The organism is Zhongshania aquimaris, from assembly GCF_019312595.1.
Lineage (GTDB): Bacteria > Pseudomonadota > Gammaproteobacteria > Pseudomonadales > Spongiibacteraceae > Spongiibacter > Spongiibacter aquimaris.
In genome coordinates, this window is the sequence record NZ_JAHWDQ010000001.1 from 1,395,473 (window position 1) to 1,510,815 (window position 115,343).

The 115,343-nt window shown below is 50.7% G+C and carries 105 protein-coding genes and 1 tRNA gene (2 of these 106 running past the window's edge); 36 read left to right on the plus strand and 70 right to left on the minus strand.

Annotated elements, in window-relative coordinates:
- Positions 1–397: the 3' portion of a superoxide dismutase gene (locus tag KXJ70_RS06370; RefSeq protein ID WP_219042589.1), read on the plus strand. It extends 185 nt beyond the left edge of the window; only the last 397 of its 582 coding nucleotides appear in the window; its start codon lies off the left edge, out of view; it ends in the stop codon at positions 395–397.
- Positions 398–663: 266 nt separating this feature from the next.
- Here KXJ70_RS06370 and KXJ70_RS06375 read toward each other — a convergent pair whose 3' ends face one another.
- Positions 664–1,266, minus strand: a complete 603-nt coding sequence (locus KXJ70_RS06375) for a peroxiredoxin (RefSeq protein ID WP_219042590.1) — start codon at positions 1,264–1,266, stop codon at positions 664–666.
- A 312-nt stretch (positions 1,267–1,578) separates the two neighbouring features.
- Here KXJ70_RS06375 and KXJ70_RS06380 point away from each other — a divergent pair, with 312 nt between their 5' ends.
- Positions 1,579–1,776, plus strand: coding sequence for a bacterioferritin-associated ferredoxin (locus KXJ70_RS06380; protein WP_219042591.1), 198 nt, complete (start codon positions 1,579–1,581; stop codon positions 1,774–1,776).
- A 130-nt stretch (positions 1,777–1,906) separates the two neighbouring features.
- Positions 1,907–2,386 (plus strand): bacterioferritin, encoded by a 480-nt coding sequence (gene bfr / locus KXJ70_RS06385; protein WP_219042592.1) that lies wholly within the window; start codon positions 1,907–1,909, stop codon positions 2,384–2,386.
- A gap of 38 nt (positions 2,387–2,424) precedes the next feature.
- Here the strand turns inward: bfr and KXJ70_RS06390 are convergent, their stop codons facing one another.
- From KXJ70_RS06390 to pomA, 4 genes are all read right to left on the minus strand, one after another.
- Positions 2,425–2,763, minus strand: coding sequence for a HopJ type III effector protein (locus KXJ70_RS06390; protein WP_219042593.1), 339 nt, complete (start codon positions 2,761–2,763; stop codon positions 2,425–2,427).
- Positions 2,764–2,911: 148 nt separating this feature from the next.
- Positions 2,912–3,475: a hypothetical protein gene (locus tag KXJ70_RS06395; protein ID WP_219042594.1), complete on the minus strand. Its 564-nt coding sequence runs from the start codon at positions 3,473–3,475 to the stop codon at positions 2,912–2,914.
- 88 nt (positions 3,476–3,563) lie between these two features.
- Entirely contained in the window at positions 3,564–4,403 is an 840-nt protein-coding gene (locus tag KXJ70_RS19545) for a flagellar motor protein MotB (RefSeq protein ID WP_369409752.1), read from the minus strand.
- The gene (gene pomA, locus KXJ70_RS06405) at positions 4,404–5,174 is read right to left on the minus strand and encodes a flagellar motor protein PomA (protein ID WP_219042595.1); all 771 of its coding nucleotides are present in this window, start codon (positions 5,172–5,174) and stop codon (positions 4,404–4,406) included.
- A 232-nt stretch (positions 5,175–5,406) separates the two neighbouring features.
- On the opposite strand from pomA, the gene KXJ70_RS06410 reads away from it, so the two are divergent.
- Together KXJ70_RS06410 and KXJ70_RS06415 are read left to right on the plus strand one after the other, a co-directional pair.
- Positions 5,407–6,321 (plus strand): alpha/beta fold hydrolase, encoded by a 915-nt coding sequence (locus tag KXJ70_RS06410; protein ID WP_219042596.1) that lies wholly within the window; start codon positions 5,407–5,409, stop codon positions 6,319–6,321.
- Positions 6,318–7,838 carry a transglutaminase-like domain-containing protein gene (locus tag KXJ70_RS06415; RefSeq protein ID WP_219042597.1) on the plus strand — a complete coding sequence of 507 codons (1,521 nt, stop codon included), beginning with the start codon at positions 6,318–6,320 and terminating at the stop codon, positions 7,836–7,838. The genes KXJ70_RS06410 and KXJ70_RS06415 overlap by 4 nt, the downstream gene beginning before the upstream one ends.
- Before the next feature lie 65 nt (positions 7,839–7,903).
- On the opposite strand, the gene KXJ70_RS06420 is transcribed toward KXJ70_RS06415, so the two are convergent.
- Entirely contained in the window at positions 7,904–8,110 is a 207-nt protein-coding gene (locus KXJ70_RS06420) for a hypothetical protein (RefSeq protein ID WP_219042598.1), read from the minus strand.
- 385 nt (positions 8,111–8,495) lie between these two features.
- Here KXJ70_RS06420 and KXJ70_RS06425 point away from each other — a divergent pair, with 385 nt between their 5' ends.
- Complete coding sequence (locus tag KXJ70_RS06425) at positions 8,496–8,879, plus strand: nuclear transport factor 2 family protein (protein WP_219042599.1); 384 nt, start codon at positions 8,496–8,498, stop codon at positions 8,877–8,879.
- A gap of 86 nt (positions 8,880–8,965) precedes the next feature.
- On the opposite strand, the gene KXJ70_RS06430 is transcribed toward KXJ70_RS06425, so the two are convergent.
- Positions 8,966–9,835, minus strand: a complete 870-nt coding sequence (locus tag KXJ70_RS06430) for a LysR family transcriptional regulator (RefSeq protein ID WP_219042600.1) — start codon at positions 9,833–9,835, stop codon at positions 8,966–8,968.
- Between the two features lie 121 nt (positions 9,836–9,956).
- Here KXJ70_RS06430 and KXJ70_RS06435 point away from each other — a divergent pair, with 121 nt between their 5' ends.
- Positions 9,957–11,081, plus strand: coding sequence for an S-(hydroxymethyl)glutathione dehydrogenase/class III alcohol dehydrogenase (locus tag KXJ70_RS06435; protein WP_219042601.1), 1,125 nt, complete (start codon positions 9,957–9,959; stop codon positions 11,079–11,081).
- A 51-nt stretch (positions 11,082–11,132) separates the two neighbouring features.
- Complete coding sequence (gene fghA / locus KXJ70_RS06440; RefSeq protein ID WP_255558209.1) at positions 11,133–11,972, plus strand: S-formylglutathione hydrolase; 840 nt, start codon at positions 11,133–11,135, stop codon at positions 11,970–11,972.
- 41 nt (positions 11,973–12,013) lie between these two features.
- Here fghA and KXJ70_RS06445 read toward each other — a convergent pair whose 3' ends face one another.
- Complete coding sequence (locus tag KXJ70_RS06445) at positions 12,014–13,093, minus strand: SMP-30/gluconolactonase/LRE family protein (protein WP_219042602.1); 1,080 nt, start codon at positions 13,091–13,093, stop codon at positions 12,014–12,016.
- Between the two features lie 244 nt (positions 13,094–13,337).
- Between KXJ70_RS06445 and KXJ70_RS06450 the strand changes: the two genes are divergently transcribed.
- The 3 genes from KXJ70_RS06450 to KXJ70_RS06460 all read left to right on the plus strand — a co-directional run bounded on the left by KXJ70_RS06450 (position 13,338) and on the right by KXJ70_RS06460 (position 17,933).
- The gene (locus KXJ70_RS06450; RefSeq protein WP_219042603.1) at positions 13,338–14,363 is read left to right on the plus strand and encodes an AraC family transcriptional regulator; all 1,026 of its coding nucleotides are present in this window, start codon (positions 13,338–13,340) and stop codon (positions 14,361–14,363) included.
- A gap of 187 nt (positions 14,364–14,550) precedes the next feature.
- Positions 14,551–16,986, plus strand: coding sequence for a TonB-dependent receptor (locus KXJ70_RS06455; protein ID WP_219042604.1), 2,436 nt, complete (start codon positions 14,551–14,553; stop codon positions 16,984–16,986).
- Positions 16,987–17,222: 236 nt separating this feature from the next.
- Positions 17,223–17,933 carry a cyclic di-GMP-binding domain-containing protein, MshE-related gene (locus KXJ70_RS06460; RefSeq protein WP_219042605.1) on the plus strand — a complete coding sequence of 237 codons (711 nt, stop codon included), beginning with the start codon at positions 17,223–17,225 and terminating at the stop codon, positions 17,931–17,933.
- A 29-nt stretch (positions 17,934–17,962) separates the two neighbouring features.
- Here KXJ70_RS06460 and KXJ70_RS06465 read toward each other — a convergent pair whose 3' ends face one another.
- From KXJ70_RS06465 to KXJ70_RS06485, 5 genes are all read right to left on the minus strand, one after another.
- Entirely contained in the window at positions 17,963–18,820 is an 858-nt protein-coding gene (locus KXJ70_RS06465) for a PA4780 family RIO1-like protein kinase (protein WP_219042606.1), read from the minus strand.
- A 159-nt stretch (positions 18,821–18,979) separates the two neighbouring features.
- On the minus strand, positions 18,980–19,555 hold the full coding sequence (locus KXJ70_RS06470) for a PhnA domain-containing protein (protein ID WP_219042607.1): 576 nt from the start codon (positions 19,553–19,555) through the stop codon (positions 18,980–18,982).
- A gap of 146 nt (positions 19,556–19,701) precedes the next feature.
- Positions 19,702–20,091, minus strand: a complete 390-nt coding sequence (locus KXJ70_RS06475; RefSeq protein ID WP_219042608.1) for a bactofilin family protein — start codon at positions 20,089–20,091, stop codon at positions 19,702–19,704.
- A complete protein-coding gene (locus tag KXJ70_RS06480; protein WP_219042609.1) occupies positions 20,049–20,999 on the minus strand; it encodes a M23 family metallopeptidase in 951 nt (316 codons plus the stop codon). Before KXJ70_RS06480 ends, KXJ70_RS06475 begins: the two co-directional genes overlap by 43 nt.
- Positions 21,000–21,495: 496 nt before the next feature.
- A complete protein-coding gene (locus KXJ70_RS06485) occupies positions 21,496–22,857 on the minus strand; it encodes a hypothetical protein (protein ID WP_219042610.1) in 1,362 nt (453 codons plus the stop codon).
- 311 nt (positions 22,858–23,168) lie between these two features.
- Here KXJ70_RS06485 and KXJ70_RS06490 point away from each other — a divergent pair, with 311 nt between their 5' ends.
- The 8 genes from KXJ70_RS06490 to KXJ70_RS06525 all read left to right on the plus strand — a co-directional run bounded on the left by KXJ70_RS06490 (position 23,169) and on the right by KXJ70_RS06525 (position 30,617).
- Positions 23,169–23,624: an acyl-CoA thioesterase gene (locus KXJ70_RS06490; RefSeq protein ID WP_219042611.1), complete on the plus strand. Its 456-nt coding sequence runs from the start codon at positions 23,169–23,171 to the stop codon at positions 23,622–23,624.
- Positions 23,625–23,691: 67 nt separating this feature from the next.
- Entirely contained in the window at positions 23,692–24,072 is a 381-nt protein-coding gene (locus tag KXJ70_RS06495) for a PH domain-containing protein (RefSeq protein ID WP_295874164.1), read from the plus strand.
- A gap of 13 nt (positions 24,073–24,085) precedes the next feature.
- On the plus strand, positions 24,086–24,397 hold the full coding sequence (locus KXJ70_RS06500) for a hypothetical protein (RefSeq protein ID WP_219042612.1): 312 nt from the start codon (positions 24,086–24,088) through the stop codon (positions 24,395–24,397).
- A 36-nt stretch (positions 24,398–24,433) separates the two neighbouring features.
- Positions 24,434–24,766, plus strand: coding sequence for a DUF3301 domain-containing protein (locus tag KXJ70_RS06505; protein WP_219042613.1), 333 nt, complete (start codon positions 24,434–24,436; stop codon positions 24,764–24,766).
- Positions 24,767–24,806: 40 nt separating this feature from the next.
- Complete coding sequence (locus tag KXJ70_RS06510; protein ID WP_219042614.1) at positions 24,807–26,600, plus strand: ABCB family ABC transporter ATP-binding protein/permease; 1,794 nt, start codon at positions 24,807–24,809, stop codon at positions 26,598–26,600.
- An 81-nt stretch (positions 26,601–26,681) separates the two neighbouring features.
- A complete protein-coding gene (locus KXJ70_RS06515) occupies positions 26,682–28,127 on the plus strand; it encodes a WS/DGAT/MGAT family O-acyltransferase (protein ID WP_219042615.1) in 1,446 nt (481 codons plus the stop codon).
- 90 nt (positions 28,128–28,217) lie between these two features.
- On the plus strand, positions 28,218–29,687 hold the full coding sequence (locus KXJ70_RS06520; protein ID WP_219042616.1) for a Ycf46 family AAA ATPase: 1,470 nt from the start codon (positions 28,218–28,220) through the stop codon (positions 29,685–29,687).
- 75 nt (positions 29,688–29,762) lie between these two features.
- Entirely contained in the window at positions 29,763–30,617 is an 855-nt protein-coding gene (locus KXJ70_RS06525; protein WP_219042617.1) for a putative RNA methyltransferase, read from the plus strand.
- Between the two features lie 128 nt (positions 30,618–30,745).
- Here the strand turns inward: KXJ70_RS06525 and KXJ70_RS06530 are convergent, their stop codons facing one another.
- From KXJ70_RS06530 to KXJ70_RS06545, 4 genes are all read right to left on the minus strand, one after another.
- The gene (locus KXJ70_RS06530) at positions 30,746–31,891 is read right to left on the minus strand and encodes an acyl-CoA dehydrogenase family protein (protein ID WP_219042618.1); all 1,146 of its coding nucleotides are present in this window, start codon (positions 31,889–31,891) and stop codon (positions 30,746–30,748) included.
- Positions 31,892–31,983: 92 nt separating this feature from the next.
- On the minus strand, positions 31,984–33,216 hold the full coding sequence (locus KXJ70_RS06535; RefSeq protein WP_219042619.1) for an acetyl-CoA C-acetyltransferase: 1,233 nt from the start codon (positions 33,214–33,216) through the stop codon (positions 31,984–31,986).
- Between the two features lie 54 nt (positions 33,217–33,270).
- A complete protein-coding gene (locus KXJ70_RS06540; RefSeq protein WP_219042620.1) occupies positions 33,271–34,398 on the minus strand; it encodes a CaiB/BaiF CoA transferase family protein in 1,128 nt (375 codons plus the stop codon).
- A 41-nt stretch (positions 34,399–34,439) separates the two neighbouring features.
- Positions 34,440–35,210: an SDR family NAD(P)-dependent oxidoreductase gene (locus KXJ70_RS06545; RefSeq protein ID WP_219042621.1), complete on the minus strand. Its 771-nt coding sequence runs from the start codon at positions 35,208–35,210 to the stop codon at positions 34,440–34,442.
- Between the two features lie 227 nt (positions 35,211–35,437).
- On the opposite strand from KXJ70_RS06545, the gene KXJ70_RS06550 reads away from it, so the two are divergent.
- On the plus strand, positions 35,438–36,382 hold the full coding sequence (locus KXJ70_RS06550) for an AraC family transcriptional regulator (protein WP_219042622.1): 945 nt from the start codon (positions 35,438–35,440) through the stop codon (positions 36,380–36,382).
- A gap of 51 nt (positions 36,383–36,433) precedes the next feature.
- Here KXJ70_RS06550 and KXJ70_RS06555 read toward each other — a convergent pair whose 3' ends face one another.
- Positions 36,434–37,417, minus strand: a complete 984-nt coding sequence (locus tag KXJ70_RS06555) for a GlxA family transcriptional regulator (protein WP_219042623.1) — start codon at positions 37,415–37,417, stop codon at positions 36,434–36,436.
- 144 nt (positions 37,418–37,561) lie between these two features.
- Here KXJ70_RS06555 and KXJ70_RS06560 point away from each other — a divergent pair, with 144 nt between their 5' ends.
- Positions 37,562–38,548, plus strand: coding sequence for an NAD(P)H-dependent flavin oxidoreductase (locus KXJ70_RS06560; RefSeq protein ID WP_219042624.1), 987 nt, complete (start codon positions 37,562–37,564; stop codon positions 38,546–38,548).
- A gap of 180 nt (positions 38,549–38,728) precedes the next feature.
- Here the strand turns inward: KXJ70_RS06560 and KXJ70_RS06565 are convergent, their stop codons facing one another.
- Complete coding sequence (locus KXJ70_RS06565) at positions 38,729–39,166, minus strand: OsmC family protein (protein ID WP_219042625.1); 438 nt, start codon at positions 39,164–39,166, stop codon at positions 38,729–38,731.
- A gap of 343 nt (positions 39,167–39,509) precedes the next feature.
- Between KXJ70_RS06565 and KXJ70_RS06570 the strand changes: the two genes are divergently transcribed.
- A complete protein-coding gene (locus tag KXJ70_RS06570) occupies positions 39,510–40,637 on the plus strand; it encodes a tetratricopeptide repeat protein (RefSeq protein ID WP_219042626.1) in 1,128 nt (375 codons plus the stop codon).
- Between the two features lie 77 nt (positions 40,638–40,714).
- Here the strand turns inward: KXJ70_RS06570 and KXJ70_RS06575 are convergent, their stop codons facing one another.
- The 15 genes from KXJ70_RS06575 to KXJ70_RS06645 form a co-directional block, all read right to left on the minus strand.
- On the minus strand, positions 40,715–43,354 hold the full coding sequence (locus KXJ70_RS06575) for a TonB-dependent receptor domain-containing protein (protein WP_219042627.1): 2,640 nt from the start codon (positions 43,352–43,354) through the stop codon (positions 40,715–40,717).
- Between the two features lie 113 nt (positions 43,355–43,467).
- Positions 43,468–45,153 carry a beta-helix domain-containing protein gene (locus KXJ70_RS06580; RefSeq protein ID WP_219042628.1) on the minus strand — a complete coding sequence of 562 codons (1,686 nt, stop codon included), beginning with the start codon at positions 45,151–45,153 and terminating at the stop codon, positions 43,468–43,470.
- A 273-nt stretch (positions 45,154–45,426) separates the two neighbouring features.
- Positions 45,427–46,719 carry an adenylosuccinate synthase gene (locus KXJ70_RS06585; RefSeq protein ID WP_219042629.1) on the minus strand — a complete coding sequence of 431 codons (1,293 nt, stop codon included), beginning with the start codon at positions 46,717–46,719 and terminating at the stop codon, positions 45,427–45,429.
- Positions 46,720–46,772: 53 nt separating this feature from the next.
- Positions 46,773–47,942 carry an ATP phosphoribosyltransferase regulatory subunit gene (locus tag KXJ70_RS06590; protein ID WP_219042630.1) on the minus strand — a complete coding sequence of 390 codons (1,170 nt, stop codon included), beginning with the start codon at positions 47,940–47,942 and terminating at the stop codon, positions 46,773–46,775.
- Between the two features lie 35 nt (positions 47,943–47,977).
- Positions 47,978–48,163, minus strand: coding sequence for a DUF2065 domain-containing protein (locus tag KXJ70_RS06595; protein ID WP_219042631.1), 186 nt, complete (start codon positions 48,161–48,163; stop codon positions 47,978–47,980).
- A gap of 120 nt (positions 48,164–48,283) precedes the next feature.
- Positions 48,284–49,159: a protease modulator HflC gene (gene hflC / locus KXJ70_RS06600; RefSeq protein WP_219042632.1), complete on the minus strand. Its 876-nt coding sequence runs from the start codon at positions 49,157–49,159 to the stop codon at positions 48,284–48,286.
- A gap of 1 nt (position 49,160) precedes the next feature.
- The gene (gene hflK / locus KXJ70_RS06605) at positions 49,161–50,300 is read right to left on the minus strand and encodes an FtsH protease activity modulator HflK (RefSeq protein WP_219042633.1); all 1,140 of its coding nucleotides are present in this window, start codon (positions 50,298–50,300) and stop codon (positions 49,161–49,163) included.
- A 103-nt stretch (positions 50,301–50,403) separates the two neighbouring features.
- Complete coding sequence (gene hflX, locus KXJ70_RS06610; protein WP_219042634.1) at positions 50,404–51,720, minus strand: ribosome rescue GTPase HflX; 1,317 nt, start codon at positions 51,718–51,720, stop codon at positions 50,404–50,406.
- 28 nt (positions 51,721–51,748) lie between these two features.
- On the minus strand, positions 51,749–52,009 hold the full coding sequence (gene hfq / locus KXJ70_RS06615) for an RNA chaperone Hfq (protein ID WP_219042635.1): 261 nt from the start codon (positions 52,007–52,009) through the stop codon (positions 51,749–51,751).
- A gap of 124 nt (positions 52,010–52,133) precedes the next feature.
- The gene (gene miaA, locus KXJ70_RS06620; RefSeq protein ID WP_219043106.1) at positions 52,134–53,048 is read right to left on the minus strand and encodes a tRNA (adenosine(37)-N6)-dimethylallyltransferase MiaA; all 915 of its coding nucleotides are present in this window, start codon (positions 53,046–53,048) and stop codon (positions 52,134–52,136) included.
- Positions 53,049–53,094: 46 nt separating this feature from the next.
- Positions 53,095–54,960: a DNA mismatch repair endonuclease MutL gene (gene mutL / locus KXJ70_RS06625; protein WP_219042636.1), complete on the minus strand. Its 1,866-nt coding sequence runs from the start codon at positions 54,958–54,960 to the stop codon at positions 53,095–53,097.
- Positions 54,960–56,342, minus strand: coding sequence for an N-acetylmuramoyl-L-alanine amidase (locus KXJ70_RS06630; protein ID WP_219042637.1), 1,383 nt, complete (start codon positions 56,340–56,342; stop codon positions 54,960–54,962). The genes mutL and KXJ70_RS06630 overlap by 1 nt, the downstream gene beginning before the upstream one ends.
- Positions 56,329–56,823, minus strand: coding sequence for a tRNA (adenosine(37)-N6)-threonylcarbamoyltransferase complex ATPase subunit type 1 TsaE (gene tsaE / locus KXJ70_RS06635; RefSeq protein ID WP_219042638.1), 495 nt, complete (start codon positions 56,821–56,823; stop codon positions 56,329–56,331). The genes KXJ70_RS06630 and tsaE overlap by 14 nt, the downstream gene beginning before the upstream one ends.
- Positions 56,807–58,351 carry an NAD(P)H-hydrate dehydratase gene (locus tag KXJ70_RS06640; RefSeq protein WP_255558211.1) on the minus strand — a complete coding sequence of 515 codons (1,545 nt, stop codon included), beginning with the start codon at positions 58,349–58,351 and terminating at the stop codon, positions 56,807–56,809. Before KXJ70_RS06640 ends, tsaE begins: the two co-directional genes overlap by 17 nt.
- A gap of 99 nt (positions 58,352–58,450) precedes the next feature.
- The gene (locus KXJ70_RS06645) at positions 58,451–59,167 is read right to left on the minus strand and encodes a DUF4197 family protein (RefSeq protein WP_219042639.1); all 717 of its coding nucleotides are present in this window, start codon (positions 59,165–59,167) and stop codon (positions 58,451–58,453) included.
- Between the two features lie 278 nt (positions 59,168–59,445).
- On the opposite strand from KXJ70_RS06645, the gene queG reads away from it, so the two are divergent.
- Complete coding sequence (queG, locus tag KXJ70_RS06650; RefSeq protein ID WP_219042640.1) at positions 59,446–60,516, plus strand: tRNA epoxyqueuosine(34) reductase QueG; 1,071 nt, start codon at positions 59,446–59,448, stop codon at positions 60,514–60,516.
- A gap of 56 nt (positions 60,517–60,572) precedes the next feature.
- On the opposite strand, the gene KXJ70_RS06655 is transcribed toward queG, so the two are convergent.
- Both KXJ70_RS06655 and orn read right to left on the minus strand, forming a co-directional pair.
- A complete protein-coding gene (locus KXJ70_RS06655) occupies positions 60,573–62,423 on the minus strand; it encodes an autotransporter outer membrane beta-barrel domain-containing protein (RefSeq protein WP_219042641.1) in 1,851 nt (616 codons plus the stop codon).
- Between the two features lie 290 nt (positions 62,424–62,713).
- Positions 62,714–63,259 carry an oligoribonuclease gene (gene orn / locus KXJ70_RS06660; RefSeq protein WP_219042642.1) on the minus strand — a complete coding sequence of 182 codons (546 nt, stop codon included), beginning with the start codon at positions 63,257–63,259 and terminating at the stop codon, positions 62,714–62,716.
- A gap of 166 nt (positions 63,260–63,425) precedes the next feature.
- On the opposite strand from orn, the gene rsgA reads away from it, so the two are divergent.
- From rsgA to asd, 3 genes are all read left to right on the plus strand, one after another.
- A complete protein-coding gene (gene rsgA, locus KXJ70_RS06665; RefSeq protein WP_219042643.1) occupies positions 63,426–64,436 on the plus strand; it encodes a small ribosomal subunit biogenesis GTPase RsgA in 1,011 nt (336 codons plus the stop codon).
- A 170-nt stretch (positions 64,437–64,606) separates the two neighbouring features.
- Positions 64,607–65,452 carry a sulfurtransferase gene (locus KXJ70_RS06670; protein ID WP_219042644.1) on the plus strand — a complete coding sequence of 282 codons (846 nt, stop codon included), beginning with the start codon at positions 64,607–64,609 and terminating at the stop codon, positions 65,450–65,452.
- A gap of 58 nt (positions 65,453–65,510) precedes the next feature.
- Positions 65,511–66,371, plus strand: coding sequence for an archaetidylserine decarboxylase (gene asd, locus KXJ70_RS06675; RefSeq protein WP_219042645.1), 861 nt, complete (start codon positions 65,511–65,513; stop codon positions 66,369–66,371).
- 9 nt (positions 66,372–66,380) lie between these two features.
- Here asd and epmA read toward each other — a convergent pair whose 3' ends face one another.
- On the minus strand, positions 66,381–67,334 hold the full coding sequence (gene epmA, locus KXJ70_RS06680) for an EF-P lysine aminoacylase EpmA (RefSeq protein ID WP_219042646.1): 954 nt from the start codon (positions 67,332–67,334) through the stop codon (positions 66,381–66,383).
- Positions 67,335–67,904 carry an elongation factor P gene (gene efp / locus KXJ70_RS06685; RefSeq protein WP_219042647.1) on the minus strand — a complete coding sequence of 190 codons (570 nt, stop codon included), beginning with the start codon at positions 67,902–67,904 and terminating at the stop codon, positions 67,335–67,337. It abuts the gene before it with no gap.
- Positions 67,905–67,950: 46 nt separating this feature from the next.
- Here efp and epmB point away from each other — a divergent pair, with 46 nt between their 5' ends.
- The 3 genes from epmB to KXJ70_RS06700 all read left to right on the plus strand — a co-directional run bounded on the left by epmB (position 67,951) and on the right by KXJ70_RS06700 (position 72,908).
- The gene (epmB, locus tag KXJ70_RS06690; RefSeq protein ID WP_219043108.1) at positions 67,951–68,976 is read left to right on the plus strand and encodes an EF-P beta-lysylation protein EpmB; all 1,026 of its coding nucleotides are present in this window, start codon (positions 67,951–67,953) and stop codon (positions 68,974–68,976) included.
- 63 nt (positions 68,977–69,039) lie between these two features.
- Entirely contained in the window at positions 69,040–70,845 is a 1,806-nt protein-coding gene (locus KXJ70_RS06695; RefSeq protein ID WP_219042648.1) for a cyclic-di-GMP receptor FimW-related protein, read from the plus strand.
- Between the two features lie 53 nt (positions 70,846–70,898).
- Positions 70,899–72,908 carry a sensor domain-containing phosphodiesterase gene (locus tag KXJ70_RS06700; RefSeq protein WP_219042649.1) on the plus strand — a complete coding sequence of 670 codons (2,010 nt, stop codon included), beginning with the start codon at positions 70,899–70,901 and terminating at the stop codon, positions 72,906–72,908.
- A 50-nt stretch (positions 72,909–72,958) separates the two neighbouring features.
- On the opposite strand, the gene serB is transcribed toward KXJ70_RS06700, so the two are convergent.
- Entirely contained in the window at positions 72,959–74,173 is a 1,215-nt protein-coding gene (serB, locus tag KXJ70_RS06705) for a phosphoserine phosphatase SerB (protein ID WP_219042650.1), read from the minus strand.
- 261 nt (positions 74,174–74,434) lie between these two features.
- Between serB and KXJ70_RS06710 the strand changes: the two genes are divergently transcribed.
- Complete coding sequence (locus KXJ70_RS06710) at positions 74,435–75,652, plus strand: hypothetical protein (protein WP_219042651.1); 1,218 nt, start codon at positions 74,435–74,437, stop codon at positions 75,650–75,652.
- A gap of 59 nt (positions 75,653–75,711) precedes the next feature.
- Here KXJ70_RS06710 and parC read toward each other — a convergent pair whose 3' ends face one another.
- The gene (parC, locus tag KXJ70_RS06715) at positions 75,712–77,970 is read right to left on the minus strand and encodes a DNA topoisomerase IV subunit A (protein ID WP_219042652.1); all 2,259 of its coding nucleotides are present in this window, start codon (positions 77,968–77,970) and stop codon (positions 75,712–75,714) included.
- 158 nt (positions 77,971–78,128) lie between these two features.
- Between parC and KXJ70_RS06720 the strand changes: the two genes are divergently transcribed.
- Positions 78,129–78,383: a hypothetical protein gene (locus tag KXJ70_RS06720; RefSeq protein WP_219042653.1), complete on the plus strand. Its 255-nt coding sequence runs from the start codon at positions 78,129–78,131 to the stop codon at positions 78,381–78,383.
- Positions 78,384–78,390: 7 nt separating this feature from the next.
- Here the strand turns inward: KXJ70_RS06720 and KXJ70_RS06725 are convergent, their stop codons facing one another.
- The gene (locus tag KXJ70_RS06725) at positions 78,391–78,573 is read right to left on the minus strand and encodes a hypothetical protein (protein ID WP_219042654.1); all 183 of its coding nucleotides are present in this window, start codon (positions 78,571–78,573) and stop codon (positions 78,391–78,393) included.
- A 110-nt stretch (positions 78,574–78,683) separates the two neighbouring features.
- Here KXJ70_RS06725 and KXJ70_RS06730 point away from each other — a divergent pair, with 110 nt between their 5' ends.
- Positions 78,684–79,166 (plus strand): FKBP-type peptidyl-prolyl cis-trans isomerase, encoded by a 483-nt coding sequence (locus KXJ70_RS06730; protein ID WP_219042655.1) that lies wholly within the window; start codon positions 78,684–78,686, stop codon positions 79,164–79,166.
- A 15-nt stretch (positions 79,167–79,181) separates the two neighbouring features.
- Here the strand turns inward: KXJ70_RS06730 and KXJ70_RS06735 are convergent, their stop codons facing one another.
- From KXJ70_RS06735 to rlmE, 17 genes are all read right to left on the minus strand, one after another.
- On the minus strand, positions 79,182–80,075 hold the full coding sequence (locus tag KXJ70_RS06735) for an alpha/beta hydrolase (protein WP_219042656.1): 894 nt from the start codon (positions 80,073–80,075) through the stop codon (positions 79,182–79,184).
- Positions 80,057–81,910, minus strand: coding sequence for an Lnb N-terminal periplasmic domain-containing protein (locus KXJ70_RS06740; RefSeq protein WP_219042657.1), 1,854 nt, complete (start codon positions 81,908–81,910; stop codon positions 80,057–80,059). Before KXJ70_RS06740 ends, KXJ70_RS06735 begins: the two co-directional genes overlap by 19 nt.
- A gap of 56 nt (positions 81,911–81,966) precedes the next feature.
- Positions 81,967–82,449: a DUF3015 domain-containing protein gene (locus KXJ70_RS06745; RefSeq protein ID WP_219042658.1), complete on the minus strand. Its 483-nt coding sequence runs from the start codon at positions 82,447–82,449 to the stop codon at positions 81,967–81,969.
- Between the two features lie 170 nt (positions 82,450–82,619).
- On the minus strand, positions 82,620–84,752 hold the full coding sequence (gene pnp, locus KXJ70_RS06750) for a polyribonucleotide nucleotidyltransferase (protein ID WP_219042659.1): 2,133 nt from the start codon (positions 84,750–84,752) through the stop codon (positions 82,620–82,622).
- A gap of 74 nt (positions 84,753–84,826) precedes the next feature.
- A complete protein-coding gene (rpsO, locus tag KXJ70_RS06755; protein WP_219042660.1) occupies positions 84,827–85,096 on the minus strand; it encodes a 30S ribosomal protein S15 in 270 nt (89 codons plus the stop codon).
- A 142-nt stretch (positions 85,097–85,238) separates the two neighbouring features.
- Positions 85,239–86,165 (minus strand): tRNA pseudouridine(55) synthase TruB, encoded by a 927-nt coding sequence (truB, locus tag KXJ70_RS06760; RefSeq protein ID WP_219042661.1) that lies wholly within the window; start codon positions 86,163–86,165, stop codon positions 85,239–85,241.
- A 5-nt stretch (positions 86,166–86,170) separates the two neighbouring features.
- Entirely contained in the window at positions 86,171–86,557 is a 387-nt protein-coding gene (rbfA, locus tag KXJ70_RS06765; protein WP_219042662.1) for a 30S ribosome-binding factor RbfA, read from the minus strand.
- Between the two features lie 28 nt (positions 86,558–86,585).
- Entirely contained in the window at positions 86,586–89,351 is a 2,766-nt protein-coding gene (gene infB / locus KXJ70_RS06770) for a translation initiation factor IF-2 (protein ID WP_219042663.1), read from the minus strand.
- Between the two features lie 30 nt (positions 89,352–89,381).
- A complete protein-coding gene (gene nusA / locus KXJ70_RS06775; RefSeq protein ID WP_219042664.1) occupies positions 89,382–90,884 on the minus strand; it encodes a transcription termination factor NusA in 1,503 nt (500 codons plus the stop codon).
- Positions 90,885–90,930: 46 nt separating this feature from the next.
- Positions 90,931–91,386 carry a ribosome maturation factor RimP gene (rimP, locus tag KXJ70_RS06780; RefSeq protein WP_219043109.1) on the minus strand — a complete coding sequence of 152 codons (456 nt, stop codon included), beginning with the start codon at positions 91,384–91,386 and terminating at the stop codon, positions 90,931–90,933.
- A 321-nt stretch (positions 91,387–91,707) separates the two neighbouring features.
- A tRNA-Leu gene (locus tag KXJ70_RS06785) sits at positions 91,708–91,793 on the minus strand.
- 6 nt (positions 91,794–91,799) lie between these two features.
- The gene (secG, locus tag KXJ70_RS06790) at positions 91,800–92,180 is read right to left on the minus strand and encodes a preprotein translocase subunit SecG (RefSeq protein ID WP_219042665.1); all 381 of its coding nucleotides are present in this window, start codon (positions 92,178–92,180) and stop codon (positions 91,800–91,802) included.
- Positions 92,180–92,935 carry a triose-phosphate isomerase gene (tpiA, locus tag KXJ70_RS06795; RefSeq protein ID WP_219042666.1) on the minus strand — a complete coding sequence of 252 codons (756 nt, stop codon included), beginning with the start codon at positions 92,933–92,935 and terminating at the stop codon, positions 92,180–92,182. Before tpiA ends, secG begins: the two co-directional genes overlap by 1 nt.
- 72 nt (positions 92,936–93,007) lie before the next feature.
- The gene (gene glmM / locus KXJ70_RS06800) at positions 93,008–94,342 is read right to left on the minus strand and encodes a phosphoglucosamine mutase (protein ID WP_219042667.1); all 1,335 of its coding nucleotides are present in this window, start codon (positions 94,340–94,342) and stop codon (positions 93,008–93,010) included.
- Positions 94,335–95,216, minus strand: coding sequence for a dihydropteroate synthase (gene folP / locus KXJ70_RS06805; RefSeq protein ID WP_219043110.1), 882 nt, complete (start codon positions 95,214–95,216; stop codon positions 94,335–94,337). Before folP ends, glmM begins: the two co-directional genes overlap by 8 nt.
- Before the next feature lie 7 nt (positions 95,217–95,223).
- Positions 95,224–97,185, minus strand: coding sequence for an ATP-dependent zinc metalloprotease FtsH (ftsH, locus tag KXJ70_RS06810; protein WP_219043111.1), 1,962 nt, complete (start codon positions 97,183–97,185; stop codon positions 95,224–95,226).
- A gap of 113 nt (positions 97,186–97,298) precedes the next feature.
- Positions 97,299–97,922 (minus strand): 23S rRNA (uridine(2552)-2'-O)-methyltransferase RlmE, encoded by a 624-nt coding sequence (gene rlmE, locus KXJ70_RS06815; RefSeq protein ID WP_219042668.1) that lies wholly within the window; start codon positions 97,920–97,922, stop codon positions 97,299–97,301.
- 91 nt (positions 97,923–98,013) lie between these two features.
- On the opposite strand from rlmE, the gene yhbY reads away from it, so the two are divergent.
- Positions 98,014–98,322 (plus strand): ribosome assembly RNA-binding protein YhbY, encoded by a 309-nt coding sequence (gene yhbY, locus KXJ70_RS06820; protein ID WP_219042669.1) that lies wholly within the window; start codon positions 98,014–98,016, stop codon positions 98,320–98,322.
- 13 nt (positions 98,323–98,335) lie between these two features.
- Here the strand turns inward: yhbY and greA are convergent, their stop codons facing one another.
- The 8 genes from greA to grpE form a co-directional block, all read right to left on the minus strand.
- Positions 98,336–98,818, minus strand: a complete 483-nt coding sequence (greA, locus tag KXJ70_RS06825; protein ID WP_219042670.1) for a transcription elongation factor GreA — start codon at positions 98,816–98,818, stop codon at positions 98,336–98,338.
- Positions 98,815–102,036 carry a carbamoyl-phosphate synthase large subunit gene (gene carB, locus KXJ70_RS06830; protein ID WP_219042671.1) on the minus strand — a complete coding sequence of 1,074 codons (3,222 nt, stop codon included), beginning with the start codon at positions 102,034–102,036 and terminating at the stop codon, positions 98,815–98,817. The genes greA and carB overlap by 4 nt, the downstream gene beginning before the upstream one ends.
- A 166-nt stretch (positions 102,037–102,202) precedes the next feature.
- Entirely contained in the window at positions 102,203–103,339 is a 1,137-nt protein-coding gene (gene carA, locus KXJ70_RS06835) for a glutamine-hydrolyzing carbamoyl-phosphate synthase small subunit (RefSeq protein ID WP_219042672.1), read from the minus strand.
- Between the two features lie 297 nt (positions 103,340–103,636).
- Positions 103,637–104,443: a 4-hydroxy-tetrahydrodipicolinate reductase gene (gene dapB, locus KXJ70_RS06840; RefSeq protein WP_219042673.1), complete on the minus strand. Its 807-nt coding sequence runs from the start codon at positions 104,441–104,443 to the stop codon at positions 103,637–103,639.
- Between the two features lie 51 nt (positions 104,444–104,494).
- Positions 104,495–105,865 (minus strand): YihY/virulence factor BrkB family protein, encoded by a 1,371-nt coding sequence (locus tag KXJ70_RS06845; RefSeq protein ID WP_219042674.1) that lies wholly within the window; start codon positions 105,863–105,865, stop codon positions 104,495–104,497.
- Positions 105,866–106,002: 137 nt separating this feature from the next.
- Positions 106,003–107,124: a molecular chaperone DnaJ gene (gene dnaJ / locus KXJ70_RS06850; protein ID WP_219042675.1), complete on the minus strand. Its 1,122-nt coding sequence runs from the start codon at positions 107,122–107,124 to the stop codon at positions 106,003–106,005.
- A 180-nt stretch (positions 107,125–107,304) separates the two neighbouring features.
- Entirely contained in the window at positions 107,305–109,227 is a 1,923-nt protein-coding gene (dnaK, locus tag KXJ70_RS06855) for a molecular chaperone DnaK (protein WP_219042676.1), read from the minus strand.
- A 119-nt stretch (positions 109,228–109,346) separates the two neighbouring features.
- Positions 109,347–109,913 (minus strand): nucleotide exchange factor GrpE, encoded by a 567-nt coding sequence (gene grpE, locus KXJ70_RS06860; RefSeq protein WP_219042677.1) that lies wholly within the window; start codon positions 109,911–109,913, stop codon positions 109,347–109,349.
- 188 nt (positions 109,914–110,101) lie between these two features.
- On the opposite strand from grpE, the gene recN reads away from it, so the two are divergent.
- Positions 110,102–111,769, plus strand: a complete 1,668-nt coding sequence (gene recN, locus KXJ70_RS06865) for a DNA repair protein RecN (protein WP_219042678.1) — start codon at positions 110,102–110,104, stop codon at positions 111,767–111,769.
- A 100-nt stretch (positions 111,770–111,869) separates the two neighbouring features.
- On the opposite strand, the gene fur is transcribed toward recN, so the two are convergent.
- The gene (fur, locus tag KXJ70_RS06870) at positions 111,870–112,286 is read right to left on the minus strand and encodes a ferric iron uptake transcriptional regulator (RefSeq protein WP_219042679.1); all 417 of its coding nucleotides are present in this window, start codon (positions 112,284–112,286) and stop codon (positions 111,870–111,872) included.
- A gap of 75 nt (positions 112,287–112,361) precedes the next feature.
- On the opposite strand from fur, the gene KXJ70_RS06875 reads away from it, so the two are divergent.
- Complete coding sequence (locus tag KXJ70_RS06875; RefSeq protein ID WP_219042680.1) at positions 112,362–112,736, plus strand: outer membrane protein assembly factor BamE; 375 nt, start codon at positions 112,362–112,364, stop codon at positions 112,734–112,736.
- Here the strand turns inward: KXJ70_RS06875 and KXJ70_RS06880 are convergent, their stop codons facing one another.
- Genes KXJ70_RS06880 through KXJ70_RS06890 form a run of 3 tightly spaced genes read right to left on the minus strand, consistent with a single transcriptional unit; the run spans position 112,737 to position 114,886 of the window.
- A complete protein-coding gene (locus tag KXJ70_RS06880) occupies positions 112,737–113,054 on the minus strand; it encodes an RnfH family protein (RefSeq protein WP_219042681.1) in 318 nt (105 codons plus the stop codon). It lies immediately after the preceding gene.
- On the minus strand, positions 113,044–113,478 hold the full coding sequence (locus KXJ70_RS06885) for a type II toxin-antitoxin system RatA family toxin (protein ID WP_219042682.1): 435 nt from the start codon (positions 113,476–113,478) through the stop codon (positions 113,044–113,046). Before KXJ70_RS06885 ends, KXJ70_RS06880 begins: the two co-directional genes overlap by 11 nt.
- A 37-nt stretch (positions 113,479–113,515) precedes the next feature.
- On the minus strand, positions 113,516–114,886 hold the full coding sequence (locus KXJ70_RS06890) for a sodium-dependent transporter (RefSeq protein ID WP_219042683.1): 1,371 nt from the start codon (positions 114,884–114,886) through the stop codon (positions 113,516–113,518).
- 88 nt (positions 114,887–114,974) lie between these two features.
- Here KXJ70_RS06890 and smpB point away from each other — a divergent pair, with 88 nt between their 5' ends.
- A protein-coding gene (gene smpB / locus KXJ70_RS06895; protein ID WP_219042684.1) for an SsrA-binding protein SmpB crosses the window boundary here: on the plus strand, positions 114,975–115,343 show its 5' portion. It continues 108 nt past the right edge of the window; the window shows 369 of its 477 coding nt (coding positions 1–369); it begins with the start codon at positions 114,975–114,977; the stop codon falls past the right edge of the window.

The following is a 115,343-nucleotide window of genomic DNA, read 5'->3' on the forward strand; positions in this document are numbered from 1 at the left end:
CGTTTTATTTAACCAAGCCGCCCAAGTTTGGAACCACACTTTTTATTGGAATAGCCTAAGCCCAAATGGCGGCGGCGCTCCAACTGGCGACCTAGCTGCAGCTATCGATAAGGCGTTTGGTTCTTTTGACGAATTCAAAACCGCATTCAACGGCAAAGCAGTCGGCAACTTTGGCTCAGGCTGGACATGGCTTGTTAAAAACACCGATGGCAGCTTAGAAATCGTTAATACCGATGATGCTGACACCCCAATTGCCCGCGAAGGTCAAACTCCACTATTTACAGCCGACGTATGGGAACACGCCTACTACATCGACTACCGCAATGCCCGCCCAAAATACTTGGAAGGCTTTTGGAATTTGGTGAACTGGGAATTTGCAGCTAAAAACTTCGCTTAGTAGCGAAATTTAGTCAGACGTCTGAGGTCGGGCGTTGGACGAAAAAAGCCCGGTGCGCGTATCGCACCGGGCTTTTTTTATGCTCTGTTAGCGGGAGATGCTTGACGGGAGACGGAGAACGCTAATTCGTTCGTCCGACTTCCGACACCAGACTTCCGACCAGCGCCTATTAGCGTCTCCCGCCTCCCATCCAGCGTAAAAAAAACCCGCCACACCTTTCGATGCAGCGGGTTTTTACGTCAGACGTCTGACACCAGACTATCTCATCACAGCTTATCTGAATTCTCAGCCAAGTAAGCAGCAACGCCATCTGGAGAGGCATTCATGCCCTTATCGCCTTTATTCCAGCCAGCTGGGCATACTTCGCCATGCTCTTCGTGGAACTGTAGTGCTTCAACCAGACGCACCAATTCATCCACATTGCGGCCAAGAGGCAGATCGTTGATCAACTGTGAGCGAACCAAACCAGCTTTGTCGATCAAGAACGCGCCACGGAATGCAACACCACCTTCAGCTTCAACATCGTAAGCGCGGCAAATGTCGTGACGAACGTCAGCGGCCATCGTGTAAGTCACTGGGCCAATACCGCCGTCTTTGATCGCCGTGTTACGCCATGCATTGTGGGTAAACTGTGAGTCGATAGACACACTGATGACTTCTACACCCAGCTCACGGAATTTATCCATGCGGTGATCTAATGCGATCAGCTCTGATGGGCACACAAATGTGAAGTCCAGTGGGTAGAAGAACAACAACGCATATTTGCCTTTAGCAGCTTCGCTCAATGTGAAGCTATCAACAATTTCACCATTGCCAAGCACTGCTGCGCATGTGAAGTCTGGAGCTGGCTTGCCTACAAGAACACCCATGTAAAACACCTCTGATTAGTAGTTGAAAAGAAACTTTCACTCATTAGTTATCTCGCCTGTACAACGAGGCAATACTTCTAGTGTGTGACGGTTTCTTATGTTTATAAAACGACAAGGAATGCCGAAAAAACTCAGTTTAGATCGGCAATCATACACGCCACCTTCGGCCAATCCCATTGAATTTTCATATCGATACCATAGCTATTCACTATTGAAAGCAGAATAAATCGTCGGCGAAATCTTAATTGACAAGCATTCTCATTTGCATTATCGTTGCCATTAGATTTCGAACTCAGTGAGATTTAAAATAGAATGTACGTTTGTCTCTGTAAAGGTATTACCGATAAGCACATACGCGACGCTGTAGATAGCGGCGCAGGTAGCTTTCGTGAGGTTCGTCGCCAACTTGAATTAGCCAGCCAATGCGGAAAATGTGGTTCGCTCGCTCGCGATATATACGACAGCTATCTCAATAGCTATGACGAGAATCTGTGTTATGCAGCGGCGTAACGCAACTGATAACGATTAGCTTTACTCTTCTCCATATACCTTATAAATCAATTACTTAGCTTGACTTTCAGACCTTTCTGCAAGCACACTTATCGCTCGCATATAGCTAATCGCAGAAAGGACAGCAATCATGAAAGGTGACAGCAAGGTTATTGCCTACCTCAACAAAGCCCTCGGCAATGAACTCGTAGCGATTAACCAATATTTTCTCCACTCTCGGATGTTCAAAGACTGGGGATTGAAAGAGCTAGCCGACTACGAATATCATGAATCTATCGACGAAATGAAACACGCCGATAAGCTCATCGAACGAATCCTCTTTTTAGAAGGTCTGCCTAATCTACAAGATCTCGGCAAATTACTGATTGGCGAAAACACCAAGGAAATGCTGGAGTGTGACCTTAGCCTCGAGCTAAAGGCCGTCCCCGACCTCAAGGACGGTATTAAATATTGCGAATCGGTTGGCGACTATATAAGCCGCGAGCTAATGGAAGACATTTTAGAATCTGAAGAAGAACACATCGACTGGCTGGAAACTCAGCTAAGCCTTATCGACAAAGTGGGAATCCAGAATTACCAGCAATCCATGATGGGCAGCATTGGCAGCTAAGCTATTTTTACGCCCCTTCGCTGGGGCGTATTCTGATTTTAAGCGCGCCTTAATGCGTCGCCCTCAAAATGGACCCCATCCCAGCCTTTACGCATAAAATTACGAATGTTGGCGTGATCACTTCCGCTAGGATTCGCTAGCACATCTTGCGTATAAAAATCGCCAAAGGCATTTAGCGTGGCCTGCTGACCCAAATGATGTAAAAGTCCAAATGCAAAAATCTTACACGATCCGTTATTTGTGCCGGCAGCGTTCTTTTGCTCACCGTTAGAAAATGCGGTGGGAGTGAATACATACTCCGCATCAATCACCGCAATAACGTCAGCAAATGGCTGCGGTGCGATATTTAGTTTTGCTATAAGCTGTTCGGTGGTCATCGTTCATCCTATTCAAATGGCTGTCAAAGTCTCCCTTCATTATACCGAGCAAATTGGGTAAGTAAGACCATCAATTACCAGACAAAAAAATACCGGAACGAGTCCGGTATTATCATTAAGTGTTACTACACTAGGTTTGCGTCTTTACTTAGTGCCTATCGCTGACCTTGACGCGTGTATTCCAGTAATTCGCATTGTGTTTTTGACGATCGTTTAGGTTTCCGTGCCCCTGATGATCATTATTACCTTGGTAACGACGATCATGGTTATCACGAGCGAAGCGGTCAGCCCGATTATCGTGCTTATCATGGCCGTACTTTTTGCCATTATTGTGTTTCTTGTCTTGGTAATAGTAGTTTTTGCCGTGGCTGGTATGAACGTCAGTATAGACATGCTGATTTCGATACCCGCCGTTATTGTAGCTATAACTGTTGCCGTAACGATTATAGTGCGAATTATCACGATAACTCACCTGATGACCACAGCGCCTGTCGTGCACATGGCCATGGCGATAATGTCGATCATCTTTATTTGAGTCGTGCGCGGCGTACAATACCGCCGCACCAATCATGATTGCGGCCGCCGTCTCTATGCCGTCTGCATGAGCCTGTTTAGGCGACACCGCCACCGCGGCGATCAGCAGCACGGTCAGCGCAAGGTTACGGATCAACGCAGGGCTTCCAATATCTAGTGCTTTAGTATTTGTCATCATCGTTTCTCCTTTGTGTGAGTGTAAAGTATCAGGAGTTAACTGAATGCCAGCTTAAGCACTAAAAAGATTATTCAGCCCTCAAATAATACTAGTTTTCCCCCATCGACGTTTCAAATTCACCCACAACGCCGCCCATCACAGGGTCTTGAGTTGCTCCTCGCAACATGAATATCTCAACTCGACGATTTCTCGCACGTCCTTCGACAGTCTTATTATCAGCAATCGGCCTGGTATCCGCGTACCCCGCCACCCTAAAGCGGGCAGGTGATTGACCACTGCGTTCAACAATACTGCGTATCACAGTCGCAGCTCGCGCTGATGACAAATCCCAATTCGAATAGAATCTGTCGGTATGAATTGGGCGGTTATCCGTGTGGCCTGCCACTACAATTTGACCAGAAATATCATCCAAGACGTTGCCAAATTTAACAATAACCGCGTCAAATCCTGGCGAAAGATCCGACTTACCAGACGGGAACGACCCTCTTTCACGAATTCGAATAATAATCACTTTATTGCCATCATTCTCGACTTCGACGAGACCTTCACTAATCTCCAATTGCAGATGTGCTTTCACCTTTTCAAGGTCATCTAACATTTGGTCATCTGCCTCGACCGACACAAAATCCGTCATTTCGCGCATAGCTTCTTGGCGTACTTGATTCTCTGCCGTCGGCCTCACCGTGCCAGGAGTGAAGTCCCGCGCTATCATGCTGGTACCAATTGGCGGCTTAAACGCCGGCACCTCGCGCTGCACACCAAACGCGTCTTTCATCGAACCAGACAATTCTTTAAATTTTTGCTTATCCATTTCCGAGAACGAAAACAGCAACACAAAGAATGCCAAGAGCAAAGACATCAAGTCAGCGAAAGTAAGTACCCACGCTGGCGCACCCGCGTCAGGCTTTTTAACATGTGCATCATCCACTTACGCCTCCTCCGCCTTTTTATCAGGCTCGCGCTTATTGTCTGGCAAGTAAGTGGACAGCAGGGATTCAAGAACCCGAGGATTAATACCCTCTTGAATACCGTCAACCGCTTCAAGAATGAGATGACGATTGCGACGCTCCTCAGATGTTCTGAACGCCAACTTTTCAGCAATCGGAAGAGCGACAACATTAGCCAGAACTGCGCCGTAAAGGGTAGTTAGCAAGGCAACCGCCATGGCGGGCCCTATCGCTTTGGGATCAGACATATTCGACATCATCTGCACCAGCCCCACCAGAGTACCGATCATACCCATAGCGGGAGCGGATTCGCCAAACCCCTTGAACACGGACTCGCCCATCTCATGGCGCTCAATGGCCAAATTTATTTCTTTGTTTAGCACTCGGCGCACAAATTCTGGGTCGTGGCCATCAATTGCCATTTGCACACCCTTATTCAAGAATTCATTGCTAATTTCAAGCGACTCTAAACCAAGCAAGCCCTCTTTACGGGCCACACCAGCCATTTCCATGCACTGAGCAATCAAGGCTTCAGAGCTTGTTGTTTTGTGGACAAATGCGCGGGACGCCACCTTAAACGCGCCCAAGGTTTGGTCCAGTGGAAACTTCACCAAATTGGCGAGTAAACCACCACCAACCACAATCAACAGACTTGGCGCATCAATAAACCCACTCGCGCTGCCGCCGATTAAAATTGCCACGACAATGACACCCAGCGCGCCCAACATGCCTAAAAGAGTTGCGATATCCAACGGACTTCTCCAATGCCTTGTTTACCTAGCTGGGCATAATGTCAGCTAACGAAAAAACTTCGTCGACTATTGCCCTCATACGTAACCCACTTAACGGCCGAAGTCGCACTCTCTGTATAAGAGAATACCCTGATAGCGCACACTAAATTTCTATTTCCGCCACCCAAGTAAACTCGCAAACTGACATTGCACGTGGCACTTTTCTACATGGTATGCTTGCGCAACACACAATATGAGTTCACTGCCCCAGACCATGCTTACTCACCACCAACTCGATTTTGGCCGCGGGCCTGCACGCTGGCTCGAATCTGAGTCAAATAACGACACACTGCATTTCTCCGCAGCGAATGGCTTCCCGATAGGGAGTTACCGATTTTTCCTCGACCGCTTTATGCGTGACTTTAGCGTTATTGGGCTTGAGAATCGGGGGGCATGGAACCAAGAGCCTCCGTCGCGCGGCTTCACATGGCGCCAACACGCCGACGATTTAATTGCCTTTCTCGACCACCGGCGCGTAAGCCAGCATAAAGGCCCAGTTATCGCCATGGGCCACTCAATCGGCGGCACGGTAAGCGCCTTGGCCGCCGCCAAACGACCGGATTTGTTTAAAGCCTTGTTAATATTCGATCCCGCTGCTATTCCAGGCCACATCATGCCTAAGATTGCGACAATCGCGCCCACCACGTTGATGGGCCAAATGAAGCTTGTAAAAAGTACCCTGCGCAGAAAAACACACTGGGAAAGCCGCGAAGCATTCATCAACTATCACCGAGAAAAGTCGGCCTACCGGCGATTTTCTGACGTGGCGTTCGACGATTACGCACAAGCGGGCTTAGTCGAGCAAGACGATGGCAGCTTTACCTTGCGCTACGGTCGCGAATGGGAAGCCCACAACTTTCAACACACCTATTCGCCATGGCAAGCTTTGCGCCATATTACGGTTCCGACCCTGGTCTTGCGTGCGGAGCACTCCTACCTTCACAAACCCAAGGATTTCGCCCGCAATATTGCCAGGGTTTCCCAGCATGTCAGCCACGGCGTCATCACCGGCACTGGACACATGGCCTTACAGGAGGACTGCCAGCAAGTTGTTACCAAAAGCTATGCCTGGCTACGTGAACAGCAACTGCTAAGTAGTCAGCCGTGAAAATATTGCAGGTGCTTACTTATTCAAAAGCCGACACGCACTGGCCGACAAGCCAGATAGCAATGTTAATTAGTGCGATCACGCTGACTATCCTGCTGGCATCCTGCGCCTCAAACCAACAGTTAGTCGCAGTAAAATCCGCCGAGCCGGGCAGTCTCCTTAGTGATCAATGGCAAACTGTCAGCCTTGGCGACCATAAGATGGGATATCGCCATATTCGGAGAGAACTTAATAGCGAGCGCATCAACAGCACAGAAACGCTGGCGCTAACCTTGAGCCAACCCGGTACTCGCGACCGTAAAATCAGTACGATTCTGAGCTATCAAGAGTCGATTAACGGCAAGGCAATTTCGCTAAGTAAAACCATGACCTCGGAAACCGCCAACCACCAAATGAACGCAAAGGTGAGCGGAAACACGCTTGTGGTAACGCTAAAACAAGACGCCAAGGTGGAGAAATATGCCATTCCGGAGCCTTTCTATCTGCCGGAGGGCCTTCGACTTGCTTTGCTAAAACACGAGCCGCGCGATGTGCCCCTGACGTATTACAGCTGGAATTTCAGTACCCGCAGCTTTGACAAGATCAGCCTAACAATCAACGCCTATACCGACTCAGCCAACTCCGCTTATGCATGGCATATACAAAAAGCCACCGCGATCGGCGAAAACAGCAAGACTAGTGATATTTTCACTGACGCGCACTTTTACCCACTAACAGAGCGCAGCCACTCAAACGGCGAAGACGTTCTATTTGCGAGCTGTGACCGTGCCTGCGCGACCGCTGACTTTATACCAAACACCCATGTCTACCGGCAGCTTATACAATCGCCCTATCGCATTAGTGATAGTGCCCTGCAGGGAAAAATACGCTATCACTTAAGTGGTGATTTTGATTTGCAGCCACCCACCACTTACGAGCAAAGCGTAACTATTAGTCCGGAAGGTACCGAGCTTGTCGTCTGCGGCAATTGCGGAACAGAATCGCCACCCAGCGATGAGGATCTGAATACCGCACTCAAGGACAATTACTGGCTGCCCGCGCAGAACCCGATATTCAAAAATCTGGTCGCAGAACTGCTACCAGATCACGATTCCGACCCCAGCGGGCAGATGCAGCGCCTCACGCGTTTTGTGACCCGACATATGAGCGACGAACCCAGCTACTCCGGCTATGCAACCGCCTTAGAGGCATTCAATAGTCAGCAGGGCGATTGCACTGAGCACGCCTTATTACTAGCTACCCTCGCCCGAGCTGCGAACATACCCACCAGAGTGGTATTTGGGTTGGCCTATAACAACGAACGATTTTTGGGGCGCAAATACGTGTTTGTACCGCACGCGTGGGTGCAGGCATGGACAGGCAGTAAATGGGAGAGCTTTGACAGTGGCTTGGGGGACTTTACCGCTGGCTATATCGCGCTGGGTCTGAGTAATGGCGATCAGAGTGACATTCTAAAAATTAACGAACAGTTACATAAAATACGTATCGCATCGGCAATACAAATCAGGAGACGCTGAATGCACAGCGCCTCCTGACAAAAGACCAAAAAGTGGGGGTAAAACTGATTTACTAAAAGCCAGACTTATTCGTAAGCAACCGGCATTTCTTGCAGTGTTTGATCGCTAGCCACATCAATCTCCGCGACCTCAACAGCGCCAGCGCGAACCGCACCAACAACAGTCACTTCTTCAATCAATTGCACCGGCTCATCAGCCACTGCACTCATCGGCGCTGCGGCCACTGCAACCAGTGCCAGCATCATGACACGTACAAAACTATTTACACTCATTACCTATACTCCGTCGCCCTGAGGCAGCTAATCAATCTTGCGGCAACCTACACGCACTGCACGAGGGCCTTTAACGGAGTAATTATCGTGTCGAATTGTGACATTCGTATTAATGTATTGTGACAAAACACAAAAAAATCAAAAAACATGGGATTTTTTATCACACGCCTCGGCGCCAGAAGTGCATTTAGTTTACCAAACTACCCGATGAGGCAATCACTACAGCATCGCAGCTGCCAATAAATTGCGTACGACCTGCGACCAGAGCCACGGCTGCGCAAGAAACTTAGAAGTATCGAGAGCGACCAGAAAACACGTATCGTGATCACCGCTAATATGAGTGTCTGCTATGCTTGAACAATAATAATCTGACAGAGATACCCGAATGCCGAATCAACTCGCCGACTGGCACCACGCTATTACCGCCCGCGATATCGCCATGCTTGACGATATCCTCGCCGACAACGCGACATTCCACTCACCGGTAGTACATACGCCGCAAGTCGGGAAAGAGGTCACCAAAATGTACCTCAGCGCCGCTTTCCACGTTCTTCTCAATGACAGTTTTCACTACGTGCGCGAGGTCGCCGATGACAAAAATGCTATCTTGGAATTTACGGTCGATGTCGATGGTGTGCAGGTCAATGGCGTGGACATGATCCGCTGGGATCACGACGGCAAGATCGCCGATTTTAAGGTGATGCTCCGCCCATACAAAGCGATCAATTTAGTGAAGGATAAGATGCGCGAAATGCTCGAGAGCTTATAAAAGTAGAGCAAACAAATTTCTCGCCCAAATCGCTCAACAGATTCGGGGGAAGAAAATTTCCGCGGGCTTTATCCGTTATACGTTTCTCAGCCCATGTGTTCGGCCAGGTAATCCACCAGACTTTTAATCTTGGGTGACAGCTGACGATTAAAAGGATACAAGGCCCAAATACCTTCTTCTGGTTCCTGATAAAAATCCAAGGCCATCAATAAGCGCCCTTGTTTGATATGATCTTGAACATAGTAGTCCGGCACCTGGATTAAGCCCAAGCCCTTGAGCGCGGCATCAACTAAGGCGTAGGCGCTATTGCACTGAATTCGACCCGACACTTTAATGCTTCGCGCTTTTCCGCTCTCCATGAAGCGCCAGTACCCTGACCCGCCCACCAAACATTCATGCTGATCTAATTCTGATACTGTATGCGGTACACCAAAACGACTTATATAGTCAGGAGCGGCGCAAACATGGCGCCGCCGCGCAGATAGTTTTCGCGCAATCATGCTCGAATCCTGCAAATGACCCAGGCGAATTGCCAGATCATAGCCGTCAGCCAAAATATCCACCAACTGATTTGATAGCAAACACTCAACCTCTAGCTGAGGATTTAGCACCATAAAATCATTGATCAACGGCATGACCCGCTCCTCACCAAAGGTAATCGGTGCGGTAAGTTTTATCTTACCCTGAGGCGTGGCCTGCAGATCGGATACCGCTCTTTCTGCGTCTAGCAAACCCTCCAGGGCATGGCTACAGTGTCGAAAATAAACGGCACCCGCTTCAGTGAGCGCAACTTTACGGGTGGTGCGATAAAGCAACTTCACCTTGAGACGCGCCTCCAAGCTAGCGACCTGTCTACTTATCTGAGCCACAGAAAGGCGAAGACGTTTTGCCGCCGCCGTAAAACTCGCGGTTTCCGCTACCGCGACAAACTCACTAACCCCGTTCCATTCTGACATTATTACTGCCTCGTAAAAGTCTTTTACATATAATGAACATTACACGCAATGAGGAAACAATTACAATCAATGCTGTTCTCTATAATCCCGTTATCATCCAACCATCTCTCGGAGCGACTCCATGTCAGACCAATTTATAAAATCTAAAGCCGCTGTGGCCTGGGGTCCCGGCCAGCCATTAAAAATTGAAGAAGTCGACGTCATGCTACCCAAGGCAGGTGAGGTACTTGTCCGCATCGTCGCCACTGGGGTATGCCACACAGATGCATTCACCTTGTCGGGCGATGATCCAGAGGGTATTTTCCCCGCCATTCTCGGTCATGAAGGCGGCGGTATCGTCGAACAAGTAGGCGAAGGTGTCACCAGCGTGGCAGTTGGCGACCACGTGATTCCGCTTTACACGCCCGAGTGCGGCGAATGCAAATTTTGCCTGTCAGGAAAAACCAACCTCTGCCAGAAAATTCGTGAAACCCAGGGTAAAGGCCTCATGCCAGACGGCACTACGCGGTTTTACAAAGACGGACAAGCCATCTTTCACTATATGGGCTGCTCCACGTTCTCGGAATACACCGTGCTACCAGAGATATCACTGGCAAAGGTGAACCCCAGCGCACCGCTTGAAGAAGTCTGCCTACTCGGCTGCGGTGTGACCACCGGCATGGGTGCGGTGATGAACACAGCCAAAGTCAAACAAGGCGACACCGTCGCTATATTCGGTTTAGGTGGTATAGGCTTGTCAGCGGTAATTGGGGCCGTCATGGCCAAAGCCAGCCGTATCATTGCCATCGATATCAACGAGTCTAAATTTGAATTGGCTAAGAAATTAGGTGCAACAGACTGCATTAATCCCAAACTTTTCGACAAACCCATTCAAGAAGTGATTGTGGCCATGACCGATGGCGGCGTGGACTTTTCCTTTGAATGCATTGGCAATGTGAACACCATGCGCTCGGCGCTGGAATGCTGCCATAAAGGCTGGGGCGAATCGGTGATCATTGGGGTTGCAGGCGCAGGCCAGGAAATATCAACTCGCCCCTTCCAGCTTGTAACGGGCCGAGTCTGGCGCGGTACCGCCTTCGGTGGTGTTAGAGGCCGTTCGGAATTGCCGGATTACGTAGAGCGCTATCTTGCCGGCGAATTTAAACTCAGTGATTTCATTACCCACACCATGCCGCTGGAGCAGATTAACGAGGCATTTGAGCTTATGCATGAAGGTAAAAGCATTCGCTCAGTTGTGCATTATTAAATCCGCCATATAACGAAGAGGACATTGCCCCGCGGGGCAATGTAATACCTTATGAGCATTGAAAACATCAGTAGTAATAAAAGCTTCGGCGGTTGGCACAAGCAGTATAGTCACCGCTCTGCCGTGCTGAATTGCGATATGCGTTTTGCAATTTATCTGCCGCCCCAAGTGTCCACAGGTGATACCGTTCCGGTACTCTACTGGCTGTCAGGACTGACCTGCACCGATGAAAACTTTATGCAGAAAAGCGGCGCACAAGCTATCGCCGCCGAGCTCGGCATCGCGATTGTCGCTCCCGATACCAGCCCGCGTGGCGACGACGTAGCTGACGATGAAGGATACGACCTAGGTAAAGGCGCGGGGTTTTATGTCAACGCCACCCAAGCGCCGTGGAATCGGCACTACCAAATGTACGACTATATTGTGGAAGAATTGCCTGCCCTCATCGAGGCGAATTTCCCCGTGTCGGGCATGCGCTCAATTTCAGGCCATTCAATGGGTGGCCATGGCGCACTAACTATCGCGCTAAAAAATCCACTGCGCTACCAATCGGTATCGGCATTCAGCCCCATCAGCAATCCGATAAATTGCCCCTGGGGGCAAAAGGCCTTTACGCAGTACTTAGGTGACGATAAATCCCAGTGGCCGCAACACGACGCCAGCGAACTCATGCGCAACGCACAACAATTTGTACCCGCAAGAGTTGAGCAAGGCAATGCTGATCAGTTTCTGGAAGAACAACTAAAACCTGACACCCTCACGGCTGCCGCCAATGCTAGCGGTTATCCGCTTGAGCTAAATAGCCACGATGGCTACGACCATAGCTACTATTTCATCGCCAGCTTTATTGAAGAGCACCTGCGCTTTCATGCGGTACATATGCAGCCGTAAACAGGAGAGGTGCCTGAGCCGTTAACTCAGCACCTGTCATGTCACTCCGCCTGCGGCACCGGTAGCACAGCGATTGAAGGCATTGCCAAGCTACCGAGCCAGAGCTGGCCATCGTACTCATTTACACTAGTCACTGTGTGATACCGTCCGTCATGGGACTGTAAATTAAACTTCACGGCGCCATCCAAACTGAGTCCGAGCGCAAAACCGAGATCACTAGAGGGCACCAGCATGTTGGCCGGCAAGCCTCCCAATAATTTACGTATCAAAGGGTACGGCGCTAATAGATCAATCTCCTTGCTTCGCAATGCCGGTATGGCCAGCCAAAAAGTATCGCTACCATTAAAACTGATGTTGTCAGGCATGCCTGGTAAATTGTCGATAAACACATCTTGAACACCTGCCTTTGGTCCTTTTAGCCAAAGGCGAGTCACCCGCGATGCGCCCGTTTCATTGACTAATACCCAGCTATCGTCAGGACCAAGACTTACCCCATTAGCAAAATAAAGACCGCTGGCACGCACCTTGAGCTCGCCACTGGCTGGGGAGTAACTCAAAAGTCGGCCCGTCGCGCTAGCCTCTAGCAAATCGTAAATGTAATCATGCAAGCCAAAGCGAGTCGAAACATCGCTAAACCAAATTGTGCCGTCTTCGGCCACATCCACATCATCGATAAAGCGCAAATTAAGCTCATTATCGTAGTGCACTAAAACACTAATCTCGCCGCTGGCCGCCACAGACAACAGGCCCTTAAATGCGTCGGCAACAATTAAATTTCCCGCACCATCAAACTGCATTCCCAGCGGGCGACCGCCGGTATTCACAAACTCCCGAATAGTACTGGGGTCAGGCTCGCCGTCCCTTAGCCCAAAACACACGATCCGGCCATCCATATAAGCTGTGTAGAAAAGCCCATTGGGACCTTTTACGACATCTTCTGGCCCCACACCCACATCGTGTAAATAGGTTTTGAGCGTCGACAAACGATTATTTTCTGCAAAGGCGGCACTCGCTGGCGGCGTAAATGCCACCGGCTCAAGCGGAGAACGGGCAAACAATGCCAAGCCTCCAATAAATAACACCAAAACTGCGATAGCACATACGCGCAAGAAATATCCCATGTCACACTCTCTTATTGTTGTATGTTGTCAGTCGAGAAGTTGTATTGTATTGCATCGCCCCGCAAAACTATTCACTCGGCACATTTTTACCATCGCTTTTTGACGCCAACCTAATTTCTCGAACAAAAACTCAATGCCAAGGCGAAACACACCAATGCAAATACTGGCAACAGTGGCTTGATAAGACTATTCTAAAAGTTATCATTTGACGACATTTTGCTGGCTATTTATTGATAGGACACTTATGCGCCCCTTAGTACGTTCAACAGCGCTCAGTGGTTACTCTGAGCTCGTTCGCAGCCTCAACGAAGACCCGGCCCCCTTATTAAAACAGTTTAATATTGACCCGGAACGCCTGGGTGATCTCGACTATCTAATTTTTTTTCACAGCTTAATGCAGTTATTAGAAGCTACCGCAGAAAAATTACAGTGCGCTGACTTTGGACTGCGCTTATCAAAAACACAAAATCTGGAGACGCTTGGCCCGATCGCCATTATGGCACGCGCCTCCAGCACTGTTCGCGACGCCCTATTTTGTATCGCTCGCTATATATCCCACCACAGCCCCGCCATAAAACTGACGTTAGACAACACCTCAGCACCCAATTTTCCACGCCTGATGCTAGACATCAACGTCGCGGACTTTCCATACCGGCACCAGACCACAGAAATGTCCATTGGCTTGATGGCAAACGTACACGCGATGCTCACCGAAAATCGAAAAAAGCCCGAAACCATTTTATTCAGACACGACCGAATCTTGGATGCAAAAATTTACAAGCGTCATTTCGGCTGTCCGGTACTGTTCAATCAGGACTGCAATGCGCTGGTGCTCACCCCGGAACAATTCGACTTCCCGATTAAAACCGCAGACTCCTTCCAACGCGACATCATCGCTAACTACGTCATTAAAAAAGGTAGCAACTCGCCATTTACGTTTATAGAACAAACCCGGTTTATTATTAGCCGCCTGCTGCCAGCACAGTGCTGCAACATCAAAACCGTGGCCAAAGAGCTCTATATGCACCAGCGCACTCTGCAACGTCGATTAAAAGATGAAGGCCATGTATTCGAAGAGTTAGTTGACGAAATACGCAAACACGATGCCAAAAACTTCCTCGCCGAACAGCGAATGCCAATGGCTCAAATTGCAGGCCTGCTCGGATATCAAGAGCAGAGTTCATTTAATCGCGCAGCCAAACGCTGGTTCGGTGTCACGCCCAATGTTTATAGAAAAGCCGTCCACACTGCGACGAAACAAGAACACTAAGCTATGCTCTAAAAGCAATGAGCAGCTTTCTCAGAAAACATAAATGTGAATAATAACCGGGCACACTGTCGTCAAAAGATAAGAATAAGTCGCCAAATGGCAATTTATAGCAAAGGGATTTCGGCATTATCCACGCTCGAAAATTCTTAAATAATACCAACCTGTCACCGCTTGAAAGGATCAGTCCATGCAGCAACGTCGCTCAGCAACACAAAATAGTCGCCGGCACTTACTACACGCTGGCATCTGTCTTACCATTGCTAGTGCAGTAAATTGTGCTGTCGCCGCACCCATGCTTGAAGAGGTGCTGGTTACGGCGCAAAAACGCAGCCAAAGTACGCAAGATATTCCCGTGGCAGTAACCGGTTTAACAGGTACCCAGCTGGACAAATACGGCTTCGAAAATGCCAGCGATATCTCCGCGCAAGTTCCCAATATGCAGGTCAGCGGCCCCTACGGTGACATTCAGCCTATTTTCTCTATTCGCGGCGTCAGCATGTCTGACTATAGCTCTAACCAAGCCAGCCCAATCGGGGTCTACGTCGACGAAACCTATCTCGCACCGGTATACAGCCACGGCGCTAACTTTTTTGATATTGAGCGCTTAGAAGTATTGCGCGGCCCGCAGGGCACGCTATACGGTAAAAACACCACGGGTGGCGCGATTAACATCATTACCCGCACCCCACAATTTGGTGGCGAAGCCAACAATTACGTCAAATTGGGCGCGGGGAGCTTCAACGCCACCAGCGCCGAAGCTGGCGCGGAAACCGAACTGATAGAAGGTATTTTAGCTGCCCGCGGCGCGCTCAGTTTTAAGCGCGATGAAGGCTATGTTGATATCGTTGGCCGCGGTGAAAATGGCGCCCAAACCGATTTCCGCGGCGGGCGCTTGGCGCTGCATTTTGCACCCAACGACACCTGGGATGCGGTATTTAAATATACTGTTTCTGGTAACGACGCGCTGAGTACTCCCGCGCGCAACGAAGGCCGCACCGATCTAATCGGCTCACCAAATTCCGACTACAACGGCTACTCGCGGGAAAGTCGCAATTTAGATTTCCATGAGACTGAAGCCAACGACGTCGGCCCTCTTATTACCAACACCGATATTGCCGGCCTAACCATCACTTTTTCTGGCGATAATTACTCGATCACATCGGTAAGCTCATACTACGACGCCGACTACTACCAGCTGGCTGACACCGACGGCTCACCGAATGATCTGCTTACGATTACCTGGTCCTCAAACACCATCGGTTACAGTCAAGATTTGCGTTTCTCATCCGAATTCGACGGCATGTTTAATATTATTGCCGGTCTCTATTACGGCTATGAAGACCAATTCATGAATAATATTTATGACATCTTTGACACGCCACCGGATGTTCGCGTGGGCATAGCGAAACCGGATACCGCACAACAATATCCGTTTCTACTGGACTACGGCATGCTTGATCAGCGCATGGAAACCAAGAAAAGCAGCCTAGCTGCGTATTCACAAATGCGTTTTGATTTCACCGATCGTTTTGGCATGGATATAGGCCTGCGCTACACCAAAGACGACAACGAGCAAAGTTACTTTAATATTTCTCGCGTCGGTTATGACGGCAGCCCACGGGGCACCTATGTGCCGGGAAACAATACTGGTGTCGATGACGCATATATTTCTTTACCACTATCCCAGTCACAGTTGATCGACATCCTCGGAGACCCGACCTTACTGGCAAACCTGCTGAACATAGGCTACACACACGGCCCCTATACACTTGACTCCGCTCCGGCATTGGAAGCCAACGAGGCTGAATGGACGGGCAAATTAGGACTTGATTACCGCATCAACGACGACGTAATGGTCTATATTAGCGCCAGTCACGGCTACCGCAGCGGCAGTTTCAATGGCGGCGCCTACTACCTTGCCCGACCGATTGAAACCGCCTACGCGTCTCCTGAATATATCGACGCCTTTGAAGTGGGTTTCAAAGCTGATCTGCTAGACAACAGCATGCGCTTAAACGCCGCCCTATTTTCCTATGACTATACCGACCAGCAATTTATTAACGTCGTCGGTTTCTCGAACTTTCTTGAAAACGCCGGTAGTTCCAAGATTGCCGGTGCTGAAGCGGAATTATGGGCGCGCTTAACCGAAAAACTAACGCTGCAAATCGGGTTTGGTTATCTGGAAACTGAGTTTTCTGAACTTACTTTAGCGAACACTGAAACCATTGCCGACGCAGATGATCGCATCGATCTCAGCGGCAACGAGCTAATTTCCGCACCCAAATTTAACTACAGCATCTCGCTGGATTACGATATTTGGGTAACAGAAGCTGGCTATCTAACGACCAATGTTAATGGTAATTTTCAAGATGACCAGTGGTATAGCGCTTACAATGACCAATTCGGCTACGGCGAAATTCGCCAAGACGCCTACTGGTTATTCAATGCCCGAACTAGCTGGCATGCCAGCGACGACAGCTATTCAATTTCGCTGTGGGTTAAAAACCTGATGGACAAAGAATACGACGGCTACGGTATAAACCTGCAAGCTGGTTTCGGTCATGACAGCTACCTTGCAGGCCCGCCACGCACCTACGGCGCAGAGGTTACATACCGCTTCTAAGACTAGGCGTCAGTACGCTGACACAGCCTTTCAACAGCAGGTCACGCAAGGATGCGACCTGCTCTGCACCGCAAAACCCTACCCAAATTAAAACTAAGATCCCGCCCTAGCATCTAACAAACACCGAAACTAAGCTGCGCCATCTACGTATTGAAGGTAGCACTGCAATGTAGACAATAGAGTTGTCTATGCACTCATCCATTCCGCAGTAACTTCGGAATAGGAGCCGTAACTCTATGAAGGCTACAAAACCTAGCGACGCATCTGCGAGACCAGTTTCACTCGGTCAACTGTTAATCGCTGGCGGATTCATATCCGCCAGCACCTTGCAGGACGCCTTAAATACCCAGCAATGGAGTCGCCGCCGCCTTGGTGAGGTACTTGTCCAACGCGACATACTCAGCCGCTTAGAGAAACAAACACTGCTTGAACTCCAAAAGAAGTTAGCAACTCACGCAAAAGCACTTAGGCCTGACGGCAGCCTGACGCAGACCTTACAGCTTAGCTTAGGGCAGTTACTGCTTAATAGTGGCGAAATTACAGCTCAACAGCTGGAGTCGGCATTAGCTGAGCACAGTCTTAAGAATCGTCGACTCGGCGAAGTCCTCGTCGAACAAAAATCACTAACACCTATCCGCCTCGCGCAGTGGTTAAAACTGCAGAAGAAGTTAGTCAGTGCCGCAGCTGTAGCGACCTGGATGATGGCCGGCAGCTGCAATGTTGCCGCCGATGAGCGCGAACAGACTCTTTGGAAAAAATTTATTTCAGGGAAATTTCATCAGGAAAAAACGAGAGACTCTCATCTTGCCTGGGGGCAGCTGGGCGCGAAAAATCTTGGCAATATGAATATTCAAAATCGCGACCTCAGCGAATTGCGCCGCAGCCGCGATGGCACTCTGACACTCAGGTTTGGCGAAAAAGGCTTGAATATTACCAAGCGATTCTAGGGCTTCTCCACACTACTTGGATTTCAGGCTTAATCTTCTTCATTCGCTTCGCGGATTCGCTCGCGACGCTCGGCCTCTTCTTCCATAACCGCCTTAATTTCCAGTAGCACGGCATCCACGTCTGCCGCTTCACCACTATCTTCAAACTCGCCACTGAGTGGGGTATCTTCGTTTAATTCGCCGTCCTCATACAACGCCCACATCTCGTCAGCATAACGCGTCGCTAACAATTCAGGAGCATACTGACCGTAGTATTCGGTCATATTATTGATATCGCGACCCAACATACTTCGGGCGTTATTATTGCCCGCGGCGTCGACCGCTTGCGGCAGATCAATGATGACCGGGCCGTATTCATCGACTAAGACATTAAATTCTGACAAGTCACCGTGAACCAGGCCGGCAACCAACATCAGTTTCACGTAATGCATCACAAGGGCATGGTCTTCGATTGCCTGTTCAGCCGACATCGACACATCGTTCAAGCGCGGCGCAACGCCACCCTCTTCATCGGTAACCAACTCCATCAGCAATACGCCATCGAAACAGCCATAGGGTGTTGGCACCCGCACGCCGGCCTTAGCTAGTCGATACAGCGCGTCTACCTCGGCGTTATGCCACGCATCTTCCTGTTGCTTGCGACCAAACTTCGAGCCTTTTTCCATCGCGCGTGCGCGGCGACTATTGCGCACTTTGCGGCCTTCTTGGTACAAAACGGCCTGCTTAAAGCTACGTTGTGCCGCTTCTTTATACACCTTTGCGCAGCGAATTTCGTCGCCACAGCGCACCACATACACAGAGGCTTCCTTACCACTCATCAATGGCCGAAGTACTTCATCCACTATGCCATCTTCAATCAGCGGTTGTATGCGTTTAGGGGTTTTCATTATGTCCTTCACGTTATTCCGGCACAGACCGGAGAATTCCACACGATATTAATAAAGCCAATGTCATTGTAAAGCGTTGCCTATCTTTAGGCGACCACCCCGCACAAAACCTACGTCAAAGTTGACACCTGACTGAGCAATACCGAATCTTAGCGTATTCTAATTAGATTTTTTGACATACGCGCTAATTATCACAATTCGCGTACCATTAACTCGGCCTTCGATATGTTCGGGATTATTCGTCAAAGAGATGCCGCGCACCGCGGTGCCGCGCTTAGCGACGAAGCTCGTGCCTTTGACGTCCAAATCCTTGATCAATACCACCGTGTCGCCGGCCATTAACTGAACGCCATTGCTGTCCAAAGTGGGCTCGACATCGTCTACGGCCGCTGGATTCAGGGCATCGGCCCAAGCTTGGGTTTCTTCATCTAAATATACAGTATCCAGCAGATCCTGCGCCCAAGGCTCGCTTGCGAGACGCTTGAGCAAACGGTAAGACAAAACCTGTATCGCCGGCTCTGCACTCCAAACCGTGTCTTTCAAACTATGCCAGCGCTTAGTATCAAGCTCACTAGTTACAAGCAGCTGCTCACTGCAAAGCGCGCAAGCCATAATACAATGACTGGGATTGCTCTGATCGTAGGGAGGCACAGCGAACACCGTCAAATGTTCAGAGGACGCACACAATTCGCAGCGAGAATCGCTACGCTGAATTAAGGCTTGCTCGGTATTCATAAGGTGTCCGCTAGCAAAACGCCGTATTTTACGGCCTAGCGACTGCAGAAACGACTTAAAAGAAACCGAAATGAAAAAAACTTATCCGTTGCCGGGACTTGGGGAGTAAGACGCCGCAAATAACAGCGCCTTAAACGTAGACTAATTTAGCTAGCACGATTCTCATTGGTTGACGACGTTGATGCTTCCTGGGCTTTTGCCGCGTCGTCATTTACAAAGGTTAAACGCGGGGTGTCATGCTTCTTTACTTGGCTAGCGCCGACAAATTGACCGCCAGACTCAATCACCAGCTCGCGAACTTTAATCTCACCACTCACTTGTCCAGAGGCGACAATTTCTAAGCGGTCGGCATCGACTTTGCCATCTAAGATCCCACTCACCAATACGCGCTTGGCTTTTACATCGCCAGTAAAACGGCCACTTGTGCTTACTATCAGGTCATTTTTCGAAATCAGATTTCCTTTCATTATGCCATCGAGATGAAAATCGTCGTTTAGCTCGACGTCACCGGTAAGCGTGGTGCCAGCTGCGACCACCGTCGTTCGGGCACCACCATCTGTTTTCTTAGAGTTTTTGCCAGGGAATCCCATTTTATTTGCTCCTCGCGAGTAAAGAGAACATCGTAATTTTCCCAGGACCATTCCATAAATGGACCCGGAGCCAAGCGTCGATGTAAGTATCGTACTTCGTAGTGAAGATGCGGCGCACTGGATAAGCCAGTATTGCCGGTGTAGCCAATCAAATCGCCCTGGCGAACATAGTCGCCCACCGCCACCGAGGATTTACTCAAATGGCCAAATACCGTCACAAACCCAAAGTTATGGCTTAATTTGATCATATTGCCAAAGCCACTTGAGTTCATACCCGCCCACTCAACCACGCCATCGGCAGTCGCATAAACCGGGGTACCAACCGCAGCGCGTAAATCCGCTCCGCCGTGTAAGGCCATTTTGCCCAGCACGGGGTGATTACGCATACCATAGCGACTGGTCACAAAAGCATTAGATAGAGGGTAACCACTGGGAATAGCATTTAGCATGTGATGCTTTTCAGACGCAGTTTGACTAGCCGTATCCAGCCGTTGATAAAGGGCTATATCGGGGTCGGGGGTCAATCCGATCATGGTTTCAATAGAGCCAAGCTCGTCGGTCATGGTCGACAGCGCCGCTACCTTTTCGTCAACGGTTTGCTGCAAGCGCCGCTGCTCCGCCATCAAAACGCTGTTTTCGATCTTGATCTTGGCCTGATATTGCTGCAATTCCGCCACTTCGGTATTCAACATACCTAAGCGCGTACTCATAAACAAAATCGCCAAAAAACCGCCAAGAAAGCACGTTCCGAGCAATATACCAAAGCCGGCCATATAGCGGCGCATGAGCTGGGTAACGGTGTAGTGCTTGGCACCACTGTAATTTGTTATTGTTATTCTGTAATGATCACGCATCTTAACTCTCTAGTTTGCCTTCATCGCATTCGGAGTTGAGCAAGCCGTAAGGACAAAATAAAACCAAAATCATCAAACTACTGCTCGAAAAATTCTCAAAAATGATGGAACTTTTTCCACCCCGCGAGACGCAAAACCATCTCGGGCGGCTCGATTATGTTATTACTGCGCAAAGTATGCAAATTGTGTAGCAATTTAAGCTGCCAGATTCGACCAGTTACATGCGCTTATAAAGAAGGTTGAATGTCACCTGACAGTTCAATAGTGGCGACACTTAACTATGGATTTACCCTAGAGCGTGGCAGCGACTTTGTTTGCACGACCCTCAAGGAGTAAGCAAAGCAAAAAGTACAGGAAAGCGGTAAGCAGGAAGAATTTGTAGCACAGACAAGGACATACCGCGCAACACCAGTAAAAATTGCCGCGATATAAAACCGATAAACGCAAAAAAGCGGCCAAAAGGCCGCTTTAAATCTATCTAAAACAGGTTTGTGGCTTAAGGAGCTAGGCCACCAAACAAGGTCGTCAGAGCACCCTGCAGCACAGTAAGTAAATCCGCACCACCACCGCCACCGATTGCATCAGTTAAGGTTGATGCGACATCACACAGGGCGCTAAGAGGCGTCGCTGCCAGCGGGCAAGATCCCGCACCGCCATCTAATGCAGTCACTAAAGGCGTTAGCAACAAGTCTAAAGGCGTACCTGTTAAGCCATCACCTGTGCCACTACCACCGCCAGCAGACAATAATGCTTGCAGCGGAGCGAGTGCTTCTAACAGAGCATCAAACCCACCCACATTAGAGCCACCGCCGCCGCCAGCTAAACCGTCAGTTAGCGCACTTTGTAGCCCCGCCAGGAACGTATCGCTAAGCGGACCAAATAGCGCATCGGCTGGATTTTCAAAACCGCCGCCAGGTAGCTCGCCAAAATTACCACCCAATAAGCCTGCTAGCGCTGCGGTCGCGGCTTGAATTTGGCTACTCACAACGGGGCCTTGATCAGCCTGCTCTTCGATAAAGCCGATAGGCACCACATCAATTAACAAGCCGTTCAGCAAGTTTTCAAGCGTGACGCTCAATGCTGCCGATGCTGCATCGGTATCCATATCGTCAAATGCAAGTCCAGCTGCAGCTAGGTCGCTTAAGGCGGTATCCAGTGTTGTCAACAAGCCACCTAATACAGGTGCACCGCCAATTTGGCCTGACGGATCTTGATCGCGAATGGTTTGAATACCTTCGCTAAACGCGTCGCTCAACATCGTCAACAACACTGACGGTGATGGTGCTTCGCCGCTGCCGCCGCCATTGGCCATCTCTAGAACTGGTGCCAAAGCATCTGCCAAAGGTGCTAAAGGCGTACCTGCTAAGGCCGCTAGTGGGTCAGATGAATCACCACCAGCGCCGCCACCCGTGCAACTCTCACCAGCCAATGACGCCAATGCTACCGGTAAGTCAGCCGCTAGCTCAGTCACTGTTGCCTGGAAGTTCGCCGCTGAGTCAGTAAACAAAGCAGCCGGATCACTTTGCAGCGTAGCCGGATCAACATTCACTAGGATTGAATCTAAGATATCCAGGACGTCGGTAACAATAAACGACGTCACGCAGCTCACCGGACCTTCCAATGGTGTACCCGCAGCACCCGCAACAATCGGTGCCAAAACCTGTTCAGACAGAGGCTGCTGTACCGCATCCAGCGGGCCTTCAACCTCAGAAAAACCATTGGTTATAGGCTGTTCCGCGCCACCGCCACCGCTAGGGCCACCTCGGTTGCCGCTACTGCCGCCGCCACAACCGGTCAACACCAAGCCGGCGCTGAGGGTTAAGGCCAGAAGCCCCTTGTTAAAAAACACTTTATTCATACTAAGTACTCCGTTAATTAGCGTAACAATCGCTGATACATCTACCCAAAATGACGCGCTTTGTAACAAGGCTAAAACCACTCCACCATCTTACATTTGCTGCTGTGCGTGCTGAGGACAGTAGAACAAATATGAGAAGTAGTTGAAGTAAGGGAAAACCGAGGAGCATCACTAAGCGACACACCAAACCGAGAACTGCATCACATTTTTATTAAGTCGCCGATCCAGACACATATACGCATCATCACGCTGCGCTAGATCGCGGTTTATATCTAATTAGTGAATAATGTCGAATTTGATGGAAACTAGCTATGCAGAGTACGCCCTTCAATTGGGACTATGAGAACCCGTTCACACAAGAATTTCGTGTTCAGGACCAACACATCGATTTTATCGGTCATGTAAATAACGCAGTGTATGTCGGCTGGTGCCAAGACGCTGGTTGGCAGCACTCGCTAGACCTCGGATTAGGTCTAGAAGAATACAAATCCCTGGACGCAGCAATGATAATTCGGCGCGCTGACTACGACTATATCCTCTCGGCCTATACCGGCGACGAGTGCATCATGGGGACATGGCTAAGTGCCAACGACCACAAGCTCACGATGGAAAGGCAATTCCAACTACTTCGCAAAGTAGACGGCAAAACATTGCTGCGCGGCCACTGGCAACTAGTGTGTATTCGCATGAGTAACGGCAAACCGCGGCGCATGCCAGTGGAGTTTGATACACGTTACGGTGCTGTGGTCATCCCCCCTCCGGTCTAGTCGAGTGCACCGCACCATAATCCGTGTAGAATACGACGATAACTTCAAATCAAGAGAGAGTGATACGGTGACAAGCCAATACGCTGAACACCCCGCCATGTTTCGCAACAATCCGCTGGGGTTTATCCTCGCCGTCATTCTAATTCCGGCGGCCATTGGCATCATAATATTGATGGTCTGGTATTTGCGCTGCAAATCTACGCGCTTAGAGATCAACGATAATGAAATAGTTCTTGAGCAGGGCCTACTCAGCAAAGAACGCACCGAGCTGAACGTGTCGGGTATTCGCACGGTAAAAATCAAACAGTCTTTTTTCAATCGTTTGTTTGGCGTGGGCACCCTGTCGGTTTACACCGCCGGTGACAATCCCGAAATACAAGCGCATGGCATGCCCAAGCCAGAAGTATTCCGCGACCTCGTTAAATCGCGCCAATCCAACGCGAGCTGAGCCCATTAACAAAATGAACAACGCGAGCGATAAAGACAGCAAACGCGCCTTGAAAATAGCGATCATATCTCTGGTGTTGATTGTCTTACTCGGCTTGGCCGTCGCCATGTTCATCCCGTTGGCGTCGGTCTTTATCGACCAACATTTCAGTCCCGGTCTCGGCCTGAAAGACGCCGCGGTAGCAGCCTTTTTCGTCACGGTCGTGACCTTGGTTATTTTTGCAGTTGCCGCCGGCGACGGTCTACTCGGCGAGCTACAATTCATACTGAGCGGCTTTTTTAGTTTTTTTCTGGTGCTGTGGCTTTTAATTGCATGGATTTTCTAAACAGCAACCCAGCTCGATGTCAGCGGAACCTCATTCATGCTTGACCTTTTCGACGTTACCGCGCTGTTTGGCTTTTTTGCCCTCCTCGCTTATTTTTGGCGGGCACAGGGCACACGAGAAATCGCCTTGCGCGCGACTCGTAAACACTTAGAGCTTCAGCAACTTGCATTGCTCGACGACCACGTCGCCCTTCGCGCCATCTGGTTTAAACGCAGTTCCAAAGGCGAGTTTAGTCTGTGGCGACGCTATATCTTTGAATTCACCGCGACCGGTCACGAGCGCTACAAAGGCTGCGTAATCACCCTCGGCAATAAAATTGAAAGCTATGAGCTAGAACCGCATCGTTTTCCAAATGACATAATTCACTAGCAACACCAATAACACTCAAACTAAACAAGCGATCCCCGACATGCGCCACGGCACCAACTATCCCCAGAACCAAGATGTTAGTTGGGCTACTCTGCGCGAACTAATACCTTACTTAATGGCATTCCGATCTCGAATCGGCATTGCGCTGCTGTGTTTGATTGCCGCCAAAGTCGCCAGCGTTGGCCTGCCATTTATACTCAAACATATTGTCGATCAACTCGACAAAGACGGCCAAGCCGCCATTTTAATATTGCCTCTCGCGCTACTCCTTGCTTACGGTGTATTACGATTTGCCAATGTACTGTTTGGCGAGCTGCGCGACACCATCTTTGGCCGCGTTACCGAGCGCGCCATGCGCCAAGTTGGCCTCACCGTATTCAAACATCTGCATGCCCTGGATCTCGAATTTCACCTCAACCGCCGCACCGGAGGATTGTCTAGAGACATAGAACGGGGCACCAACGGCATCAACTTTCTGCTGCGGTTCATGGTGTTTAATATCGTCCCGACGTTTATCGAAATTGGCTTGGTCATCGGCTTATTGGGTTGGCAATACAGCATGTGGTTTGCGGCCATCGTATTGCTCGCGGTGATCTGCTATGTAGGATTTTCGATCTTCGCTACGGAGTGGCGCACGGGCTTTATCCGCCGCGCGAACGAGGCGGAATCTCGCAGCAGCACCCGCGCAGTAGACAGCCTGTTAAACTTTGAAACCGTAAAATACTTCGGTAATGAACAACACGAAGCCAATCACTACGACAATGAACTCGAAGGCTGGGAAATCGCTCGCCGGCAGAACCGCCTCAGTCTCTTTGCGCTCAATGCCGGTCAGGCCTTAATTATTGCCGCCGCCATGACCGCAGCGATGGTCTTGGCCGCCAGCGAAGTCGTCGCCAAAGAAATGACCCTCGGCGACTTTGTTCTCATCAATGCCTTTATGATGCAGATTTTTGTACCGCTTAACTTCCTCGGTTTTGTATACCGTGAAATGAAAGGCTCAATGGCAAATATAGAGGCAATGTTCGCCCTGCTGCGCCAAAAAGCCACCATCACTGACATCGAAAATGCGCCAGACTTGCAATTAAGCGAAGGCCGCATCGAGCTTGAAAACATCAGTTTTCACTATCAAAGCGAGCGCCCTATTCTCAACAATATCAGCTTTAAGGTCGGCGCTAATCAGAAGGTCGCTATCGTCGGCAGTAGCGGCGCCGGCAAGTCGACCTTGTTGAAATTACTGTTTCGCTTTTACGATGCTAGCTCAGGTCGAATTCTTATCGACGGACAAGATATTAAACACGTCAATCAGTCATCGCTGCGACGCGCACTCGGTATCGTGCCCCAAGACACCGTATTATTTAATCAGTCCATTCTCGAAAACATTCGCTATGGTCGAATTGACGCCAGCGACGATGATGTTTATAAGGCCATCCGCATGGCCCATCTTGAAGACTTTATTGCACGCCTTCCCAAAGGGGTAGACACACTGGTCGGTGAGCGTGGCCTAAAATTATCTGGGGGCGAAAAACAGCGCGTTGCCATCGCCCGCGCGCTCCTAAAACAATCGCCCATTATGATTTTTGACGAAGCCACGTCCTCCCTCGACAGCGCCTCGGAGCGCTTGATTCTAGAGGCGATCCGCGACATCGCCCGCGAACACACTATGCTGGTGATCGCACATCGCTTGTCGACGGTAGTCGATGCCGATCATATCCTGGTATTGGAGCAAGGCGAGATTATCGAGCAAGGCACTCACACCAAACTACTCGAACTCAATGGCCAATACGCCCACCTTTGGTCTTTACAACAACGTGAGCGGGCTTTAACAAGCGATTAGACAACTCTTCACCTTATCTGTGATTGCCAGCCTCCCCAGACTCTTATAGGCTGACGCAGTAAAACACAATAAGGAAAAAACATGCAGCAGCTATCCGGCCAAGACGCCATGTTCATTCATACCGAGACCGCGGGAATGCCGCAGCATATCGGAATCATGAGCATTTATGATCAGTCCACCGCGCCTGACGGCATAGTCCGCTTCAAACAAATTCTGCAATTGCTGGAAAGCCGCTCACACCTGTCGCCGATATTTAATAGGCGACTTCGCAAAGTGCCAATGGGACTAGATCAACCCTACTGGGAAGACATAGAGCACTCCGACATTGAGGCTCATGTTCACCACATGGCTCTACCTAAACCAGGTGACTGGCGACAGCTCTGTATTCTCGCTTCACGTATTCATGCGCGCCCATTAGATTTGAGCAAACCCCTTTGGGAAATGTACGTCATCGAAGGACTAGACAGCGTCCGCAACCTCCCCAAAGGCTGCTTCGCAGTCATAAGTAAAGTTCATCACGCCGCGATGGACGGCGCCACCGGTGCGCGTTTTATTCCGCTGCTACATGACCTCAGCCCGGATATTGCTGACCCCGGCTATGCGTCGACCAAAGTTATACAAAAATACACCGACGGCCAAATGTTGAGCAAAGCCCTATTCAATAACCTTAAGAAGCCAATGCAAGCGGTTAACCTAATTGGCAGCGCCTTTCCTACCTGGCGCCGAATTCGACGTGGCAAGAAAGAGCAGGACTTCGCCACACTAGAAGACAAACAAAAAACCATTTTCCAAGGCAAAATTTCACCCCATCGCGTGTGTGACGCCGTGCCCTTCGCCTTTGAAGATATTCGCGCCATAAAGAATACCGTTGCCGGTGCCACTATTAACGACGCCATGCTCTGCATCGTGTCTGGCGGTTTGCGCAAATACCTCGCTGCCAAAAATGCGCTGCCGGAAAAAACCTTGGTCAGCGGTTGCCCCATCGATGTTCGCAATGACAAAGAGCACAGCAGCGGGGGAAATATGGTCGGCTTTATGACGGTGTCGCTGCATTCCAACATAGACGACCCCAAGCTCAGACTAAAAGCGATTCACGACGCCTCGATGAGCAGCAAAGCCTATGCAGACGCGCTAGGACCGCGCATGGCAGTCGACGTAACCAATGTGCTTCCCGGCGGCATGCTGTCACTCGCGCTGCGGGCGGCATCGGCAACCGGCCTCACCGAGGCGGCGGTTATCTTCAACACCGTGGTCACCAACGTTCCTGGGCCCACCCAACAGCTGTATTTCTGCGGCGCCAAAATGGTCGATGGTATGAATTTCGGCCCGCTGCTCCCCAACGTCGGCTTGTTCCAAATTATCTACAGCTCGGTGCTCAACAAGGTTGGCACTATCTCTATTTCATTTACCGCCTGTCGCAAAATGCTGCCGGACCCCGAGTTTTACTCTGAGTGTTTGCAAGCGTCTTTCGACGAATTAAAAGCTGCCTGCCTTGGCGAAGCAAGGCAAAGTAACACCGCAAGCTAAGGAAAACGCGCTTGCGACAATGGGAAAGGCTGAATAAGCTGGTGGGCGTCGCAAACACACTCACCCACCCAGGAAGGGATTTCGCCGACCATGAACGATAGCCACGACCTGCGCCTGATAATTGAGTCTCGCATTCCCGTCATCGTCATTGAAACCTGGGAAGAAAAACGCGCCTTAACGCTGCTCTCTAAACTCGGTATGCAACTGGGATTACCGGTGTTTGCATGGTCGATTACCGAAGGCCTGCGCCGCAGTGATTACGACCAGGCCGCTAATCAGCCCCTAACAGCCGAACCCGAAGCGGCGCTCAAACATATTCGCAGCGGCAAGCTCGCGGGCATGTATGCGCTCTGTGATATCCATCCTTTTTTAAATGATGAACCGCGTATCATCCGCCTCATAAAAGACATCGCATTAGACGCCGAGGAAACCGGCCAAACGCTAATCTTAGTAAGCCATGCCATCGACATTCCCAGCGAATTCAAACGGCATAGCGCGCGCTTTAACTTATCGATGCCAGAAGACCACAAATTGCGCGCCGCAGTTTACAAAGAAGCGCAGGAGTTCACCGCCAGCAAAGGCCGCAAAGTCAAAACTGACCGCGACGCGCTAGACAAACTCATTAACAATTTGCGCGGTCTTCCACTGGAAGACGCAAGAAAATTGGCACGTGGCGCTATTTTTCAAGACGGCGCCATCACCCATTCCGACATCGCGGCGGTGAACAAAGCCAAATTCGAATTGCTCGATATGGACGGTGTTTTAAGCTTTGAATACGACACCGCCGACTTCGCCCATGTCGGCGGCCTATCTAAATTAAAGGACTGGCTGAGCAAACGAGAACAGGCATTTAACCGGCACGGCGACGACGCCCCCAAAGGCATTATGCTAGTAGGCGTGCAAGGTGGAGGTAAAAGTTTGGCGGCAAAAGCGGTCGCGGGACTCTGGGGTTTACCCCTGTTACGCATGGATATGGGCGCGCTCTACAATAAGTTTTTTGGTGAATCGGAACGCAATGTGCGCGAGGCCCTAGCCTTGGCAGAAACCATGTCACCCTGTGTGTTGTGGATCGACGAAATTGAGAAAGGCATCGGCAGTGATACCCACGACGGCGGCACCTCGCGCCGCATACTCGCTACATTATTAACGTGGATGGCAGAGCACAAGCAGGCGGTATTCGTTGTCGCCACCGCCAACGACATTCAACGTCTGCCACCTGAACTCATCCGCAAAGGCAGACTCGACGAAATATTTTTTGTGGATTTGCCAAGCGAGAAAGTCCGTCAGGACATCTTTGCTATCCATCTTAAAAAACGCAATTTTGCACTTCAGGATTTTCGTTGCGCCGAACTCAGCGCCGCCAGCGACGGCTTTACCGGTGCAGAGATTGAACAGGCCATCGTCGCCGCGCGCTACTCTGCCAGCGCCCGCAATGAAAACCTAACCACCGCACACATACTTCACGAAATCTCCAGCACCGTGCCGCTGTCAGTCACAATGAGTGAACATATAGAAGCATTGCGCCACTGGTGTCAGAGTCGTGCCGTGGCGAGCGACTAATACATAAGCAAGCCATCGAACTCGAATTACGGCATACTAGCGTCTTCAAAAATTTGCACTTTACACGGATTACTCATGCCATTATTGCCCCTCGCCCACTTGCTCTGTCCCATCGACCAGAGCGAGTTACAGCAAGACGGCAATACCTGGCGCTGCCAGAATAATCACTGTTTCGACATTGCCAAACAAGGTTATGTAAACCTGCTACCAGTGCAAAATAAGAAATCACTCGACCCTGGCGACAGCAAAGAAATGATTGCCGCGCGCCGCGATTTTTTAAATAGCGGGGTGTACCAGCCAATTGCCATCGCGTTGGCTAATACCGTCGCGACACTCTGCCAAGGGCGTAAGCAGCTCGGGGTATTAGATGCAGGCTGCGGCGAGGGTTACTACCTAAACGCTGTGAGTGAATCCTTAATACAAAATGAGGTAGCACTGTGCGCAACGGGATTGGATATTTCGAAATGGGCAGTGCGCAGCTGTAAAATTCGCAACCCCAAGCTCAACGGACTTGTAGCGAGCAACCGGCAAATACCACTGCCAGATCACAGCCAAGACATTGTGTTATGCACTTTCGGATTTCCGGTATTCGAGGAGTTTAAACGGGTATTAAAACCCGGCGGCCACATTGTGATGGCCGACCCCGGCCCCGAACATTTAATAGAATTGCGCAGCCAAATTTACGACACCGTGCGCCGCAATCCGCCGGCCGACATTAGCGCCGCACTCGGCGAGGGCTGGCAACTTAGCGATAGCATTAATGTGCAATTTACCAGCGCGCCCCTCAGCGCTGAACAGTTCGAACATTTACTGGTGATGACACCGCACCTTTATCGCGCCAGCCGTGAAGGTCGCGAACGCGCAGCGAAATTACAAAATATTGCTATTAGCGGCGACGTGCTCATTCGCGTAATTAGCAACAGTCACTAAACTGACAATGCAGTTTCAATGATTGAGGTGTCGAAGAGAACGTCGGTGCGGATATCTGAAGGGCGTTATTTAAACTAATATAAAATGCAGCCAATGCTATCGAACTAGCTTTGGCTGCAAAACGTAAACTAGATTACGTTGCGTGCAATGATCATGCGCTGAATTTCACTAGTACCTTCGTAAATACTGGTAATACGCACATCACGCGCCAAACGCTCGAGTGGGTATTCGCGGTTATAACCATTGCCACCCAGTATCTGCAAACCGGTGTAACAGGCGCGGTTCGCGGCCTCAGTGGCAAACAATTTCGCCATCGATGCCTGCTTGCCAAAATCGCCACCGCTCTCTTTGGTAAACGCAGCCTGCATTAACAGCAAACGCGCCGCTTCCATTTCGGTATAGGCATCTGCCAACATCCACTGCAAACCCTGGAAATTAGAAATAGCCTGACCAAACTGCTGGCGCTCTCTAGCGTAGTCCCGCGCGTAGTCCAGGGCGGCCTCACCCAAACCCAGCGCCAGCGAACCGACGCCGATGCGCCCACCAGCAAGTTCGCCCAAGGCAACTTGATAGCCGCGATTTACGGTGCCCATAAGCGCCGAAGCGGGAATGCGACAGTCATCAAAGTACACAGGGTTGGTGGCAGAGCCTTTCTGACCCATTTTTTCTTCAGCGGGACCGACACTCAGACCAGCCGTTTCACGCTCAACCAGGAAGCACGATATGCCTTTGCCGCGCGGGGCGTCTTTGTCCGTCACCGCCCATACCACAAAAACACCAGCGTACTCGGCACTGGTAATATAGGCTTTTGAGCCATTCAGAACCCAGCTATCGCCATCGCGCACTGCAGTGGTTTTCATACCTGAAGGATCGGAGCCTGCACCAGATTCTGTTAAGCAAAAACCGGCAGCCAGATATTCGCCGGAGCAAATTTTTGGCAAGTAGGTGCTCTTTTGCTCCTCACTGGCAACCGCTTGAATGACTTCGGCGACCATATTGGTTACCGAAACCGTCACGGCCGTAGAAGCACATCCGCGCGCCAAACCGGTAATAGCAAGACTGAAGGCAATAGTGCCCGCCTCAGTGCCGCCATAGTCCGCACCGACGTTTAGTCCCATAAATCCGAGATCGGCAAGCTTTTTAAGATTAGCTAAGAATTCGTCCTTGCCTTTGCCTTCATCCAATTTAGCGGCGTTTGGCACTAGCTCTTTGGCCGCAAAGTCAGCTGCGGTTTGCTGAATAAACTGCTGCTCTTCAGTAAGGTTTAAATTCATTACACTTGGCCCTGCTAATTGAAAAGTGAAGACAAAATAATAAAAATCAGAATCTTGGAAGCGCTCGGCGCTTCCAAGTATTGAGCGCTAAATCACATACGCTCAATAATGATGGCTGGCGCCATGCCGCCGGCAGTACACATGGTAATTAGACCGCGCTTTAAATTGCGACGCTCCAATTCATCCAATACTGTGCCGATCAGAATAGAGCCAGTGGCACCAATCGGGTGACCTAGCGCCATTGAACCGCCGTTAACATTGATCTTGTCGCGGTCAATATTTAACTTGCGGATAAAGCGCTCAAGTACCACAGCAAACGCCTCGTTCACTTCGAACAGGTCGATGTCGTCAACCGTCAAACCGGCTTTCTTCAGTGCTTTTTCAGCGGCGGCAACCGGCGCGTTTAGCATTAGGGTTGGGCAATCGCCCATATTCGCCATGGCCAAAACTTTCGCACGCGGCTTCCATCCCTGCTTGGTCGCGTACTCTGGTGAGGCTAATAAAATCGCCGCCGCGCCATCGACGACACCCGATGAATTGCCGGCATGGTGAACATGATTTATTTCGATACCGGGATATTTTTTCTGCATTAACTTGCGGTAAGTTAAGCCATTTTCGTCCAGCTCTTTATCCGCCAGTGCAGGGAAAGAAGGCTTGAGTTGCGACAAGGACTCAAACGTGGTGCCTGGACGGGGAAACTCTTCTTTATCTAAGGCCAAGCTGCCATCTTCATGATAGACAGGTACAACGCTTTTCTCGAAGTAGCCATTCTCGATAGCGTGGGCAGCGCGCTGTTGGCTCACTACCGCCAGCCTATCCAAGGCTTCACGATCAATGCCTTCCAGCGTTGCAATGGTGTCTGCACAGACACCCTGGTGACTCTGTGGATGACTTTCACGCAAACGCAAATTGCCACTGTCCATAATCTCCGGCAAGCCATTGTCGTGGCCGTAGCTCGACATCATCTCGGCACCGCCAGCAATCACCACGTCTTCCATGCCAGACATGATCGACGCCGCTGCGATGTTCACGCTGGTAATACCGGAACCACAAAAGCGGTCTAGGGTGACGCCGCTAGAGCGAATATCAAAGCCGGCATCCAATGCCGACATACGTCCCATGTCGCCAGCGTGACGACCGCGCTGACAGCTAGTGCCCCACACCACGTCATCGACGTCGGCGGTATTTAAATTATTGCGTTCAACAATCGCTTTAAGCACACAGGCGCCCAACTGCTGGGGGTGAATTTCGGCCAATGCACCCTTGCCTAATTTACCGATGCCACGCGGGGTACGGCAGGCGTCTATAATCCATGCTTCACTCATTTTAAAATCCTCTGTTTTAGCGGCCTAGTATTTACATCAGCCAGTATTTTCGATTTACGGTAAAACACCTTGCTCGGCAAGCTGCACTATTTGTTCACTGCTGTATCCCAAACCGCTTAATACAGCGCTGGTATTACTTCCCGACGCTGGCGGCGAAGCCGGTACCGACGGTGCGGTACGGCTGAATTTTGGTGTTGGCGCTGCCTGCAAGATACCGTCAGTGTGAAGGTAGCTTTGACGGAATTTATTATGCGGGTGCTCTGGCGCCTCGCTCATAGAAAGGATTGGTGCAAAGCACACATCGCTGCCCTCCATGATCGCGCACCACTCATCGCGGGTTTTATTTTTCATTACCGCACTGAGTTTTGCCTTTAATTCCGGCCACTTTGATTCATCGCTTTGTGAGCTAAACTCACTGGCATCCAGCTCGGCTTTTTCCAGTAGTATTTGAAAAAATTGCGGCTCTAAAGAACCAATCGACACGTATTTGCCGTCGGCGGTTTCGTAGCTGTCGTAAAAATACGACGCGCCATCGAGCAAATTCACCCCGCGCTCATCACGCCAGCGGTCACTCGCCATCCAGGCATACATCATGTGCATTAAGGCAGCAGAGCCTTCAACCATCGACACGTCCACGACCTGGCCTTGACCGGAGCGCGACGATTCAAAAATAGCGCACATCAAGCCAAAGGCGAGGAACATGCCGCCGCCGCCAAAATCACCGACCAAATTTAGCGGCGGCACCGGCTTTTCACCCGCTCGACCAATGCTGTGCAAGGCGCCAGACAGCGAAATATAATTGATGTCGTGGCCTGCAGCTTGCGACAGAGGCCCAGTTTGACCCCAGCCGGTCATGCGCCCGTAAACAAGCTTTGGGTTTCGCGCCATGCAGTCTTCTGGGCCAATACCCAAACGCTCGGCAACACCTGGGCGAAACCCTTCAATAAGCGCATCTGCTGTCGCACAGAGCTTTAACACAATCTCCACGCCCTCAGCCGACTTCAAGTTGACCGCGATGGATTTCTTACCGCGCTCACTGACCTCTGCAGGCCGCGCTTTAGAGGAGGATTTGCGGGTAATAGAAATCACTTCCGCGCCCATATCCGCCAGCATCATGCCGCAAAATGGCGCGGGGCCGAGGCCTTCAATTTCTATTACACGCAAGCCAGTCAAGGGGCCCATATTTACTCTCCTGCTAATCCATCAATTCGACAAGCAAAGACTTATTTAGGCTGCATACGCAGACCAGCGTCCATACGAATGCACTCGCCATTGATGTAATCGTTCTCGATGATGCTGGTGACCATATGCGCAATTTCAGCCGCGCGGCCAAGACGCTTAGGAAATAATGGCGTGCTGCTAAGGGCTTGATAAACAGGCGCTGGCAATGACTCAAACATCGGGGTGTTGATCAGACCCGGGGCAATGGTGTTCACCCGAATACCGACGCTTGATAAGTCCCGTGCGATGGGCAGAGTCATACCCACAATACCGCCTTTACTCGCGCTGTATGCAGCTTGGCCAACCTGGCCTTCAAAGGCGGCAACAGAGGCCGTATTCACGATCGCACCGCGAACGCCGTCTTCATTGTCTGGCGTATTCTTAGCCATTTGCTCGGCGCATAAACGCAACACGTTAAAGGTGCCGGTTAAATTTACCGCCAAGGTTTTTTGCCACAAATCCAAGGGGAATGGGCCGTCTTTACCCAAAGTCTTGCTGCCTGTTGCGATACCCGCGCAGTTCACACAAATATGAATGGCGCCAAATGCGGCCATAGTGGCGTTCACACCGGCTTGAACCGACTCTTCGCTGGTCACGTTCACGTCGGCAAACATAACCGCCTCGCCCAACTCGGCAACGACCGCCTCGCCCGCCGCTGAGTTCATATCGAATATCGCCGCCTTAGCGCCAAGACTCACTAGACGCTTAACAATCTCTAAACCCATGCCCGACGCACCACCGCTGACCACCGCGACTTTTCCTTTGATATCCATTACTTTCTCCAAATGAGGGTAGGGACCGCACACTGCGGCAACAAAATAGACTTGTGCGCAATACTCCACCTCTATTGCAAGCATTACAATGACGTAAAGGAAGACAAAAATAGACATATTGTTATAATGCGGCTTCACGCTAACTTGAGCTTAATACGGTGCGATCCCCGACTATCTCAATCTACTTTATTCAGGCCTGCCTAAAGAACCTAGAGCACAGGCCCGAAATGCAGCGGGAGCTGCTGGCCAAAAATCATATTTCACCGCAAATTTTGCAATCGACTACCGCGCGTGTACCCGCAGAAAACTACGCAAACCTGCTCCGCGACACCATGCAGGAAATGGACGATGAGCTAATGGGCTACGGTAGCCTGCCCCAAAAATTAGGTTGCTGGACTACGATGGTGGAGCTAGCGGCCAACTCCAACACCCTCGGCGAGGCCTTAAAAAAACTGACGCGATTTTATCGCCTGATAACGTGGGGCCTAGAAACTAGGCTTAGCAGAGACGACAGTGGCAATGCATTCCTGTCGCTAAATCACAGCAATCAACAAGATCACCCGGCACAGTTTGATCCCTATTTGTATGAATCCTTTTTGTTCTACATCCATCGCACCGCCAACTGGCTAATCGGACGCCAGATTCCACTACACGCGGTAGATTTTTGCTTTGCGGAAACAACGCACCGCTCGGTGTATTGGGATATGTATTTTTGCAAAGATATTTATTTTCAGCAGCCGGTATCGCAGCTGCGCTTCTCAGCAAGCATGTTAGATTTACCCGTGACAAAGTCGGCACAGGCAATTAACGCCTTTCTCAACCACGTTAACCAAGCCATGATCACCCAAGTCTACGCTCAAAAAAGCTGGCACTATAGAGTGAGCACACAACTGGAGTCACGACTCCAAAGCAATCCCTCGTTCAGCGAATTCGCCAAAGGTTTTAATCTACACCCACACACATTGCGCAGCTATCTGCGCGACGAAGGCTTTCAATATCAGGAAATAAAAGACCGCGTTCGCCGCGACAGCGCTATTTTCCACCTGAGTTCACAGGGTAAAAGTGTCGAAGAAACCGCCACCCTCACCGGCTTCTCTGAAGCGAGCGCCTTTATTCGCGCCTTCAAAAAATGGACGGGGAATACGCCGATTCACTATAAACGCACATCGTAATTAGTAAACAAGCCCAGCCGGTTTTTTATAGCCGGCCTTTATATACAGTATTTAATGACTGAATTTCTGCCGATATGACCGTGGCGTCAGACCCGTTTTACGCTGAAATAAACGATTAAACGAACTGATATCGGCATATCCGATACGACGCATTATTTGCTCAGACGACATACCGGTGCTTTCCAATAGTTTTTTAGCCGCTTCAATACGCAAATTTTGCAAATAGCTATTGGGTGTATCACCCACTGCTTCTTTAAAACGTCGCATCAATGTTCTGGAGCTGACATGGCATTGCGTGGCAAGGGCATCCAAGGAAAACGGAGACGTGAGATTTTTCTCAAGATGATCCTGCGCCGACAGTACCAGAGCATCACTGTGCTCCTTTTGCCTTGGCAATATTAAATACGGCGTTTGCTGGGTTAAATTGGTATCGACCAATAATGTTTTGGCGCATAAAGACGCCACGGCTTTACCCATGTAGCGCTCAACTAAAATTAAAGCTGTGACCATTTCAGCGCCATTTGCACCGCCAGTTATTAGACGTTTTTCATCGACCACTAACTCGCCCGCGCGCAATTCAATATCGGGGTAACGCTGCCCAAACTGTTCCGCCAACCACCAGCTCGTGGTGGCAGCCAAACCACTCAACAAACCGGTTTCTGCCAATACGAAACTACTCGTGCAATGGGCGCAAATAATACAACCATTGGCGTACTGGCGACTGAGCCAGCTCACAATAGCGCTCATCGCCAACAATTTGTGACTGAAGGCTTTGCCGCCTGGATAATTCATCGCAGGTAGAACAATTATACTTCCTTCGTCGAGATCTACTAAGGCGCCGTCGACGGCAACCCGCAACCCCGAAGCGGTTCTAACCGGCGCACCGTCCTCGGATAAGACTTGCCACTCAAAAACACCGTCCTGCCGTTTGTACTGCTCACGCCAATGGGAGTTTGCGACTAAATATAAATCCTGAGGGTTGGCCAAGCTTCCCGCATAGCAATCTTCGTACGCTAGCACATAGACCTTAGGCATTTTTCACTCCACTATGCTCAACGCCATCTCAAGCCCAAGTGTCACTATCAACGTATTTAATGTCAATACAGACACTACCCGGCGCTGGCGCAAGCCTATAAAGTACGCTTTCCAAAAAGGCCTTCCAAGAAGAGTATTACGACTATGTCCCTCCCCGAACTGCTCAAAAATCGACTGCAATTGCCCGCGGTTGCCGCCCCCATGTTCCTGGCATCTGGCCCAGAGCTGGTCATCGAAACCTGCAAGTCCGGTATGGTTGGCTCTTTTCCCGCATTGAATCAGCGCAGCAGTGATGGGTTTGAAGAGTGGCTCAACACCATAAATACAGCGCTTGCAAAATTTGAACAGGACACGGGCAAAAGAGCGGCACCGTTTGCGGTAAATCTGATCGTCCACAAAACCAATCCTCGTCTAGAAGCAGACCTCGCCTTATGCGTAAAACATAAAGTACCGATGATTATTACCTCACTCGGTGCAGTTAAATCAGTTATTGATGCAATCCACGGGTATGGCGGTTTGGTATTCCACGACGTCATCAATGCTCGTCACGCTCGCAAAGCCGCAGACGCGGGCGTAGACGGCTTGATCGCCGTTTGCGCAGGTGCAGGTGGCCATGCGGGCAGCACCAATCCCTTTGCACTGGTCGCCGAGATACGTGAATTCTTCGATAAGACGCTTTTGCTAGCGGGTGCTATTTCAAAGGGTAGTGATATTGCCGCTGCACGCATGATGGGCGCCGACCTCGCCTATATGGGCACACGGTTTATCAATACCCAAGAAAGCTTGGTACAGCCTGAATACAAGCAGATGATCGTAGATTCCATGTCCAGTGACATCGTCTACACGCCAAATATCTCCGGGGTATTCGCCAATTTCCTCAAACCCAGCATTGTGAACGCGGGACTAGATCCTAGCAATCTGGAAGCTAAAACAGATATTGATTTTGGTGAAGAGTTAGAGGTAGATGCCGACCACAAAGACGGAGACAAAGCGGGCGGCGCATGGAAGCAAATTTGGTCTGCGGGCCAGGGCGTTGGCGCGATACACAATATTCCAACTACAGCCGAACTGGTGTCAACGCTGATAGAAGAATATCAAAGCGCAGCAGCATCATTTAATAAGCCAAACTAACATGTAGCTTAACAACGCGCGGTCCCGCTATCGAGGCACCGCGCGTTTCAACCCAGCCCCACAAACTGTAATGTGATGGTTACGGCTATTTCTTCAATCACTTAGCTTCAGGCGCGCATCTTCTAAACAACTCACAAACGCAACTCACAGCCTTACTGCCTAATACGTTAAATCAGTGATCTATTGCTTAACAATAAGCTCAATTTCCAGCCGCTTTTGCGCAGTGAGTGAATTGCTGACAATACAAATTTTCTCCGCTTTAGCCAGCAGTGTTTCTGCTTTCTGGCGCGAGGCCTCTGAATCTAAGGTCAGCGCGACTTTAGTAACAATCTCGGTAAATTGCATTGCCCGCTCGACCTTATCGAGTACGCCGTCTGTCGTGCAACGGATGGCCTGCCATTCCAGCTTCGCGATAGAGGCAACCGTTCGAAATGATAAAACAAAGCAATTCGCCGCCGCAGCCAATAATAGTTCCTCCGGCGACCATTTATCGCCCGGACCACCAAATTGGCTCGGTGCATCAACGTCTAATGTAGGTAAATGATCGGCAGAGACCTGCAAATGGTTGTCTGGCTTCGCGTTGACTACAACTGAATAGTGATGGGGCAAATTTTCCATTGGGTCATTCCTTTTTCAGTAATATGGCTAGATTGAAAATAGTGCCGGTATACCAGCGCCCTGCCTCTGACACCACATTGTATGATGCCAAGTAAGAAAGACACAGTGATTCCTGCAGGTCACCACCGCATGTATTTCTCAAACGATGCTCATCGACAGTGAGGGGTACACAATCGCTATAAACCACAGCAGCTGAAAAAGGTTTATATTTACATAAAATAAAGTATTTTCCAGCACATGCAGGCTTTCTGGTCGCGATTCAGTCTATAGTTAGCAATGCAGATACTGGTGCTTGAGAACAACGTGACGCACCATTTTAAAAGATGAGACGCAGATACAAGCGATGCCAACATTCTCAAAAAATTTACTCGCCGCCGCGATCATGAGCAGTTTACTGGCCTGCTCCAACACCGGCACCCACGACGCTACTCAACTTGATATCCAGCCCCCCAGCGCTGAAGAAGTTACCGCGCTATTACATCTCAAGAACGGCGGTGAAAACGTTGATGTTAGTGTATATCCCGAAGACAACATACTCGCGCTCAATGCCGAAATGCGCTACTTCGTAGAAGAGAATGTACCGGCCGCGCTGTCGCCACGCGCCCGCTTAAGCTATCTGCTAGACAGTATGATCAGACCCTCACAGCTAGGCCTGAAATATGACCCCGGCATTACCCTCAACGCAACTGAAACATTTCAACAGCGCACCGGAAACTGCCTATCACTAACGTCACTATTTATTGCCCTTGCGAGAGAGGCAAAGCTAAATGCCTATTACAATGAAGTCACTATTCCGCCAAGCTGGGATATGGTTAGCGACAACAGCATGGTGTTCTACAAGCACATCAATGCCATCGTTGACTTTGGCAATGGCGACAAAGAAGTAGTCGACCTCAGTGTCGACAATTATGAATACCACTACCCCCAACATCAGGTGAATGAGCAGCAGGCCGCCGCACAGCATTACAATAATCGCGGCGCAGAGTTTCTCAACAGCGGCGAAAATGACAAAGCACATCTGTATTTTAGACGCGCGCTCTTTCTCGACCCGAAAGCGGGGCATATCTGGGGGAATTTAGGTACCTTACTTCGCCGACAAGGCCGCACTCACGATGCAGAAATTGCCTATCGGCATGCGCTAACCCTCAATGCCAACGACCAAGTAGCTATTAGCAACCTCGGACGTCTTTATAGTGAGCAAGGTCAACACGCAGAAGCACGAAAACTGGAGATAATTGCTGAGAACTTTCGAAAACAAAATCCCTTTTTACTTTATAGCTATGCAAAGGCTGAGTATGAAAAGGGAGCTTACGAAGAAGCACTAGATTTAATCCAGCAGGCTATTAAGCTGCGGAAAGATGAATATCGATTTTATAGATTTGCATCTCTAATCTATTTTCGCCAAGGAAATTTAATTCGTGCCCAGCAGTTTTCTGATAAAGCCAGCAGACTTAAGCTGAGCTCAGAATAAGATATTAACAGACACAAAAAAGGCGCCAACCGGCGCCTGATTTAGCAAATCCTTTGCTAAAAACGTTTAAGAATTTATTAGTATTTCCAGCTCAGGCTTAAACCCACGCTAGTACCGACTTCTTGCTCAAGAATTTTGACGTTAGTACCGCTGCTATTCTTTTGCTCAAACTCGCGGCTTGAATCCAATAGATTCGTTACCTTGACTTTAAGTGAAAGATTTTCAGTTGGGTAGTAATTGTAAATTACATCCAGCGAGCCAAACGGCTGCTCAAACGCATCGTCATTACCCGAAGTACCAGCAAAGAAAATACGCTCACTAGATATGTTGTACAGTATAGATGCACTGTGACGTTCATCTGGCGAATCGTATCCCAATGACGCGTTAACAACATATTTAGAGTGCCCGGTTAGGCGACGATCCGTATTAGTCACTTCATTGTTACTAGTGATGGCAATTTCCGAATCACTCAATGTTACGTTACCCGAAAGGAACAAGCCCGCCGGTAATGTTTTAAGGCCCTCAAATTCAACGCCGTACACTTCACCCGAATCGCCGTTGATGTAACGCAATACCGTGTCATCATCTGAACCAGCGCCCTCAACCTGCTCAATCGGCCGTTCTAGATCTTTGTAAAACAGCGATACCGTGAAGTTATCACCGCCGTCATAATAGAACTCACCACGCAAATCGAAGTTACTAATATCCGTTGTTTGTAACCCTGGGTTACCAAAAACCCGGACATTTAGCTCGGGATCAATATATGCGACATCCGCTAACTCACGAAGATCAGGACGAACTACCGTCTCACTCGCACTAAAGCGAATTTGAAACTCATTGGCACCCAGCAAGCTCATACCCGAATAAGTCACGGCAAAACTTGAGTAGATATCATCATTCTGAACAGCAAACTTCTGATTGGGATCTTGCAACTGCTCAATTAACTGCTGATTAAACACACCGGTAAAATCGAGAAGGTTCACCGGCAACACAGCCTGCTGATACTCCTCCCAACGGGCGCCCAATGTAATGCGCCACTCTTCAGTCATCCGAAAATCTAAACCGCCGTATACCGCCCCTATCTTCTGAGCTGCAACGTAACTTTCATTACCGAATCCAGATCCCATCGCAAGATCAAAAACATTATTTAAGTCATTGATTCGCTCATCGGTGAATACCGTTTGCGGGGTACCGACCGTGGCATTCGTACCGATGTTCGCGGTATAGCCGTAGTACTCTCGAGTTTTTTCTGAGTTCCACCAACCACCAGAAACGATAAGTTCGCGACCGTCAATATCGATTGGTAATTCAGCACGCCCACCCCAGCTCTCCACATTATCTTCCAATGCCAGAAACTCAAACTGGCCAGCGGTAGACGACTGTGAAATGAAAGGGGTTTCTGGCGATGTGTTTCTATCGATAGAACCGGAAAAACTCGTCGCATTGGGAACATTTGTTGTGGCTTGAGCATCCGAGTAAAACCATTCAAAGCTCAACATTTCAAGCACTGGCACTGGCGAGAATTCGCCCAAACGATGGCTACCCGAAACTTGCGTCAGCTCGAGCTCACGCTCTTCTAAGCGAGTATCATAATTAACTCTGGGACGGTTTTCTGATGCGGGATTATTGCTAGAAAATCCAGAGGTAATACTCGCCTCGTCAGCGTCGTTTTGGATAACATAATGACTCAGCTGTATTGTATTATCTTCGGCGTACTCCGCGCCCAATACAATTGCCAAGGTTTTTCGCAGTTCGTAAACAGTCCGCTGAGACTCAGAGAAGTTATCGCTCGGATTACCGATACTACGTTTAATCTGATTTTTATTACGATATTCTTCATCGTAACCCCAATTTAAGGACGCGCCGAGTACTAAGTCGTCACTCACATCCCACGCGTTGCCAAGATCAATTTTGATATCACGATCAGGATCTAGCTTGCCTTGGTTTAATGCCACATTGCGATTTAAAGATAGAATTAAATCGCGCTGCACTTGCTCCGCTTCTAAACGACTAATAGCGTTACCAGCGGCATTCTCAATATCAAAGATGTTGCTTTGCGACAAATCGCCTTTATATCGACTAATTGCGTTTGTTAACGCCTGCGGCATTGATCCCGAATTATCGGAATAGGTTAATCCGTCATCACTTTCGGTATTAAATCCTGTACCAATGCTAAGTGCTGCAACAGGCCCGCTTGGCACACTTCGAGTCCGAATATCAATCGCACCACCGCCAAAGTTAGCTGGCAGTTCCGGTCCCCACGATTTTTGAACCTTCAGAGATTCAACAATGCTTGAAGGGAACAGATCCAAAGGAATAACGCTACGCGCCAAATCAGGCGACGGCACGGCCGCACCATTAACTGTTACGTTGCTATAGCGCTCACCAAGACCACGTATATAAATAAATTTACTGTCTACTAAAGTAACACCGGTTACTCGACGCAAAGCAGCTCCAATGGTTGAATCACCAGCACGTGCGATGGCTTCAAAACCCAGAAAATCAGCCGAATAAGGTAATTCCAGACGCTCATCAGTCAAAGAGGCAGCAACACTCTGTAATCGACCGACCACGACCACTTCCTCTAGCGAAGCCGGCGAGAATTGCTCGCTGGTATCTACGGCGACGCTCTGAGCCAAAGCCGAGCTGATCAGTCCGCTGCTTGCCACTGCTACAGCTACAGAGAGCTGCTTTCGCGCAAATCGTTTAATTAGCATAATCAAAATCCTAAGTGCTCAGGAAAATGCCCTCACAAGCGGAGGGCGTTCTAGCGCTGTACTTGCGGGCCGCAACCCGCATTTCCTGTGAAACAGGTACTACTTTTTAATACTTAGGGATTAAGAGGAGCGCTTAAACCTACAGTCCAGCCAGCCAACCAGTCGTCGCCGGCATTTGCGCCACCAAGGTAGGTTGGTGTTTCGAAGTAAGCGTCAACCGCAGCCACATCGGTAAGTTGGGTTGCTTGGTCGAACACTGCGGTGCCATCAGCTTTAGTCAAAGTTGCAGCCGTTTTGTAACCGCGGCTACCAACACCACCAACAATCAAACTTTGCGCTGGAATATCGGCGCCACTTATAACCACGTTATTAACGTTGCTGTTTGCAGGTGTATCCGCATTACCACCACCAGCCAACCAATTGTTAATATCGAACGTATCAACTCTGTTGCTTGCCTTCGTAGGCTCGCTACAAGCTATAAGGTTACTGCTTGCCTTACTTACACCGTCCTGCGCCGCTTTAATCGTTTGTGGACCTTCCGTGTTATCTAACTCAAAGCACTCGTTACTTGCCATGTTTACTGCGTTAGAGGTAACAATAGAGTTGTACATTTGGAAGAAAACGCCTTCGCGAAACAACGGCCCTTCGGAATCACCCTTAGAGGTAGCATTGACACCACCGTTTTCATCGATACTTGATGTAATACAAGTCATGTTAGAGATGATCATATTAGTTGTTGGCGTAATCGCGTCACTACGTCCGCCACCGGTATTATCACCTTCGATACAGCGATTAGCCCCTGAGGTGTGAACAACAACAGCGTACTGAATCATGCCGTTGTAGCCCTCAGAGTAATCGATTGAATCATCCCCGACGTTAACCGCAACGATGTGATCTGCATTAACAGCGCCACCGAAGAATTCAAAACCGTCATCTTGCGAGGTATAGGCTTGCAGGTAGCTTAGGGTCGTTCCACTACCAACACCGTTAAATGTAAATGCGTTAAGCTCGTTACCGTCGACAACCTCGAAACCTGCGTGCTTCACAACCACATATTTCATTACACCAGAGCTCTCAGCGTTGTTGTTACCACCGTAGGTCGCTGGCTGCCCCTCTGCTTCTTGGTTACAGTTATGCGGGTTATTCGCAGTGGCAGTGAAATCACTAACTGCACCTGTACCTGAACCAGTTGCAGTACCGTCATGACACTTGTTAGTCATACCGTTACCGTTGATTTGAATACCGCCCCACAGACCGCGATCATCTTCAGTCGCAACGCCATCAATATCTTCGTCGGCAGTGAACGTGATTGGTGCGCCCTCAGTACCGTTAGCAAAAATTTGCGAACCGCGGGTAATACGCACATAGCTATCTGGACGTTTAAACACCATGGTGACGCCAGCTTCAATATTTAACTTTGTGCCTTCGCCTTCTTGCAGAATTGGCGTACCTGATGCGGCCGCTTGGCTATCTACGTCCTCACCAATAAAGAGGCTGTCGGCAAATTCATGCACGCCTGAGATCGCAGAGAAAGTCACTTCGTCAGCAGTGATCGGATTTGTAGAGCTAACAAAGCTGGCAGAATAAAAGCAATCTGCACCCACTACCTGACCTTGGAATGTGTTGCCATTCTTAACATAAGACGCACACGGATTATTGTTGTTGCCACCGCCGTTATTCGTGCTGTTATCTTGACTATTATCAATGTTAGTAGGGCTTAAATTAATATCGCCGCCACCGCCACAAGCAACAAGCAGTAGGGCTGATGACATTGCTGTCAGTGCAAAAAGCTTTTTCATATTTACTATCTCCGAAACCAACTCTAAGGATTTTCTAGGATTGAATTTATGTAGCGTATGGTAGGGAGACTTGGTGACAGATATGTGAATAGTATGTTGCAGTTATGTGACACGTTGTGAACGGAAACACTTTGTTCATTTTTACGTAGAGACTAATGCGCACAGAGAATTAAATAGCGCTATAAAAACCGCCTGGCTAGGAATGCGGAGTACACAAACAAAAATGCCGCTGTAAACAGCGGCATTTTAACTTTCTAACATCAGCTAAATTGCTTAGCCGAAGGGGTGGCGCAAGACAATTGTCTCTATCCGGTCTGGACCAGTAGAAACGATATCGATGGGCACACCGACAATTTCTTCGATACGACGAATATAAGCGCGAGCATTTTCTGGTAATTCAGCTAGGGATTTTGCACCCACAGTTGATTCCGTCCAGCCTGGCATATCTTCGTAGATCGGTGTAATGGTGTTGTAATCTTCACAATCAAACGGTGCGGCGATTGATTCGCCAGCCGGGTTTTTATAGTCCACACACATACGAACGGTTTCTAAACCATCCAGTACGTCAAGCTTGGTCAGACACAAGCCGGTCACACTATTGATTCTGACTGCTTGGCGCAAACCAACGCCGTCAAACCAACCGCAGCGACGCGGACGACCAGTCGTTGCGCCAAACTCATGGCCTTTCTTAGCCAGGTAGGCGCCAACATCATCAAAGAGTTCGGTAGGAAATGGACCACTACCAACACGGGTGGTGTATGCCTTGGTAATACCCAGTACGTAATCGAGATACAGGGGGCCAAAGCCACTACCGGTCGCTGTGCCACCTGCAGTGGTATTAGACGAGGTAACAAAGGGGTAAGTGCCGTGATCGATATCTAGTAGAGAACCCTGCGCACCTTCGAAGAGAATGTTCGCACCCTCTTCGCGGTATTTATGCAGCGCACTGGTTACATCCGTCACCATTGAACGCATTTCTTCTGCCATACGCAGCGCGTCATCAAGAGTCTTTTGATAATCAACCGCCTCAACTTTGTAATATGAGGTCAGCATAAAGTTGTGATATTCCATCACTTCTTTTAGCTTGAGCGCGAATCGCTCAGGGTTGTAAAGGTCGCCTAAGCGCAAACCGCGACGCGCGACTTTGTCTTCGTAAGCTGGCCCAATACCGCGACCAGTGGTACCAATTTTTGCTTCACCACGCGCCAATTCCCGCGCTTGATCAAGTGCAACATGGTATGGAAGAATAAGCGGACACGCTGGACTCAAACGCAGACGTTCGCGCACTGGCACGCCCTTAGCTTCAAGTTCGCCCATTTCTTTTAATAGGGCGTCGGGTGCCAACACCACACCGTTGCCAATCAAGCAGGTCACGCCTTCGCGTAAAATACCCGACGGAATCAAATGTAATACGGTTTTTTCGCCGCCGATAACCAAGGTATGACCCGCATTGTGGCCACCTTGAAAACGCGCAACAGCCGTCGCCTGATCTGTAAGTAAATCGACGATCTTACCTTTGCCTTCGTCGCCCCACTGGGTGCCCAGCACCACTACATTCTTGCTCATATCCGCTTCTCTGGATAAAGGTTAATACACTGACTCACAACCACCGAGCCCAATTAATTCAGCGATACAACACACCACTGTTCTTGCTCTTTGCGAACTACTCGGTCACATGCCGCGTCGGCATCTTGTCCTGGCAGGCCGCAAATTACCTTTTCACCCGACTCGCGCAAGGACTGCACAAACTGCCACTGCGTAGGACTCGGATCGTAAGGTGCAAATATCGCCGCCGGCTCAGTCACCGGAGACAACAAGCCCAATAGAGCTTTTAAATCGATACTAAAACCAGTAGCCGGACGTGCGCGCCCGAATACTTCGCCGATGTCGTCATAACGACCGCCCGACGCCAGCGCCTGACCGTGTTCGCGAACCAGTGCAGAAAACACAACGCCCGTGTGGTAGTGGTAACCACGCAGCTCGGCCAGATCAAAATAGAACTGCAAGTCTGGAATACGCAGCGCCAAGGTTTCGGTTAGCTGCTCTAAACTGGCAATCGCCTCAATGGCTTCCGGAATATCAGCAAAAACCTGCCGACCTTTGGCCAATACATCTTTGCCGCCGTGCAATTCATTTAATGCCAACAGGTGCCCAGCGACACCGTCGCTCACCGGTAAATTCGCCACAAAAGCGCGCAATTCAGTCTTGGCTTTGCGCTGCAATATATCGAAATAACTCGCTTCTTGTTCAGCGTTTAGCGCTGCTGCATTGATCACCGCACGGTATACACCCACGTGACCGGTATCTAAGGTAATGCCATCAAGTCCGGCAACCCGCAGGGTTTCCAGCATCAGGCAAATAATTTCTAAATCACTGGCGGGGCTGTTATCGCCGTACAATTCAGCGCCCAACTGAATGGGAGAGCGCGAGGCCAATGGCTTTTTAGGTTTGCTATGCAGCACACTGCCGGCGTAACAAAGCCGGACCGGGCCTTCTCGACCCAAACTGTGCGCATCAATACGTGCAGCTTGCGGAGTGATATCGGCACGCAAGCCCATCATTCTACCAGTGAGCTGGTCGGTTACCCGAAAGGTCAACAAATCAATGTCGCTACCCAAGCCCACCAATAATGATTCGGTGTATTCCAACATAGGTGGAATCACCAACTCATAGCCCCAGCGTTTATAGAGGTCTAAAAGTTGCCGACGCAGTGCTTCAACCTGTGCCGCTTGTGCGGGCAACAGTTCCTCAACACCGTCCGGGAGTAGCCAACGATCTACCGAAGTCATACGCGATTTTTGCTCTCTTGATCAGCCATCAGACTTTATCGCAGCACACTCAATAAAATGAGGCCCGATAACATACTTATTAAACCGACAATGCGAACAGTTTTAGTGTCCATATCTGCCATCCGGTATGCTAGTAACCGCCATCTTTCTGGACTCAGAAACGGCAGCAAACCTTCAATAATAAGTACCAGACTGAGAGCCACTGACAGTTCCTGCCACATGCGCTTTGCCTGCCACAAACATAAAAAATCCGCGCTGCCCAAAGACGTTTCGGTCTCGGATCAGCCCGGATGTGTGAATGATACCACACTCCCCGCTATAGCGAGGAGTGAAAGGGTAACTTATCGCTTATCCGCACCCTGCTTCAGGTAGCGGAAGAACTCGCTTTTGCTGTCGACGACCAAGAGGTCACCTTTATTACTAAATGACGCCCGATACGCTTCCAAGCTGCGAACAAAAGCATAAAACTCGGGGTCGGCACTATAAGCCGCCGCGTAGGTGCGGGCTGCTAATGCGTCGCCCTCACCGCGCAACACCTGCGCGTCACGGTAGGCATTTGCACCGATAACAGTGCGCTGACGATCAGCCGTCGCACGAATTTTCTCAGCCAATTCGCGACCAGTAGAGCGATGCTCGCGCGCTTCGCGCTCACGCTCAGACTTCATCCGGTCAAACACCGACTGGCTAACCTGCGATGGCAGATCGATACGTTTAACTCGGACATCAACTAACTGGATACCAAATTCGCTAGTAGTGATCTCGTTGAGGTCGCGAGTTAAATCGGTCATCAACAGATCGCGCTCACCCGACACCACTTCGTGGAAGGTACGCTCGCCGAACTTATTTCGCAGACCAGTATTAATACGCTGAGCTAACAAACCCTCGGCGCGAACTTCCTCACCGTTGGTCGCGGTATAGTACTTTTGGGTATCGATAACACGCCATTTAGCATAGAAATCCACGTCTAGCGGCTTTTTCTCAATGGTTAAAAAACGCTGCGTCGGCGCATCCAAGGTCAAAATACGACGCTCGAATTTACGCACCATATGCACAAACGGTGTTTTAATATGCAGACCCACTGCGATATCGGGGTCGACGATTTCACCAAACTTGAGCAGTACGGCCCGTTCAGTCTCACGCACGATATACAAAGAATTGAACGCCAGCACCAACGCGCCCAACAATAAAATGACAACGGTAAAAGAACGATTACCCATGTTAGCGACCCTCTCTGCGAGTGGTTTGCGTATCGCGGCGTAACTGCTCAACCACCTTATCTGTCAACGCACGTATATCGACTTCTTCTTGAGAACCCTTGCGAACAGTCGCAGATTTATCCATTAATTTATCGATAGGCAGATACATCATATTGTTGCCGCCATCGACGTCGACCATCACTTTAGTCGCGTCACTGTATAAGGTTTCTAAGGCATCAATATACAGACGCTCGCGAGTCACCTGAGGTGCCTTGCGATACTCAGTAAATAAGTTTGCGAATCGCTGCGCCTCACCCTCTGCCCTTGCCACAACCTGCTCTTTATACGCCTGCGCTTCTTCTAGTTGGCGCTGAGCCGCACCGCGCGCTTCAGGAATAATGCCATTTGCATACGCTTCGGCTTCGTTCTTTAAACGTTCGCGATCCTCTTTGGCTCGTGTTACGTCATCAAAAGCGTCCTGCACTTGCGACGGCGCTTGGGCATCTTCAATATTAACCTTGGCTACCAAAATACCGCTTTGGTAAGTATCCAAATACGCCTGCAGGCGCTGCTGAGTATCAACCGCAATCTGTTCGCGGCCTTCCGTAATAACCTGATCCATTTTTGAACTGCCCACCACATGACGCAGCGCACTTTCCAGCGCGTGCTCCAAGCTGAGCTCAGGACTTTTTACTTTGAGAAGAAAGTTGGCTGGGTCAGCGACGGTGTATTGAACCGACAAGGCGACATCAACAATATTTTCATCTTCAGTCAACATTTGACCGCGGCTAGCCACTCCGCGCACTTTGGTCACATTTATTTTGTTCACTTCATCAATCAGCGGTGGATTCCAGCGCAGACCTGGCATTACCGTTTGGTGATACACGCCCAGACGCAAGACCACTGCCCGCTCCTGCTGGTCGACCTGATAAAAGCCGAACAAGCCCCAGACAATAACCGCTAGTACGCCAAAGATAGCAAACGTACTCGCGCCTATTTTGACGTCCCCACCATTACCTCCACCGGGCTTTTTACCCCCGCCAAAAATACCGTTGAGCTTTTCCTGAAGCTTTTTTAGCGCCTCATCTAAATCCGGCGGCCCTTGGTTTTTACCACCCCAAGGATCGTTGTCTTTGCCACCACCCGGCTCATTCCAAGCCATAGCCCTCTCCTATGTTATCGTATTGTTCGCTATTAAATTATCACGACCGTATTGGCCTTCGCATAGAATCAGCGATCCAACGACTTAATGTCCGGCGGGCAGTCTAGCAGAATTCTTCCTGCGTGCTAACCGGACGCGTCGAGTGCAAAAGCGCTTCGCTTACCGACTCGTTCGACAAAAATCGTTGCCAATCCGACTCCAGCAAGCGCAGCTGTAAATTCTGCGAGCCATCGTCATTGAGTTTTTCATCAAGCACTGCGCCGAGCCCGTATAGTAAGGCCCGCAATCGGCCTTGACCCGCAGTCAGGGTAATAGTTGTTTCACAAATTTCATTACCGAGAATGTCACTTAAGGCCTCATAAAACAGCGCCAAGCCCTTCGAGTCCCGCGCTGAAAGCCAAACTCGCACCGGCCTGCCGGTATCGTCACGCTCTATACGCGGTTCGACATCAACCAGGTCAGTTTTGTTATACACCTCAAGCAGCGGAATATCCCCCGCGCCGATTTCCGCTAACACACCAACCACTTGCTTTATATTATCGTTGCGCTCAGGGTCCGCGCAGTCAACAACGTGGATCAGCAAATCCGCCATCGCGGCCTCTTCCAGCGTTGCTCGGAATGCCTCGACCAGTTTATGGGGGAGATGACGGATAAAACCAACCGTATCAGCCAAAATAACGGGGCCGACGTCACCTACCTGAATACGCCTAACCGTCGGGTCAAGCGTCGCAAACAACTGGTCAGCAGCGTAGACATCTGAGGTTGTCAGCACATTAAAGAGCGTCGACTTCCCCGCGTTGGTATAACCCACTAAAGATAAGGCGGGGATCTCAGCACGACGCCGCGCCCGTCTGGCCTGTTCGCGCTGCTTGCGAACCTTTTGCAGCCGCGCCTGAATACTCGTAATACGCGCACGCAATAGTCGGCGGTCCGTTTCAAGCTGAGACTCACCCGGCCCTCGCAAACCGATACCGCCCTTTTGCCGCTCAAGATGCGTCCAGCCCCGCACGAGACGTGTGGACATGTGCTGAAGCTGAGCAAGCTCAACCTGCAATTTACCCTCATGGGTATTCGCACGCTGAGCAAAAATATCGAGAATCAAACCAGTACGATCAAGCACGCGACACTGCAGCTCGCGCTCGATGTTGCGTTCTTGACTGGGAGAAAGGGCGTGATTAAACAGCACGATCTCGCCTTCATTGGCGATTAGCGCTTCGCGAATTTCTTCGAGCTTACCGGTACCGACGAATAGTCGAGCATCCGGCCGCTGACGCGAGCCGGTGATGAACGCAACTGGGTCTCCCCCTGCGGAGGTGACCAGCTGCACAAATTCGTTGGAATCTTCTCGCTCGTTCTCACTGTGAAAATCCAGATGGACGAGAATTGCACGCTCACCGGAATTAGGTCTTTCAAATAGCAAGGACGAACCTCAATTCAAAGAATTGCCGTTATTCAGCGTCTTCTTGTTCTTCGTCATCTTCTGGCGGGTGCGCCATCGGCAAACGAACAACACGAGACGGTACAACGGTAGAAATGGCGTGCTTGTACACCATTTGGCTAACCGTGTTTTTCAACAGCACAACAAATTGGTCGAAGGACTCAATTTGGCCCTGAAGCTTGATACCGTTAACCAGATAAATCGATACCGGAATACGCTCCTTGCGAAGAATATTCAGATAAGGGTCTTGTAAGCTATGCCCTTTTGACATGGTGTAGCCTCCTGTATGCCCAAACCGGGCGTTGATAAAACCTATCAATAAAAAGCAGCAATATGGATCACAAACCTGCGAATTAGTTCGTAATCAGACTGGGTAATTTGCAGTATACCGTAAGTTAATGTCCTACGGCAGCGCCATATCGCATCAAGACCTTATTTAGCTGGGATTCCGTATTTTCGCCAGAATCTAACCACATCAAATCTGACCAACCCCGCAACCACGTTAATTGGCGCTTAGCTAACTGACGGGTGGCAATTAAGGCTCTCTCAAACGCCTCGTTCTTGTCATAATCACCCCGCAAATGCTCCCAGACCTGGCGATAACCCACCGCCCTAATCGATGGCAAGTCGGGATGGAGGTCCCCACGCGCCATTAAGCCCGCAACCTCATCAATAAAACCGCTATCAAACATTTGTCGCAAGCGCTGTTCAATACGACGGTGCAATACCGCGCGATCAGGTGGCGCAATCGCAAATTGATGTACTTGATAGGGCAATGTCTGCGCCAACTGTCTAGCCTGCCATTGGGTCATCGTAACGCCGCTGATTTGGTAAACCTCCAGCGCTCTCGATAGTCGCTGGGAGTGGTTGGGGTGGATACGCGCCGCCGATTCCGGATCTACAGCAGCCAATTCCGCATGCACCGCCGGCCAGCCATTTTCCGCCGCCAACGCACTAATTTTGGCCCGAACCGCGGGATCGGCACTGGGCATGTCGGCCAAGCCTTCCATTAAGGCCTTGAAGTACAGCATGGTACCACCCACCAACAGCGGTATACGTCCCGCTGACGCACTAGCCGCCATCGCCGCGAGCGCATCGCGACGAAATTGCGCCGCCGAGTAGGGTTCTGATGGGTCGCAAATATCAATCAACTGATGGGGGTAGCGCGCCAACGTATCTGCATCAGGCTTTGCACTGCCAATATTTAATCCGCGATAAACTAGGGCTGAATCCACACTAATAAGATCGCAGGGCAAATGGTCGCTTAACGCTAAGGCCAAATCGGTTTTACCCGCTGCGGTCGGCCCCATTAAAAATATGGCCGGCGGTAAATCACTTTCGGTATCTAAGGATGAGCTAGCGACCACGTAAAAACCATTTATCCAACTCAGCCATTCCGACCTGCACCCAGGTTGGACGTCCGTGATTGCACTGGCCGCTGCGCTCAGTCGCTTCCATATCTCGCAGTAAACTGTTCATTTCGGGCAGCGTTAAGCGCCGATTAGCCCGCACCGAACCGTGACAGGCCATGGTCGATAGAATTTCATTTATGTGAGCGCGAATACGATCACTGCTGCCGAATTCCAGCAAGTCAGATAGCACATCGCGAACCAACTGCTCGACCGAGGTGTCCGCCAATATGGTTGGCAATTCGCGAACAATGACAGACTCTGAAGCAGCGCGTTCTACCCGCATACCCAACTCAGCAAATACATCGCTGTGCTGTTCGGCACAGTCCGCCTCGCGCTCGCTGACCGCCAAGTTCATCGGTACAAGCAATGGCTGGCTGCGGATACCCTCGCCATCGCGGGCGTTTTTCATACGCTCGTAGGTAATACGCTCGTGAGCCGCATGCATATCGACCAGCACTAAGCCCTGCTGGTTTTCAGCCAGAATATACACACCTTTTAATTGCGCCAAGGCGTAGCCCAGCGGCGGTGTAACACTGCTATTCGCCGCGTTATTAACCGGCTCCTGAGCCTGTAGACGCTGGTAAGCGGCCTGTTGATCAGCAACACCCGACGTATTCGAGAACGCCGCACTAGACCGATACTGAGGCTGATAGCCATCCACCGAGTTAAAGCTCGGCGCGACATCAAGCGCTGCGCTAGAGCCCGCGCCGCTGTCGGCCAGTGCCATCGCCGCCTGGGTTTCCGGCATCGCCAGCATTGGCTCGCCAGAGAGCTGAGGCACCGACGCATTTTGCGGCACAGTGTCGGGACGCACATCCGCCAGCACTTTGTGCAAGGTGCGGAAGATAAAATCGTGCACTGTGCGGCCATCTCGAAAGCGCACTTCGTGCTTAGTCGGGTGGACATTGACGTCAACCGACGCCGGCGCTAACTCTAAATACAAAACAAACGCGGGATGACGTCCGTGAAACAGGACATCGCGATAGGCCTGACGCACTGCGTGCACCACCAAGCGGTCACGCACATAGCGGCCATTGACATAAAAATGCTGCAAGTCTGCCTGACTGCGAGAAAAGCTCGGCAGCGCCACCCAACCCCACAATCGCAAGCCCATGGCTTCGCGATCTATATAGAGCGCCTGCTCCATAAAAGCGGGGCCACACACCGCGGCCAAACGACGCTCTTGCTCTAGCTGATTATCTGCGGGTTTGAGGCTGTGAATGGCACGACCGTTGTGACGCAGAGAAAAACCCACGTCGTAACGACTCAAAGCCTGGCGCTTTACCACCTCGTCCAGGTGATTAAATTCAGTTTTTTCGGTACGCAGAAATTTACGGCGGGCCGGGGTGTTAAAAAATAAATCTCGCACCTCAACCGTCGTGCCACGTGGATGGGCAACGGGGGCCAACACCGCTTCCATATCGCGACCTTCGCTTCGCGCAGACCAACCAGAGTCACTGCCTTCGCGGGCCGTACTTAAACTCAAGCGCGATACCGAGCTAATACTAGCCAAAGCCTCACCGCGAAAACCTAAACTCGCCACTGACTCCAAGTCTTCAAGGACCGAAATTTTACTGGTGGCGTGACGACTAAGTGCTAAAGGCAAATCGTCATGGGCGATGCCTTCACCATCATCGCGCACGCGAATTAACTTCACGCCGCCATCTTCAATCTCTAACTCGATTCGGCGAGCGCCGGCATCGAGACTGTTTTCAAGTAACTCTTTGACAACTGAGGCAGGGCGCTCAACAACCTCACCGGCTGCAATTTGGTTCGCCAAGCGCGGATCTAGTAAACGGATTTTTGTCATTAGGAAGCGGGAATCTTTATTTTTTGACCGACGCGGATATCACTACCCGACAATTGATTATGGCGCTGTAAATCACGCAATGGCACATTGTAGCGATGCGCTATACCAGACAGGGTATCGCCATTTGCAATAACGTACTCTCGCACACTCGACCCAGGCGTAGAACGCCCACCTGCCGGTGTGATATCACCGCGTTTTACCGCTGCAAAATAGGTATCTGGTGGCGGACTTTCACGGAAATAGCGATCAATACCTTCATATATTGCCTGTGCCATTTTGCCTTGATAGCTCGAGGTTTTTAATTTACTCGACTCATGCGGATTTGAAATAAAACCCGTCTCTACCAATAAGGAGGGAATATCGGGCGATTTCAGTACGGCGAAGCCCGCTTGCTCAACACGTTTGCTGTGCAGTCGCGATATTTTCCCCATCTCGCCCAACAACTGGCCACCCACACTTAAACTTGCGTCCAGGGTTGCCGTCATCGATAGATCTGTAAGCACGCCCGCAAGTACCTGGTCTTTATCAGACAAACTTACGCCGCCAACCAAATCTGCCTCGTTTTCACGCTGTGCCAAGATCCGCGCCGAGGCACTGGTCGCTCCGCTCTTAGAGAGCGCGTATACCGAACTACCATTCGCACTGGGATTGGTAAACGCATCGGCGTGAATAGATACGAAGAAGTCGGCCTGAGCTTTTCGCGCCAAATCGCGACGCTTAGCTAAACCTACATAGTAATCACCATCGCGGATCATCACCACGCGGTATCCTTTCTTGCCTTCAAATCGCTCTTTTAAACGCAGTGCAATTTTGTAGACAACCTCTTTCTCTTTAACCCGACCTGGGCCGATGGCGCCAGGATCTTCTCCACCGTGACCGGCATCAATGGCGATCACGACATCGCGATGAGAGCTATTCTGTAAACTTTTAGTGACCCTTGGCGCGCTCTTGGTCGCACTGGCCGCCGTGGGCGTTCCACCACCGGAGCTCTCAACTTTATCTAAAAAGTCGACGACTAAGCGATCACGTAACTCGCCACTTGCGGTGAGCAAAAAGCTTCTTACCTGAACGTCGTCGCTAAGATCAAAAACAATACGCAGCGCGCCACCCGGCTTTTCCGCATGACGTAAGCGCGTAATGGGACTATTGGTAAATTCGAGCTTGCTGGTATCAGAGGTAAGATTGGCGCCTTTTATATCAATAACAAGGCGTCGGGGATTGTCGAGCGTGATCAGTTCATGCTCTACCGGCCCGCTTAAGTCAAACACCACCCGACTGTGATCAGGTGCCCGCCAAAAGCGAACGTCGCGGACTTCTGCAGCCTGCGCAGTGGCCGCAATAAATAGTAAACCGCACAATAATGCACTGCTAATCCGTTTCATATTCGCTCAACTGCGCCAGAATTTGCTGCCCGCGTAAGGTATTGCCACGCGCGGCAAGAAGGCGGCCCACTCCCTGCGGTTCAATGCTAACCATTATGTCGGCAGATGGCAAAAAACCGCTGCCACGCTGGGGCCACTCAATTAAACATATTGTATCTTGCTCGAAATAATCACGGATGCCCATATACTCCAGCTCTTCCGGATCACCGAGACGATAAAGATCAAAATGATACACAGTGACCGCCTTAGACTTAGCCGGTTCCGCGCCAAAAACTAAATCTTCGTAGGCTTCGACCAAGGTGTAGGTAGGGCTTTTCACTGGCCCGATATAGCCAAATGCACGCAAAACACCTCGACAAAATGTGGTTTTACCGGCACCAAGCTGTCCATCCAAATAGACTACCGCGCCACGGTGCATTGCAGCGCCGAACAGTTCTCCCGCCGCAACGGTTTCGGTTTCGCCGTCAAGATAGCGCTGCATACCCGTTGATCACACCTCGTAAATTATCAATAACATCACTTGCCAGCATACCGCGCTCACCATGCTCGGCAGCGCAATCCGCCGCAGCGGAATGCACTGCTGCCGCCAAGCAGGTCGCCAAAGTGGGCTCGCAACCTTGGGCGACAAACGCGGCAATAACGCCTGCGAGCACATCTCCCATGCCGCCAGTCGCCATTCCGGCATTGCCGCCGCTATTTAAATACATCGACGACTCAGGCGACGCGGCGGCAATAAGCGTACCTGCACCTTTCAATAACACCGTCGCTTGATATTTATCCCGAATGGCCAAGGCGCTAGCAAAACGGTCTTTTTGCAACTCGGTGGTACTGCAAGCTAATAGTCTCGCCGCCTCGCCCGGATGTGGCGTGAGTATACGTGGCCCGCGATGAGATTGCAGGAGCTTAGGCTCTGCGGCAATCATATTAAGCGCATCAGCATCAAGCACCACTGGCTTATCACTGTTTAATGCCGCATTTAACAAGTCATAGCCCCAGGCGCTCTGCCCCAAACCTGGCCCCAGCACTAGCACACTCGCTTTTGCCAATAAGGGCAGGATATCCGCGACGACGTTAACACCGTGCACCATGATTTCGGGCCTAGCGCTTATAAAAGCGGCGACATGCTCTGTCCGAGTTGCGCATGAAATCAAACCGGCGCCACTGCGCGCTGCCGCTGTCGCGGCCAACAATGCCGCTCCAGCCATTCCCGTATCGCCACCAATTACCAACACATGGCCAAACATACCTTTATGACTATTGCGTGGACGCACGCCCCACCGCGCCAGCATCGATGTGCAATTCAATTGCTCGATCTTTGCGGCACCGCTTTGCTTGAGCTGACTGTATACGTCGCGTGGTATCGACAGGGAATCGAACACCTTAACACCGCCGCAGTCGACACCATCGAGGGTGTATAAACCGCGCTTTCGGCCAATAAAACTAACCGTTAGTGAAGCGCGAATAGCAACGCCAAGCCGATTGCCGGTATCACTGCACAAGCCCGATGGTACATCTATCGCCAGCACCGGCGCGCCACTGTCATTAATAGCGGCAATCGCCTGAGCATATTTTTCACGCACCGCACCCGTCAAACCAGTTCCCAGCATCGCGTCGACCACAATTGCTTGGGGATCAGGACTTGCCCCCGTCCACGCTTGCACCGTCACGCCGACATCTACCGCAGCTTGCATTGCCAGCGCCGCATCGCCACTCAGCGCCATAGGGTCGGCCAAGGCCCAGACATGAACAGGCAAACCATGCTCCGCCGCCAGTACCGCAATCAGATAGCCATCCCCGCCGTTATTACCACCTCCGCAAAATATTTCTATCGGCGAGCAGTCTGGCCAGCGCTGCTGCAGTTCACGGAAAGCAGCCAATGCAGCTCTGTGCATAAGGTCAAAACCACTGATACCACCGGCAATCGCGAGTCGGTCCAGCTCCCGCACCTGCGACGCGGTATATAGTAGTTGCTCAGCGATCATGGACTCACTAGGTGTGGTAAGTGACATACAGCGCTTCTCGATTATGCGTTACACATTCCTATCATAGCGCCCAAAGCAGTGCTGGCAAACTTAGCTCAGAGGAACTTGGGTAACACGACACCAAAACTAATATGCTGACGCAGCGATTACACTATCAAGCGAATCTCGAATAAGCCGCTCTTTCGCGGCCACCTTTTTAAATAGCGTACCAGCAGCCTGCTCTACCACGTACTGAGCCAAGCGATCTGGCGAAACCGACTCGGCGGGAACACCCGCATCAACATCGCCATCAGCCTCTGCGCTGACGATGCTTTTCTCCTCTTCACTCAGCAAATCCTCATACAATTTGATGGCACCGTCAGCCTCAAGGCTCTGACGCACAACCGGCAACATCGCCGACTGCACAAGCCCAGCCCCTTCAGCTACCAACAATTCAGTCGCTGCACTGCGAGGCGAGTGCAGCAATTTTTGCAAAGTACCGGGCTCCATATTGGCCACGATATCTTTCAGGATTGGCCCCGCCACCGGAATGGCATTTTCAGCGGCGCGGTTAATCATAATTTCCAGCAAGGCCGCCTCGGGCTTGTCATTTAAATCCCGGGCCACATCAATCACTAAGCCAAGTGGCGGTGGCAGTAGAACCCGCACTAGCCGATCATCCAAAAAACCGCCCTTTGCCGCTAACTGATCAACCACCAAATCAATACCGGATTTGAGCTTTTGGGCAAAGGTATTAGCTAGTACTTGTTGAAATTTGGCTTGGGCAGCCAGGGACATACCATCGAACATCGATGCACAACCAGACGTCAACAGCGTCATAAACACGAAGGCAATTACACGCAATTTTTAAATACCAGCGAGAGAAAACTCAGAGGGAAGTGCCGAAATGGCGGCGCATTCTAGCAGAACGGCAAAAGAACGGTAGTGGCGCCGCAAACAACAACTACAAAAAATATTCTAGGAGATCTACTGCCACTAAAAAGAACAAAAACTGACTCGTAGTAACACGCGTCAGAATAGACCTAGGACTCACTAAACGCGAAATCCAAGGCGACATACAGACGCGCCCCAAGGGTGTAAAATGCCCAATACGACCACGCTCATTAGGCAACGGCAACTTGATGTCCATCACCTCGACCAATCTTGACGAACTGGCCCAGCAGATTAAAGACTGGGGCAGAGAGCTTGGCTTCGCACACATTGGCATTAGCCCCGCCACTAATGCTGTCCACGCAGAGCATTTGCGCAACTGGTTGGCAAAGCAATATCACGGCGACATGAACTATATGGCCGAGCGCGAAGGCCTCCGCGCTGCGCCAGCAGAACTACTGCCAGGCACCGTCCGTGTTATAAGTGCGCGCTTAGATTACTTACCCGACGGCGAAAACTGTGAAGAAATCTTAAATTCACCCTCTAAGGCCTATATTTCTCGATATGCACTGGGGCGTGACTATCACAAACTCATCCGCAAACGCCTGAGTCAATTGGCGGAGAAAATTAGCGCCGTCGCCGGTGGCAGTCACCGCGCCTTTGTCGATAGCGCACCGGTACTTGAGCGGGGCTTTGCTGAACAAGCTGGCTTGGGCTGGATAGGCAAAAATAGCATGCTGATCAACAGCAAAGCGGGTTCCTGGTTTTTCTTAGGTGAGATTTATACAGACCTGCCCCTGCCTACCGACCCGCCGCAAGAAACAGGTCATTGTGGGAGTTGCCGCGCCTGCTTAGACGACTGCCCAACAGGCGCCATTGTTGCGCCATATCAAGTGGACGCCCGCCGCTGTATTTCTTATTTGACCATTGAGCTAAAAGACAGCATTCCAGAAGACTTGCGCCCACTAATGGGAAATCGCGTTTTCGGTTGCGATGACTGTCAGCTTGTATGCCCTTGGAATAAATTTGCACAAACAACGACAGAAACTGATTTTTCTCCCCGCCACCAACTCGATAACAGCGAACTAGTCTCCCTATTTTTATGGACCGAACAGGAGTTCCTCGACAATACCGCTGGCTCTGCCATTCGGCGTATTGGCTACCAACGCTGGCTGCGAAATCTCGCCGTGGGAATTGGCAATGCGCCGGCAAATGACGACGCGATTCGCGCTCTTCACACCCAATATGCCGTAGCGGATGAGATGGCTAGAGAACACATTACGTGGGCGCTAAACCGACTGCAAAAGATGTCATCGAAATAAAAAACGTCAATAAAAAAGCCCCTGCGAAAGGGGCTCTATATTTCGAAAATAACGCCTTAAAAAGGTAGTGAATAATTCAACATCACGCTTTCGCGCCCCTCACCCTCGTCGCTGTAATTTACGTTTAGCGCCAGGCGAGATTTGTCGAAAAGCACCGCCGCACCGATACTGGCATCGACAAAGTTGTCTCCGTCTGCGCGATAGCTCGGCATGCGGTAACTTGCATAGCCTAAATTGGTATTGGTGACTTCAATAGTTTCATCCGCATCCTCAAGCTCTGACACAGAGAACACTTCAGCATAAAGATTAATACCGCCATTCACGCTTAAATTTGCCAATAGCCCTGCACGAAGCTGACGACTCTGACGGCTTTGCTCGCCCCATTGGTAATTAGAAACCGCACCGCCAGACTCGGTGTAACCATCTACTGCACCGGCCAAAAAACGCGCCCCCAGAGCCGGCGCAATACTGATATTTTTAGATGAGGAAAGTTCGTATGCCACTTGACCGTCAAGATGCCAGCCGTAGCCGTCGCTGCCACCTGACGCCGTTAAGGCGCGATCACCCAAATTAAAGTGCCTGTCCAAATCACTGTAATCAATCACACTCAGACCGGCACTACCCTCCGCCAACCATTGGCCATCGCGGTAATTAAGCAAGCCACTCAGACCAACACTGCTGGCAGAAAAATCTCCGCCATCGGTGTCAGTTTCGTGCTTTGACATACTGAGCGCCGCGCCCAAGCTCATCGCCGGTGATACCGCACTATTGTAGCCAAGGGTTAAATGGCTGGTTTTCTGATCGCCACCGCTTGGCGTATCTTCGTTTGCACCACTGGCATTAATAAATAATCTATCGGTATTTTCAAACCAGCGATTTTCCCTGAGCATTTGCGAGAGGCTGTCGTGCTGCGTGCGCGCAATACCGAGTGCAATACCTGACAGGCGACCGACCAACTGCGGGGCCATCACGACATCAATAAGATAATCGCCGGTAATCTCACCCACTTTGGCGGTTGGATGAACGCCGTCGTTAAACAATAATTTACTGGGGTCAGGGTTTGCGCCGTCGATACCAAATACCGGATGCTCAATACAGTCGCCGCCGCTGTCGTCGAAACACATATAGCGCTGATCAAATGTACCCAGCGGGCCAAACGCAATATTAGCGCCGTTGGCGAATCCATAATCCTCCGCATTGGCGGCTATATAGGTGATCACCCCAGCTAAATCCACTGGAATAATATTAGCCGAACTAAAATTCGCGAAGGTCATTAAGGCCTGATTGTAACCCGCGGCCCCCGCCGATATTGCCGCCGCCGAACCTGGAACGACAAAGTTTTGTGCCTGCGCCGCTGCGGTATTACCCAAATCAGGTAAATTGCTAAGCATGATATAACGTCCGCCGGCCGCACTGATGGCTGATACACCAGCGATCAGTGTCTGGGCAGAATTTACGATACTAGTCTGGTCAAATGCGGTGCCGTTAAGGAAATCATTGCCGCCACCGTCTATCAAAATTAAAGCATTCGAATCAATAGTATTGTGCTCTGTTAAATAGGCAGGCCTAGCAACTGCACCACCCGCGGGCAGGGCGAGACCGGTGCCGTTTATCGAGTTTAAGATATCTGCCGTTTCGTAGCCGCCAACAGCGTAGTTCGTACCCCCACTTACAGCAGGATCAGTCGGCAAGCCTAGCGCCATACCCAAATATTGCGGGGCAATATTGGCATAGTCGCCCACGGTAAAATCACCGCTCCCATCACCGACCCGATTGGTAAACCGGCGGCCTAAATTACCGCTGTCTAATAAGCTATCGCCAAAGATAAGCAGCTGACTAAAATAGCTCTGCGCAGACACAGGCGAGCACATTAGGGTAGCCACACACAGTGCGGTCAGTTTTCTCATAGCCATATACCTTCTTATTATTTAATTGTTTTAGCCGTCAATTTATCCAGCAACGGCGCTAAATCGAAACAATAGCTTCACCGCAAGTATTCATCGACAACATAGGGCACTACGAGACCTGTTTTAGCGGTAAACAACAATACGGGTAAATACAGATAGCCTAGGGCCGACTCACACTAATGAACATAGAAGACAATCCGCACTAAAGCAAAGCGGCGGCCGTAGGGAAGGGAATTAAGATGGACAGGCCCGCGTCACGCAAGCGGTGACAACGAGCAGCCAAGGAGGATTTAAGAAAGGCGTAAAAAATGCTCGCGGTAATAACTCAACTCAGCAATAGAGTCGTAAATATCATTAAGCGCCAAATGGCTCCCACTTTTTTTCAGGCCGCCGCTTAGATCTGGGCGCCAGCGTTTCGCCAATTCCTTTACACTGCTCACGTCCAAATTGCGGTAGTGAAAAAAGGCTTCCAGAGTCGGCATTTCGCGGGCCATAAAACGGCGGTCTTGGCAAATGCTATTGCCACACATCGGCGACGCACCCTTTTCGACATGCTTGTCTAAAAATGCCAAGGTTAAGCGCTCGGCCTCTTCCGCCGTAATGCAGGTATCTTGCACACGCTTGGTTAAGCCAGACTGCCCATGCTGACGGGTATTCCACTCATCCATGCCTGCCAAGACCTCGTCCGGCTGATGAATAGCCAGTACCGGGCCTTCTGCCAGCACATTTAAATTGGCGTCGGTCACCACCGTGGCAATCTCAATAATGTGGTCGTTGATGGTATCTAAACCGGTCATTTCAAGATCGATCCAAATCAAATTTTGAGTCTTGTCCATAAACTTGCCTTCACGGTGAATAATCATTTGATACTGCTGTGATCTCAAACAGTAATTGCAAACTAGCTACTTTTTCAGCCTGCCTAGAACACGAGCTAGTTAACGCAGATTGTCGATTGTAGCAGTACATAGGTTAAGATGGCGCTTCTTAGGCGAATGAACCTTCATGACAAAACGTAAACTCAGCCGCCAGCAACGTTGGCGCATAGAAAAAGTACAGGCCGAACGCAGTGATCGCGCGAGCAAACGCGACTCAAAGCTCGACCAAGCGCTGAGCGAAGGCGAGCTCGGCGCCGAGCAAAACGGCCTTATTGTAAGCCATTTTGGCCAACAGGTTGAAGTTGAAGGCGAAGGCGGTCTAAGGCAGCGCTGTCATGTCCGCGCCCACATCGACGGCCTGGTCACCGGCGACAGCGTCACGTGGCGAGAAGGCAAACCAACGGGGGTAGTAGTCGCCTGCAACACCCGCGAATCGCTATTATCTCGCCCCGACAATCACGGCAAGTTAAAGCCCGTAGCCGCCAATATCGACCATATTGTCATCGTCATTGCCCCTGAACCCCGCGCCCACGCCAATTTAATAGACCGATATTTAGTTGCCGCCGAGGCCATCGGTATTCGGCCGATATTGCTACTGAATAAAACCGATCTTATTAACGACGACAACCGAGAGTATCTGGACAGTATGCTGACGCGCTACCAGGAAATTGGCTACCCAGTCACCCGCGCGTCCACCGCTGCTGAACACGGTCTCGACGAATTAAAACAAACTCTATGCGGGCACATCAGTGTTTTTGTCGGACAATCCGGGGTAGGAAAATCCTCCCTGGTCAATAGCCTGCTACCCGGCACAGACACCCGCATCGGCGCACTGTCTGAAGCCACCGCAAAAGGCAAACACACTACCACCACCGCCCGTCTCTTTCATTTTCCCGACGGCGGCAGTCTGATCGACTCCCCCGGCATCCGCGAATTTGCGCTCTGGAATATGGATCGAGAAAAAGTGCTAGCCGGTTTTATTGAATTTCGCCCATTCCTTGGCATGTGCCGCTTCCGAGACTGTAAGCACGAACACGAACCGCGCTGTGCCTTGCTAGATGCAGAGGCAGAAAACAAAATTCGTCCCGAGCGCATGGCCAGCTACCGACAAATCATCCAAAGCCTAAACGAAGAGTGAGCTGAATCGTCATCTCACTTTGCTAGAATGGATTCACTGACGAGTGAGAAAACCCCGAGATCCATTGTCTCAATTTATAAGCGTGCAATTAATCCGTTACATTATGACGTCGCCTCGCTAGCACAGCTCCTGTTACAATCCGGCGTCACCTAAAGTACAAGTTGTTTATTATGAAAAACTGGCCACTATTAATTGAAACAAACTACCTCGCTGAATCACTGCACGATCCGAAATTATTGATTTTGGATACCAGCAGCGCCGCTAATTACGCCGAACACCATATCCCTGGCGCGGTGCATATAGCGCCTGCAGAACTACAAAGTGGCGTCAAACCCGCTGTTGGAAAGCTACCCAGCATTGAGGCCTTAAACGCGCTATTTACAAAAGTTGGCCTGACGCCAGACAAACATGTTATCGCTTACGACGACGAAGGCGGTGGCTGGGCTGGCCGCCTAATATGGACTTTGGACGTAATTGGTCACCACAATTATTCTTACCTCGACGGCGGCTTGCACGCGTGGCTACACGCAGGACACCCTACTGAGAAAGTCGCAAATCATCCCGCGCCCACAAAGCAAGACATCACCATTGATAGTCTGCCGATTGCCGAGATTGAAGATTTCATCAGCCTGCTCGACAACAGCCAGCTCGCAATTTGGGATGCGCGCTCACCAGAAGAATACCGCGGCGAAAAAGTATTGGCGCAGCGCGGTGGCCATATTCCCGGCGCGGTCAATTTAGATTGGTTAGAATTAATTGATCGCGACAATCAAATGCGCCTGAAAGATTTGACCGAGTTACAAACTCGCTTAAACGAATTGGGGATCACCGCCGACAAAACCGTCATCACTCACTGCCAGACTCACCATCGCTCTGGCCTCAGCTACTTGCTGATGAAAATTCTTGGCTACCCGCATATCAAGGGCTATCACGGCTCTTGGGGTGAATGGGGGAACAGCGAGACGACGCCTATTGAAATCGGTGACCAAGCACAGTCAAGCGCGAACACGCCCTGATTTCGAGCCACCGTTTCAGTCATAACAACCACATCGAGCATCGGCAAAAGGACAGCTTGTGAAAATTGCGTTTATTATTTTGCAGTATCTGCTACCCCAGCACCTTTTATCGCGACTGGTAGGCAAACTCGCGGAAACTGAAATTCCGTGGCTCAAAGACCTCCTAATCGAGCGCTTTATCAAACAATACCACGTTGATATGAGCGAAGCTGCCGATTCTGACTACCGCAATTACGCCAATTTCAACGCCTTTTTCACCCGTGAATTAAAGGCCGGGGCGCGCCCCATCTGCGACGCAGAAGGCGATATTGCCTGCCCAGCCGACGGCGCGATCAGTCAAATAGGCAAGATCACCGGCGGCCGAATTTTCCAAGCCAAAGGCCAAGACTATAGCTTGCTAGCACTGCTAGGCGGCGACCGCGAGATGACCGCTCAGTTTGAGAATGGCAGTTTCGCCACCGTGTATTTGTCACCACGCGACTACCACCGCGTCCACATGCCTATCGCCGGAACACTGCAAAGTATGAGCTATATTCCAGGCGCACTATTCTCGGTAAACACCACCACCGCAGAAAATGTCCAAGGTTTATTCGCTAGAAACGAGCGCGCAGTGTGCTTGTTTGACACCGAAGCCGGCCCAATGGCCGTTATTTTAGTGGGCGCCATGATTGTCGCAGGCATTGAGACGGTGTGGGACGGACAAGTTGCACCGCCGCCAAAGGGCATTAAAACAACCGATTACCGTCAAGCGGCAAGGGAAATTCACTTAGAAAAAGGCGCCGAAATGGGTCGATTCAAGCTTGGCTCGACTGCCATCGTGCTTTTTGCAAAAGATCGCGCCGAGTGGCTTGAGACTTTTCAAGCGACCACCGCAACGCGCCTTGGCGAGACCTTAGGGCAACTCAAACAAAACCCTTAACTTACGCTGTCACGCGCGCTCGAGCGGAAACGCGATGACCTCATCGATGCGCTCCGCCTTGCACGCGAGCATCGACAGACGATCAAAGCCCACCGCAACCCCCACACAAGCAGGCAAGCTCGCCATCGCCTTTAGCAGATGACGATCAATCGGGGGCAGCACCTGATCATTGTCTGTCCGGCGGCTGTGATCTTGCCTAATTCGCCTAACTAACTCAGCCGCATCTGTTAGCTCGTTGTAGCCATTAGCAAGCTCCATGCCCGCGTAAAACGCTTCGAAACGAGCCGCCAGCTCAACGCCGCCCGGATTGACAAACGTCTTTGCCAAAGCAGCCTGCTCGCTAGGGAAGTCGCAGACAAAACTCAGGGATTCGCGATCTAAGGCCGGCTCAATCACAGACGACATAAGTAGCTGCAGCCAGGTGTCGCGATCATCGGTATCAAAATGGATATCCATATGCGAATGCGCGCAGGCTTTTAGTTCGTCTAGCGATGCACTATGCGGATTTAGACCGCAGTGCAGCTCAAAAACGTGCTGGTAAGTGTGATGTTTTACGCTAAGCGGGCCAACCGCCAAGCCCACAATCGCGGCGACCTCATCCATTAACTCAGCCATCGACAAGCCCGGACGGTACCACTCAAGCATTGTAAACTCTGGATTGTGCCGCCTGCCCCGCTCTCCGCGCCGAAACGCCTTGCAGATTTGGTAGATTGGGCCACTACCCGCCGCCAGCAGACGCTTCATCGCAAACTCAGGTGACGTCTGCAAATACATGAGCGCGTCACCATCGGGGGCAACCGTGGTAATAGCTTCGATATTGGGATCCGTGACTGGCGCAGAGGCTAGTAGAGGTGTTTCCACCTCTAAGACCCCGCGAGTCGCAAACAAGGCGCGCACAGAAGAAAGTAATTGTGCGCGGCGACGCAGAGCCGAAAATTCAGCTGTGGGCCGCCAATCTGACATTTAAGATTTTACTCGGTTCTGATACTCGCCGGTGCGAGTATCTACCTTTATCACTTCGCCTACGCTTAAAAACAAGGGCACTTTAACAACCGCTCCGGTGCTCAAATAGGCGGGTTTAGTTCCACCTTGGGCGGTATCGCCTTTTACACCGGGGTCTGTTTCTACAATTTCCAACTCAACAAAATTTGGTGGTGTCACCGACAGCGGCGCGCCGTTATAAAGCGTTACGGTGCACACATCCTGCTCTTTGAGCCAATTCGACGCATCGCCAACCGCTTTGAGATCAGCCTGGAACTGCTCAAAGGAATCGGGATCCATAAAGTGGTAAAACTCGCCATCGTTATACAGGTATTCCATATTTTGATCGATAACGTCGGCGCCTTCCAAAGACTCGCCAGACTTAAAAGTACGCTCCCAAACCCGACCTGAGTTAAGATTACGCAAGCGCACCCGGTTAAAGGCTTGGCCTTTACCTGGCTTAACAAATTCATTGTCTAAAATAGAACAAGGCTCGCCATCGAGCATCACCTTCAGTCCGTTGCGAAACTCATTGGTAGAATAATTAGCCATGATTTTCCTCAGCGACGGTGTAAAACCGTTAATTAAAAAGGCGTCAATGATACCCTTAAACGACACAGTTTGGCAGACCGAAAGCTGGCAGCAACAAATGCGCGGCATGATCCGCGATCCCGAGCAGTTATTTCAGCGGCTGCAACTAGACCCTTCAGAACAGCCCGACATCGCGGCGGCAATGCGACAATTCCCACTTCGCGTACCCGAAGCCTTTGTCGCAAAAATGGCCATTGGCGACTGGCGAGATCCGCTGCTATTACAGGTATTGCCACTGGCAAAAGAGAGTCAAGAGCAGCCCGGCTTTGTTAACGACCCTCTCGATGAAATCAACGCCAACCCGGCGCCGGGCTTAATTCACAAATACCACGGACGGGTATTACTCATTACCAGCCCAAGCTGCGCCATTCACTGCCGCTATTGTTTTCGCCGCAACTTTCCCTATGACGATAACAATCCAAGCCAGCGAGACTGGCAAAAAACCCTGGGGTATATCCAGGAGCGACCGGATATTAGCGAGGTGATACTCAGCGGCGGCGACCCGCTATCAGCCCCAGACGATTACCTAGAGAAGCTGATCCACAAAATTGCCGCAATTCCCCACGTTAAAACCCTGCGTATCCACACTCGCCTGCCACTGGTGCTCCCAGCGCGAATTACCCCGGAGCTTACTAAAGTTCTGAGCAATCACCGCCTGAAAACCGTCATGGTAATTCACTGCAATCACGCCAACGAAATTGATACTCATACCGCCGACGCCCTAGACACATTACAGAAAGCAGATATTACTCTGTTAAATCAAAGTGTTTTGCTTAAAGAAATTAATGATAATGTCGATACATTGGTCAATCTCAGTGAGCGCCTTTTCGACGCCAAGGTCATACCCTACTACCTACACTTGCTCGACAAAGTGAGAGGCGCAGCGCATTTTGACGTAACAGAAGTAGAGGCGCAGGCATTAATGGAAGGTATACTTACAAAGTTGCCGGGCTATTTAGTACCACGCCTAGTATTGGAAGACCCGAAAGCAAGCAGCAAACGGCCACTTGCACTACAATGGATTGACGCGTAAAAACATAGACTTAAAACACAAAGTAAGTGCCACGCGACATTACAAAGCCAGAAATAGGACTTTATGAAAAATAACTCAAGCCTTGCTGTCGCGACGCCTGACATAACGCGCGACTCGCACAGCCAGTTCGCGCTAAATGGCGGCGCAGTCAAGACTTGGCTTAGCCATCTGCCCTTGACCAACCTCGGCGAGTCCACCCGCCTGCTCTTTCAGGCCCTGTCAGAGCTAAGTCACACTGCGTGTAAACCCAAAGATCGCTACGAGATTCTAGAAATTATTCGCCCGCAAGTGCATCACATCGTCAAAGGTCTGTCTCAGCATTATCTGAATAAGCCAGTGGTGCTGGCGGACAAGACACAAAAGATTGTACTGCTCGCTAACACCCTTAATACCCAGCTGGCAACAGGTTACTGCCAAGCATTTAAAGGTCTGGAGGGTGAAAACCGCCTGCTGCGCTCTAAAGATGCCATGGCCACATGCTTGCATCGCGCTCTTATCGAACACTGCCGAATTCTACTGCGTACTTATCAACTTTATCGCTCATCACACGCAGGCTTCTGGCTTATCGCTCATGAAGTTTACCGATGCGCGCAAACCCAAAAACTGCACAAAACAAAGGTCAGCGACAACCTGTATGGCGATGCCAGCGTACGGCAAGCCTACGTCCGCTTGCTCATGCTAGGCTGCAGCAAAACCCATCAGCTCCCCCAGCGCCATATTGAAGAAGTCTTTAATGAACTCAACCAATGGTCATCGCTTATTGATTTGCGTAGCGATAGGCTAGAAAGTTGTGTGTTCTTATTTAATCCGGCCGAAGATGCATCTCCGGCGTATCGCGAGCTTATTCAGCGCGCACCATCTCTTGGCTGGCTGGGTATTGATACTAGAACCCTACTAGCACAAAGCGGCGGTCTATCTAGTTCGCCATCACCGCGAAAAAGCAATGCCCCCAAACCAAGTAAAACCGTGCTCGACCATCTCAGTATTGCTTGGAGTTCGGCAACGTCACGGGCGGCGGAACGTATTCCCTGTAACGACCCCATTTTAATTACCGTGGGTATGAATACCACCCACTTCTACGTTGCCAATCAAACTGATTTTAGTAGCTACCAATTTGAGAACGACCAAAACGACGACACCGAGTTATTTCGCGAGCGCCGTAAAGATCAAAATGACGTATGGAGCCAAAATGGTGGCGTAGACGCGCGCAGCCGCGATGACGAAAGCGACCGCAAGGCAGCGATGTCACCCATCCCATACCGGAGCGCTGAAAGCCAGATAGAAACCATTAGTTATAGCCTTCCACAAAACGCGCCAGCTGCCAACGCGCCGGAAAATAAATACGAGTATTTGCGTTCACGCATGCTGGACACCAGCAGTTCGGGCTGTCGTATTGAGTGGCCAGAAGATACCCAACTCCGCATTCGCACCGGAGAGCTTGTCGGTTTAAAAACCGACGATTACGAGGGATGGCGCGTAGGCGTTGTTCGCTGGTTACGCAGTGACAACACACATCAAATAGGTATCGAAGCACTGGCATCAACGGCAACGCCATATAGTGCCCGCCTCGTGCAATCAGGCTTGGCGGTAAATGAGTACCAGCGGGCCATGCTCTTGCCGGGCAGCCAAATTGCAGAGGGCCCACTATTACTGCTATCAGGCGTCGTTGGTATTTCCGAGGGGCACACCGTCGAGCTCTTGCGTCCAGGGCATGCAATGCGTATAAAATTAGGCAAGATCGTAGAGCAATCTAATGCCTTCAAACTATTTAACTTTCAAGACATTGCCCGCTCATCAATTAAAATTGATGTACCTGACGCCGACGCGGTTAATAAAAACGACTTCAACCAACTTTGGGATATTTTGTAATTCGAGCCCAGAAATCAGGTTTTTAACCCAACTTCTATTACCGTAGAGCACTTATGAGCAGCAGTAACACTGCCATCAATATTCTTTTGTTTTGCCTCGCGGACAGCGACGCCGAACAACTCGTAACACACTGCCGCCGCGGCGGTCGCATCGCCCATACCTTTGGTATTGATACTGGCGAAAAACTCGCTGCAGCTATTTGTGATAGCGATTGGGACGTGCTTATTTTTGATGCCGAGCAATCTCAGCTCGACATCCAACGCTGCTGCCACATTCTGCGCAAATACCACAAAGACATTCCGGTAATTTATGTCGGCGAAGGCGATGCCCTGCAGCCGCCAGACCCCGACGTCGTCGACATGATCAACAAATACAATATGGCCCAGATCGTTAACGCGGCGTTCAAAGCTCAGGCCGCTTTGGGCGTACGCCGCGAACTAGCCGCAACAAAAACCGCATTGTCTGAGGCCGAAGAGCGCAATCAATTACTGCTGAATGATCATCAGGACCCGATTGCCTATATCACCGATGGCATGGTTATTTACGCGAACACGCCGTTTTGTGAGCAGATGGGCTACGACGACCTCGACGGCTTCCCTATCGTCGACCTCATCACCAATAAAGACCAAGAACGCTTTAAAAACGTCCTTAAAAAACAGCAGCAACACAACGAACATCAGCAATTTGAAATTAGCTTTTTTCTGTCTAACCGCAGTGAATTCAAAACCCATATAGTCTGTGATAGCGCCCATTACGAAGGCGAAGACTGCATACAAATTTCAATTGTTAAACCCAGCGACAAAGATAAGTCCAACGGTGTAGATAACACCACGCGCATGAGTAGCAAGCACCAGTTTTTAACTCAGCTACAAGAGTTTATTGAAAACGAGCGCAACAGTAATTCCTCACTAATTTTGATGTCAGTGGACCATTTCAGCAAACTGCGGCACAGCACTAGCCTAATTGACATTGAACTTCTTATTGAAGCGCTTAGTAATCGCGTTCGCGCCAACTTTCCTGCACAGCATTACGGTCGCGTCGCCGACGATATGATCGCCGCCATCGCGCACCACGTCTCCAGTGACACAGCGCTAGAAATGGCGATGGAATTAGTAAAGGCCATCGAGTCTGAAATTTTTGAAGTGCGCAAGCAGTCATTGCAATGCACCGCTAGCATTGCCGTTATGCCAATCAATCACTTAACGCCGCCCAAGGCGTCCCTGCTACTAGATACCGCTTTTGACGGGGCGGAAAAGATCTATCACACAGGTGGCAACAATGCAGAGATTTGTCGCCGAGATCGTCAACAACTCGACCGCAACTCAAGCCCGGACGATGTCATCGCGGAGTCGATGAACAATAACCGCCTGAGCTTACTGTTCCAGCCACTGGTAAACCTTGGCGCATCCAGCGGCGATCATTACGAAGCGACTCTCAATATTAAAGACTGGGTGGAAGGTGAAATTACGGCTGGAGAAATGCTCCGGGCTATTGAGCGTGAACCAGAAAATACCCAGCTAGATCATTGGATCGTGGTTGAGGCCACCAAGCAATTAGCAAAAGAACGGCTCGCTGGCCAAGATCTGAAACTTATCATCAACCTTAGCGGCAACGTTTTCCACGATTCAGAATTTTGCTCGTGGTTAACTGTGGCATTCAAAGCCGCCGGCCTGCCACCCTCGTCGGTAATTTTACAGTTTAGCGAGGAAAGTATTGCGGATGCCTTAAAGCCTGCTTTAGATTTCGCCACCCACTTACAAAAACTAGGCTCCTCTCTGGCGGTAAGAAATTTTGGCCGCGCCAAAAAAGGCAATAAATTCCTGAGCCACATTCGCCCGGCCTTAGTAAAACCTGGCTACCGGGCGGCGGACATGCCCACTGACGAACAGATTCGCGAGATGGTTCACCATGCGAAAACGCTCAACAGCCAGATTGTTATACCGAATGTAAGCAGTGCAGCGACCCTCGCCATGCTTTGGCAATTGGGACCCGACTTCATTCAGGGCAGCTATGTCAATGAGCCCATGCCCAGCATGAACTATGAATTTGCCGCCTTTGGCTAGCGCTGCGGCCCTCTTTTAAGAAGGCCGGAAAAAAGAGTGCAACAGAAACCTTATTTTCCGGTTAAGCGGTCGCTAATTCCGAGCAAATACAAAATCCCGTCCAGGCCAAGAGTAGAAATTGACTGCTTGGCATTTTCGCGAACAATCGGTTTAGCTCTAAAAGCGATCCCCAACCCCGCGATACTGAGCATTGGCAAATCATTTGCGCCATCGCCAACCGCAATAACCTGCTCCATATCCAAGCCTTCGCGCTTGGCTATCTCGCGCAGCAACTCTGCCTTGCGCTTGCCGTCCACCACAATACCCTCTACCTCGCCCGTGACACGACCATCACGTATAACGAGCTCATTGGCATGAACATAATCTATACCCAACTTGCGCTGCAGATAGTGGCCAAAATAGGTAAAGCCGCCGGATAAAATAGCGGTTTTATAGCCGAGCAACTTTAACGTTGAGACCAGATTCTCTGCACCTTCGGTAATTCGCAAGCTCTCTGCAATACCAGCCAGCACTGATTCATCCAGGCCTTTTAACAAGGCCACCCGCGCCTTAAAGCTCTCAGTAAAATCAATTTCGCCACGCATTGCACGCTCGGTAATTTCCGCAACCTGCTCTCCAACACCAGCAGCGATGGCGAGCTCGTCAATCACCTCGGCTTCAATCAGTGTTGAATCCATATCGAAGGCAACCAAGCGGCGGGTGCGGCGAAACATATTGTCTTCTTGATAGGCAATATCGATATCCATCTCGCTGGCTAAATGTAAAAGCTCACGGCGGAAGTCGGTGGCATCGGGTAAGTTACCGCGAACCGACAGCTCGACCGACGCCTTGGATTGCTGGGCAACCCCTTCAAGCGGCACCCGACCCGACAGGCGATCGATCCTATCAATATTTAACGCGTAGCGAGACACGACATCGGTAACACCGGCGATATGTCTTGCCGTAATCTTGCGCGCCAACAGAGTCACAATATGACGCTGCTTGCCCTGACCAGATACCCACTGATTGTAACTCTCTGGGCTAACGGGTAAAAAGCGCACCTGCATCCCCATTTCGTGGGTGCGAAATAATATATCTTTCAAAATACTGGCCGCTTCCGCACCCGCAGGTACTTCCACCAATAAGCCTAAAGACAAGTTATCGTGAATCACAGCCTGGCCGATATCTAAGATATTCACCTGATGATCTGCCAAAATACTGGTTATTGTACTTGTCACGCCGGGCCGATCATCGCCCGCTATGTTGATCAATATAATTTCGTTCACACCACCCCCTGCAGCAATCGGCGTATTGTAGCGGTAGACGTGATTTCACCCAAGCACCACTGCATTAGAATGCACTTATAATTAAAATGTGCGAAAACAACGTACTGATCGCCGGCGCGAAAAGGTCGCGATGATACGACGTACATACGCAATTTAAGCAACGCCAACACCCAAGATGCCGAGCCCAGTAATTAATCCGCGCTTTCCTTGATATACTCCCCCAAATAATAGAAGCCCCGCCTTCCAGATGGACAGTACAACATGCTTAAGCAGCTCCTTAAATTACCACTCTCGGCGAAATGCGGACTGATTACCGCACTGATATGCGCAATTGCAGGTATGACACTGCTACTCACCAGCATGACCGCGAGTAAACAAATCCTTCTTGAAACAACCCATTTAATAGGTCAGCAGTGGACCAATCAGCTGGCCTCGCAAAGCCAACAAGCCCTGCTGCGCAACGACAAAGTGAGTCTGCAAGCCATTTTACAGGACTATATTAATAGCCCCCTCATTGTCTATGGCAGTATCGCCAACTCCCGCGACGAAACCGTGGCAGAAACGGGGCACTGGCGCACAGAAAACCTAAACTACGAAGCGCCGGTTGCCGCCGACGGTCGGCTTGGACTCGTCAAACTGTCCCTTAGCCGCGAACTCATTGGCGATGAGATCCGCGATCTCGGCAAAACGCTGCTTATCCTCACCGGCTTGCTCGCCTGTTTTAGCTACGCCATCATTGCGGTGCCAATGCGCCGTATTGAAGGGTTTTTAGAACTTGCCCGCGCGCGAATGGCGCAACCTCTGCGCAATGATCACAGCGGCTACCCCGGCACCGACAGCCTAGGTAAATTACTAGAAGAAATTCACAACCCACAGATTCGACTTAGCAAGCTCGGTAAAACCCGTTACAAAGATTATTATATTTTGCACTGCCACTGGCAGGCGTTTAGCGCCCTGCAAACACAAATGGCGCCCGCTAGCTTCCGCGAGCATCTGCGCACGAGCTACGCCCGCGGTGAGGCGATTGCCAAGCTATACCACGCCGATATTGTGGTACATCGTCACAACGCGATCAGCCTGCGCTTTTTTGAAGTGGAGGGTACCGATCATCCCCTGTTTCGCGCGCTGTGCTGCGCCGACTTATTTCAAAGCTTAGACAAAGTGTTGCGAAGCCGGGCGGGGATCGCGCATATCCACGGCGAGGGCGACCACTGGGAATGTGCCGCCAAAGAATGCGCTGCCATTGATCAAATGCACACAGCGACAGCAGAGGGCAAGGGCACTTGGCTAGACGACGGTAGTCGCGACAATGAACGCCTAGATGCCTGGGTAGATATTCGCGGCAATCACATTAGCGCAATGAAATCGCCTTACAGTGATTTATTAGAAAGACAGCAAACCCAGCTGAAGAAATTAACCCTGGATGCCTTCAAACAAGATGCCGCCAGAGCGCAGTCCGAAGCGAATCACACTAGCTAAAAAAAACGCGGAGCCAAACTTGGAACCGCGTTTTTTAGCGAACTATGTTTTAACTCAGCTCAGCCCGCAACAATTGTTTGCAGTGCATCCACCTTCTGGAAACCGCGTGGCAACTTGTGTCCACGTCGGCCACGCTCACCTAAATAGTGTTCCAGCTCGGCAAACTTCAAGCTTAAATGACGCTTCCCGGAAATCACTTTTAAGGTATCGCGCTCAGAGAAGATTGCGATGGCGCTCACATACTCCTCGCGATTTGCCACCCGCGCCGACGGGATGCCAATCATTTTATTGCCCTTACCGCGCGGCATAAGCGGCAAATCACCAACGGGGAATATCAGCATACGACCTTCGGTTGTGACCGCCACTACGTGACTAGTCTCCATATCAGCAATCGCAACCGGCGGCAAAACCAATGCACCTTTTGGCAAAATCAGCGCTGCTTTACCGGCTTTGTTTTTACTCTGCAGATCCGACAGTTTTGCGATAAATCCATAGCCCGCGTCAGAAGCCAATAAATAATGCCCCTCGTCACTGCCCATCATCATGCCGGTAAAATTAACACCCGACGGTGGATTAATTCGCCCGGTCAACGGCTCACCCTGACCACGCGCCGACGGCAGGCCGTGAGCGGCCACCGTATAGGTTCTACCGGTACTATCGAGGATAATGACCGGTTGATTAGTTTTGCCCTTAGCGGCTAATTTAAAGCGGTCGCCGGCCTTGTAACTCAAGCTAAGCGGATCAATATCGTGGCCTTTGCCCGATCGAATCCAGCCCATTTCCGACAGCACAACGGTGACGGGTTCGGCTGAGACAATCTCTTCTTCAGAGAAAGCGCGTGCCTCACTGCGTGTAACCAACGGCGAGCGGCGCTCGTCGCCAAACTCCTCGGCAACCGCCAGTAATTCCTTGCGTACCAAACTCTTCATCCGACGTGGAGAGCCCAGGGTCAACTCCAAGCTATCGCGCTCAGTGGCAAGCTCATCCTGCTCACCGCGAATTTTCATTTCTTCAAGTTTTGCCAAGTGGCGTAATTTTAACTCCAGTACCGCCTCGGCCTGCGTATCGGTAATACCGAAGCGCTCCATAAGCACAGGCTTGGGCTGATCCTCTTCGCGAATAATGGCGATCACTTCGTCAATATTTAAAAACGCAATTAACAAGGCATCTAATATATGCAGGCGCTTAAGTACCTTATCCAAACGGTACTCTAAACGTCGACGGGTGGTTGAGGTGCGAATTTCCAACCACTCACCGATGATTTTATCGAGCCCCTTAACCTGCGGTCGGCCGTCCAGGCCGATGACGTTCATATTGACACGATAACTGCGTTCCAAATCGGTGGTCGCAAATAAATGGTTCATCACCGCCTGCTTGTCGACCCGGTTTGATCTGGGAATAACCACCAGACGAGTCGGGTTTTCGTGATCTGATTCATCCCGCAAATCCACCACCATTGGCAGCTTCTTGGCCTGCATCTGCTGGGCAATCTGCTCGAGCACTTTCGATCCAGAGGTCTGATGAGGCAGTGCCGTAATGACGATATCCTCGCCCTCGTCTTGCCACAGCGCCCGCATACGCAGTGAGCCGCGACCACTTTCATACATTTTTCGTAAATCTTCTGGCGGCGTAATAATTTCAGCGTCGGTTGGAAAGTCAGGCCCTTTTACATGCTCACATAACTCGGCAACGCTGGCGTTGGGTGCGTCCAGCAAATGAATACAAGCACTCACTACCTCGCGCAAATTATGCGGCGGAATGTCAGTGGCCATACCGACAGCAATACCAGTGGTGCCATTTAGCAATATATTGGGCACCCGCGCCGGTAAGGTCGCGGGCTCGTCCATTTGACCGTCAAAATTCGGCACCCAGTCAACCGTGCCCTGCCCCAGTTCACTGAGCAAAACCTCTGCGTACTTGGTTAATTTAGACTCGGTATAGCGCATTGCCGCGAAGGATTTAGGATCGTCCGGCGAACCCCAGTTTCCCTGACCGTCGATAAGCGGGTAACGATAGGAGAAGTTCTGCGACATCAACACCATCGCTTCGTACACGGCGCTATCGCCGTGTGGATGGAACTTACCGATAACGTCACCGACGGTGCGCGCAGATTTCTTGTGCTTGGCATTCGATTTAAGCCCAAGTTCGCTCATCGCGTAAATAATACGGCGCTGCACCGGCTTCAGGCCGTCTGCAATATTGGGTAGCGCCCGATCGAGAATGACATACATGGAATAGTCCAAATAAGCCTTCTCGGTATAACTTTTTAAGGGCATTTGCTCGACGCCATCAGCGCCAATCACAATAGTTTCCGACATATTCTCTTATTCAATCCTTATTCATTGCCACTGATCACTTGAGGGAATGGCTACGTACAAGCCACTACGGAACATATAGCACTCTACGGGTAATTACGAAGATTCAATCCTGCTGTGCCGCCCTATACTGACTCCACGTTGATCAGAGGAGATCCGACATGACTGCTCAAAAAGTAGTAAGCCTATCAGAATATCGTCAAGATACGCAGCAAATGCATATAGACGACGTTAGCGCTCAGGCCTTCTTGTTTCTACAAGAGCAAGCTCAAGAACTTGATCTCCCCATGCGCAAATTGCTGAAAGAGCATTTACTAGGCATTGCCTGCGTTGTCAAAGCCGTTGAAGGTGTCGACGAAGCGCAAAACTGGCTCGCACTGATTAGCGACGAAATCAGCACTGGCGAACGCCACTAAGCTCCCCCTAATGTGCGGTGATCTTCTTTTCACCGCAGCGCTCACACACATACACTGTAACTAGCTTTCCCAGCTTCACATCAAACTGCTTAGCCTTATCGACCCGCCACTTGTGAAAGCCTTCGCGACACAGCGTATTAGGCGTTTTACCCTGCGGCAACTTACGTTTAAAGGGCAATACATCGCCCATAGCCACTCTCCCTTAGATTCACTACAACGCTCTACCACTGCGTGGATTTCGCGATTACTATACGCGCCTTGAGATAGCTGCGCGATAACTGAACGCAACGAGGGAGCATCATGGAAATTAGCCGCAATAAAGTCGTGTCATTTCACTATGAATTACGCAACGGTGACGGCACCGTATTGGAAGATAACTTTAATGACACGCCGTCGCTGTATATGCACGGAGCCGACAACATCATAAGTGGCCTAGAAAAAGCCATGGCCGGCCACACGGTAGGAGATGAGTTTGAAGTCTTACTCGCGGCTAAAGATGCCTACGGTGAAATTGAACCCAATAAATCCGAACGTATTCCCGCCAAGTATTTGAAGCACGAAGGTAAAATTAAAGTTGGTCAGGCCGTGCGCTTTAACACCGACAAGGGTATGCGCAATGCCACGGTGCTAAAAGTCGGTAAGTTTTCAGTCGACGTTGACCTCAACCACCCCTTGGCAGGCCAAAGCTTGAGCTTCAAAATTCGTATCAAAGATATTCGCGACGCCACCGACGAAGAAATTCGCCATCGTCACGCCCACGGTGAAGGTGGCCACCAACACTAATAAGCAAAGTGTTTATTACTGTTTTCGCGACGCTCGCCATCGTTCGGCGGCATCGCGAATAAATCCCGCTACCAGATCGCGATTCTCGGTCCGAGAAAAGGTTTGGATATGGCCACCCTCATAGCTAATTAGCGTTTTCGGCTGCCTTGCAGCGGCAAGCAATCTTTCAGCGTGGCGATACGGCACCACCGGATCGTCCCGGCCGTGAATCAGCAACAGTGGCAGCGGTGAAATAGCAGAAATTTCGTCGAGTAAATTCTCTCCTTCGGGCATCGCCCATGCGGCGAGACACTGGAAAGGCCAGGTAAGCCAATTCGACGCCGCAACTTTCTTAGCGATATCAGCGTAGCCGGTAAAACCCGCATCCAGAATTACCCCCGCTAGCGCGGGATACTGTCGCCCGTTACGTGCCACCGCAACACCGGCGAGACTCGCACCAATACTCTGCCCCAATACCACAATTGGCGTATCTGCCAGCGCTTGCTGCGCAGAGAGGTGTTGCAGCGCAGCAAGAATATCCATCTGCGCACCTCGAACACTGGCTTCGCCAGAAGACTGACCATAGCCGCGGTAGTCTATAAGCAACACATTAATACCTCGCGCGGGCAACCAATAGACACTGGCTAAATGAGTACTTATATTTTCAGCATTGCCGTGGGCAAATAAAACGGTGGCCTCAACTTTACCTTCCGCGGGCAACCACCAGGCACTCACCGTGCCGCCGTCGGCTGTTGTAATTCTGACATCCACATACGCCAAGCCAACATCGGCTGGGCTGCGAACAAGTTGTTGCTGCGGGAAAAATAGCAAGCTCTCGCACGCGCTAAGCATGAATACAAAAATTAAAACGAGCACTCGCAAAAAGGACATTCCACGCGCAACTGAGGCCATTAAAAATACCGCCGCCATGACAATTCCAATGCCGCGGATTCGCCCGCAAATTCTTTGCGATAATCCACGCTAGCCCGTATCGCCTGATTAGTGCTCAAAGCCAGGTTAGTGCTTAGCGACATACTCTGACGCACGCCTTTGCCAACATCTCGGCCACCACCAAAGTCCAAATATTGGACACTCAATTCACTTGCCCAGCGATCGCCCTGCCAAAGTAGTCCCGCGCTGACTTTGGGTGCTATACGCAAACGGGTTTCGGCATCGTCATTGTGTTCCAGGCGTGCGCCGGGAATCACATACGCTATACCGCTCAAAAATTGGCGACTGACGCCCGCACCACCACTCACTCTAGCGACCAGGCTTTGTTCTGGTGACCCGTCCAAGCGCTCAAGTCCCGCCGCCACCTGCCAGCTAAGCGGCGCAAAAAATTCGTTGCGAGGGGCAAGAGAACGGATCGCCACTGGGTCGAAACGCTGAAGTCGCAGTGTATCTTCCTGCCAACGGACTTTTAATTGCCCCATCATCAGCGTCGCACCTGGAGGGTATCCGGAAACCACATCTAATGCATCGTGATAACTAATTCGCCACTCCATATCGGCATATTGCTGATGTTTGCGCGTCCCGCCAGCCACACCGAACATTGACGTCGAATGACCTAAGTCTGGCCGCCTAGGTGTGCTCGGCTGCGGTGCTGACTGCACACCATAAGACTGAATTTGACTTAGCAATTTAAGGCTGCGACGTGCCTGCTCTGGCGTGCGCTGCTCGCGATTGCTGCTGTAGCGCAAATATCGGTAGGCCGCCACTACGAGCTGTTGACGCACAGCTACGCTAAAATTTAAAAAAGCGGGCTGCTCCAGCACCTGCTCATTGGCAGCCAACTGCAATACCAGTTTGCGCTGCTCCCCATCCAAACCGGCCAATACCGCTTCTAACTCTCTGCGCTTTGACGGCCGATAATTTGGCGCTTCCGTCAAGCCACTTTCCACCACCGCTCTCACGGTATCTACTGGCATCGCGGCGTAAGCGAATTGTGATGTTAGATCCAAACCGGGTAGGGCAACTTCTAGCAGCTCAAGCAAACGGAAAGAACAATTCTCATCGAAGAAATAGTAATCAAAATTAATATTGCGCAGCTCCCAAGTATGAGCCAACAACAAATCTATTTGAGCGGCACTCAAAGACAGCGGGTATTCCCAGATATCCCTGTTTTCTAAACGACTGTATTCTTGAATTTTTTCGTAATAGGGCTGCATGCTAAATAAACCTGGATAGCCGCCTAAAATTCCTCTGTAGGCGTATAACATGCCGTTTTCATCTGGGGGGATACTTGCCGCAAAATTCAAGGCATACGACAGGAATGCACTCTCGCTGCGCTCTCCCGCCGGATCTAAACGCAGAAAAGTGTGGCCGTACATGGATGAGGGACTATTTAAATAGCTTGCCGCCAAGACCAAAACCACGCGCTCAATATCTATTTTGTCGCGCCATTCATTGTATTCACCACAATCGCTAAGCAAGCCTGCCGGTACAAGGTGCTGGCTGTACAACCACAAATATCTTGCTGGAAAGCGGCAGGCGGTTTCAGTCGGTTTTGCCGCGAATGCAGCCAGGCTTGCGTCAAATTCAGCTTTGCGGTTTTGGTCGCCATCCTCCGCCAGAAAAAACCGCCGATCATCTATATAACTCTTCGTGACTTCTTTAAAAAGTGGCGTTTGCCGCGGGAAATGTAATAGGGCTCGCCACGACGGGCTTTCCGCCAATGGCAACTCAGACGCGTCTGCATACTGCGAAAATGCAGGCAATGATAAACTCAATAACAGTGTCTGCACTGTTATACGGAATAGGGGCATTCTGACTCTCGATAAAAAACGGCCCCGAAGGGCCGCTAGAAACCTTATAAAAAGATTTACGAAACGTATTTAGACAAACGCTGGTCGTCTTTCATAATGGCGAAAATAGACGCCATTACTGCATCTGCCTGCACATCAGCAGACGGGAACAGACTATTAAAGTTGTTATGCAGGCTCTCTTTAAACGCCGGACGGTCTTCAGCGCTGATACCCAGCGATACCGCAACAGCCGTTAAAGCCTCGCCATCACCACGAGCAACATCTTCAGAAAATTCGTCCATGATGGCGCCAACATTAACCATCTTCTTGCCACCGTAGGTCAGCTGACCATCAGCTGAGCAGCCATTTGTACCGGAGGTCATACCGAAGGTATTGTTACCTGATGTGCCATTTGTAATCGAAGCTACAAGGTGCGACGGCAAGCCAGACTGCCCCGCAAATAACATATTGCCCCAACCACAATTAGGGCCACCAGGTGCAACTGCAAAAGATGCGCTAGAGCATGCCAAAAAAGCGGAAGTGATAAATAATTTTCTCATAGTTATTCCCTCGTGGAATTTATAATGTAAAAACTGCACCAAGAGATTAGCACAGCTTTGTCTGCTGTCTACGACCTAATTTCAATATTATCAAAGATCTATAAATCATCTTTTCGATACGCAAAAAAAAGCCCCGCTGAGCGGGGCTTTTTCGCAAAAGGATTTACGCCTTACTCAGCGCTTTGTCCACTCGCCTCGTCAACAACTTCTTTACTGTCAGCAACAGCTTCTTTGATAGACAGCTTGATACGACCGCGGGCATCAACATCCAGCACTTTAACCTGAACATCTTGGCCTTCTTTCAGGTAATCGCTCACGCTCTCTACACGCTCGTCAGAGATCTGAGAGATGTGCACAAGACCGTCTTTACCCGGAAGAATTGTGACGAAGGCGCCAAAGTCTACGATACGAGCAACTTTACCCGTGTAGATTGCGCCGACTTCCGCTTCAGCAGTGATAGCTAAAATACGGTTTACTGCATCATCGCGTGATGCTGCATCAGAACCGTATACGCGAACTGTACCGTCGTCTTCGATATCGATTTGCGCACCGGTTTCTTCGCACATACTGCGAATAGTTGCGCCGCCTTTACCGATAATGTCGCGAATTTTGTCAGAATCGACTTTCATCACGTGCATGCTTGGCGCGTTATCAGAAACACCGCTACGTGACGTAGCAAGAACTTGATTCATTTGGCCAAGAATGTGCAAACGAGCTTGCTGTGCCTGCTCAAGGGCGACTTCCATGATCTTCTGGGTAATACCCTCGATCTTGATGTCCATCTGCAGAGCAGTAATACCATCAGCAGTACCCGCTACTTTAAAGTCCATATCGCCAAGGTGATCTTCATCGCCAAGGATGTCGGTTAGAACAGCAAAGCGCTCGCCTTCCTTAACCAGACCCATCGCGATACCGGCAACTGGTGCTTTTAACGGTACGCCAGCATCCATCAATGACAGGCTGCCTACACAGACAGAGGCCATTGAGCTTGAACCGTTTGATTCGGTAATTTCCGATACCACACGAATGGTATATGGGAATTCTTCAGCAGTTGGCAGAACTGCTTCCAAGCTGCGGCGCGCCAAACGGCCGTGACCAATTTCACGACGACCGGTGCTACCCATACGACCACACTCACCTACTGAATAGGGAGGGAAATTGTAGTGCAGCATGAAGTTATCTTTAAACTCGCCCGCCAAGGCATCAACAAACTGCGCATCACGGGTAGTACCCAATGTCGCAACGCCGATAGCCTGGGTTTCACCGCGGGTAAACAACGCAGAACCATGAGCCTTGCCAAGTACGCCAACTTCAACATTAATTGGACGAACAGTGCGGCCATCGCGGCCATCAATACGTGGTTCGCCATTTAAAATACGCTGACGAACAATTTGCTTTTCTAACTTAGCAAATACACCGCGAACATCATCGGCGCTGTATTGTGCATCGTCGCCAGTAGCCAATTCAGCGATAGCTTGATTGCGCAACTCGCCAACTTTAGCGTAGCGTTCCATTTTATCTGTAACGCGATAGGCGTCGCCCAAGCCCGCTTTGTAACCGCCGGCTACAGCGCCTAATAATGCCGTATTTTCTTCAGCTGGCTGCCAATCCCAAGCTGGCTTACCCGTTTCAGCGGCCAACTCTTTGATCGCTTGCACGGCTGCTTGCATCTCTTGGTGTGCGTACAGTACCGCACCCAACATTTGGTCTTCAGTTAGTTGCTGTGCCTCTGACTCAACCATTAATACGGCGTCTTGAGTTCCAGCAACAACCATGTCCAACAAGCTAGCGTTTAACTGCTCATAGCTTGGGTTGAGAATGTAACCATCTTCAGCGGTAAAGCCAACGCGCGCCGCACCCACTGGCCCAGCAAAGGGAACACCAGAAATAGCTAATGCCGCAGAGGTACCAATTAATGCGGCGATATCTGGGTCATTTGCTTTGTCTGCAGACATAACCGTACAGATAACCTGTACTTCATTCTGGAAGCCTTTAGGAAACAGCGGGCGAATTGGGCGGTCGATCAGACGAGAGGTTAATGTCTCTTTTTCTGATGGACGCGCTTCGCGCTTGAAGAAACCACCAGGAATCTTACCAACAGCGTAAGTACGCTCTTGGTAGTGAACTGATAGCGGGAAAAAGTCTTGACCAGGCTTAGCAGATTTTGCTGCTACAACCGTACACAAAACCTGAGTGTTATCGATAGTAACCAGTACCGCACCAGTAGCTTGTCTGGCAATTCGGCCGGTCTCCAGGGTGACAGTCTGGCTGCCCCACTGGAATGTTTTAGTAACGGGATTCACGGAGTAATTCCTCCCAAATATGGGTTATATAAAGTAATAAGGGGGCCACCAAGGCCCCCTCACTTATTCTTGTTTTAGCGACGCAGACCGAGACGTTTGATCAATTTAACGTAACGCTCTTGGTCTTTACGTTTCAGATAATCCAGCAATTTACGACGCTGGTTTACCATACGAATCAAACCACGACGTGAGTGGTGATCCTTTTTGTGGCCTTCAAAGTGGCCTTGTAGTTTATTGATGTTAATGGTCAACAACGCGACCTGTACTTCTGGTGAACCAGTATCGCCTTCGGCAGTCTGGTAGTCCTTAACAACATCAGCTTTCTCAATAGCAGATAATGCCATCTTCTTTTTCCTCATTACGAATATGCGTTTATAAATCGAGCCTGACCGTGCATATTTACAGTCAGGTTCGGAAGGAGAGACCGTTTGCCAACACCTTCATTTCTGTTTGCCGAACTAGCGGCACAAATTCAGCCGCGCATTATCACACAGTTGAGAGCAAACGACGAGGTGTAACACGCCCATCGTCTAAAATTTCACCAATTCCGAGGAATTTTTGCTCCTCACTTAGCAATACTACCATACCGGAGGTAGGTGCAGCGGCGACTTGAACCGGCTGCCCCTGCATCAAGTAGTGGGCGGCGGTTTCACCCAAACTCAGCTGTGGAATATGCCCCAGGGCATCAGTTATCGGTAATAACAGCGCATCTAGGCCATCGAAGTCCTCGGCATCTCGCAGCGCTTGTAGAGCCTCTATCGATACCGATTGCGCCTCCATAAACGGACCCGCCTGCAGACGCCGCAAGATGGCGACGTGGCCGCCACATCCAATCGCCGCCCCCAGATCTTCAGCCAATGAGCGAATATAGGTACCTTTACTGCACCTGACGCGCACGACCGCACGCGCTAGAGGGCCAGGGGTAAACGACTCCAATTCAAACTCGCGAATCGTCACCGGTCGCGCAGGACGCTCAACAGTAATGCCCTTGCGGGCCAGCTCATAAAGGGGCTTGCCTTCGCGCTTAAGTGCCGAATACATCGGTGGCACCTGCAGGATATCACCGCGCAATTTTGCTATTTGGGTTTCTAGTTCTGCGGCGGTGAGATTGGAGGCGTCAACGTCGGCTAAAATTGCACCTTCAGCATCGCCGGTATCCGTTTTTTGGCCAAAGATGAAGTGACTGCGATACTCTTTATCGGCATCCAGTAAATACTGGGAGAATTTTGTCGCCTCGCCAAAGCAGACAGGCAGTACGCCGGTCGCCAAAGGATCTAGCGCCCCGGTATGCCCTGCTTTGCTGGCATTATAGATAGCGCGAGCGGTAACCATCGCACCATTAGAAGATTTACCTGGCGGCTTGTCCAATACCAAAATGCCGTCAACTGACCGGCCTTTACGACGCCTCGCCAAACCAGCTATTCCCCGTCTTCATCCGTGTGACGGCTGCGATCAGCTTCAACTGCATCTTGAATAAGCTTGCTGATATGCTGACCGCGATTAACGCTGGTATCGTAATAAAATCGCAGTTGCGGTGTGGTGCGAGCGTTGTTGATTTTAGCAACCTGGCTGCGCAAAAAGCCCGCCGCCTTGTTTAACACCGCCAAAGATTCTTTCGCCTCTTCAGCCGTGTTTTTACCCATCACGGTAACGTAAATTTTGGCATGACTGAGGTCGCGACTGACCTGAGCGTCGATGACACTGACCATGCCAAGACGCGGATCCCTAAGCTCTTTCTGGATAAAACTACCCAGCTCGCGCTTTAAAAAGTCAGCGATCCGCGCTGTACGGCTAAACTCTTTCAATTGACTCGCTACTCCGCAACGTCAGCCTTTACAGGCTGCGCGCAATTTCCTTCACTTCGAACACTTCGATTTTGTCGCCTGGGCGCACATCTTTGTAGTTCTTCACGCCGATACCACATTCCATACCGTTCTTAACTTCGGCTGCATCATCTTTAAAGCGGCGGAGAGACTCCAGCTCGCCCTCATAGATAACAACGTCTGCACGCAGAACACGGATACGCTTGCTGCGGTAAACCGTACCTTCAATAACCATACAACCAGCAATATCGCCAAACTTAGGTGACCGGAATACGTCGCGAACCTCGGCAACACCGACGATTTCCTCACGCATTTCAGGACTCAACATACCTGTTAATGCCGCGGTGACATCATCAATCACGTCGTAGATTACGCTGTAGTAACGAAGATCAACGCCTTCATTTTCAGCTAGTTTACGTGCACTGGAGTCTGCTCGCACATTGAAACCAAACATAACCGCGCCCGACGTTAAGGCAAGGTTTACGTCGGTTTCAGTGATACCACCAACACCAGCAGAAACAATGTTAACGCTAACTTCGTCGTTACCGATGTCCATTAAGGACGCCTGTAATGCTTCGAGAGAACCGCGAACATCTGTTTTAAGTACCACATTCAGAATACGGCGCTCTGCCGACTCCATGCTTTCAAACATACGGTCGAGTTTAGCCGCTTGCTGACGTTTAATACGCTGCTCGCGATCGCGCACTTGGCGGAAGTCTGCGACTTCACGGGCGCGCTTGTCGTTCTCAACGACAACAAAGCTATCGCCTGCGTCTGGCGTGCCATCAAGACCCAAGATCTCTACAGGAATAGACGGACCCGCTTCTTTAACCGGCTTGCCGTTTTCGTCGAGCATTGCCCGCACGCGACCTGAACACTGGCCAGCAAGAACGATATCGCCTTGGCGCAAGGTACCGCTCTGAATCAGCAGTGAAGCAACCGCACCGCGGCCTTTATCCAAGCGAGACTCGATAACCAAGCCCTGCGCCGGCAAATCTGATGCCGCTTTCAACTCAAGCAATTCTGCCTGCAGCAAGACTGCGTCCAGCAGCTTATCGATACCTTCACCAGTGTGTGCAGATACATGCACAAACTGCGTATCGCCGCCCCACTCTTCGGAAATAACGTCTTTCGCTGAAAGCTCGTTTTTCACCCGATCTGGATCCGCACCTTCTTTATCCATTTTGTTGACAGCGACCACCAGTGGCACACCCGCCGCTTTCGCGTGGACAATGGCCTCTTCAGTCTGCGGCATAACACCATCATCGGCAGCCACAACCAGGATCACGATATCGGTGCTCTTAGCACCCCGCGCCCGCATCTGTGTAAATGCAGCGTGACCTGGGGTATCAAGGAAGGTAATCATGCCGTGACCGGTTTCAACGTGGTAAGCACCGATGTGCTGAGTGATACCACCCGCCTCACCGCTGGCAACCTTGGTTTTACGGATATAGTCGAGCAATGAGGTCTTACCGTGGTCAACGTGACCCATCACCGTCACAACAGGCGCTCGCGCTATCATGGTACCAGCACCACGGGCACCTAATGTTTCCTCTAGCGCTTCTTCAACTGCATCCTCAGAAACCAACTTCACCGAGTGGCCCATTTCTTCGACCACAAGCTGAGCAGTTTCCTGATCAATAGGCTGGTTGATAGTAACCATCAAGCCCATCTTGATCATTTCTTTAATAACTTCGGCAGCTTTCACTTTCATCTGCTGAGCAAGCTCTGCCGCGGTGGTGGTTTCACCAATATTTACGGCATAAACGATCTTATCTGTCGGCGCTTGGAAAGCATGACGTTGCGCATCGTCTGGTAACTTCAAGGTCTTTTTCTTGCGACGACCGCCAAAAGAACCGGCGCCATCTAAATCATCGCGCTTATTGCCACGCGATTTACCACCTTTACGGCGCGGACGATCATCATCGGCAGCGGCATTGTCGCTTGGTGCGGCGCGACGGTGGTGACGAGGTGCTGGCTTCTCTGCATCACCGGCAGCCTTACCCGCTGGTGCTGCAGCTGGTGCATTTACTGGCGCTTGAGATTTTGCTTTACGCTTCTCTTCATCACGCTTTTTGTCTGCCAATACTTCGGCGCGGCGCTCTTGAACTCGCTTTTCTTCTTCTTTACGACGCAAAATTGCACGCTGGCGAAGAACCTCAGGGTCAACATCTACAACTTCCTCAACCACTTCACGGTATTCATCCGTTTTGTTTGCTGGGGCCGCGACTTGAGCAGGTACAGATTCTTCTTTAACAGGAACAGGCTCTGGCGCTTTCTCTTCAGCAACAGGTTCCGGCGCAGGCTCAGGGGTCTTCTCTTCAGCAACTGGCTCAGGGGCTGCAACTTCCACCTTCGGTTCAGGGGCTGCCTCTACCTCTGCTTGAACTTCAGGCGCCGCCTTAGGAGCCTCAACTTCTGCTGCAGCGTCGGCACGTAGCCGCTCTTCAGCCGCCGCTTCCGCTGCCATTTCCGCAGGGTCGCGCTTGATATAGGTCCGCTTTTTACGAACTTCGATATTAACCGTTTTCTTACCCGCACCTGATCCTGTCTTGAGCGTACTCAAGGTTTTACGCTGCAAGGTTATTTTCTGTGGTGCCTCGGCTGATTCTCCGTGGCTCCGCTTTAAGAAAGTCAGCAGGGTTTGCTTGTCTTCATCAGACACAGCTTGTCCGGCAGCGCTGTGTGACAGCCCAGCCTCTTTCATTTGCCGCAATAAACGTTCTACAGGCGCGCCAACGACTTCGGCAAGCTGGCTCACGGTAACTTCAGCCATTCATCATTCTCCCTAAACGGTACGACTCGCTTATTTTGCAGATTCGTCTTCGTCTGCAAACCACGGAGCGCGGGCTGTCATAATTAACTCTCCAGCCCGTTCTTCAGTCATGTCTTCAATGTCGAGAAGATCTTCAACAGCCTGCTCGGCCAGATCTTCCATCGTTACAATGCCACGGCTGGCAAGAATGAAGGCTAGGTGTTTTTCCATGCCATCCATTGTCAATAAATCTTCAGCCGGCTCTGCGCTTTCTAATTTCTCTTCACTCGCTATCGCTTGGGTCAACAAGGCGTCTTTCGCACGGGCGCGCAACTCTTGCGCAATGTCCTCGTCGAAACCTTCAATTGACATCATTTCTTCAAGCGGCACGTAGGCAACTTCTTCCAGTGTTGTGAAGCCTTCTTCTACCAACACCTCAGCAATGTCTTCACCCACATCTAGGGCGTCAACAAAAAAGCTAATTACCTGTCCTGATTCCTGCTCGTGTTTAGCACCCATTTCCTCGATGCTCATCACGTTGATTGTCCAGCCAGTTAACTGACCGGCAAGGCGAACATTTTGCCCCGCACGACCAATGGCTTGCGCGAGATTGTCTTCGGCCACACCCACATCCATGGTGTGGCTATCTTCATCAACGACAATAGACTCGACTTCAGCGGGCGCCATTGCATTAATAACCAACTGCGCTGGATTATCGTCCCACAAAATAATATCGACGCGCTCATTACCCAACTCACCAGAAACCGCTTGAACACGCGAACCGCGCATACCAACGCAAGCGCCGACTGGATCGATACGGCCATCATTTGTCTTTACCGCAATCTTTGCCCGCGAACCCGGGTCGCGAGCGGCGGCGCGAATCTCAATAACATCTTCAGAAACTTCAGGCACTTCGATCTTGAATAGCTCGATCAGCATTTCAGGGCAGGCGCGGCTCAAAAACAATTGCGGGCCACGCGCTTCTGGGCGCACATCTGCCAAAATTGCGCGAACGCGATCATTGATCCGAAATACTTCGCGACCAACCAGCTCCTCACGGGGTAATAGAGCTTCGGCATTGTTACCTAGATCGACAATAATACTGTCGCGCGTCACCTTCTTCACGGTGCCATTTATAAGCTCGCCAACGCGATCGCGGTATTCATCAACGATTTGTGCGCGCTCTGCTTCGCGAACTTTTTGCACGATAACTTGCTTGGCGGTTTGCGCAGCAATACGACCAAAACCCACGTTCTCAACGATCTCTTCGTGAGTGTCGCCCGCTTTTAAATCAGTACTGTACTCATGCGCCTCTTCGATCGTTAGCTGAGTACCCAGCAACGCCATCTCATCGTCAGGCATGACCAACCAGCTGCGAAAAGTCTGATAATCACCCGTGTTGCGATCTATCACCACACGAATTTCAGAATCTTCGTCATAACGTTTCTTGGCGGCTGTTGCCAATGCCTGTTCAATCGCTTCGAAAATGATAGTCTTAGAAACACCTTTTTCGTTCGATACGGCCTCAACTACCAGCAATATTTCTTTACTCATTATCCGCCTCTTTCCGCAGCCGGCTATTTGAAATCATTAACCCCGATTAAAATCGAGGCACGACATTCGCTTTATCAATTTGATCGAAGGGAAGCAAATAATCATGCTCCTCCACGTTCAATACCACATCACCATCCTCGATGCCTGTCAGGCGACCAAGAAATTTTCTACGCCCCTCAAAAGAGGTGCGCAAACGAATACTTACATCATTGCCAATGTACTGTTCAAACTGTGCCAGTGTGTATAGCGGCCGATCCATACCCGGCGACGACACTTCGAGGTTGTACTCACCCGCGATAGGGTCCTCAACATCTAATACGCCGCTGATTTGGTGACTGGCCTTCGCACAATCATCAACACCAATCCCATTTTCACTATCAATATACACACGCAGCAAAGTGTGACGACCATGAGATTGATAATCCAAGCCCCATAGCTCGTAGCCAAGAGCTTCCACTCCCGGCCTTAACAATTCTTCTAACTTGACGGTCTTGTTGGACAAGTTCACTACCCACCAATAAAAAATGGGCCCAAGGCCCACCATCGAAATTCTTTGACGTACGCCCTTTAGCGATACGAAAAAGCCCCTTTGGAAGGGGCTTCTAAAAACTTCTGATCTATATAAAGCGAAGTCACCCAACGCTTACAAAGGAAGCCTGTAAAACCCGTGCCGCCACCTCATATCAGGAGGCGCATTATAGTCGGCGTCCACAAGCAGGTCAAGCCAAACGGCTGACACGGAAAGGAATACAGGGGCAACTAAACACTTACGCTAGAAACAAATAAGGATAGTCATCACAGACAATTATCCTTTTTTTTAAATTGGTGCCGAAGGCGGGACTTGAACCCGCACGAGCTATGCTCACCACCCCCTCAAGATGGCGTGTCTACCAATTCCACCACTTCGGCTAATTTCTACTCGGCCACTGCCGGCATATCACTCTCTGCCGGCATATCCGACCCAGCATCACCCGCTTGAGCAGGCATACTATCGTCACCAACCGGAGCAACATCACGGCTTTCCTGCAACACAGGCACGTCAATAATGTCTTCACCACCACCGCTACGCTGCTTCGCCACATAGGCGAGCGACAAACTTGTAATGAAGAATAAGGTAGCCAATATGGCAGTCGCCCGTGTTAACGCGTTACCACTACCACTACTACCAAATAAAGTTTGTGACGCACCAGAGCCAAAGGAAGCCCCCATATCTGCGCCTTTACCTTGCTGAACCAAGATCAAACCAATAATGGCGAGACCAGCCAACACATGTACTATTAAAATAATCTGTTCCATTACTCCGCCGCCCGACATATTGCGGAAAATTCCTGTGCATCAAGTGACGCACCACCAACTAAACCGCCATCAATATCCGCCTGAGCGAACAATTCACCTGCATTGGCAGCCTTGACACTACCGCCATACAGAATTCGCAAACCCTTCGCCAATAACTCATCTTTTTTCGAAAAAAGTGCGCGAATAAAAGCATGCACTTCTTGAGCCTGATCAGGACTTGCCGTTTTACCTGTGCCAATTGCCCAAACCGGCTCGTAAGCAACTACAATCAAACGTAACTGCTCAGCACTTAATGTCGAAAATATCGGCTTAAGTTGGGCCGAAATAACTTCAAGAGTTGCACCCTCATCACGCTGCGCCTCGGTCTCACCGACACACACCAAAGGTATCAATCCCTGCAGCAAAGCCTGCTTAGCTTTTTGCGCAACTTGCTCACTGGTTTCACCGCACATTGCTCGGCGCTCAGAATGCCCAACAATGACATAGCGGCACCCGACATCAGCCAACATTGAGGCAGACACCTCACCTGTATATGCACCATCACTGGGTTGGTCACACACATTCTGATTACCAACTGCAACTGGCGAGCCGCTCAAGCCAACTAACACCTGCGCCAAATACACCGAGGGAGGGAAAACCGCGATATCAACACCAGGCTCCGCAGGTAGGGAGGCTTTCATTTCCGCCACCAATTTTCCAATGCTGGCGCTGTCGCCACACATCTTCCAATTCCCTGCTACGAGATTACTCCGCATGCCATTTCCCTTAGCGCAAAATGGGCGCCAATCTTACATAAACTTATAAATACATACAAGAACAGCCACCACTTATGATGAAAGCTTTTGCACCTTGTCGCTCAGACGCTGGCACAAGTCGGCAACTTGCGTACCGTTCTCGCCCTCAACCATAACTCGTACTAAAGGCTCAGTGCCTGAGGCGCGCAATAATACCCTGCCTCTGCCTGCTAATTCCAGCTCAACTTGGCCGACTGCAGCGCGTAATTCCGAATGATTCAAATCCATCGGTTTTTGTATGCGGATATTTTGCATTATTTGCGGAAACTTTTTCACGGGCGCTCGCAGCTCCAACAAACTCTTACCGCTCGCCCGCACCGCCTGCACAACTTTTAATGCGGCAACAATGCCATCACCGGTGGTACTCACATCACCACAAATTATATGGCCAGAATTTTCACCACCGAGCGTCCAGCCCAGTGCATTCATTCGCTCTTTTACGTAGCGATCGCCGACCTGCGCGCGCTCAAATGAAACACCCAGGGCTTTCAAGGCCAACTCAAAACCAAGATTTGACATCAAGGTTCCCACCACACCTTCGCAGCGCTCACCGCGACGAAGCTGCTCAGCGGCAATGATATACAGAAGCTCGTCACCATCAACAAGCTCTCCCGACGCATCTGCAAATACTACGCGATCTCCATCACCGTCGAAGGCGATACCGAAATCCGCACACTCCTGTACAACTCGCGCCTGCATATCAGCAGGGTGAGTAGAGCCAACGCCGGCATTAATATTCAAGCCATCGGGATTCGCCCCCATGACAATTGTCTGAGCACCCAGCTCAGAAAAAACTGCCGGCGCGACGTGGTAAGTCGCACCGTTAGCGCAGTCGAGAACAATCTTTAAACCGGCTAATGACAGACCTGTCTGACCAGTGGATTTACAGTATTCAATATAGCGCCCAGCAGCATCGTCAATACGCCGCACCTTACCCAACTTTGCCGACTCAACCGTGGTCATACTGATATCAATGGCTTCTTCGATCGCTATCTCCAACTCGTCAGGTAATTTGGTCCCGTCAGCGGAAAAAAACTTAATGCCATTGTCGTAATAAGGGTTGTGACTCGCGCTGATGACAATCCCTGCACGCGCTTGGAAGGTTCTCGTTAAATAGGCAATTGCCGGTGTTGGCATCGGCCCCAACAGCAAGACATCAACACCCGCTGCCACCAAGCCTGCTTCCAAAGCGGACTCAAACATATAACCGGAAATTCGGGTGTCTTTACCAATCAGAACCTTACTGCGACCTTCACGAGCGAACACTTGCCCTACAGCCCAACCCAGCTTCAATACAAACTCAGGCGTAATCGCGCCTTCGCCGACGCGCCCGCGAACACCATCGGTACCAAAATATTTTCTAGCCATTATTACTTTTCTCAAACTTCACAGCAGCTGCAAGCTTCACTGCATCAACGGTTTCTTTAACGTCGTGTACGCGCAGAATGTGCGCGCCGCGCTCTACTGCCATCGCGGCCATGGCCACACTCGCCGCCAACCTCTCTTCAACTCCACGCCCAGTAAGTGCACCCAGCATAGATTTTCGTGAAACCCCAACCAATACCGGAAACCCCATCTCCACAAAGGCGGGCAAGCGGCGAAACAATTCAAAATTATGTGCCACGGTTTTACCAAATCCAAAACCTGGATCGAGCAATATTTGCTCCTTCGATATACCCGCGGCAACACAGGCGGCAACGCGCCCATGCAAAAACGCAGCAACCTCGTCAAAAATATTCTGGTAATCTGGATTCTCTTGCATAGAGCTGGGCTCACCCTGCATGTGCATTAAGCACACTGGCAAACCACTCTCTACTGCAGCATCAAGCGCACCCAGTCGCGACAACGCTCGTACATCATTTATTAAATCCGCACCCAACTGCACTGCGCCGCGAATTACCTGCGGCGTACTCGTGTCTACTGAAATAATGGTATCAAAGCGTTGAGAGATAGCCTCAACCACCGGCAGCACTCGCTCACATTCTTCCTCAGCACTAACTGGTATAGAACCAGGCCGGGTTGATTCACCACCGACATCGATCAGCGATGCTCCCTCTCTGCACGCTTCATCAACTCGGCGCAAAACTTTTTCAAGCAGAACGCCACCAGCGTGGAATGCACCACCATCGGAAAATGAGTCAGGAGTCACGTTGATAATCGCCATTACTTTCGGCTCGCTTAGGTCTAACATGCGAGCGCCGCAGTGGAGCTGCGGCGACGATTGGCTTACCAAGGGGTTCATTGCAAACTCAGTGATCACTCACCGAGCCAACAAAAGGGTCTTCCGGGCGATTCTTTTTGTCATTGTCATCGTCAGCGCTAGGCTCAGAGTCAAGATCGCTCGCAGAAGACTCCGCTTTATGACCGCCGCGGCGATCGTCATCGTCCCAACCCGCTGGCTTGCGCGGAGTGCGACCAGACATAATATCGTCTATTTGCTTGGCATCGATGGTTTCATACATCATCAACGCATCAGCCATCACATCTAGTTTACCGCGATTTTCTTCAAGGATTCCTCGCGCGATTCCGTAGCACTCATCAATAATGCGGCGAACTTCTTCATCGATTTGTCGCGCAGTCTCACCCGAATGGCTTTTACCCTGCTGGCCAGCCGAGCGACCGAGGAAAACCTCTTCCTCTGCGTCGTCATACATCAGCGGCCCCATCTTGTCCGACAAGCCCCACTTGGTAACCATCTTACGGGCGATATCGGTCGCGCGCTGAATATCATTCGAGGCACCCGTTGTCACACCATCCGGCCCCAAGGTCATCTCTTCCGCAATTCGACCGCCAAATAAGGAACAAATCTGGCTAGTAATATGCCTGCGACTCAAACTGTATCGGTCTTCTTCTGGCAGGAACATGGTTACACCCAAGGCCCGACCACGGGGAATAATACTCACCTTATACACTGGGTCATGTTCAGGCACAGTGCGGCCAACAATGGCATGACCGGCTTCGTGATAGGCGGTATTTAATTTTTCTTTATCTGACATCACCATAGATTTGCGCTCCGCGCCCATCATGATTTTGTCCTTTGCTAAATTAAACTGCTCCATGCTCACCAAACGCGAATTACCGCGGGCAGCAAACAAAGCCGCCTCATTGGCAAGGTTCGCAAGATCTGCACCAGAGAACCCCGGTGTACCGCGCGCAATGATCGATGCCTCGACATCGTCACCCAAGGGCAATTTACGCATATGTACTTTCAAGATTTGCTCGCGGCCGCGAATATCTGGCAAACCAACCACTACCTGGCGATCAAAACGACCTGGGCGCAAGAGGGCGGGATCAAGTACGTCTGGGCGGTTAGTTGCCGCAATAACGATAACACCGTCATTTGCTTCAAAACCATCCATCTCAACGAGCAATTGGTTTAGGGTCTGTTCGCGCTCATCGTGACCGCCACCCATACCCGCACCGCGATGGCGACCAACCGCATCAATCTCATCAATAAAAATAATGCACGGCGCCTGCTTCTTAGCCTGCTCGAACATATCGCGCACACGAGATGCGCCGACACCGACAAACATTTCAACAAAATCAGAACCTGAAATAGAGAAGAACGGCACCTTCGCTTCGCCAGCAATCGCTTTTGCCAACAAGGTTTTACCAGTACCTGGAGGACCAACCATCAAAACACCGCGGGGGATTCGACCACCCAAACGCTGAAACTTGCCGGGGTCGCGCAGAAACTCTACCAACTCCTGCACATCTTCTTTTGCTTCATCTACGCCCGCCACATCGGCAAACGTCGTTTTAATTTGGTCTTCACTTAATAGCCGCGCCTTGCTCTTACCAAAGGCCATCGGGCCGCCTTTGCCGCCGCCGGCACCGCCCTGCATTTGACGCATAAAAAACATGAAGATCGCAAGAATGATCAATATCGGGAAGCTGGCTACCAGCAGCTGCGTCCACAAACTTTGGCGCTCTGGCTTGGTACCCTCAACAACCACATTGTGCTGTAACAGATCATCAATTAATTTTGGATCATCCAGCAGTGGGCGCACACTCTCAAAGCGGCTGCTGTCGTTGCGCTCGCCACTGATCACTAGGCCGTCGATAACGACTTTGCGGACACGCTCATTCTGCACTTCCGTAATGAATTGCGAGTAATTGAGCTGCTCGGTGGGTGACTGGACGCTGAAGTTATTAAAAACAGTCAACAGGACTGCAGCAATAACCAGCCACAACAGTAAATTCTTTGCCATATCGTTCAAAAACCGATCCTCACGCTGCTCTGTTCGCAAAGTGCATAAAACGGGAAATTAGCCCCAACGTCTATTCACTCTACTACATTAATTAGGCACCCTCTACGCAATAATTATCCGCGTAGACCAGTAGCCACTAGGTAAACTTCCCGCGATCTCGGCCTTGACGCAGCCGGTTTACGGGTCACCACCTTACTAAAACGTTCGCGAAGAAGGCGCATATATTCCTCAAAACCTTCCCCCTGGAAAATCTTGGTGACAAATCCGCCGCCGGGCCGCAAAACCAAACCCGCCATGTCCAACGCCAGCTCACACAGATACATAGACTGCGGCTGATCAACGTCTCTCATACCACTCATATTGGGGGCCATATCTGAAATTACAAGATCTGCCTTCTGATTACCCAAAAAAGCCATCAATTCATTGAAGACGTCTTCCTCAGTGAAATCACCGCGAATAAACTCAACCCCAGCGATGCTGTCCATGTCCAGAATATCGGATGCCAGCACCTGACCGTTGTGGCCCACCAGCATAGCAGCCACCTGCGACCAACCGCCGGGCGCACTACCTAAATCAACCACACTCATACCAGGCTTAAACAGGCGATCTTTTTCCTGAATTTCCAATAACTTATAGCAAGCGCGTGAACGGTAACCTTCCTTCTGGGCCATTTTGACGTAGTGATCGTCAAAATGTTCCTTCATCCACGCATCACTTGATCCAGACCGTTTAGCCACACCCACTCCCTTAATAGCGAGAATTCACATTTCAGCGCGGCCGCCTTTCGAGTAAAATACTCGGCCACGCCTTTTTCGGTTTAGTAATATTATGTCCAAATTCAGCGCCAGCGATAAAAAACACCTCCGCAGTATCGGTCACAAACTCAATCCCGTTGTGATGATCGGCGATCGCGGCTTGAGTGAAGGCGTGATGACCGAAATTGACCGCGCGCTAGACGATCACGAACTCATCAAAGTTAAAGTAAATATCGCTGAACCGACAGAGCGCCGAGCTTTAATTGATCAATTTTGTGCCGCCCACAAGGCGCAATTGGTGCAAGCTATCGGCAAGATCGCATTGATTTACCGCCCAGCCAAGAAACCTAACCCGAAGCTGTCCAACCTACTTCGGGCATAAGCCCCCAGTTTATTTACTCGGCGAGGTGTTGCACCTTGTCGATTTCATATTCTATGGTACCGCCCGGCGCCGCAACCAAGGCCACATCGCCCTCTTCTTTGCCAATAAGAGCACGCGCAATCGGAGACGTGACGGATATTTTGCCCAGCTTCACACTGGCCTCATCCTCACCCACTATACGGTAAGTCACTTCTTCATCGGTTTCGCAGTTGATCAGCGTTACCGTAACGCCAAAAATTACTTTACCTGTATAGGGAATCACAGAAATGTCGATCACCCGCACACCGGCGAGCTTACCTTCTATTTCTTGAATACGGCCTTCGCAAAACCCCTGCTGCTCGCGGGCAGCATGGTATTCCGCATTCTCTTTTAAATCGCCGTGGGCGCGCGCCTCAGCAATCGCTTGCGTGATACGCGGACGCTCGACAGATTTTAAATTTTTTAACTCTTCGCGCAGCGCTTTTTCGCCGGCAACCGTCATTGGCACCTGATTCATTGCATCATACCCTCGTGCACGTCCTGTAGACGGCGCACTGTTTTTTCTTCACCAAAGGCCAAAGCCTGACAAATTGCCTCGGCACCGGCAAGTGTTGTTGTGTAACTTACCTTGTTTACCAAGGCACTGCGGCGAATCAGCGATGAATCGGCGATCGCCTGCTTACCTTCAGTGGTGTTAATAATTAAATCGACGTCGCCATTTTTTACCATATCAACAATATGCGGACGACCTTCAAGTACTTTATTCACCCGCTGACAAGTCAAACCAGCGGCGGTTAACACTTTATGAGTACCACGTGTGGCGCAAAGGGTAAAACCCTGAGCAACTAACTGCTTAGCAACCTCAATAGCGCCGTCTTTATCTGGATCACGGACACTGATAAAAGCGTGCCCGCTGGTCGGAAAGACTTCGCCAGCACCAACTGCAGCTTTGGCAAAGGCTTCGGCGAAGGTTTCACCCAAGCCCATAACCTCACCAGTAGACTTCATTTCTGGCCCAAGTATCGGGTCGACACCAGGGAATTTAGCGAAGGGGAATACCGCTTCTTTAACCGAGAAATACTTAGGGATAATCTCAGTAGTGAAGTTTTGATCCGCCAAGCTGGTACCGGCCATACAGCGCGCAGCAACTTTGGCCAGCGACACACCAATGCATTTAGACACAAATGGCACAGTGCGCGAAGCGCGCGGATTTACTTCGATAACATAAATCTCGCCGTCCTGCACAGCCAGCTGCACGTTCATCAAACCGATAACGCCCAACTCCAAGGCCATAGCCTTAACAATCTCGCGCATACGATCCTGCACTTCCGCAGACAAAGAGTACGGCGGTAAAGAACAAGCCGAATCACCGGAATGAACACCCGCCTGCTCTATATGCTGCATGATCGCGCCGATCACTACTTGCTTGCCATCTGACACCGCATCGAGGTCAACCTCAACCGCCGCATTCAAGAAATGGTCTAGCAGAACGGGCGACTCATTAGAAACCCGAACCGCCTCGCGCATATAGCGCTGCAACTCGTCTTCCTTATAAACGATTTCCATGGCGCGGCCACCCAATACATAGGACGGGCGCACAACTAGGGGGTAGCCAATTTTGGCTGCCGCCAACAGTGCCGCTTCTTCTGAGCGCACGGTTGTATTTGGTGGCTGCTTCAACTCAAGCCGCTCGATCATTTGCTGAAAACGCTCACGATCTTCCGCGCGGTCGATGGCATCTGGCGACGTACCAATAATGGGTACACCGGCCGCCTCAAGGTCGCGCGCCAACTTCAATGGCGTTTGGCCACCGAACTGGACGATAACGCCTTTAGGCTTTTCTTTGGCAACAATTTCCAGCACGTCTTCGAGGGTTACTGACTCAAAGTACAAGCGGTCTGAAATATCGTAATCCGTCGACACTGTCTCAGGGTTACAGTTGACCATAATGGTCTCGTAACCATCTTCACGCATGGCCAGCGCCGCGTGCACACAGCAGTAATCGAATTCAATACCTTGACCGATACGGTTAGGGCCGCCACCGATCACGAGGATTTTATCGCGGTCAGATGGCAGTGACTCACACTCTTCTTCGTAGGTGGAGTACATATAAGCCGTCGACGTCGCAAACTCTGCCGCACAGGTATCCACGCGCTTGTATACAGGGCGGATGTCTAGGCTGTGGCGCAGAGTGCGCAATTGTTTTTCGCTAACCGCAAGCAACACTGCCAAACGCTGATCAGAGAATCCTTTGCGCTTTAAACGCCACATCAAATCTTTGCTGATGTCGGTTAACGTTAAGGTTTTTAGCGAGTTTTCAGTTTTAACAATATCTTCAATTTGGACGAGGAACCACGGATCAATCCAAGAGTGCTCGAACACTTCCTCGACACTCATACCTGCGCGGAAAGCATCAGCGACAAACCAAATGCGCTCTGGGCCTGGGTTGGTCAATTCGGCAATTAATATATCGCGAGCGTCGTCGCGATCCACATCAATTTGATGCTCAAAACCAGCCGAACCCACTTCAAGGCCGCGCAATGCTTTTTGCAGAGACTCCTGGAAGGTACGGCCAATCGCCATCACTTCGCCAACAGATTTCATCTGGGTGTGCAGACGCGTTTGCGCCTCACCAAACTTCTCGAAGGTAAAGCGCGGTATTTTTGTAACGACGTAATCGATTGCCGGCTCAAACGACGCGGGGGTCGCACCGCCAGTAATATCGTTTTGCAGCTCATCGAGGGTATAGCCAATCGCCAACTTGGCAGCCACTTTGGCAATGGGGAAGCCCGTTGCTTTAGAGGCCAAGGCCGATGAACGACTCACCCGCGGGTTCATTTCAATTACGACCAAACGCCCCGTGTGCGGCTCCATACCGAACTGAACGTTAGAGCCGCCAGTTTCCACACCAATCTCACGCAATACAGCGCAAGAGGCGTTTCGCATGATTTGATATTCTTTATCAGTTAACGTTTGCGCCGGCGCAACGGTGATCGAATCGCCCGTGTGCACGCCCATGGGGTCGAAGTTTTCGATAGAGCAAACAATGATGCAGTTGTCGTTTTTATCACGCACAACTTCCATCTCAAATTCTTTCCAGCCAATCAAGCTCTCATCAATCAGCAGCTCATTGGTTGGCGACAGATCGAGACCACGGGTGCATATCTCAATAAACTCTTCTTTGTTATAGGCAATACCACCACCCGAGCCGCCCATGGTAAAACTGGGGCGAATAATTGCGGGAAAACCGATGGTATCCAGAACCTGTAAAGCCTCTTCCATGCTATGGGCGATGGCGGAGTTTGGCGTCTCTAAACCGATACGCTTCATTGCCTGGTCGAATAGCTGACGATCTTCCGCCATATCGATGGAGTCTTTGGTCGCACCGATCATTTCAACGCCGTACTTGGCCAGCACGCCTTCGCGATCCAAATCCAAGGCGCAGTTCAACGCTGTTTGACCACCCATCGTGGGTAGCAAGGCATCGGGACGCTCTTTCTCAATAATCTTGGCAACCGTTTCCCAGACCACTGGCTCGATATACGTGGCATCCGCCATCGCCGGGTCTGTCATGATGGTCGCGGGGTTAGAGTTCACCAGAATGACTCTGTAACCCTCTTCCCGCAGGGCTTTACACGCCTGCGCACCGGAATAATCAAACTCGCACGCCTGACCGATAACAATCGGGCCGGCACCGAGGATAAGAATGCTTTGGATATCAGTTCTTTTTGGCATAAGTGCTAATCATCTGACTCTGTGCTTCGTTACAAAAAAGTCGGACGTCGGAAGCTGGACGTCAGACGCCAAAGTCGGGCGCGACAATGTATTTTCTCGCCAGACGCCAGACTTCCGACGCCAGACCAACAAAACCGCATACAAAGCCGCGATGCCGAACTTTCTACTAAGCCTGCTTAGAGGCTTTGATCAAATCTATAAACTGATTAAACAAGGGCGCAATGTCATGCGGACCAGGACTCGCCTCTGGATGCCCCTGAAATCCGAACGCGGGGACATCGGTGCGCCGAATTCCCTGCAATGAACCGTCGAATAATGACTTATGGCTAACCACAAGGTTTTCTGGCAACGTGCTTTCGTCAACAGCAAAACCATGGTTCTGGCTGGTGATGTGCACCACTTTCGTTGCCAAGTCCTGCACCGGGTGGTTGGCGCCGTGATGGCCAAACTTCATTTTTTGCGTCTTGGCACCTGAGGCCAAGCCCAGTAACTGATGCCCCAAGCAGATACCAAACACCGGCAGACCGGTTGTTAAAATTTCTTTAATAGCGGCAATCGCGTAATCGCAAGGCTCTGGATCACCTGGACCATTAGACAAAAACACACCATCGGGATTCATCGCCAACACATCGGCAGCTGGCGTTTGCGCCGGCACAACCGTCAAACGGCAACCGCGATCAGTCAGCATCCGTAAAATATTGCGCTTTACACCAAAGTCATAGGCAACAACGTGATATGGCAACTCGGCATCGCTAAAGACTTTGTGTCCTTTACCCAGAGCCCAGCTGCCTTCGCGCCACTCGTAACTTTTGGCAGTAGTGACTTCTTTCGCCAAATCCATACCTTTGAGCCCAGCAAATTCCTTCGCTAGCGTCAGCGCTTTGGTTTCATCGATTTCGCCCGCCATGAGGCAGCCGCCTTGAGCACCCTTATCGCGCAAAATGCGCGTTAAGCGACGAGTGTCAATATCGGCAATGCCGACAATATTACGTGCTTTTAAATAATCAGAAAGGCTTTGCTCAGAGCGAAAACTGGATGCAAGCATTGGCAGGTCGCGAATCACCAATCCAGCAGACCAAATATGCTCTGCTTCTTCGTCTTCGCTATTCACACCGGTATTGCCGATATGTGGGTAGGTCAAGGTAACAATTTGGCGAGCGTATGAGGGGTCGGTCAGTATTTCCTGATACCCGGTCATCGCGGTGTTAAAAACAACCTCACCAACCGAGTGCCCTTCTGCACCAATGGCAATGCCCCGAAAAATGCTGCCGTCTTCAAGGGCAAGTATGGCTGGAACCGTCAAGACTACCTCCTAGATCAAACTTGCGGCCGAGAGTCACCGCCGACACACCCGCCGGAACGACAACCAAGGGACCACAGAGGAAAATACGCGTGCAAAAAAGCGAGATGAAGATTACCTCACCTCGCTTTCTGCGGGGCTGCGGAGCTAATTCAGCTCGGCACCCTAATCTGATGCGCGATTTTACGCGAAATGCCCCCCGCGCGTCCACCGCAATAAATACCGCAATCCACCCTTAGGGTGAGTATTCGCTCAACGCAAAGCGACTCGATCACGTCATCGCTGTGTGAATTGGCGCAATTACTTCAGACCGAGCACATCCTGCATGTCATAACGACCGGCAGCCTGCGAATTCACCCACGCCGCAGCGCGCACTGCGCCACGGGCAAAGGACATCCGCGAACTGGCCTTATGGGTAATCTCGACCCGCTCACCATCTGCGCAGAACATCACGGTATGATCACCGACAATGTCTCCAGCGCGCACTGTCGCAAATCCAATGGTTTCGCGCTCACGAGCACCGGTTTGCCCCTCGCGGCCGTATACCGCCACTTTCTCTAAATCACGCCCCAACGCATCGGCAACCACCTGCCCCATACTCAAGGCCGTACCCGACGGCGCATCAATTTTGTGACGATGATGGGCTTCAACAATTTCTATATCAACATCATCGCCCAATACCCGCGCCGCCATATCAAGTAGCTTGAAGCATAGATTTACGCCCGTACTAAAATTGGAGGCTTGGCAAATCGCAATTGGCGCAATGGCCGCATCTAATTCCGTTTTTTGTTCAGCATTGAAGCCAGTGGTGCCAATCACCATACCTTTACCCGCTTGGCCACATGCTTTCGCATTGGCAAGGGTCGCGGCTGGAATAGTGAAATCGATCAGCACGTCAAAATCATTCAACACATCACTTACATCACCCACGATGGCAACGCCGTTTTTACCCAATCCAGCCAACTCGCCGGCGTCTGCGCCGATGAGCGAGCTCTCGGGCCGCTCAATGGCTGCTGTTAACTCGCAGCCATCATTTAGCGACACCGCCTCAATTAAAATCCGCCCCATCCTACCTGCGGCACCGGTTACTGCGATCCTAACTGTCATAACACATTCCAATATATAAAAGTCTGTAGCTGTTTTTCGTTGCGGCGGTGACTATTTCTCATCGCCACCTTCATCAACCTCTTTACTATCATCACCAAGCGCCATATCGCGAACCGATACCGACGCCAAGGCTGCATCTAGCGCCGCGTCTATCGACGCGGTAACTTCCGCCACACCAGCAACCGGTTTACGCGGCACCCGCAGCGCTATCATCTGCGCGGTACCGTCGTTGCGCACGGCATCGAGCACGGTTTTCAACGAGGTTTTTTCAAGCGGTGCATTTGGCAAATAGCGCGGCGGATCTTCATGATTTTCTGTCAACAAGCCCGCCTGCTGAAGTGCTCGCAGCACCCGCGTGACACCCTGAATTTGCACCCGCAAACGATACACAAAATCACTAGCCGAAAACGGCTTGCGCGATTGATAGTAGCGCTGGGCAACAATTGCCATCACCTGCAAAGCCAGTGTTTCACGCTGCCGTATACTTATGTCGCCGCTGCGCCGCAGAGGCGCGATATATTCGGGGTGCTGCACATAAAATGCAACACTGCTGCCCACCAGCAGAATCAACCAGCTGATGTACATCCACATCATAAATAGAATTAGGATCGCAAAACCGGAATAAATTGCGTAGGTGCCACTGCCACTTGCCGACACCACAATACTGCCAAAACCCCAACCCAAACTTTGAAACAAGAACCCAGACACCACACCCGCCACTGCACCGGCTCGAAATGTAACCCGAGTATTGGGAATAAACATATAGAAAAACGTGAAGGCCGCAATAATCATTAAATACGGTGCAGCTTCAGTGACGAAGGCAATCAAATACTGCATAAACGGCAAATGATTGCTGATGGTTTGCACAAAGCCGCCACTCAAAACGCTTGCCGACAAACCGATTGCGGAAAACACCAGCAGCGGTCCAATCAACATGACGCTGCCGTAGTCGGCAAAGCGGCGACCAATGCTGCGGTGCTGATCTAGGCGCCAAATATAGTTGAAGGTCGCCTCAATTTTTTGGATCAACGAGATTGCGGTGTAGAACAGTAAGGCCACACCGAAAGTGCCCAAAACACCAATTTTTACATTGTCGATAAAGCCGATTATTTTGTCGGTAATCTCTACGCCCTGCGCCCCCATCGGCGCAAGAAACTGCAACATAATTGGCTCTAGCTGCTTATTGTGCATGCCAAAGGCTTTAAGCACAGAAAAGCTCACCGCCATCATCGGCACCAATGACAGCAGGGTGGTATACACCAAACTCATCGCTCGCAGCGTGAGCTCGCCCTTTGCTAAATCATCCAACACCACGTAGGCGAGACGCAAAACGTCTATCAGCTTGCGCCGCCACGCGCTGTAGTGCACCACCTTATCTGACCACAGATAATCGGCTACAAATTTATTAAGGGTTTTATCCATTACTCAGGCGCCTCTATATAGTTCGGAGCGTAGGATTGCTAAATGCGTATGCCGCCAAGAATGGAGAAAAAATAAGGGGAAGTCGAGAACGGATTCCACCTTAAGATGGAACCCGTCATAAGAGAGAAACAAAATTATCAGAGCTTCATATCGTCAAAAAACGTTTTTACGCCGTCAAACCATGTTTTTTTTCGAGGTGACTGCTTGTCATCACCCTCCATGCTCGCCTGCAATTCCTGCAGCAATTCCTTTTGACGCTTGGTCAGAGACACTGGCGTTTCCAAGGTCACCTTGCAAATTAAATCGCCGGTGCTACCACCGCGAACCGGTGTTATTCCCTTGCCACGCAGACGAAAGGATTTGCCGGTTTGGGTTTCTGCCGGAATTTTCAGTTTTACACGGCCTTCCAAGGTAGGCACATCCAACTCACCACCCAAGGCGGCGTCTGCAAAGCTGATCGGCACATCACAGTACAAATTCTTGCCATCGCGCTTGAAAATAGGATGCGGACGCACCGACATCTGCACGTATAAGTCGCCCGTTGGGCCACCGTTTGGACTTGCCTCGCCTTCGCCAGTAAGACGAATGCGATCGCCGGTGTCGACGCCGGCAGGTACTTTGACCGACAGCGTTTTGGTTTCCTCAATCAAACCCTGGCCGTGACACGCTGAACACGGGTCTGAAATAATCGTACCTTTACCACGGCAGTTCGGGCACGCCTGCTGCACGGCAAAAAAGCCCTGCTGCATCCGCACCTGGCCTACACCATTACAGGTGCTACAAGTAACAGGCTTCGAACCCGGCTTAGCGCCGCTGCCATCACAAGGCTTACACGCCACCAAGGTCGGAATACGAATCTTTGCCGTTGAACCGTGAACAGCCTGTTCAAGATCAATCTCTAGCGTGTAGCGCAGATCTGAACCGCGCTGCGGGCCGCGCTGACGTCCGCCGCCACCGCCGCCAAAAATATCGCCAAATACATCGCCGAATATGTCGCTAAAACCACCTGCGCCGCCACCGCCGCCGGCCCCAGCGTTAACACCCTCATGACCAAAGCGGTCGTAAGCTGCGCGCTTATCTTCATCAGAAAGCACTTCGTAGGCTTCGGTCGCCTCTTTAAAAATATCTTCGGCTTTCGGATCATCGGGATTACGATCAGGATGATTTTTCATCGCAATACGACGGTAAGCTTTTTTAATATCCTTACTGTCAGTGTCCCGCGACACGCCCAGAATTTCGTAATAATCTCGTTTTGACATAGCTTCGCTTCACGCTAGACGGAGACGGGAGATGCTTTTTGAAGTGCCACCCACTACCCCTATAAATGATTCTACCCCTCATGCCAAACGGGAGATCGCAAAACACGCTGACCTTGGCCTTTGCGTTTCCCGTCTCCCGTCCAGCGGTTCACCCAAGCGAGGCACTGCCCCGCTTCGAGCTTACTTCTTGTCGTCGTCTTTTACTTCTTCAAATTCCGCGTCGACCACATCGTCAGCGCCAGACTGGGGCTGCTCTGCACCGCCTTCGGCTTCAGCTTGCGCTGCCTGCTCAGCGTACATTTTTTGAGCAAGACCGCCCGATGCCTCGGTTAGCTTCTTGGTAGCTTCTTCGATTTTCTCGAGATCGTCACCCTTAACCGCCTCATCAACTTCAGCGAGCGCGGCCTCGATAGCGGCTTTCTCTTCATCAGTCGCTTTTTCGCCCGCTTCCTCTAGTGTCTTACGAGTCGCATTCGCCAAACCTTCAGCCGTGTTACGCGCCGTTACCAAGGCCTCAAACTTTTTATCCGCCTCGGCGTTGGCTTCTGCATCGCGCACCATTTGTTCGATTTCATCATCGCTCAAACCGCTTGATGCCGTGATGCGGATAGACTGTTCTTTGCCTGTTGCCTTGTCTTTAGCAGACACATGCAGAATACCGTTAGCATCAATATCGAAAGTTACTTCGATTTGTGGCAAACCGCGCGGTGCCGGTGGAATATCCGCCAAGTCGAAACGACCCAGCGATTTGTTCGCCGCCGCTTGTTTGCGCTCACCCTGTACAACGTGAATGGTTACAGCCTGCTGATTGTCATCAGCGGTTGAGAACACCTGCGACTTCTTAGTCGGGATAGTGGTGTTTTTCTCAATTAGGTGAGTCGCCACACCGCCCATGGTCTCAATACCCAAGCTCAGCGGAGTAACGTCAAGTAGCAGTACGTCTTTTACTTCACCAGACAGTACCGCACCTTGCAGCGCTGCACCCATGGCGACAGCTTCGTCGGGGTTTACATCGCGACGCGCTTCTTTACCAAAGAACTCGGTCACCTTGCTTTGCACCAAAGGCATACGAGTCTGACCACCAACCAAAATAATTTCATCTACTTCAGACGCAGACAATCCGGCGTCTTTCAGTGCCACTTTCATTGGCTCTAATGAACGGGCAACCAAATCACCAACTAAAGACTCCAACTTGGCGCGGCTCAGTTTTACAACCAAGTGCTTGGGACCAGTGGCATCTGCCGTGATGTATGGCAGGTTGATTTCAGTCTGCTGGCTAGAAGACAGCTCAATTTTTGCCTTCTCAGCAGCTTCTTTAAGACGCTGAACAGCCAGCGAGTCGCCTTTTAAATCAATGCTATTTTCTTTCTTAAATTCTTCCGCCAAATAGTCGATCAGACGCATATCGAAATCTTCACCACCCAAGAAGGTGTCGCCGTTAGTCGACAACACTTCAAACTGGTGCTCACCGTCTACTTCAGCAATTTCAATGATCGAGATATCAAAAGTACCACCACCCAAGTCGTATACCGCAATCGTGCGGTCGCCCTTGGATTTGTCCATACCGTAGGCCAGGGCCGCGGCAGTAGGCTCGTTGATAATACGCTTCACGTCCAAACCGGCAATACGGCCGGCGTCTTTTGTTGCCTGACGCTGAGAGTCATTAAAGTAAGCAGGCACAGTGATAACCGCTTCAGTGATTTTCTCACCCAAATAGTCTTCAGCTGTTTTCTTCATCTTTTTCAAGATTTCCGCAGAAATCTGCGGTGGCGCCATTTTCTCGTCTTTCACCTGAACCCACGCATCACCATTGTCGGCTTTGCAAATCTTGTAAGGCACCATCTTGATGTCTTTTTGAACAACGTCGTCCTCGAAGCGACGACCGATCAAACGCTTTACCGCATAAAGCGTGTTGTGCGGATTGGTAACAGCCTGACGCTTCGCGCTCTGACCAACCAAAATCTCTTTATCGTCGGTGTACGCCACAATCGACGGAGTGGTGCGTGTACCTTCTGAATTCTCGATTACCTTAACCTTGTCGCCATCCATTACCGCAACGCAAGAGTTAGTGGTACCCAAGTCAATACCAATAATTTTACCCATGATCATTCTCCACTTAAAAACTGTCGCCACTCGCGGCGAAATTCTTTGTCTTGTGACAGATATTGGCCCTTATCCACACATTTCAAGGGGGCATAGGCCATTTTTAATACAATTACTATTTACGGCGCCTTAGCGATAACAACCATCGCTGCACGCAGCAGGCGGCCGTTTAAGGTGTAGCCCTTCTGCATCACATCCATCACCGAATTTGGCTCGGCATCCGGGTTTGGCACCATCGCCATCGCTTCGTGAAACTCTGGATTAAATGGCTCACCGACCGGATTTAACTGCTCAACATTGTGGCGCGCCAAGGCATCCACCAATGTTTTGCGAGTCAACTCAACACCTTCCAAAATCGGCTTTAAGGACTCATCGGCACTGTCTGCAGAAGCGAGTGCGCGATCGAGATTGTCCACCACGGGAAGCATATCGCCGGCAAATTTCTCAAGCGCGTACTTGCGTGCATTCTCGGCGTCTTTCTCAGCGCGGCGACGAATATTCTGCGCCTCCGCCGCCGCGCGCAAAGATTGCTCCTGCGCATCAACTACCGCCTGCTTCGCCGCTGCCAATTGCTCTTCGAGGCCGGGCTCTAGCTCGCCGCTCAATTCAGCCTCATCGGCCTGCTGCAGTTCTTCAGCTTGAATTTCTTCATCCTGCATCGCTGCTTTATCTTGTTCCTCTGCCACGTATCCAATCTCCGTCACACGTATTCAATCTTGCGGACATTTCCCGCGTTGACGCGTATATGGGGTTTAGACCTACTAATTCAAGGCAAACACAAATATTTTTACTGCTGACGATTGACGATCGATGCCGCCAGCAGTATTTTACTGTATAAACATACAGACTATTTGCACAACCACGAGAGACCATCATGCTGAGCAATCTCACCATCAGCAATTACGCCATCACCGAACATCTCGACATCGAGCTCAAAACGGGCATGACCGTGCTGACGGGAGAAACCGGCGCAGGCAAGTCCATTATGCTTGACGCACTGGGACTGGCGCTGGGTGATCGCGCCGATAGCAATATTGTGCGCAAGGGTGCAGATAGGGCGGATATCCACGCGCAGTTTGATATTAGCGCCATTCCCGCCGCCCATAGCTGGCTACAGGAACGAGATTTAGACGGCAGCAATGACTGCATGTTAAGGCGCGTGATTACCGCCGACGGGCGCTCGCGAGCCTACATCAACGGTCAACCAGCCACCTTACAAGATGTGCGTGAGCTGGGCTCATTTCTCATCGACATCCACAGCCAACACGCGCACCAATCCCTGCTCCAAAAACCCTATCAGCGCGAACTGCTGGACGCTTACGCTGGCACCACCGCACTGGCCAAGCAAGTTAGCGAGCACTGCCATGAGTATCAATATTGCACAAAGACCCTAGCCTCACTGGAGGCGAACCTTGCCGAGCAAAATGCCCAAGAGCAGTTGCTGCGCTACCAGCTTGAAGAATTGCATCGCTTAGACTTAAAGGCCGGCGAAGTAGAGGAACTAGAAGACCTGCAAAAGCAACTCGCCAATGCGGAACAAATACTCGCCGCAAATCACCACAGCCTTAATCTCTGCCGCGACGGCGAGGTCAATGCCATGGGTATTTTGCACCAGGCACTCTCTTCGCTGTACAGCAGCCAGCATCGCAGCAGCGTTCAAGAGAATGCCGCGCAGCTTCTGGAAAGCGCGCGCATTCAAATTGAAGAGGCAGCCGGCGAGCTTCAACACGTTATCGACGGCACCGAGCTCGACCCCGAACGCCTAATTGAAGTAGAAACAAGACTCGACGCCATATACCAAACCGCGCGCAAACACCGCATTCAAGCAGACGAGCTGATGACATTGCAAAACTCACTCGAAGCTCAGCTTGAAGACTTAGACGCCAGCGATGAGAAAATCGATCAGCTGCGCAGCAGCCAAGAACAAGCACTAAAGGCCTATCAAACCACGTCTGCATCGCTCAGCAAAAAACGCACAAAGGCCGCCAAGTTAATGAAGCAAGGTATAGAAGAGCAGCTGCAAGCACTCGCGATGAAGCACTGTGAAATTGAATTTGCCATGCATCCTTTAAGCAATGACGAGCCCCATAGCCACGGCCAGGAAGAAATCGAAATATTAATTAGCACCAACCCCACAGCCGCCAAAGGCCCGCTAAACAAAATCGCCTCGGGCGGTGAACTCTCGCGCATTAGCCTCGCGATTCAGGTCATCACTGCACAGGTTGCCGCCATACCCACCGTGGTTTTTGACGAAGTTGATGTCGGCATCGGTGGCGCCACCGCTGAAATCGTTGGCCAACTTCTCAATGCCCTTGGAAAACGCAGCCAAGTGCTTTGCGTCACCCACCAGCCACAGGTTGCCAGTCAAGGCGACCATCACATTAGAGTGCAAAAGGTCGGCAACAAAGCCAAGCTCACCACCAGCTTAGAGCCGTTGGAAGAAAATCAGAAAATTGAGGAAATTGCGCGAATGCTGGGTGGTATCGCAATTACCGAAAACACCTTGGCGCATGCGCGGGAAATGCTGGGGATAAAACACTAAACTCGGAAGAAGACAAACCTAGAATCGCTGGATGCTTGACGGAAGACGAGAAACGCAAAAGCGCCCTTGCATCTCCCGTCTCCCATCCAGCATTAAAGCATTACGCCTTCTTCGGCTTCACATATAAAACAAGACTGTGATCTACCAATTCAAAACCGCGCTCAGCGACTAACTGACGCTGACGACTTTCGATAACTTCATCAAAAAACTCGATAACCTCACCCGTCTCCATACAAACTATATGATCGTGATGATCACCTTTTTCTAATTCAAACACCGAGTGACCAGTCTCAAAATTATGGCGAGTCACTAAGCCAGCCGCTTCAAATTGGGTCAGCACTCGGTAGACCGTCGCCAAGCCAACATCTTCCCCAGACTCCATTAAAGCGCGGTAAACATCTTCTGCACTAAAATGCTGATTATCACTCTCAGCCTGTTCCAGCAACTGCAAAATCTTCACCCTCGGCAGAGTAACCTTGAGACCTGCTTTACGAAGCTCTTGATTTTCTATAGACATATGCCCTGGACCTTAGCGTTGCGATTGGGTTTGCGCTATTATCCCACGCCTCTATAAGCGATTGGAACCCTTAGCATGTATAGACAACTTGCCACAGCCTGCCTAGTCCTATCTTTGGCCGCCTGCAGCTCTTTGGAATTCCCTGGCGTTTACCGCCTTGCCATCGATCAGGGCAACATCATAACTCAGGAAATGGTTGATCAGCTCGAGATTGGCATGACCCGCAGTCAGGTTGAATATGTAATGGGCACACCGCTGGTGCGCGATACCTTCAACCCAGATCGCTGGGACTACATATACACCTTGAATGATCGTAATAACGACAAACAAGAACACCACCAACTAACCGTGTTCTTTCAAGACGGCAAGCTCAGTGAATTTCGCACTGACATCAAACCAAGTGAACAAAAGCCTGCTGAGTCAGCTGCTGCCGAGCAGGAAGCCAAGTAACTAGCGCCCGTCTTTGCGAGCCTTCACTTTGGCGGCTCGCTGCTTGCGAACCTCTTTGGGATCCGCGATCAAGGGCCGGTAAATTTCTACCCGCTCGCCGCTTTTTAATGCCTGGCTGTCGGGCGAACTAACGGATTTACCGAATATCCCCAAATCTGCAGTCGTCAGATCCAGATCCGGAAACTGTTTATCCAAACCGGACTGCATCGCAGCCGAACGCACAGTACAACCATCTGGCACTTCCAGCGCCACAATACGCTGCCGATCAGGCAGAGCATATGCCACCTCAACATGAATAGTATTGTTTTTATTTTCCATATTGCTCATTCGCTCTTTTTACAAGTGCATCAACTAAGTTATTTGCCACGGAATTAAACAACTGCCGCGTTGCAGCCCCAACAATACTATTAGCGAGGGCAAACCGTAAATGCAAACTCACCTTGCAAGCATCGGCACCCAGAGGAAGCAAGGACCACTCGCCACTCAAATCCTCAAAGGGGCCTTCAATTAATTTAAGCCTCACGCTGCGACCCGGCGTCAAGGTATTGCTGGTTACAAAACTTAAGCGAATCCCCGCGCGGGACAAATCTAGACGCGCCGCCATCGTGTCGTCGGTTTGCGACAACACTTCGGCACCAACACAGCCATCCATATATTGCGGATACGCTTCTACATCATTAATAAGCTGATAAATAATATCTGCAGAGTACGGCAGCAAGGCACTGCGTCGAATCTCGTTCATTCTGGGGTCCTAAATCATTCCGAGCCACCGACTATAGCTAGCTCGTCACACGCAAATACAAGCCAACAACCAAAACGGTCAACACGGCTGGCGGCGCAATATACCGCAACAATGCCTGCCAAAGCCAAAAAAATACCCCTTCAAACCAACCATCTCGAACACCGTAGACCCGCTTCGGCACCCGCCATCCGGCAAACAAAACAAAACACCAGGCGGTGAGCGGCAGCAAAACATTGGCGGCTAGAATATCCAACCATTCCATCAAACTACGCGAAAGCCAGCGCATGCCCGAACTTGCTTGCATAGACGATATCGACAAATCACCGACCAAAAACACCAAGCTCCCGACCAAGAGCGCTGCGGACCAGCGCATTAGCCCCCAGCGCTCGACCAAGTAGGCGACCACCGGCTCCATCAGGGCCACAACCGTGGTTAAGGCCAAAATAAATAGCAGCACGTAAAATGCCGTGCCCGCAATATCGCCAAACACTAAATTTCCGAATGAAAACGGCAAGCTGATAAATAGCAGCGCCGGCCCAGAGCCAGATACAATATGCTGATCAAACACTAATGCCAAAATCGCCACGCCGGCAATAATCAATACTGCGGTGTCGAACACCGCCAAGGCAATTAGCTGCCTTGTTACCGAGCGGCCTGAGGGGAAATAGGCGCCATACGCCATTAAGGCGCCGGTACCAATACTCAGAGTATAAAAGGCATGCTGCAATGCTGAGAAACCTCCTCGCCAGCTCAGATCCTGAACTCGCAATTCAAACATCCAGCTCAGCGCTGATTGAAAATCCCCCAGTGCATAGCCGTAATAAAGCAGCCCCAGCAAGACCAATAACATCACCGGCAATAAAACCCGCAACACCGCAGCCATACCGCGCACGACATTTAAGGCAGACAAGGCGATGGCTAAAACCAAAAAAATGCGCTGCCAAAATGACATCACATCCGGTGCAGCCAACAAATCCTGAAACTCACCGGCCACCAAATCCAAACTGGCCGCATCCATGACACCGGTCGCCATCTTAGCGACATAAGCGAGCAACCAACCAGACACAATTGAATAGTTAGCCGCCAGCAAAAGCGCTGCAATGCTGGCTATTTGGGTCACCAGAGACCAGTGCTTACTCGCTTTGGCGTAGTGGGCCAACTGGTCAATCGCATGCACGGGATTACCGCGCGCACGGACAGCGATACGCACTTCGGCTACTGCGATCGGCAGCATAATAAAGAACAGACACGCCACATAGGCGATGAGATAAGCGCCGCCACCGTTTTGGCCGAGTTCCTGCGGCGTCCTCCAGAAATTCCCAAGGCTGACCACCAAACCCGTGGCAGCAGCAAGAAACGTCCAACGGCTAGACCAGATTCCCTGTATTTTTCGTTTCTTTAAGGCCATACACCGACAACATCAATTTCCGCAAAGCAGCCATCTTTTTACCTGACCCCAATAGGTTTTGCCAGCAACTCCCTCTATAATCGTCCGCATGAGCAAAAACAAATCAAAAAACACCAGCGGCAACATCGCCCAAAACAAAAAGGCACGTCACGACTACAGCCTCACCGACAAATTTGAAGCGGGCATTGTGCTTCGCGGCTGGGAGGTCAAAAGTCTACGCCAAGGCAAAATTCAAATTACAGATACCTATGTCATCCTTAAAGATGGCGAGGCATTTTTGCTTGGCTGTAATATTACCCCGCTATTGAGTGCTTCAACCCATTTTGTAACGGACCCAACCCGCACCCGCAAACTATTGCTACACGGTAAAGAACTGAGCAAACTACAGGAAGCGGTTCAACAAAAAGGCTACACCTGTGTGTGTACAGCGCTGTACTGGAAAAAACATTTGATAAAG

Coding starts and splice junctions, on each gene's coding strand:
- KXJ70_RS06590 (WP_219042630.1), bottom strand. CDS start 47,942: ATGACTTCGGTAGATCGTTGGCTACTCCCGGACGGTGTTGAGGAACTG.
- KXJ70_RS06565 (WP_219042625.1), bottom strand. CDS start 39,166: ATGGAAAATTTGCCCCATCACTATTCAGTTGTAGTCAACGCGAAGCCA.
- KXJ70_RS06530 (WP_219042618.1), bottom strand. CDS start 31,891: ATGAATTTAAACCTTACTGAAGAGCAGCAGTTTATTCAGCAAACCGCA.
- bfr (WP_219042592.1), top strand. CDS start 1,907: ATGAAAGGTGACAGCAAGGTTATTGCCTACCTCAACAAAGCCCTCGGC.
- secG (WP_219042665.1), bottom strand. CDS start 92,180: ATGGAACAGATTATTTTAATAGTACATGTGTTGGCTGGTCTCGCCATT.
- KXJ70_RS06640 (WP_255558211.1), bottom strand. CDS start 58,351: ATGTCACTTACCACACCTAGTGAGTCCATGATCGCTGAGCAACTACTA.
- KXJ70_RS06725 (WP_219042654.1), bottom strand. CDS start 78,573: ATGGGCGATGTATTGCCCTTTAAACGTAAGTTGCCGCAGGGTAAAACG.
- KXJ70_RS06740 (WP_219042657.1), bottom strand. CDS start 81,910: ATGCCCCTATTCCGTATAACAGTGCAGACACTGTTATTGAGTTTATCA.
- KXJ70_RS06845 (WP_219042674.1), bottom strand. CDS start 105,865: ATGGATAAAACCCTTAATAAATTTGTAGCCGATTATCTGTGGTCAGAT.
- fghA (WP_255558209.1), top strand. CDS start 11,133: ATGAGCATTGAAAACATCAGTAGTAATAAAAGCTTCGGCGGTTGGCAC.
- KXJ70_RS06505 (WP_219042613.1), top strand. CDS start 24,434: ATGCTTGACCTTTTCGACGTTACCGCGCTGTTTGGCTTTTTTGCCCTC.
- miaA (WP_219043106.1), bottom strand. CDS start 53,048: ATGGGGCCGACCGCAGCGGGTAAAACCGATTTGGCCTTAGCGTTAAGC.
- KXJ70_RS06480 (WP_219042609.1), bottom strand. CDS start 20,999: ATGCGTGATCATTACAGAATAACAATAACAAATTACAGTGGTGCCAAG.
- KXJ70_RS06420 (WP_219042598.1), bottom strand. CDS start 8,110: ATGAGTGTAAATAGTTTTGTACGTGTCATGATGCTGGCACTGGTTGCA.
- KXJ70_RS06465 (WP_219042606.1), bottom strand. CDS start 18,820: ATGAAAACCCCTAAACGCATACAACCGCTGATTGAAGATGGCATAGTG.
- KXJ70_RS06885 (WP_219042682.1), bottom strand. CDS start 113,478: ATGAACGAGATTCGACGCAGTGCCTTGCTGCCGTACTCTGCAGATATT.
- KXJ70_RS06515 (WP_219042615.1), top strand. CDS start 26,682: ATGCAGCAGCTATCCGGCCAAGACGCCATGTTCATTCATACCGAGACC.
- KXJ70_RS06525 (WP_219042617.1), top strand. CDS start 29,763: ATGCCATTATTGCCCCTCGCCCACTTGCTCTGTCCCATCGACCAGAGC.
- KXJ70_RS06695 (WP_219042648.1), top strand. CDS start 69,040: ATGAAAAATAACTCAAGCCTTGCTGTCGCGACGCCTGACATAACGCGC.
- KXJ70_RS06700 (WP_219042649.1), top strand. CDS start 70,899: ATGAGCAGCAGTAACACTGCCATCAATATTCTTTTGTTTTGCCTCGCG.
- tsaE (WP_219042638.1), bottom strand. CDS start 56,823: ATGCAGCGCTATCTTGACGGCGAAACCGAAACCGTTGCGGCGGGAGAA.
- tpiA (WP_219042666.1), bottom strand. CDS start 92,935: ATGCGGAGTAATCTCGTAGCAGGGAATTGGAAGATGTGTGGCGACAGC.
- KXJ70_RS06410 (WP_219042596.1), top strand. CDS start 5,407: ATGAGTTCACTGCCCCAGACCATGCTTACTCACCACCAACTCGATTTT.
- dnaJ (WP_219042675.1), bottom strand. CDS start 107,124: ATGTCAAAACGAGATTATTACGAAATTCTGGGCGTGTCGCGGGACACT.
- KXJ70_RS06490 (WP_219042611.1), top strand. CDS start 23,169: ATGCAGAGTACGCCCTTCAATTGGGACTATGAGAACCCGTTCACACAA.
- KXJ70_RS06425 (WP_219042599.1), top strand. CDS start 8,496: ATGCCGAATCAACTCGCCGACTGGCACCACGCTATTACCGCCCGCGAT.
- KXJ70_RS06445 (WP_219042602.1), bottom strand. CDS start 13,093: ATGGGATATTTCTTGCGCGTATGTGCTATCGCAGTTTTGGTGTTATTT.
- KXJ70_RS06520 (WP_219042616.1), top strand. CDS start 28,218: ATGAACGATAGCCACGACCTGCGCCTGATAATTGAGTCTCGCATTCCC.
- dapB (WP_219042673.1), bottom strand. CDS start 104,443: ATGACAGTTAGGATCGCAGTAACCGGTGCCGCAGGTAGGATGGGGCGG.
- KXJ70_RS06380 (WP_219042591.1), top strand. CDS start 1,579: ATGTACGTTTGTCTCTGTAAAGGTATTACCGATAAGCACATACGCGAC.
- orn (WP_219042642.1), bottom strand. CDS start 63,259: ATGGACAAGACTCAAAATTTGATTTGGATCGATCTTGAAATGACCGGT.
- greA (WP_219042670.1), bottom strand. CDS start 98,818: ATGAATCAGGTGCCAATGACGGTTGCCGGCGAAAAAGCGCTGCGCGAA.
- KXJ70_RS06735 (WP_219042656.1), bottom strand. CDS start 80,075: ATGGCGGCGGTATTTTTAATGGCCTCAGTTGCGCGTGGAATGTCCTTT.
- KXJ70_RS06550 (WP_219042622.1), top strand. CDS start 35,438: ATGCAGCGGGAGCTGCTGGCCAAAAATCATATTTCACCGCAAATTTTG.
- epmB (WP_219043108.1), top strand. CDS start 67,951: ATGATACCCTTAAACGACACAGTTTGGCAGACCGAAAGCTGGCAGCAA.
- folP (WP_219043110.1), bottom strand. CDS start 95,216: ATGAACCCCTTGGTAAGCCAATCGTCGCCGCAGCTCCACTGCGGCGCT.
- KXJ70_RS06510 (WP_219042614.1), top strand. CDS start 24,807: ATGCGCCACGGCACCAACTATCCCCAGAACCAAGATGTTAGTTGGGCT.
- KXJ70_RS06585 (WP_219042629.1), bottom strand. CDS start 46,719: ATGAGCAAGAATGTAGTGGTGCTGGGCACCCAGTGGGGCGACGAAGGC.
- KXJ70_RS06390 (WP_219042593.1), bottom strand. CDS start 2,763: ATGACCACCGAACAGCTTATAGCAAAACTAAATATCGCACCGCAGCCA.
- KXJ70_RS06485 (WP_219042610.1), bottom strand. CDS start 22,857: ATGAATAAAGTGTTTTTTAACAAGGGGCTTCTGGCCTTAACCCTCAGC.
- parC (WP_219042652.1), bottom strand. CDS start 77,970: ATGTCGGAAACTATTGTGATTGGCGCTGATGGCGTCGAGCAAATGCCC.
- KXJ70_RS06375 (WP_219042590.1), bottom strand. CDS start 1,266: ATGGGTGTTCTTGTAGGCAAGCCAGCTCCAGACTTCACATGCGCAGCA.
- hflC (WP_219042632.1), bottom strand. CDS start 49,159: ATGGGTAATCGTTCTTTTACCGTTGTCATTTTATTGTTGGGCGCGTTG.
- fur (WP_219042679.1), bottom strand. CDS start 112,286: ATGTCTATAGAAAATCAAGAGCTTCGTAAAGCAGGTCTCAAGGTTACT.
- KXJ70_RS06890 (WP_219042683.1), bottom strand. CDS start 114,886: ATGGCCTTAAAGAAACGAAAAATACAGGGAATCTGGTCTAGCCGTTGG.
- rsgA (WP_219042643.1), top strand. CDS start 63,426: ATGACAAAACGTAAACTCAGCCGCCAGCAACGTTGGCGCATAGAAAAA.
- hfq (WP_219042635.1), bottom strand. CDS start 52,009: ATGTCAAAAGGGCATAGCTTACAAGACCCTTATCTGAATATTCTTCGC.
- mutL (WP_219042636.1), bottom strand. CDS start 54,960: ATGACAAAAATCCGTTTACTAGATCCGCGCTTGGCGAACCAAATTGCA.
- KXJ70_RS06560 (WP_219042624.1), top strand. CDS start 37,562: ATGTCCCTCCCCGAACTGCTCAAAAATCGACTGCAATTGCCCGCGGTT.
- KXJ70_RS06875 (WP_219042680.1), top strand. CDS start 112,362: ATGTATAGACAACTTGCCACAGCCTGCCTAGTCCTATCTTTGGCCGCC.
- KXJ70_RS06745 (WP_219042658.1), bottom strand. CDS start 82,449: ATGAGAAAATTATTTATCACTTCCGCTTTTTTGGCATGCTCTAGCGCA.
- KXJ70_RS06580 (WP_219042628.1), bottom strand. CDS start 45,153: ATGAAAAAGCTTTTTGCACTGACAGCAATGTCATCAGCCCTACTGCTT.
- KXJ70_RS06535 (WP_219042619.1), bottom strand. CDS start 33,216: ATGAGTGAAGCATGGATTATAGACGCCTGCCGTACCCCGCGTGGCATC.
- KXJ70_RS06460 (WP_219042605.1), top strand. CDS start 17,223: ATGAAGGCTACAAAACCTAGCGACGCATCTGCGAGACCAGTTTCACTC.
- KXJ70_RS06470 (WP_219042607.1), bottom strand. CDS start 19,555: ATGAATACCGAGCAAGCCTTAATTCAGCGTAGCGATTCTCGCTGCGAA.
- KXJ70_RS06430 (WP_219042600.1), bottom strand. CDS start 9,835: ATGTCAGAATGGAACGGGGTTAGTGAGTTTGTCGCGGTAGCGGAAACC.
- KXJ70_RS06500 (WP_219042612.1), top strand. CDS start 24,086: ATGAACAACGCGAGCGATAAAGACAGCAAACGCGCCTTGAAAATAGCG.
- carB (WP_219042671.1), bottom strand. CDS start 102,036: ATGCCAAAAAGAACTGATATCCAAAGCATTCTTATCCTCGGTGCCGGC.
- nusA (WP_219042664.1), bottom strand. CDS start 90,884: ATGAGTAAAGAAATATTGCTGGTAGTTGAGGCCGTATCGAACGAAAAA.
- KXJ70_RS06575 (WP_219042627.1), bottom strand. CDS start 43,354: ATGCTAATTAAACGATTTGCGCGAAAGCAGCTCTCTGTAGCTGTAGCA.
- KXJ70_RS06540 (WP_219042620.1), bottom strand. CDS start 34,398: ATGGGCCCCTTGACTGGCTTGCGTGTAATAGAAATTGAAGGCCTCGGC.
- KXJ70_RS06450 (WP_219042603.1), top strand. CDS start 13,338: ATGCGCCCCTTAGTACGTTCAACAGCGCTCAGTGGTTACTCTGAGCTC.
- recN (WP_219042678.1), top strand. CDS start 110,102: ATGCTGAGCAATCTCACCATCAGCAATTACGCCATCACCGAACATCTC.
- KXJ70_RS06630 (WP_219042637.1), bottom strand. CDS start 56,342: ATGAAACGGATTAGCAGTGCATTATTGTGCGGTTTACTATTTATTGCG.
- rpsO (WP_219042660.1), bottom strand. CDS start 85,096: ATGGCATTATCTGCTATTGAGAAAGCTGATGTTGTTAAGGACTACCAG.
- KXJ70_RS06710 (WP_219042651.1), top strand. CDS start 74,435: ATGCTTAAGCAGCTCCTTAAATTACCACTCTCGGCGAAATGCGGACTG.
- KXJ70_RS06570 (WP_219042626.1), top strand. CDS start 39,510: ATGCCAACATTCTCAAAAAATTTACTCGCCGCCGCGATCATGAGCAGT.
- dnaK (WP_219042676.1), bottom strand. CDS start 109,227: ATGGGTAAAATTATTGGTATTGACTTGGGTACCACTAACTCTTGCGTT.
- KXJ70_RS06455 (WP_219042604.1), top strand. CDS start 14,551: ATGCAGCAACGTCGCTCAGCAACACAAAATAGTCGCCGGCACTTACTA.
- KXJ70_RS06555 (WP_219042623.1), bottom strand. CDS start 37,417: ATGCCTAAGGTCTATGTGCTAGCGTACGAAGATTGCTATGCGGGAAGC.
- KXJ70_RS06670 (WP_219042644.1), top strand. CDS start 64,607: ATGAAAAACTGGCCACTATTAATTGAAACAAACTACCTCGCTGAATCA.
- KXJ70_RS06435 (WP_219042601.1), top strand. CDS start 9,957: ATGTCAGACCAATTTATAAAATCTAAAGCCGCTGTGGCCTGGGGTCCC.
- KXJ70_RS06720 (WP_219042653.1), top strand. CDS start 78,129: ATGACTGCTCAAAAAGTAGTAAGCCTATCAGAATATCGTCAAGATACG.
- queG (WP_219042640.1), top strand. CDS start 59,446: ATGTCCATCACCTCGACCAATCTTGACGAACTGGCCCAGCAGATTAAA.
- epmA (WP_219042646.1), bottom strand. CDS start 67,334: ATGTCAGATTGGCGGCCCACAGCTGAATTTTCGGCTCTGCGTCGCCGC.
- KXJ70_RS06730 (WP_219042655.1), top strand. CDS start 78,684: ATGGAAATTAGCCGCAATAAAGTCGTGTCATTTCACTATGAATTACGC.
- KXJ70_RS06395 (WP_219042594.1), bottom strand. CDS start 3,475: ATGATGACAAATACTAAAGCACTAGATATTGGAAGCCCTGCGTTGATC.
- glmM (WP_219042667.1), bottom strand. CDS start 94,342: ATGGCTAGAAAATATTTTGGTACCGATGGTGTTCGCGGGCGCGTCGGC.
- ftsH (WP_219043111.1), bottom strand. CDS start 97,185: ATGGCAAAGAATTTACTGTTGTGGCTGGTTATTGCTGCAGTCCTGTTG.
- KXJ70_RS06595 (WP_219042631.1), bottom strand. CDS start 48,163: ATGTGGCAGGAACTGTCAGTGGCTCTCAGTCTGGTACTTATTATTGAA.
- efp (WP_219042647.1), bottom strand. CDS start 67,904: ATGGCTAATTATTCTACCAATGAGTTTCGCAACGGACTGAAGGTGATG.
- yhbY (WP_219042669.1), top strand. CDS start 98,014: ATGTCCAAATTCAGCGCCAGCGATAAAAAACACCTCCGCAGTATCGGT.
- KXJ70_RS06545 (WP_219042621.1), bottom strand. CDS start 35,210: ATGGATATCAAAGGAAAAGTCGCGGTGGTCAGCGGTGGTGCGTCGGGC.
- KXJ70_RS06880 (WP_219042681.1), bottom strand. CDS start 113,054: ATGGAAAATAAAAACAATACTATTCATGTTGAGGTGGCATATGCTCTG.
- KXJ70_RS06655 (WP_219042641.1), bottom strand. CDS start 62,423: ATGAGAAAACTGACCGCACTGTGTGTGGCTACCCTAATGTGCTCGCCT.
- infB (WP_219042663.1), bottom strand. CDS start 89,351: ATGGCTGAAGTTACCGTGAGCCAGCTTGCCGAAGTCGTTGGCGCGCCT.
- hflK (WP_219042633.1), bottom strand. CDS start 50,300: ATGGCTTGGAATGAGCCGGGTGGTGGCAAAGACAACGATCCTTGGGGT.